Origin of the sequence: Pseudooceanicola pacificus, assembly GCF_009789075.1 — a bacterium.
Lineage (GTDB): Bacteria > Pseudomonadota > Alphaproteobacteria > Rhodobacterales > Rhodobacteraceae > Pseudooceanicola > Pseudooceanicola pacificus.
In genome coordinates, this window is record NZ_WNXQ01000001.1 from 224,679 (window position 1) to 337,411 (window position 112,733).

Below are 112,733 nucleotides of genomic sequence, written 5' to 3' on the forward strand. Positions count from 1 at the left end.
CGAGACGCTCGGCGGCATCGACATCGTGGTCAACTGCGCCGCCGAACCCTCGGGCCAGGCGAAACCGCCCTCGGCGCTGGAGATCACCGAAGAGCATCTGATGCGGCACATGAACACCAAGGTGATGGGCTACCTGCGGGTGGCCCGCGCCGCCCTGCCCCATATGACGGCGCAGGGCTGGGGGCGCGTGATCTCGATCAGCGGCATGGGGGCGCGGCGGCCGGGGAATATCGCCGGGTCGATCCGGAACGTGGGCGTTCAGGCGATGAGCAAGAACCTGGCGCAGGACCTGGCGGGCACCGGCGTGACCACCTCGGTCATCCACCCGGGCATGACCCGGACCGAAAAGGTGGACGAGATGCTGGACCGGCGCGCCGCGCAGCAGGGCACCGACCGCGCCACGGTGGAACAGCCCCTGCTGGCCGGCGTACTGAATGGCGAGCTGCCGACCGCCGAGGACATCGCCCATATCGTGGCCTTCCTCGCCTCGCCGCTGTCCTCGGCGATCAATGGCGACGTGATCACCGCCGCGGGCGGGAGCCGGGGCGTGATCGAATACTAGAGGGCCAGGAGCCTAGCCGACGATCCGCAGCTCTTTGGGAAAGGTGGTGAGCGAACGGCAGCCATCCCCGGTGATCAGGATGTCATCCTCGATCCGCACCCCGACGCGGCCCAGCAGGTACAGGCCCGGCTCGTCGGTGAAGACCATGCCGGGCTGCAGCAGCTGGTGGTTGCCGCGCATGATATAGGGCGCTTCGTGCACCTCGCGCCCCAGGCCGTGGCCGGTCTTGGTGCGGATGTACTCGGCAAAGGGCGATGCCTCCAGCACGCCGGTCACCGCATCGTCCACGTCATGGGCCGAGACGCCGGGCCCGGCGACCTCGTGCCCCTTGCGGTTGGCGGCCAGCACCGTGGCATAGACCTGCTGCGCCTCGTCCGGGGCGTGGCCCACAAAGACGGTGCGGGTGATATCCGCTGTCAGCCCGCCGTAGACCGCGCCGAAATCGAACAGCAGCGCATCGCCGGGCCGGATCGCGTAATCCGCCCGGGCGCTGGCATGGGGCTGGGCCGAATTGGCCCCGGCGGCGACGATCGGGGTAAAGGCCAGCGCCTCGGCCCCGTGGCCGAACATCGCCTGCACCAGGCGGCGTTCGACGTCCTTTTCGCTCTGGCCCGCCTTGAGATCCTGCAGGACCTCTTCCAGCGCGGCCTCGGAAATGCGGATCGCCTGTTCCAGCGCGGCGATCTCGTCCGGGGTCTTGCACAGCCGCAGGCCCGAGATCTCGCGCTCGGCGTCCACCACGCGCAGCCCCGGCATGGCCTGGACCAGCGCATGATGGACAAAGACGCGCATCACCTGCCCCTCGACCGCCAGGCTGCGCAGCGGCATATGCGCCGCCAGCGCGGCAAATGCCGGGGCATGGCCGGTCTGGTCGCGCCAGTCGAAGGTCTCTCCCTCGAAGCCGACCTCGTCCCACGAGGCGAGTTCAAGGTTCGGCACGATGGCGGCGGGCGGCCCTTCGACCGGCACCACGACCAGCAGCGGGCGCTCGAACGACAGAAAGGCATGGCCCATGATCCGGGTGAAATTCGACCCGGGCACCAAAGCCACGGCATCGACACCCAGGGTGCGGGCGATCTCGCGCAGGGGGGCGTAACGGTCTGTCATGCGGTGTCCTTGTCTACCAAGCCCTTGTAGAGCTCGCGGATGCGGCGGAAGACCGGGCCGCGCCCGCCCTCGGTGCCAATGGTGCGGCCGTCGATCTCGGCCACCGGGGTCTGCGCGCCGAAGGTGCCGGTAAGGAAGGCCTCGTCGGCGCCATAGGCTTCGACCAGCGAATAGTTCCTTTCGAACACCGGGATGCCATCGGCGCGGCAGAGCTCGATCACCTTGCGCCGGGTGACGCCGTTCATGCAGTAGTCGCCCGTGCTGGTCCAGACCTCGCCCCTGCGCACGATGAAGAAGTTGCAGGCGTTGGTGGTGTTCACGAAACCATGCGGGTCGAGCATCAGCCCTTCGTCCGCCCCGGCCTGTTCGGCCTGGATGCAGGCGATCACGCAATTCAGCTTGGAATGGCTGTTGTACTTGGCATCCTGGCTCATCGGCAGGCCGCGCACCTGCGGCACGGTCGCCAGCCGGATGCCACGGGACTGCAGCGTATCGACGGGTTTGGAATGTTCCATGATGATCACCACCGTCGGGCCCGAACGGCTGAGCGAGGGGTGCTGGAACGGCCGCACCTTGACGCCGCGGGTGACCATCAGGCGGCAGTGCACGTCATGGTGCATCGCATTCGCCTCGCGCGTCATTTCCAGCGCGGCGACCAGCTGGTCGCGGGTCATGCCGATGTCCAGCGCCACCGCCTTGCAGCTTTCGTAGAGCCGGTCCAGATGATCGTCGAGGAACGCCCATTTGCCGTTGTAGAGGCGCATCCCCTCCCACATCCCGTCGCCCAGCATGAAGCCGCTGTCGTAGACGCTGACCTTGGCGTCGTCGCGATGCTTCAGCGCGCCGTCGACATAGATCAGGATATCCGCGTTGCGGGGATCGTCCTCGGCGGAATGGGTGGTGGTCTCGGTCTCGGGGCTCATCGGCGGCTCCTGCAATCGGGTGTGCCGATTGGTCGGTCAGATCCCGTCCGGTGTCCAGCCCCCAGACCACTGCCCTCTTGACCGATCCGCCGGCGATGCGCAGGCTTTCGGCACCAGCAGAATTTGACCATCGGAAAACCGGCCCCACCCCAACGAGGGTTTGCAAGCGGCTGCGTTTTCTGCGGCCATGGGGCCGAAAACTGGATGGAGACCACGCGCGGATGATCGAAATCGAAGGTGTCACCAAAATTTACGGAGAGGGCAAAAGCGCCTTCCATGCCCTCGACGACGTGTCCGTCACGATCCGCGAAAACGAGTTCTTCACCCTGCTGGGCCCATCGGGCTGCGGCAAGACCACCCTGCTGCGCACCATCGCCGGATTCGTCGATCCGACGCGCGGGGCGATAAGGCTGGCGGGCAAGAGCCTGCTGGAAAGCCCCCCGCACAAGCGGCCGGTGAACACCGTCTTCCAGTCCTACGCGCTGTTTCCGCACATGACCGTGGCGCAGAACATCGCCTTTGGGCTTGAGATGCAGGGAAAGCCAAGGGTCGAGGTGAAGGAGACGGTGGCCCGCATGCTGGAGCTTGTCCGCATGACGCCGATGGCCGACCGCCAGACCGGCCAGATCTCGGGCGGGCAGCAGCAGCGGGTCGCCCTGGCCCGCGCCCTGGCCCCGCGCCCCGAGGTGCTGCTGCTGGACGAGCCGCTGTCGGCGCTGGATTTCAAGCTGCGCAAGGACATGCAGCTGGAGCTGAAGCGCCTGCAGGCGGAAACCGGGATCACCTTCATCTTTGTCACCCACGACCAGGAGGAAGCGCTGACCATGTCGGACCGGATCGCGGTGATGAATGCCGGCCGGATCCGCCAGATCGGCAGCCCGCGCGAGATCTACGACCAGCCCGCCGAACGCTTCGTCGCGGATTTCATCGGCGACACGAACTTCGTCGAGATCGAGCTGCTGGAGACCGAGGGCGAGACCGCCGGCATCCGCCTGCCCTCGGGGCGCGAGACGCGGGCCAGGTCCGGTGCCGAGGCCCGGCCCGGCAAGGCGACCCTGGCGGTGCGCCCGGAACACGCCCGGCTTGTCCCGCCAGAAGAGGCGCTGATGGCCGGCACCCTGGCCGAGATCGTCTATTTCGGCACCGACACGCATTACCATGTCGCGCTCGACAGCGGCGCCCGCTTCGTCATCCGGCAGCAGAACGCCCCGCATCACAGGCAGACCCATGCCACCGGCGACAGGGTGGGCGTCAGCTTCGCCCCCGGTGTGGGCCAGGTGCTGAGGGACTGACGCGATGGCCGATGACCTCTCACCCGCACGCGCGGCCCGGGAAAGACGCAGCCGCCTGCTGCTGCTGACCCCGGCGATGATCATCCTGCTGCTGGCCGCATCCGGGCCGCTGCTGATCGTGCTGATCTATTCCTTCCTGACCCCGGGCGATTATGGCGGGGTGGTCTGGAAATTCTCGTGGGATGCCTGGTTCTCGGTCGTGGCCGAGCGGGATTTCTTTACCGACGAGCTGTCCTTTGCCGATGCGCATCTGTCGATCTTCTGGCGGTCGGTCAAGCTGTCGCTGATGACCACCGTGGCGGCGCTGATCTTTGGCTTTCCCACCGCCTATTTCATCGCGACGCGGCCCAAGCGCAGCCGGGATTTCTGGATGCTGCTGATCATGATCCCGTTCTGGACCAACCTGCTGATCCGCACCTTCGCCATCATGGAGCTGATCCGCGCCGAGGGCACGGTGAACATGCTGCTGCTGTGGACCGGGATCATCGACGAGCCGATCCAGATGCTGTTCACCGAATTCTCGATCATGCTGGGCATGGTCTATGTCTATCTGCCGCTGATGATCCTGCCGATCTATGCCTCGATGGAGCGGCTGGATTTCTCGCTGGTCGAGGCCGCCTATGACCTCTACGCCACCCGCTGGCGGGTGCTGCGGCGGGTGATCTTTCCGCTGGTGCGGCCCGGGGTCATCGCCGGGTCCATCCTGGTCTTCATCCCCTGCCTTGGCGCCTATGTCACCCCGCGCGTACTGGGCGGCGGCAAGAACCTGATGCTGGGCAACCTGATCGAACTGCAGTTCGGCCAGGGCCGCAACTGGCCGCTGGGGGCCGCCCTGTCGCTGAGCCTGCTGGCCATCGTGATGGTGGCGCTGATCTTCTACGTCCGCGCCGTCGGCCGCGACGGGGAGAAGGCGCATGGCTAGAACCTTCGACATCCGCAAGCAGACCGGGTTCACCGCGCTGGCGATCACCTGCTTTGCCGTGCTCTACATGCCGATCGTGCTGCTGGTGGTCTATTCCTTCAACGCGGGCAGTTCCATCGCGATATGGGAGGGGTTCTCCTTCCGCTGGTACGCCACCGCCTGGGACAACGACCAGGTTCAGGCCGCGACGATCCGGTCGCTGGTGATCGCCTGCTGCGCCTCGGGGATCGCGACCTTTGCCGCCGTTCTGGCCGCGCTGGCCACCACCCGGACCAAGCCGTGGAAGGGGCAGACCCTGGCCTTTGCCATGGTGAACCAGCCGCTCATGGTGCCCGAGATCGTGACCGCCGTGGCGCTGCTGATCTTCTTTGCCATGATCAAGGTGTCGACCGGCTATACCGGGCTGGGCTACCTGATCCTGGCGCATTCGGCCTTTTGCATCCCCTTTGCCTATTTGCCGGTGCGCGCGCGTCTGCAGGGGATGGACCTCACGCTGGAACAGGCGGCGTCGGACCTCTATGCCACGCCGTTCCAGATCTTCCGCCGCATCACCCTGCCACAACTCTTCCCCGGCATCCTCGCCGGGGCGATGCTGGCCTTCGTCATTTCGCTCGACGACGTGGTCATCACCGAATTTGTCAAATCGGCGGGGCAGGACACGCTGCCCACCTACATGCTGGGGCAGCTCCGGCGGGTCGTCACTCCGGAGATCAACGCGATCTCGACCGTGCTGCTGGCCATATCGGTCGTCATGGTCATCGCGTTCTTCTTCCTGAGCCGGGTCAGGAAATGACCCTCACCAACCAAGAACCAACAGGGAGCACTTCACCATGAAACGGACGATCCTCATGTCCACCGCCGCGGCATTCCTCGCAGCGGGCGCCGCCCATGCCGAGGGCGTGCTGAACATCTACAACTGGGGCAACTACACCAGCCCCGAGATGATCGAGAAGTTCGAGAAGCAATACGACGTCGACGTCACGATCACCGATTACGACAGCAACGACACCGCGCTGGCCAAGATCAAGGCCGGCGGCCACGGGTTCGACATCGTCGTGCCGTCGGGCACCTATGTGCCGATCTTCATCTCCGAGGGGCTGCTGATGGAGTCCAAGCCCAACGAGATGGAGAATTTCGTGAACATGGACCCGACCTGGGTCGACGTGGAATTCGACCCGGGCCGCAACTACACCGTGCCGTGGCAGTGGGGCACCGTGGGCGTGACCGTCAACACCAGCGTCTACGGCGGCGACATCAACACCGCCGCGATCTTTCTCGACCCGCCGGACGAGCTGAAGGGCAAGATCAACGTCGTGCCCGAGATGATGGATATCATGTCGACCACCATCTACTACGTCGGCGGCGAACAGTGCACGATGGACAAGGAAGTCCTGAAGAAGGTGCGCGACACGCTGGTCGAGGCCAAGAAGAGCTGGCTGTCGATGGATTACGGCAATATCGAGAAATACGCCAAGGGCGACCTCGCCGCCGGGGTGAACTGGAACGGCGCCTCGCTGCGCTCGCGCCTGCTGAACGAGGCCGTCGCCTTTGGCTATCCGATGACGGGCTACCCGGTCTGGATGGACAATGCGGCCATCCTGGCCGACGCCCAGAACCCCGAGAACGCCAAGCTGTTCCTGAACTTCATCATGGACCCGGAAAACGCGGCGATGCTGTCGAATTTCGCCCGCTACGCGAACGGCATCAAGGGGTCCGAGGCCTATCTCGACCCGGTCATGGCCCAGGCGCCCGAAGTCGTCGTGCCCGACGAGCTGAAGGCCGCCGGCGTGATCTCCAAGACCTGCCCGCCCGAGGCGCAGAAGATCTATACCGCGATCTGGACCGAGCTTCAGAAGTGACGCGACAGGGGCGGCCGGACCCGCGGGCCCGGCTGTCCCGGTTGCAAGGCAGCCCTGCCTCGCCCGGCCTGGCGCCGGGCGGCGTTTGCCTCGCCCCCGGTTGGGCACTTGGCGAAGTCGCCCAGAGCGGGTGTGACAGGGGTGCTTTCAAGCGCAACCGCCCGGCGCCGGGGTAACGGACGCCCCGCGCCCAGGACGCCGCCCGAACCCTTCCCCGCCTCAGCGATTTCCGCGATAGTCCTGCCGACACCCCCGACCCGGAGCCCCGCCATGACCACGCCCGACACGATCATCACCGGCGGCCGCCTGCTGACGATGGACCCCGCCGCGCCGCAGGCCGAGGCGCTGGCGATCACCGGCGGCACGATCACCGCCGTTGGCGGCAATGCCGAGATCGCCGCCCTCGCCGGCCCCACCACCCGCAGGGTCGACGCCGCCGGCGGCACCGTGCTGCCCGGATTCATCGACAGCCACGTGCATCTTTTCGGCGGCTCGGCGGAACTGGAATACCTCGACCTGCACGGCATCCAGGGCGAGGACCGCCTGACCGCGAAGATCCGCGAATGGGCCGCCGCCTGCCCGGATGACGAGATCGTCTTTGCCGTCCAGGCCGATTACATGATCCTCGGTCCCGGCATCCTCACCACGCGCCAGGCGCTGGACCGGGTGCTGCCCGACCGGCCATTCGCCCTCTTCTCGCCCGACCACCACACGATCTGGGCCAACACCAGGGCGCTGGAACTCACCGGCCTGCTGCATGGCGGCGCGGTCGATCAGGGGGCCGAGATCGTGATGGGCGACGACGGCCTCGCCAGCGGAGAGCTGCGCGAAGCCGGCGCCTATGCCCCGGTGCTGATGCGCACCCGCTACGGCGGGCGCGAGCTGATGGGCATGGTCACCGGCGCCGACCCGGTGCCCGCGCCGACCTCGGCCCAGCGGGCGCTGGACCGCAAGGCGCTTGTCGCCGGGCTGAAACACTGCGCCAGCCACGGCATCACCGGGCTGCACAACATGGACGGCAATTTCTACACGCTGGAATTGCTCGACGCGCTTCTGGCCGAGGGCGACCTGCTCTGCCGCACCGAGGTTCCGTTCCATTTCAAGAGCTTCGACTCCCTCGACCGGTTCGAGGAGGCCGAAGAGATGCGCCGCCGCTGGCAGGGCGACATGCTCTGGTGCGCCCGGGTCAAGATGTTCATGGATGGCGTGGTGGAAAGCGGCACCGCCCTGATGCTGCGCCCCTATCCCGGCACCGACCACATTGGCGACGCGGTCTTCGACCCCGAGGTCTTTGACGCCGCCTGCATCCGCGCCGATGCGCTTGGCCTGCAGATCGCGACCCACGCCATCGGCGACCTGGCGGTGCGCCGAACCCTGGACGGGTACGAAAAGGCGCGACAGGCCAACGGCCCGCGCGACTCCCGCCACCGGATCGAGCATATCGAGGTGCTGCATCCCGACGACCTGCCCCGGTTCCGCCAGCTGGGCGTCGTCGCCTCGATCCAGCCGCGCCATGCGCCCTTTGGCGGCTTCTTCCCGCCCGACGGGGTGCGCCGGATGCTGCATGACGACCAGATCCCGCTGGCCTATGCCTGGCAGGACATCCGCGCCACCGGCACGCCGGTGATCTTTTCCACCGACTGGCCGGTGATCCCGGTCGACGTCATGCCCTCGGTCAAGGCGGCGGTGGCGCCGGTGGACATGCCCGCGCCCTGGCGCAGCCAGCGGCAGACGCTTTCGGACACGCTGCGCTCCTACACCGCCGGCAATGCCTGGGTGGAGTTCAACGAGACCCGCAAGGGCATGTTGAAACCCGGCATGATGGCCGACGTGGCGGTGATGTCCCACGATCTGGAGGCGATGGACCCGGCGGCGCTCGACACCGCGCGGGCAAACCTGACGATCTGCGGCGGCCGCGTGACCTGGGAGGCCTGACCGGCCGGCGGCAGGCCTCAGCCACTTTGCCGCCCGCACGGGCCAGGCATCGCGGCAGCAGGCGCCAGATCAGCGCGGACAGCAACAGGCAGAACCAGGGCCACCCGCTCACGAATAGCTCCGCACAAGGCTGGCCGACACTAGGCTCCACCCGTCCGCGATGACGAAGAACGCCAGCTTGAACGGCAGCGAGACAACGGCCGGGGGCACCATCATCATGCCCATCGACATCAATACCGCGGCGACGACCAGGTCGATGATCAGGAACGGCATGAAGATCAGGAATCCCACCTGGAAGGCCCGCGCGATCTCGGACAGCATGAAGCTGGGCACCAGCACCGCCAGCGGCGCCTCCGGCCCCGGGTCTAGCTCTGCGGTCTCGGGGCGCAATTGTGCGAGCGCGGCAAAGGCATCGGGATCGACACGGGCTGCCATGAAGCCCCGGAAGGGCTGGATTGTCCGCTGCGCCGCGTCCTCGATCTCGACCTGGCCATCGAGGTAGGGCGTCACCCCCTCTGACCAGGCCGCCTGAAAGACCGGGTCCATCACGAACCAGGTCAGGAACAAGGCCAGGCTGACGATCAGCATGTTCGGCGGCGACTGCTGCAGCCCGATGGCCTGGCGCAGGATCGACAGCACCGTCACCACGAAGGGAAAGCAGGTCACCATGATCAGGATGCCCGGCGCCAGCCCCAGAACGGTGACGATCAGCAGCAGATGGATCGTCGCGCCGCTCAGCGACTGATCGCCAAGCGAGACCTGCAGGTCCTGCGCCGCCACGGGCCCGGCCCCGGCCAGCGCGATGACCGGCAGCAGGGCCAGCCCCCGCAGGACGGGCCGGGGCCGCAATGGATCAGACCCCGGCCTGGATGTCTGCAACCTCGGTCAGCCTCACGGCCAGCTGTCCCTTCTGGTCGCCGTCGAGTTCTTCCAGCTCGCCGCGCGCGATCAGCCTGTCGCCGACGTAGAGCTCGACCGGATCGTCCACGCGCCGGTCCAGCGGCAGGACCGCGTCTTTGCCCATCGCCAGCAGATCCCGGATCAGCGGACGCGCCCGCCCGACGGAAATCGTGATCTCGATCGGCACCGCGGTAAAGGGGCTCGACCGATCGACCTTTGCGGCCTTTGCTGCGTCATCCATGTTGCGCCTCTCTTTCGATATCTGCGTAAAATCCCGAGACCGCGCTCTCGACCTCGGCCAGCAGCCGGCCCATGTCGATCATCCGTTCCTGCGCACCAAGGCGGATCGCGACCTGCCAGTCCTGCTGCTCGGGATCCGCCACGATCTCCAGCGGGAAGCCGAAATTGGCCTCGGTCAGCCGCTGCAGGGCAGGCAGATCGGCCTCGGTACAGGCGATCTCCACCCGGCTCTGCGCGGCCTCGGCGGCGAGCGCGTCCAGCTGATCCTTGATCCGCTCGCCCAGCGTCGCGCGCGCCATCACGGGCAGCACGATGTCGACCAGCTGCGCCATCAGTCCGCGCGTCGATTTCAGCACATGGGCGTGGGCCTCGTGATAGGTAAAGGACAGGTCCTGCAGGTTGCGGGCCAGTTCGGCCGAAATGCGGTCCTGGTCCTCGGACTGCGCCTTCAGGCTGTCGTCCCAGCCGGCCTTATACCCCTCGTCGAACCCCTCCAGCCGCAGCGCCTCGGTGTCGATCGCGGGCGCGGCGCGGGCGGCCGGGCGCATGGCGGGCGGCGACCCGAAATCCTCAAGCAGATGCCCGATGCGGCTCACACCTTCTCCTCCCGGTCTTCGAGCCAGAAGCGCAGGATTTCCAGCGTTTCCTCACGCCGGTCGGCGATCAGCTCCCGCAGGCGCTGGACCGGATCGGTGTCTCCGCCCTCGCCCATTGCGGCCATGCCCGCCCCGTCGAACCCCGAGACGATCTGCAGGTCCGGCAGTTCGAATGCGCCATCGTCGATTTCCCCGGTCAGCGCCTCCCCCGCCGCTTCCTCCGGCCCGGGCAGGGCCGCGCCGCGTGCCAGCAGGGGGACGTCCTCTGCGCGCCGCATCAGCAGCGGGCGCACGACGAAGAGGCCCAGGATCAGGGCGACCGCCGCGAGCACCGCCATCTGGACCAGCCGCGTCGCGTCCAGTGACAACCCGCCGATCAGCCCCTCGGCCGCCGGTGTTCCCGCCATCTCGACCGGCTGGAACGTCATGCTCTTGAGCGTGATCACATCGCCCCTCGCCTCGTCGAAACCCACGGCCGAGGCGACGAGTTCGCGCATCTCGGCCAGTTCCGCCTCGTCGCGGGGGGTTGTGCTCACCGTTCCGTCGGCGGCGGTCTCGGCGATGCCATTCACCAGAACCGCCACAGTCAGCCGCCGCACAGCGCCCGGCGCGCGGATCAGCTCGCGCTCCGTGGCGGACACCTCGTAATTCACGCGCTCCCGAGTCTCGCTGTCCTGGCTGGACGAATCGCCACCGCCGCCCGCGCCGCCGTCCGGCAGGTTCGAGGCCACCGTGACCGCCCCGCCGGTGTCGGAATTCCGGCTGCTGTTGGACCTCTCCTCGCTCTCCGTACTGATCGCGACGCGCTCCGTCGGGTCGAACCGCCGCTCCCGTATCGATTCGCTGGCCGTTTCGGTTTCCACCGAGACCTCGACCGCGACATTGCCCAGGCCGACCCGCGCCTCGAGCAGACGCTGCACCCGGTCGCGCATCCGTTCCGCCATGTCGTCGCCCGCGGGGGCCTGGGACGTGTCGTCGGAATTGCCGATCAACTCGCCCGAAGAGTCCATGACGGCCACGTTTTCCGGCATCAGGCCGGCCACGGCCGACGCCACGAGATACCTGAGCGCGCGGGCATGCGCGGGCGCCAGGGAGCCGCTTGCCGGCGTGACGAAGATCGAGGCGGTTGGCGGCGTATCCTTGCGAAACGGGCGGTTGCCCGAATGCGCAATATGCACGCGCGCCGACTGGACCTGAGGCGAGGCCGCGATGGTCCGCGCCAGCTCTCCTTCCTTCGCGCGCCAGTAGGCGGCGTCGAACATCTGCGAGGTGATGCCGAACCCGGACAGGGAATCGAGCAGTTCATACCCCTGGACCCCGTTGCGCGGCAGCCCCTCGCCCGCCAGGACCATGCGCAGTTCGTCCCGCTGCGCGACGTCCACGAAGATCGAGCCTCCGCGCACCTCGTAAGGGACCCCGCGCTGTTCCAGCGCCGCCACGACCTCGCCCGACGCGGTCCCCTCCAGCCCGGAATAGAGCAGACCGAGATTCGGCGCCGAGGCCATGCGCGCCAGCAACAGCACGGCAACGAACATACCCGCCGACGCCAGGAAGGCCAGGATTCGGCGGCGCATACTCAGTCCGGCCCATAGTTCCGACAATTGCTGCACGTGATGCTCCCTGCCCGGCATTCTGCCCTTCGGTGTCCCATCAATCGCCGATCCGGCTTAACAATCGGTTAGTTCCCATCGGTTAGGACTGCGCCAATCCGGGAACGAGGCTGGACCATGTCTGAAACAGAAGATGCCCAGGGCGAGGCGAAACCGAAGCGGTCGAAACTGCCGCTGATCCTCGGGCTTGTGCTGGCGCTCGCTGGCGGTGGCGGCGGATTTTTCGCTGTCTATTCCGGCCTTGTGCTGGCCCCGGACCCTGCGGGCGCCGGGGAGACGCCGATGCCGCAGCCCGGCCCGGTGCCGGACATCGCCTATGTCGCGCTGGAGCCGATGGTGATCAACATGGGCCGGGCCTCTGGCGGGCGGCACCTGCGGTTCCGCGCGCAGATCGAGGTCAACCGCAGCCAGAAAGAGGCGGTCGAGACGCTCGTGCCCCGGATCATGGACGTGCTGAACACTTATCTTCGCGCCGTCGATCTCGACGTGCTGGAGGAACGGTCGTCGCTGATGAAACTGCGCACCCAGATGCTGCGACGGATCGATGTCGTCGTCGGCCCGGGCCGCGTCCGTGATCTGTTGATCATGGAATTCGTAATGAGCTGAAGGACTTGATCGACATGATTGCCGATATACTGCTCGCTGCCGGTGCCTTTGGCGCCGGGCTGTACTGCTTTGTCCTGGCGCGCCGCCTGAACCGGTTCAACAACCTGCAGGGTGGCATCGGCGGTGCGGTGGCAACCCTGTCGAGCCAGGTCGACGAACTCTCGCGCACGCTCTCCACGGCCCAGGCCAGTGCGGGCAGCACAACCGATTCGCTTGGGGACATCACCGAACGGGCGGAAAACGTCGCGCGGCGGCTGGAGTTGCTGGTCGCGTCGATGCACGACCTGCCGGCGCAGGTGCCGGAGACGCAGGCCAATGGCAGCAGTCAGGCCGTCTTCTCGCGCCGCACCACCAACGGGTCGAGGGGGTGAGGATGTTCGCAGGCCGTCGCAATGACCGGCCCGGCGGCAGGCCGAAACGTCTTCGCGGGACGCTCAACATCGTGGCCCTTCTGTTCGTTGGCTCTGCATTGCTGCGCCTGCTGGGAGAGGCCGGCGCCGTACTGGCCGCCCAGGATGGCATCATGCCCGTGGCGCCGGCCAGCGACGAGGTGTGCCATTCGGACGAGGCCACCAACCGGTTGGTTGCCGCGATCCAGAAAAGGACAGCCGAACTGGACGCGCGCGAAAAGGCCATCGCAGAACGGCAGGTCTTCCTGTCCGAGGCAGATCAGCAGATCGAGGCCAAGCTGGCCGAGCTGGAGGCCGCAGAGGCCTCTCTGCGCAAGGTCCTGTCCGTCGCCCAGGACGGGGCGGAACAGGATATCGCACGCCTGACTGCCGTCTATGCCAGCATGAAACCCAAGAGCGCAGCCGCGCTGTTCCAGGAGATGGAGCCGAACTTCGCCGCCGGTTTCTTGACCCGCATGCCGCCCGAGTCCGCCGCCGAAATCCTGTCGCTGCTGGACCCTGGGACGGCCCATGCGATCAGCGTCGTCATCGCCGGACGGAACGCGGATTTTCGCGGCGGGACTGGATCCGACACCGGAAATTAACCCCCAGGCTGGCACAAGGGGGCGAGGCGGTTCGGAGGTCGGACAATGATCGGAATAGTCGGTATCGGCATCATCTTCGTCATGGTGTTCGGCGGGTATATCCTCGCCGGCGGCAAACTTGGCATCATCCTGAAATCGCTGCCGTTCGAACTGATGATGATCGGCGGGGCGGCCGTCGGGGCCTTCCTGATCTCGAACGACATGAGCAGCGTGAAGCACACGCTGAAGGATGTCGGCAAGGTCTTCAAGGGCCCGAAATGGAAGCCCGAGGATTACAAGGATCTGTTGTGCCTGCTCTTCGAACTCATCCGGCTGGTGCGCCAGAACCCGGTTGCGATCGAAGAACATATCGAAGCGCCGGCAGAGAGTTCGATTTTCAGCAAATACCCCAAGATCCTGTCCGAAGGAGAGGCCATCGGCATGATCTGCGACACCATGCGGTCGGCCTCGATGAACTATGACGACCCGCACCAGGTCGAGGAGGTCCTCGACAAACGGGCCGAGGCCAATCTGCACCACGCCCTGCACTCAAGCCACGCGCTGCAGACCATGGCCGACGGTCTGCCGGCCCTCGGGATCGTCGCGGCGGTGCTGGGCGTGATCAAGACCATGGGCTCGATTGACCAACCCCCTGAAATTCTTGGCAAAATGATCGGCGGGGCGTTGGTCGGCACCTTCCTCGGCGTTTTCCTGGCCTATGGCCTGGTCGGTCCGTTTGCCGCCAAGGTCAAGGCTGTGGTGGAAGAGGATCGGCATTTCTACAATCTCATCCGCGAAGTGCTGATCGCGAACCTGCACAATCACTCCACCAACATCTGCATCGAGGTGGGGCGGCAGAATACGCCGCAGCAATGCCGCCCCACCTTTGCCGACCTGGAAGATGCGCTGAAGGCGACGAAACAGGAGGCCGCGTGAAACCTGTCGCCCTGACACTGGTATGGCTTCTGGCCCTGTTCGGCCCGCAAGCCGCGATGTCCGCGCCAATCGAGGTCCGCACCGGGGACCACGACGGCTTTACCCGCGTCGTGTTCTATCTGCTCAAAGGCGAGCGGTTGCGCGTGACTGCCAATTCCGGACGTATCCTCGTCAGGAGGACCGAAGCCGGGGGCTTCGACACATCGGGGATATTCGACAGGATCACACGGGCCAGGGTGTCCTCTGCCACGGCTTCGGACAGGTCGATGGAACTCAGGCTGGCCTGCGATTGTGCCATCCTGCGAGAGTTCGATCAGGGCGGGGTCAAGGTGATCGACATCGGCCAGGGGTCAACTGGTCAGAAAGCCGCCAACCAGTTGAGTTTCGGCACTGCGGTGGCCAGCGACAGCCCCGACGCGTCGCGCCATCTGATGGGCCTAGAGCGCAGTGCACGTTCACTGACCTTCCCGGACCGCAGCGACCCCACGCAGGTTGCGGGCGAAACGGTGCGGGATCCCATGCCTCACCGCCCTGGCGACGGTGACATCGAGTCCCCCGCAGCTACCCCGATATCGCATAACAAGTTGCTGGATGAGCTTCGCTCGGACCTGATGGCCCGGCTGACCGACGCCACGAACCGCGGGCTTCTTGTTCCGGAATCGTTGCCCAACGACCGGCATGCAGGCGAAAGCGGGATTTCGGCGACACCCCTGGATCGAGCCATCCTCCCGCAGCCTGAACACAGCACCGAAACAGACGAGGCTGCGGCGCGCTGCGGGGATCCGGTTCACAACCCGCTCCTGCACTTCGATAGCGATGTGAATTTCCGGGACGTTCTTGCCGAAAAGAGGTCCGAGGTAACGGATGACCTCGAAGATTCCGATACCTCGCGGAAGGCGCTCGCACGAGTCTACGCAAATTTCGGTTTCGGGATCGAGGCAATCTCGGTTCTGGATACGCTGCGGCATCCGGATCGCGAGGCAGCGGCGTTGAGGCAGCTGGCGGCCATTGTCGACGGCGAACCGATGACAGGAAACGAGGAATTGCTGAAGTCCCTGGCCTGCGATCCTTCGTTTGGTGTCTGGTCGGCAATCGCCGGGAACGGGATCGCAACCTTGGACGAGGGAACATTCAGCGACTTGATGTCAGGCCTCGCGATCCTTGCGAGACCGCTCCGCAATGCCCTGTACGAAAGGCTCCGCGCCGAACTGCTTGCCTCAGGCAAGACGGACCGCCTCGCCCAATTGTCCCGAATGATGGAACAGAGGGCCGCAGGTTCAGATCAGACTGTGACCTCCCCGGCAAGGGATGCGCATGCGCCATCGCCAGGCGTCCCGCAACATATGGCGTCTACAAGTGAACCGGGGCCACTGGCAGCCGACATAGAAGGCGAGTTGCAAAGCGGGGCAAACCCCGACCTCCAGAAAATCGAGTTGCTGGACAGCTATGCCCTGCAAGAACGCGGAACCGAAGAGGCATCCAGGCTGACATACCTGGCAATGCTGGCCAGGGCACGGCGTGGAGATCTCAGGCAAGTGATCGAAGACTTGCCCAAGGCAATGGAGTTCTACGACTCCTTTGGCTCGGCCGATGTCATTTCACCCATTGTCGCCGCCGCGTTGGAGACCGCCGAAGCGGGGCAGTCGCTATGGTTCATATCCGCGCTCCAGACAATCTTTGCAGACAACCCGGACGCGGAGATCTCGGCCCTCCTGAACAGGGAAGCCGCACAACTGGGGATGCCCGGTCTTACGGCCGCCTCAGGTGGTCACGCTCAGGAACAAGCCACGGATCGACTTGCCGGCCTGCCTCTGAAAACGACGCAGCACGAGACAGGCTCCATTCCGCCCAGCCTGGACAATGTGGCGAGTGATCAGCCGAATTCGGATACGGCCAGAATGCCGACACGTGTTTCCGAACCACAACCTGTCGGCGAGGGCACCCGAGCACCTTCACGCGCCGAGGGACCAGGTCGCGTCTCGACAACGGTCGCAACCGGGCTGGAATTGGCGGACACGTCGCTTGGACTTCGCGAGGGCATCGCGAACCGACTTCGATCACGGGTGCCAGACCCACCACAGGCTGCCCCCCGCCCATGAATATATCATTGCATATCCGCGAACAATTTCCAGGTTTCGCCATGGCGCATCGCAGCCGCACCGGGCCAATCGCCGGGCGACTGTGTGGAATCTCACCCGGCCGAATCGTCCTGACCATGTCTCTGGTCTGGGCACTTGCCCTATGCGCAGAACAAGCTGACGCAGCGGTCATGGCCTCGGCAGAATGCGACAGGGCAGCCAGCATCGCGGCACATGAGACCGGCGTTCCGGCCAAGCTGATGCAGGCCCTGACGAGGCAGGAAACCGGGCGCAACGTGGATGGCGAATTGCGCGGCTGGCCATGGGCACTGAATGTCGGTGGCAAAGGCCAGTGGTTTGCGACGTCTCGCGACCTCGAACGCTCCATCGCGGCACAGCAGGCGTCCGGCGTCACCAACATGGACATCGGCTGCTTCCAGATCAATTTCCGCTGGCACCGGGATAATTTCGCCTCGTTGCAGGACATGATCGACCCACTCGAAAATGCAAGATATGCCGCCCGGTTCCTGCGGGACTTGCACGGGGAAACCGGCGACTGGACCGAAAGTGTCGGCCTGTTCCATTCGCGAAACACGCAGTTCTCCAAGCCATATCTCAGGCGATTTGCACGCATCTACGCCTCACTGGATGACGCCGCATCTCCCCCGACACCGGGCAAATCCAGGCGTAGCGTTGCCCGCCAGCCAACCGGCGCCAGGGATTGGCCATCAGTTTCAGACGCAGGTATCGGCTCGGTTCTCCTGTCGCGCAGCGGCGGCAGTGCGATGGATTCAACCGGCACATCCAGCGCAGGCATCCGGTATTCAAGATGAACGACATGAATTTCGGTAGAGCCCTATTCCAGCCCACCGTGCTGTTTGCCCTGGCGCTGATGTCGGTCATCGTCATGATGATCCTTCCGATGCCGGCCTTCGTTCTCGACATCGGGCTGGCGATCAGTTTTTCCCTGGCAATCCTGATCTTCACCGTCACACTTTTCATCGACCGCCCGCTCGATTTCTCGGCATTCCCCACGGTCCTGCTGGCGGCCCTGATGCTCCGCCTGTCGCTCAATGTCTCATCGACGAAACTGATCATCGGCGAGGGCCATACGGGCACGCATGCTGCTGGCGGGGTTATCCAGGGCTTTGCCGATTTTATCATGGGTGGCAGTGTCTTCCTTGGTATCGTGGTGTTCGGCGTGCTGATGATCGTCAACTTCATGGTGATCACCAAGGGCGCCGGCCGCATGGCGGAAGTCAGCGCCCGATTCGCGCTCGACGGCATGCCGGGCAAGCAGCTCGCCATCGACAGCGACATGTCCGCGGGCGCCATCGACCACGCCGAAGCCAAGGCGCGTCGCGAGCGGGAACAGCAGGAAACGACATTCTTCGGCTCGCTCGACGGCGCGTCGAAATTCGTGAAGGGCGACGCCGTAGCCGGCCTGCTGATCACCCTCCTGAACCTGGTGATGGGACTCACGATGGGCGTGATGGTCCACGGCATGGACTTCGCGGACGCGTTTACCACCTATTCCATCCTGACCGTGGGCGACGGGCTCGTCTCGCAGGTGCCCGCCGTGATCATCTCGATTGCTGCGGCGCTGTTGCTTGCTCGCGGCGGGGCGACGGGCTCGACGGACCTGGCACTCGTCTCGCAACTCGGTCGATATCCGGGCGCGCTCGGAACGGTCGCGGTGCTGATGTGCCTCTTCGGCCTGGTCCCAGGCCTGCCTTTCGGCCCGTTCTTCGCAGGCGGTCTCATCCTGGGATTGCTGGCCTATGTCGTATCTCGCGGTCGTCGCGAACAGGCCAAGTCCGACACCGCGACGCCGGACCTGGCCAAGAAAGCCGCCGATCCGTCGATGGGCGATCTGCTCGACCTAGACGACATCCATATCGAGTTCGCAACCGATCTTGTCGGCATGGCACTGGACCCTGCAACCGGCCTCGATGCCAGGATATCGAACATGCGCAGCCACATCGCCCGGGTCTATGGCCTAGTGCTGCCCGAGATGAGGTTGACCGACGACCCGTCGCTCGCCTCGGGCACCTACGTCGTGCGCATCCAGGGCGTTGAACTTGCCCAGGCCCGGCTGCGCCCGGACCGGATGTTGTTGCTGGTGCCCGAGGATCCCCGTGGCCTGCCTCCGGGCGAGGACGTGAAGGAACCGGTTTATGGTGCCCCGGCGCGCTGGATATCGCCTGAATCCCAGGAGTCCGCGGCCCTGTCCGGCGCGACCATTGTATCTCCGGCTGAGGTGCTTGCGACCCATCTGCTTGAAATCGTGAAGAAGAATTTCCCCCGCCTGCTGTCTTTCCGCAGTCTCAGGCAGCTGCTTTCGGAAATGATGAACCTGAGCGACCCGCGCAAGGCCGAGGCGAACCGCAAGATGATCGACGAGTTCATACCCGACCGCGTGCCGATGGATATGTTGCACCAGGTGCTGCGCCTGCTGCTCGAGGAACAGGTTTCGATCCGCAACATGCCCCTGATCCTCGAGGCCATCGCCGAAGGGCGCAGCACGACCCAGCAGCCAGAGGCGCTGTGCGAATATGTGCGACACCGCCTCGGCTTCCAGCTGGTGTCCGATCTGAAACGGCCGGACGGGACGATCCCGCTGGTCCAGCTGGACACGACCTGGGAAGATACCTTTGCCGCCTATCAACTGGACGGCGACCGGGGCGCGTTGGATATCGCCCTGCCGCCGGATCTGTTCAACCGCCTGGCGGACAATGTGGCAACCGAACTGCGCCGCGCCGGCGATGTCGGCATTTCGCCGGCCATCGTGACCTCGGCCCGGCGGCGCAGGTTCGTGAAAACGGTGCTGAGCGCGCGCAACATCGCGGCACCCGTTCTGGCATTCGAAGAGATCGGCCTGGAGGCGAGGCCCTCGCTTGTCGGGACGGCGGCGGCATGATTCCGCAGGACGTGCTGCAGTGGCCCCTGACGCTGCTCGTCCATCTCGGCGCCGTCTTCCTGCGGGTCGGCCCGGTGATCGGCCTGGCCCCGGGCCTGGGTGAGCAATCCGTGCCGGTGCGTGTCCGCCTGTTGCTGGCGTTGACCCTGTCCGTTGCACTTGCACCGGCGATCCGCCCCCATTTCGGCTCCGTTCCCGAGGCGGGCCCCGCTATCGCCCATATCCTGGCCGAAACCCTGAACGGCCTGTTGCTGGGTCTGGCCCTGCGAATCCTGCTGCTCGGGCTGCAGACCGCCGGTTCCATGGCGGCTCAGGCCATGTCGCTCAGCCAGGTCTTTGGCGGCGCCGGGGTCGAACCCTTGCCCGCCTTCGGGCACGCGCTGGTGCTGGGCGGTTTGGCCCTGGCGATGATCATGGGCGCCCATATCGCCTTGGTGCATTACATCCTGCAGTCCTACGACATCCTGCCGGCCGGGCGCATGGCCTCGGGAACAGACGTCGCGCACTGGGGAATCGCGATGATCTCGGGCGCCTTCGACCTCGCCTTTCGCCTGGCCATTCCTTTCATCGTCGTTTCGGTCATCTACAACGTGACCCTCGGCGTCATCAACAAGGCGATGCCCCAACTCATGGTCGCCTTTGTCGGCGCCCCGGTGATCACAGCCGGCGGGTTGGTGATCCTGATGCTCACCATCCCGGCCATGCTGACGATCTGGCAGGGCGCCCTGTTCACCCTGCTGGCGTCGCCATTCGGGGTGACACCATGAGCGACCAGGACGACACGGCCGAAAAATCCCACGAGCCGACGCCGCGCAAGCTCGAAAAGGCCCGGGAAAAAGGAGAAATCGCCCGGTCGACCGACCTCAACACAGCCGCGGGCTACCTGGGCCTTTTGCTGGCCTTTGCCATGCTCGGGCCGGTCACGGTACAGCATTTGGGCGATGGCCTGACCGCCATGCTGGACGCGCCGGCCCGCCTCGGCCGTGCCGGTGACCTCGACACCCGCATCGTCGGAAGGTTGAGCTGGGCCGCAAGCGCCGCGACCCTGCCGATTTTCCTGTTCCCGGCCGTGGCCGTCCTGATGGTGATCCTGGCACAGCGCGGCTTGATCTTTCGCGGCAGCAAACTGGCGCCAAAACTGTCGCGCATCTCGCCCATCGCCAACGCCAGGAACAAGTTCGGGAGGGGCGGGCTGTTCGAATTCTTCAAGAGCTTTACCAAGCTTGTTGCCTATTCCACGGTGCTGGCCGGTTTCCTGCACATGCGCAGCCCTCAATTCCTGGGCCTGCTAGAGACAAGTTCCCGCGCCGGCATCGCGGTCATGGCGGGCCTCGTTGTCGATTTCCTGATTGTCGTGACGCTCTGTGCCGCAGCGATCGGGCTGCTCGATTTCTTCTGGCAGCGCGCCGAACATCTGCGCCGCAACCGGATGTCCGATCAGGACCTCCGCGACGAGAACAAGGAGGCGGAAGGCGACCCGCACCTCAAGAACCGGCGGCGGCAGCGGGCCCAGGACCTCGCGCTGAACCAGATGATGGCGGCGGTGCCCAAGGCAGACGTGGTTGTCGTCAACCCGACGCATTACGCAGTCGCCCTGTCGTGGTCCCGCATGCGAGGCGACGCCCCGAAGGTTGTGGCCAAGGGCGTGGACGAGATCGCGCGCCGCATCCGGGAGACCGCGCAAGAGGCCGGAGTGCCGATCCACAGCGATCCGCCAACGGCACGCGCCATCTTCGAGACGACCGAAGTCGGCGAAGAGATTCGCCCGGCGCATTACCGGGCGGTCGCGGCTGCGATCCGGTTTTCGGACCGGATGCGCAAGCGCGCCAGGTCCGGCGCCGGGCTGGGCCGATGAGCGGCAAGTCCGATCTGGCATCGGCGACCGAGGCGCGATACCGCGCCGCCCAGGCGGAAGTCTCTACCCTGAAGGCACGGGAGGCCGCCGCCCGGCAGATGGTGCGCGACCTCGACGAGATGGCGCGGTCCGAAACGCTGCGCGCAGCGGTGACGCCGGCCATGCGGGCCATCGGCGCCGACCTCCGGTGGCAGGGCTGGACGGCGACGCGGCGGGCGAGCCTGCAGATCCAGCTGGCGCAAATCCTGGCCGCACAGGGCCAGGCGCAACGCAAGATGGCCCTGGCTCATGCGCAGAAGGAGGCCGCAGGGCTCCTGCACGCCCAAGAGCGACGCGACGCGGCCAAGGCCCGCGCCAGAAGGACGGCGGATGAGGTGCTCGCGCTGATGCTGATTGCCCGCAGCGGTGCGCCGCAGGTCCGGGATGCGCCCCCGTGATGCCGCACCCACAGATGCGCGCAGGCCGGGACCGCGGTGGACACACAAGGCCGGGGGAAGCACGTTAGAGTGTAGGGAACCCGGCCCGTCAGACGTCCTGGCGCACGATATCCACGATCAGCACGTCCGAGATGACGTCGGGCATGATCCTGCGGCCCACCTCGTTCAACCCGTTCCGCAGGATTTCCATGTTTCTGAAATTGGTGAACTCGCCGCTGAACCCGCCGGTGTTGGCATGATCGAACATGACCTGCAGGAACTCGTCCCGCAGCTTGGGTTCGTGCGCATAAATCTGCTCGCGCTGCCCGGTGCCGACCTCGACGCTGAGCGAGATGACGACCAGGGCTGAAACCTTCTCGCCGGTCACGACCGGGATGATGAACTGGTTGCTGAGCTTGACGTATTCGCGGTCCGTAGGCTCAGCCTCCTCGACCACCTCTTGGGCCTGATGGGGCGCGGCATCGGGGCGCAGCATCAGGCCGGCCCCGGCACCGCCGCCCAGGCCGATCAGCAGCAGGAGAATGGGAAGTAGCATGCGCATCCGGATTCCCCTCAGAACGGCAGGATGACGTCGAGGATCTGCTGACCGATCCTGGGTTGCTGCATGTCCGAGATCTGGCCGCGGCCGCCATAGGACACCCGGGCGGAGGCGATCTTGTCATAGGTGATCTCGTTCTGGCGCGAGATATCCTCGGGCCGGACAAAACCCGTGACCAGCAGTTCCCGGATCTCGAAATTCACCCTGACCTCCTGCGAGCCGGAAATCTCCAGTACGCCGTTGGGGAGGATCTGCGTCACCGTGGCGGCCACGCGCAGGGTCAGTTTTTCGTTGCGGCGCACCGATCCGTCGCCAGTCGACTGGCTGGACGAGTTGATCGACACGGCATTTGCGCTGGTCGCCCCCGGAGCGAAGCCTTCGTCCAGCCGCTGCGGGATGCCGAATAGCTGCGGCACGCCCAGGCTTTCGGAGCCATCGCGGGAACGCGAACTGGAGTTCGAGATCTCGGCCTTTTCGTCGATTTCGATGACAACCGTCATGATGTCGCCGCGCCGCATCGCCCGCCGGTCACCCAGCAACGACGCCCGCTCGCCGCTCCAGAGCGAGGCGGCATCGGCGACGCCGTGGGTCGGGGCCGACATCGGCAGGCCCGGGAACAGCATCGCGCTGTGCTCGGTCGACTCCATCGTCGGCGTGAAATCCGGCGGCTTGCCGATATGCCCCTCGCGCCCGCAGGCGACCAGCAGGCCGAGGGTCAAGAGCCTGTAGAGTTTCATCCCGGGTGCTCCTGCGGTGACACGGTGATCGAACCGTCCGGCCGGACAGTGCCAAGTACCGTCGCGCGTGAATCGAGGTTCATCACCCGGACCCGCTCGCCAATCGCGGCCCGGCCGAGCGCACGCCCGTCAGCCGAAATGGTCAGGCTTGCGGTCACGTAGTGCATCACAACCAGCTGATTACGTTCGACAACTGCAGGCGGGCCGGTGTCGGCACGCATGACGGGACGGCCCGCATAGATTGCAATCCGCGCCTCGCGGCCCACAACCTCGGCCAGCGCGGCAGCGGCACCGGGCATATCGCCGCTACGCAGGGCGACATCGGTGGCGGCGATGATCGCCTGGGGCCGGATGGTGCGGCTGGCGACCACGACCTCGGCCGCGACCGGCGGGGGGATCAGGACAAGAACAAGGGCATGGACAAGGGCATGGGCAAGGACGATCCGGCGCATCAGCGCACCTGCGTCGTGGCGCCCAGCATCTGGTCGGCTGCCGAGATGACCTTGGCGTTCAGTTCGTAGCCGCGCTGCGCCTCGATCAGCTCGGTGATCTCGCGCACGGCATCGACGCTGCTGTCCTCCAGGTAGCCCTGGCGGAGCGTGCCCAGCCCGTCCTCTCCTGCGGTGGATTGCAGGGCGGGGCCCGAGGCCTCGGTCTCGGCGAAGAGGTTCGAGCCGAGCGCTTCCAGCCCCTTGGGGTTGGCGAAGCCGGCCAGGGTGAACTGGCCCAACAGCTGCGCCGGGGTGCCGGTCTGGAAATAGGCGTAGACCTCGCCCGCGCCGTTGATCGAGATCGAGCGCGCGTCCTCGGGGATCACAATTTCGGGGGACACGGGGTAGCCGTCGGAGGTCACGATCAGCCCGTCGCCGGTCCGCTTGAGCCCGCCGTCGCGGGTATAGGCCGCCTGTCCCGAAGGCAGCGTCACCTCAAGATAGCCGCGCCCCTCGATCGCGAGGTCGAGATCGCCGCCGGTTTCCGAGACGGAGCCCTGCTGCACGGTCATCGAAACCGCCGAAGGCCTGACGCCCAGGCCAAGCTGGATGCCCGTGGGCAGCACCGCGCCGTTGGCGGCGCTAACCGTACCGGCGCGGGCATATTGCTGGTAGTGCAGGTCGGAAAATTCCGCCCGCCGGGCGTTGTAGCCGGTGGTCGACATGTTCGAGAGGTTGTTCGAAATGGTCTCGACCCGCATCTGCTGGGCGGCCATTCCGGTTGCCGCGATGTGCAAGGCACGCATCTGTCTGCTCCGTCAGGTTGATATCGGCGTCTAACGCCCAAAGGTTTTCAAGGCGTTACGTATCCTGTCGTCCTCGGCGTCGAGGAAGCTCTGCCCCAGCTCATAGGCGCGCTGCACCTCGATCATGCGGGCGATCTGGCTGACCGGGTCGACATTGGCGCGTTCGATGAAGCCCTGCAGGACGCGGGGATCATCGACCAGATCGAAGCCGGCGTCGGCGCGGAACATCACACCGTCCTCGCGCTGCATCCGGTCCGGCTCCAGCGGACGGACCACGCCGACCTGGGCCAGCACGCGACCGTCGGCGCTGATCGTGCCGTCGCGCGCGACCGTCAGGCCGCTGGCATCCGGCGGCACGAAGAGCGGCGCGCCGCCCGCGTCGAGCACCCGGAACCCGTCGTTGGTGACAAGGTCCCCGGCGGGCGAGGTGCTGAAGTTGCCCGCGCGGGTCAGCCGCTCGCCATTCGGCGTTTCGACGAGGAAGAAGCCGTCGCCCTCTATCGCCATGTCCAGCGGGCTGCCGGTGCGCACCATGCCGCCCTGGGCGAAGGAGGTCGTGCCGACCCGCGCCGAGGCCATCGAGACCGACGGGCCGGTGCGGGTGCGCTGCACGTATTCGGTGAAGATCACCCCCTCCTGCCGGTAGCCGGAGGTTGCGCTGTTGGCGATGTTGTTGGCCACCACCTGCATTTCGCGCAGCAGGCCGGCCTGGCGGGTCAGCGTGGCATAGGTCGCGTTTTCCATCTGTCAGACTCCGGACACGAGGGGCAGCAGGTGGTCCTGGAAATAGGACACCAGCATCTGGGTCATGAATCCCATCGACAGCCAGAAGACGACGACGATGGCGGCGAGCTTGGGCACGAAGGTCAGCGTCATCTCCTGCACCGAGGTCAGGGCCTGGAAGAGGCCGATCGCGAGGCCGACCACCAGTGCCACGGTCAGGATCGGCAGGGAGGTGATCACGGCCACCCTGAGCCCCTGCCGCATGGTGTCGAAGAAGATGATTTCGTCCATTCGCCTGCCCTCCGTCCGGCCCCGTCAGACCGGCATCCGCAGGATTTCCTGGTAGGCCTCGACCACCTTGTCGCGGACGGTCACCGCGGTTTCGACAGCCAGTTCGGCCTGGGCCAGGGCCTGCACCAGGGAATGCGGATCGGCCTGGCCGAGCATCGCCTGTTTCGCCGTCTCCTCCCCTTCGCGGAGGGTTTCGGCAAAGTCGCGGGCGAGGCCGGCCAGCGCCTCGCCCGCCTGGCCCGCCCCGTCGACGGGTTCCGTGACGGGACGGGCGGCTGCATATTTCCTGGCAGCGTTGAATGCGGGAAATTCCATTCTGGGTCTCCGTTATCTGCGCAGCAGCTCCAGCAGGGAACTGGCCATCTGCCTTGCCTGGTCGAACATCTTCAGGTTCGCCTCGTAGCTGCGCTGCGCTTCGCGCGCGTCAGCGATTTCGATCACCAGGTCGACGTTCGAGCCGTCCAGGTAACCGGCTTCATCGGCGAGGGGGTGCGACGGATCGTAGATCCGCGCCAGCTCGGACCGGTCGAGCGTCACCCGACCGACCTTGACCGTCCCCTCACCCTCTCCGGCGCCGATCCCGCTTTCGAACGGTACGATCTTGCGCCGGTAACCGGGGGTGTCCGCATTTGCGATGTTTTCCGACACATGCCGGATCCGCTGCGCCTGAGCGCGCAGACCGCTGGCACTGGCCGCAATGGATGAGCCGAGATCGTTCATCGCGCCCTCCTACCTGCGGCCGAGGGCGGTGCGCAGCAGCGTCAGCCCGCTGCGATAGATCGCCAGGGCCCGGTCATGGGCCTGCTGCACCGCCACGGCCTGCATCATCTCGGTCTCAAGCGAGACGGAGTTGCCGTTGGGTTCGGATTCCGCGATCTCACGCAGATCGGCATCGGGCATGCGCCCGGCCAGGGCACCGTTCAGATGGCTCGCGCGGGTCGCCCGCATCCGGGTTGCCGGATCGGGGCGGACCACATCGGCGAAATCCGGAATATCCCGGCGGCGATAGCCCGGCGTATCCGCATTCGCGATATTGCGCGCGATCACCGACTGCCGCTTTCCGGCATGCAGCGCCATGGCCTGCGAGGTTCGGAATATCTCCAGCGATTGGTACATCGGGGCTTCTCCCTCGATTGCGTTCAATCAAGGCTTAACCCTGATTCCTTTAGAAATGGTTCGTGGCAGAAGGCCAGGAAAAGGATCAGCGGGATGGATTTTGACGGATTGGCGGCGGCGCTTTCGCGGATGGATCCGGTGCGCCAGGTCGGACGGGTCGCGGTGGTGGAGGAGTCGATCCTGCGGGTCACGGGGCTGAGCCGCCACGCCCGGCTGGGCGATCAGGTGCTGCTGCTGACCGGCGACAGGCGCGTCGCGGGCGAGGTCATGCGCATCGGCGACAGCGACATCATGGTGATGCCCTACGAGGATTTGCAGGGCGTCTCGCGCGGGGATCGCGTGGTGCTGACCGGCGCTTCGGACCTGGCGCCGGACGACTCGTGGATCGGCCGGGTGATCGACCCGTTCGGCCTGCCGCTCGACGGCGCCCCGATCCGCCCCGGGGGGCTGGCAAGGCTCCTGCGCGCCGCCCCGCCCGATCCTGCGGGGCGTGAGGGGCTGGGCGCCCGGCTGGAAACCGGAATGGCCGTGTTCAACACCATGCTGCCGGTCGCGCGCGGCCAGCGGATCGGGCTCTTTGCCGGGTCGGGCGTGGGCAAATCCAGCCTGATCGCGCATTTCGCCCGCGCGATCGAGGCCGATGTCGTGGTCATCGCCCTGATCGGCGAACGCGGGCGCGAGCTGCGCGATTTCGTCCAGGATGTGCTGGGGCCCGAGGGGATGGCGCGTACGGTGGTGGTCGCCGCGACCTCGGACCGCCTGCCGCTGGTGCGGCGGCGCTGCGCCCAGGCCGCCATGACCGTGGCCGAGCATTTCCGCGACCGGGGTTGCGACGTGCTGCTGCTGGCCGATTCGATGACCCGCTTTGCCGAGGCGCATCGCGAGGTCGCCACCGCCTCGGGCGAGATCCCCTCGCTGCGCGGCTATCCCCCGTCGACGGCCCATGCGCTGATGAACCTCTGCGAACGGGCGGGGCCGGCCGGGCCGGAGCAGGGGGCAATCACCGCAATCCTGTCCGTGCTTGTCGCAGGGTCGGATATGGAGGAGCCGGTCGCCGACATCCTGCGCGGCGTATTGGACGGCCATGTCGTGCTGGACCGCGCCATTGCCGAGCGCGGGCGTTATCCGGCGATCGACCTGCTGCGCTCGGTCTCGCGCAGCCTGCCGGGCGTGGCCACACCCGACGAGAACGAGACCATCGCCGCGGTCCGCCAGATGCTCGGCACCTACGAGAAGTCCGAAATCCTCGTGCGCGCCGGGCTCTATACCGAGGGCGCGAACCCCGAGCTGGACCGCGCCGTGCGGGCCTGGCCCGAACTGGATGCCTTCATCGCCGAGGCAGAGGCGAACGACACGCGGAACTCCTTCAACCGGCTGCGGCTGATCCTGCGCCGGGCGGGTGCGGGGGCACCCTCCCAGGCGCAACGGGGGGCGTCTCGGCACGGCACGGGGGCGTCGCAGCCGGCGGCGCAGCTGCCCGCGCTGCCGCGCGCCAGGGTGCCCTCCGGCACGCTGCAAGAGGTTCTGCCACCCCCGGATTTCGCCCGCTGACCGGGGCGGCCCCGGACGCGCGCCACCGGATTGCCCCTGCCCGCGCCGGCGCGGTTGCGATTGCGTGATTGCGCCATTCGGGTCTGTCCTGCGGCCCCGGGCCCCGCTATCTGCAGGAGAGAACCAAACCGGAGGGCCGTCATGTCGGGCTGGGCCAGCCACATCCTGCCATCGCTGGAGAGCCTGGGAATCTGGGCCTACTGGATCATCGGCGCCGCCTCGATGCTTGAATCTTTCTTCGTCACCGGCATCGTGGTGCCCGGGACGCTGATCGTGGATGCGGGCGGGGCCCTGGTGCGGCTGGGGCGGATCGACTTCTTCGACCTCGTGTGGTTCGTCGCCCTCGGCGCCATCCTGGGCGGCGAGGCGGGGTTCTGGCTGGGCCGGATCGCGGGCCGGCGGTTCCAGCAGGGCTGGGCCCCGACCCGCCTGCCGGCCTTTCGCCGCGCCGAGGGGCTGTTTCAGCGACACGGCGGTATGGCGCTGATCCTGGGCCGGTTCCTGGGGCCTGTTGCCGGGCTGGTGCCCCTTGCCGCCGCCCTGACGGGCATGCCCGCCAGCCGGTTCCGCCTGTGGAACATCGCCAGCGGGATCATCTATGCCTTTGCCCATGTCGCCATCGGCTTTGCCGCGGGCGACATCCTGGCCCGCATCGGCCCGGTGCTGGGCCGCGACGCGCTGGTCGTGGGCGCCATCGCCCTGCTGATCGGTTTCATCTACCTGATCGCCGCGCAGATCCGGCGGGCCCTGCCGGTCCTGATGCGCTGGTTCCGCATGATCCTGTCGGCCGTCACGGGCCATCCGCTGGCTGCCCGGCTGATGCGGCGCCACCCCCGCCTCACGCGCCTGATCCTCGGCCGGTTCGAAACCGACCGCTTTTCGGGCCTGATCCTGACAGCCTTGATCGCGGTGCTGCTCTACCTCGCCACCGCCTGGGCCGAGTCGGTCTTCGACTTCCTCAGCGTGCCGCAGGTGGCCGAAACCGACCTGCGCCTTGCCCGGCTGATCCACGTGTTCTGGACACCGGAGCTGCTGCGCCTGTTCGGGCTGATCACCCAGCTGGGCCACTGGCCGGTGGTGCTGGCCGTGTTCCTGGGCACAGCCGGAGCCCTGGCCGTGACCCGGCGTTGGCCCTCGCTGCTGCAGCTCTGCGTCGCGCTTGGCGGAGAGCTGGTGACCGTGCGACTGCTCAAAGGCGCCTTTGACCGCCCCCGGCCAGAGCTGGGGTATTTCGTCGAAACCTCGGGCAGCTTCCCCTCGGGGCACGCCACCCTGTCCATCGCCTTCTGGGGCACGCTGGTGGTGATCCTCTGGCGCGAGCGGCTGATCGGCGTGACCACCGCGCTGATCCTCGCCACCGCCTTTGCCGTGCTGATCGGCGGCAGCCGGTTGTACCTGATCGAGCATTTCCTGTCCGACGTGCTGAACGGCTGGCTTCTGGGCGGCATCTGGCTGGTCGTGGGGCTGGGCGCGGCGGAATGGCTGCGCCATGCGCGCGGCCTGCCCGCCCCGGTCGAGAGGTGGCGGCAGGGCTGCGCCATCGCCATCGCCGCCCTGGGCCTTGCCGCCGCGGGCTATGGCGTCGCCACCGCCAACCCGCCGCTGACCGCGCGCCAGACGCAGGAGGCACGCCCTGTCGATCCGCTGGCCGAGATCGGCACGACCGCCTTCCCCGCCGTGGCCGAGACGCTGACCGGGGACCATGTCCTGCCGATCCGCGTGGTCATCACCGCCCCCGACACCGACAGGCTGACTACCCGGCTGGCCACCGCCGGCTGGACGCCGGTTGCCACGCCGACCTTCTCCGGCGCGCTGCAGGCCGCATGGGACGACCTGCGCGATATCCGCGACCCGGGCGCGCCGGTACTGCCGATGTTCTGGAACAGCCACCCGCAGGATCTGGCCCTGCGGAACGACAGCAGCGGCGCGGTGCTGCGCCTGTGGCTTGCGGGCAGGCGCAAGGGGGACGGCGCGCAGACCTATGCCGTGGCGCTGGAACCGGCCGAGACCGGCATGCCCGCGCCCCTGTCGGCCGAGGGTCTGGGCGCGCTGATGCCGGGCGCGCGGAACATCACGGTGCCCGATATGCCCGATCACGGATCCGGCCCTGACGGGGCGGCCTGGCTGTGGGACGGCAGCGTCCTGATCGGGGATCTGGCACCCTGACGCCCAAGAAACATGCAGGGGCATCATATATTCCGCTGCGGCGCATGTATGCCTTGCGAGGCTTCCGTGGGGTGAGATAGGATTCGGAGAGGCGACAACGGCGTCGCCGATTCCCAAATACCGGGTTCATGGGCAAAGCTGCTCGACCGCGTGCGATCCAGATCGCGCGGGTGTCGGCGGCTTTTTTTGTTTTGCGAGGACCACAGCCATGAAGAATTTTCCGATGTTCCTGCGGATGGACGGACGCCGTGTCGTGCTCTGCGGCGGCGATGAAGAGGTGGCGCGCAAGGCCCGCCTGATCCTCAAGACCGAGGCGCGGATCACCATCCTGGCCGAGACGCTGGACAGCGAGCTGCAGGGGCTGGTCGCCTCGGGCCGCGCCGATCACGTGACCGCGCTGCAGGACGACACCTTTGCCCAGGCCGCGCTGGTCTTCATCGCCACCGGCGACGAGGGCCGCGACGCCCTGCTCGCCCACCGCGCCCGTGCCGCTGGGGCGGTGGTCAACGTGATCGACCGGCCCGAGCTCTGCGATGCCTTCACCCCCTCGATCGTCGACCGCGACCCGCTGGTTGTCGCCATCGGGACCGAGGGGGCGGCGCCCGTGCTGGGCCGCGCCATCAAGACCGAGATCGAGACCATGTTGCCCCCCCGCCTTGGCGGATTTGTCGCCCTGGCCGGGCGGCTGCGCGACGCCGTGGCTCAGAGCATCCCCCAGGCCGACCGGCGCGGCTTCTGGGAATGGGCGTTTTCCGGCGCGGCCTTTCGCGCCCATCTGGCCGGGCGCGAGCGCGCCGCCGCCGACATGCTCAAGGCGGCCATCGCGGACGGGCAGGCCCCCGCGCGGCAGGGCCACATCGCGCTGGTCGGCGCCGGCCCCGGCGCCCGCGACCTGCTGACCCTGCGCGCCGTGCACCGCCTGCAACAGGCCGATGTGATCTTCTACGACCGGCTGGTCGATCCCGAGGTCCTGGAACTTGCCCGCCGCGACGCCGACCGGGTCTATGTCGGCAAGGAGGTCGGGGCCTGCGCCTGGCCACAGGACAAGATCGACCGGCTGATCGTGGCCGAGGCCGCGCAGGGCAAGCGCGTGGTGCGGCTGAAATCCGGCGATCCGTCGATCTTTGGCCGCGCCTGCGAGGAAATCGCCGCCGCCCGCGCCGCCGGGATCGAGGTCGAGATCGTGCCCGGCATCACCGCCGCATCGGCCGCCGCCGCCGCCATCGGGCGCCCGCTGACCGAACGGGGCGAAACCGACACCTTCGTCATCACCACGGGCACCTGCCGCCCGGGCGATGCCGACCCAGACCGCGCGCACCTTGCCCGCCCGGGTACGGCTGCGGCCTTCTACATGGCCGTGGACAAGGCCGAGGCCGTGCAATCCGACCTGATTGCGGCGGGAACCCCCGGCAGCTGCCCGGTGGACATCGTCGCCGCCGTCTCGACCGGGCGGCAAAGGCATGTCGCGACGACGCTCGACAGCCTGGCCGCAACGATGCGCGCGAGCGGCGTGCAGAGCCCGGCGATCCTGCTGGTGCGGCATCCGAAATCGCTGGCCGCACCCAGGGCGGAGGATACGCGGCAGGTCGCATGACGGCCGGGCGCAATCCCTGCGCCGGACCGCAAGGCCTTGCCGAAATCTTGGGCACAGCCAGGCAAAACCCGGCAAAACAGCCAAAATCGACGGAAAAGACTCCAGAGCAGTAAACATTCCGTGATAGAGAATGTTTCATCGAGGCGACATTGCCTCTGCCGCAACGGCGCGGCGATTTCAGTCACAGCGGTCCGCAAGGACACGCAGCAACGATGCTGCCCGACGCTCTGATCCACTTCAGATCGCGGAAGAGGCCTGCCCCCGAGGCATGCGCCCTTCCTGACCGAAACCGCCGCGGCCCGGTTCTCCGGTTCCGCACCCGGAGGACAGCATGTCCGCATATCGAACCGCCCATGCCGGCCCCCTGCCCGGCGCTGCCGCCGCGCTGGCCGCCCGTGGCCGGAACCCTGCCGGACACAGGCCCCTCACCCGGATTTCCGAAACGACGGCCACCGCAGCAGGTGGCCCCGTAGCGCAGGGATCGCGCGTGACGAACCCGTCGCATGCCCCCAAGCCCCCCGTGTGATCCCATCCCGCGACCCCCGGCGCCCGGCGCCGGAGGATGGCACACGGACCCTGGCCCCGCCGACCCGGCGGTCTGGCCGCACACCTGAACCCGGGCGCCTGTCCACAGGCACCGCAAAACTCTGAGAAGGAACACGAAATGTCGTATGTTACCCCCAAGGAATTCGCGGCCAAGATGGTCGACGCCGGGGAATCCAAGGTCTTCATGTCCACCAAGGACACCCTGATCCGCGCCTATATGGCGGGCGCGATCCTGGCACTTGCCGCCGCCTTTGCCGTGACCATCGCGGTGAACACCGGCAACTTCCTGGTCGCCTCGCTGCTTTTCCCGGTCGGGTTCTGCATGCTCTACCTCATGGGTTTCGACCTGCTGACCGGCGTCTTCACCCTGGCGCCGCTGGCCCTGCTGGCGAAACGCCCGGGCGTCAGCTGGGGCGGGGTCTTCCGCAACTGGGGCCTCGTCTTCGTCGGCAACTTTGCCGGGGCTATGACAACCGCCGTCTTCATGGCGATCATCTTTACCATGGGCTTCAGCCAGGAACCGAACGCCGTCGGCGCCAAGATCGGCCAGATCGGCGAAGCCCGGACCCTGGGCTATGCGGCCGCCGGGGGCGCGGGCATGCTGACCGTCTTCATCCGGGCGGTGATGTGCAACTGGATGGTCTCGACCGGCGTTGTCGCGGCGATGATGTCGACCTCGACCAGCGGCAAGATCATGGCGATGTGGATGCCGATCCTGGTCTTCTTCTACCTGGGCTTCGAACATTCCATCGTGAACATGTTCCTGTTCCCCTCGGGCATCATGCTGGGCGGCAATTTCACCTGGTTCGACTACCTCGCCTACAACGAGATCCCGGTGATCCTGGGCAACCTGGTTGGCGGTCTGACCTTCGTGGGCGGCATGATCTACATGACCCACTTCAGGGAATCGCCCAAGCGCAACGCTCCCATCGCCCATACCGACGACGCCGTCGGCATGCCGGCCGAGTGATCCGCGCCTTCGGGGTCCCGCCGCGGCGGGGCCCTGTTCCGGTCCGGCCAGTGCGTTCGCCGCCACCGCCCGCAAGCCGCGCAGGCTGACCCGCGATCCGCCGGGGACTGCCGCGCTGGCCAAGGGGGCCGTCGTCCCCCGGCCCATCGGACACGGCCCGTTCCGGCCCGCCTGCGCGAAAAGGCGAAACCTCCCCCTTGACCTTCCAGCAACTGGAGACCCTACATCGGCGCTCCACACCCCTGGTGGAAGGAAAGGACCCGTCATGCCCGACACGCACGCACATCACCCGGAGACCGGCGCCATCATTCGCGATCCCGTCTGCGGCATGACGGTCGACCCGACCGCGGGCAAGCCGACGGCCGAGTATCAGGGCCACACCTATCACTTCTGCGCCGAGGGCTGCCGCAAGAAGTTCGAGGCCGACCCCGAGGCCTATCGCACCGCCAAGGACCCGGTCTGCGGCATGACGGTCGAGCGGGCCAGCGCCGCGCATATGAGCAAGCACGAGGGGCAGCGGTTCTACTTCTGCTCCGCCGGCTGCCAGAGCAAGTTCGAAGGCGATCCCGACGCCTATCTCGGCGACCGGCCCGCGCCCGAGCCGATGCACGAGGGCACGATGTACACCTGCCCGATGGACCCCGAGATCGTGCAGGACCACCCCGGCGACTGCCCGATCTGCGGCATGGCGCTGGAACCGATGACCCCCTCGCTCGACAGCGGGCCGCATCCGGAATACGTCGACTTCAAGCGGCGGCTCAGGATCACCGCGCCGCTGGCGGCGGTGGTCTTCCTGCTGGAAATGGGCAGCCATGTGGGCATCCCCTTCGCCCAGTGGCTGGGCCACACGGCCTTTGTCGGCATCCAGTTCGTGCTGGCCACGGCGGTTGTCTGGTTCACGCGGATGTTCTTCAAGCGCGGCTGGAATTCGATCAGGAACCGCAGCCCCAACATGTGGACGCTGATCGGGCTGGGCACCGGGGCGGCCTATCTCTTTTCCATCGTCTCGATGCTGGCGCCGGGCCTGCTGCCCTCGCAGATGGCGGATGGCATGGGCATGACGCCGGTCTATTTCGAGGCGACGTCGGTCATCCTTGTCCTCGTGCTGATCGGGCAGGTCATGGAACTGGCCGCGCGCGAACGCACCGGCGACGCGATCCGGGCGCTGATGGACCTTGCGCCCAAGACGGCGCGGCGGGTTTCGGGCGAGGTGGAGGAAGACGTGCCGCTGGACGCGCTGAAATCCGGCGACATCCTGCGCGTGCGCCTCGGGGACAGCGTGCCGGTGGACGGCGTGGTGACCGAAGGCCGCTCGTCGGTCGACGAGAGCATGATCACGGGCGAGCCGGTCCCGGTGGAAAAGGTCGCGGGCGAGCCCGTCACCGGCGGGACGCTGAACAAGACCGGCTCCTTCCTGATGAAGGCCCGGACCGTCGGCGATGACACGACCCTCAACCGGATCGTGCAGATGGTCGCCTCGGCCCAGCGGTCGCGCGCGCCGATCCAGGCGGTGGCGGACAAGGTCGCGGGCTATTTCGTGCCCGCCGTGGTCGCCTGTGCGCTGCTGGCCTTTGTCGCGTGGTGGGCCCTGGGGCCGTCGCCCGCGCTGTCCTATGCCTTCGTGGCCGCCGTGTCGGTGCTGATCATCGCCTGCCCCTGCGCGCTTGGCCTGGCCACGCCGATGTCGATCATGGTCGCCTCGGGGCGGGGGGCCAATGCGGGCGTGCTGATCCGCGATGCCGAGGCGCTGGAGCGGTTCGCCAAGGTCGACGTGCTGATCGTCGACAAGACCGGCACCCTGACCGAGGGCAAGCCGACCCTGACCGACGTGGAACCCGAAGGCATGGAGGCGGTCGAGCTGATGACGGTGGTCGCCGCGCTGGAACGCGGCTCCGAACATCCGCTGGCTGAGGCATTGGTCGCCGGGGCCGAGGAACGCGGCGCCACCCGCAAGGAGAGCAGCGATTTCGAGGCCGTCACCGGCAAGGGTGTCACCGGCACGGTCGAGGGCCGCAAGGTGGCCCTGGGCAATGCCGCGCTGATGGCGGATCTGTCGGTCGACACCGGCGCGCTGTCCGACCGCGCCAGGGCGCTGCAGGGCGAGGGCAAGACCGCGATGTTCGTCGCGCTCGACGGTCAGGCGGCGGGCCTTGTCGCCGTGACCGACCGGATCAAGGACACGACCCCGGATGCCATCCGTGCCCTGCACGACCTCGGCCTGCGGATCGTCATGGCCACCGGCGATGCCGAGGCGACCGCCCGCGCCGTGGCCAGGGAGCTGGACATCGACGAAGTCCACGCCGGGGTCAGCCCCGAGGGCAAGGGCGACCTGGTGCAAAAGCTGCGGGGCGAGGGCCTGTCGGTTGCGATGGCCGGCGACGGCGTGAACGACGCCCCGGCGCTGGCTGCGGCCGATGTGGGAATCGGCATGGGGACCGGCGCGGATGTCGCGGTGGAAAGCGCGGGGATCACGCTGGTCAAGGGCGACCTGGGCGGCATCGTGCGCGCGCGCAGGCTGGCCGAGGCGACCATGCGGAACATCCGGCAGAACCTGTTCTTTGCCTTCATCTACAACAGCGCGGGCGTGCCGATCGCGGCGGGCATCCTCTACCCGTTCCTCGGCGTGCTGCTGTCGCCGATCTTTGCCGCGGCGGCGATGAGCCTGTCGTCGGTCTCGGTCATCGGCAATGCGCTGCGTCTCAGGGCGCAGAAACTCTGACCGCCGCGAAGCCGGTCAGCGCCTCCGGGCCGGTCCTTGCCGCAAGGGGCACGGGTCCGGGGGCGATTGTGCATGCGGCGGGCGCGATGCCTCACCGCCGCGTGACGGGCGAGGGGATTGACCCTCCAGCCGGTGGAGCCTTTATCTTGCAGGCGAAGGGAGCCGTGGAATGAATATCGGACACGCCGCCAGGGCAACCGGACTGTCGGTCAAGACGATCCGCTATTACGAGGACATCGGCCTGGTCGACGCCGACCGGGCCGAGAACGGGTATCGCGATTTCGGCGAACGGCAAATCACGCAGCTGAGGATGCTGGCGCAGGCGCGGCACCTCGGGTTCGGGCTGGAGGAATGCCGCCAGCTGCTCGACCTCAACGCCGATCCCGGGCGGGCCAGCCGCGACGTGCAGGCCCTGGCCATCCGCAACCTCGACGCGGTGCGTTCCAAGATCCGGCAGCTCCAGACGCTGGAAGCCGAGCTTGAAACGCTGATCCACGAGTGCCACGGCGACGATGCACCGGACTGCGCCATCCTGGACGGGCTGAGCAGGTCGCCCGACCTGCCCGCCGACGGCGAGGCATAGCCGCCGGGCTGTCCCGCGGTTGCGAGTGGCATAGCCTGCATCGTGGCGCCTATCCGCCTGGCCCGGGGCATTTCGCCCGGGGTCGGGGACATCGGCCGACACCCGCCGCCGGGCCGCCGCCCCTCCCCCTCGCAGGGGACGGATCCGGCCCCCGGCAGGACCGCGCCGCCGGTGGCGGTCACTCATCCGGCTGCGCCGCCCCCAGCCGCACGCCAGCGCGACTCGTCCGAGAAATCGGTGCAGAAGTAGCGCATGAGTCCCTCGGGATAGGCGGCGGACTGGGCTGCGAATTCGTGGCGGGCGATGGTGCGCACATGCACCTCGTCCGGGCCGTCATAGATTCGCAGCGCCCGCATCCCGGCCAGGAAATCGGCGGCGGGGCTGTCGTCAGTCATTCCCATTGCGCCAAAGACCTGCACCGCGCGGTCGGCCACCCCATGACAGGCCTGCGCCACCGCCAGCTTGATCATCGAGATCTCGGCCTGTGCGCCCTTGCCGCCCTTGGCGTCCAGCGCGGCGGCCGCGTTCAGGGTCAGCAGGCGGGCCTGCTCCAGCTCCACCCGGCTGTGGGCGACAAATTCCTGCACCTTGCCATGCGCGGCAATCGGGCTGCCGAAGGTCTGGCGCTGCCTCGCCCTTTCGCACATCAGCGCCAGCATCAGCTCGGCCCCGCCGATGGAGCGCATGCAGTGATGGATCCGCGCCGTGGCCAGCCGCACCTGCGCCGCGGCAAAGCCCTTGCCGCGCGCGCCCAGCAGATTCTCCTTGGGCACTTTCACATTGTCGAACACCATCTCGGCATGGGGCCGGAACCGGTGCGAGAAGCCCAGCACCGGGATATCGCGCACCACATGCACGCCGGGCAGGTCGACAGGCACGATCAGGGCGGAATGGCGGGCATAGGCCGCGGCATCGGGGTCGGAGACGCCGATCAGCACGGTGAAGGCCCAGCCCGGCACGCCGTGGTTGCCGGTGAACCACTTGTGGCCATTGACCAGCCAGTGATCGCCCCGGTCCTCGATCTCGGCGGCGATGTTGCGCGCGTCCGAGGATGCCGTTTCAGGCTCGGTCATCGAAAAGCCGGTGCAGACCTCGCCCTCCAGCATCGGCTTCAGCCAGCGGGCCTTCTGCTCTTCGGTCCCGATGGCGACAAGCATCTCCATCGTGGGAAGGTCGGGCGCGTGACAGTTGAAGACCTCGGCCGCCCAATGCACCCAGCCCAGCGTCTCGGCCATCGGGGCGAAGGCGCTGTTGCTCAGCCGCGTGCCGGTGGCCCAGTCCGGCAGCGAGGGCAGGCCCAGGTTCCACAGCCCCTCGTCCCGCGCCTTGCGTTTCAAATCGGCCAGGAAATCCGGCCGGGCCCCGGGCGGGTTGGCGGCGATGAAGCGGTTCATTTCTTTCACCCGGGGAAAGATCTCGCGCGTCATGAAGGCCTGCAGCCGTGTGCCCAGGTCGGGTGTCCTGTGATCGTCCATCATTTCCCCCTGAAGACCGGGCGGCGTTTTTCCAGAAAGGCCCCGGCGCCTTCGGCAAAATCCTCGGTCAGGAAGTTGTCGATGGCCTCGTCGCGTTCCCAGTCGAGCACGACATCCATGCCCTGCAGGTCCTGGGCAAAGAACCGTTTGACCGTGGCCTGTGCCAGCGGCGGGCCAAAGGCCAGCCGTTTGGCCAGCGCCTGCGCGGCCTCCAGCGCGCCGCCGCCGGGCGCGGCGTAATCCGCCAGGCCGTTGGCCAGGGCGCTGGCCTGGTCGATCTCTTCGCCCGTCAGCAGCATGCGCTTGGCGGCCGCCCGCCCCATGCGGCGCGGGACCGACCAGAACATGCCGCCGTCGGGCGAGGCGCCGACGCGGACCTGCGCGGCACAGAACCGCGCGCCCTCGGCCGCGATGACGATGTCGCAGGAGGCAACCAGCCCCACCGCCGCCCCAAAGGCCGGCCCCTCGACCGCCGCGCAGTAGAGCTTGTCCGACTGCAGGATGCGCGCGACCAGCCCGCCGCGCGTGATGCGCTGTTCCATCTCGGGCCGGGTGCGCAGCTCTTTCAGCGCCTTGAGGTTGCCCCCGGCCGAAAAGACGCCGCCCGCGCCGGTGAAGATCAGGACACGCTGTGCCCTGTCCGCCTCGAACGCCTCGACGGCGGCGGTCAGCCCGTCGCGCACGCCGGGCGCGCCCAGCGAATTGCGGAATTCCGGCGCGTCGATGGTCACCGTGGTGACCGCCCCCGCCGTTTCGGTTGTGACGACCCGGGTCATGCTGCCTCCTCCTCCTCTTCTGCCGCGCGCAGGAACGTCGCGCGGAAATGTTCGGCGCTGCCCAGCCAGCGCGACAGCACGTCGGCGCGCAGCAGGTGGTAGCCGATGCCCAGCTCTCGGGTCATGCCGATGGCGCCGTGCAGGTGGATCGCCTCGCGCGCGACAAGGTCACCGGTCTGCACGGCCATCGCCATCGCCGCCGCGACATCGGACCGGGCGCGCAGGGAATATCCCTGCGACAGGGCATTGGCCGCGCCCAGCACCTGCGAGCGCAGCATCTCGATATCCGTGTGCAGGTCGGCGGCGCGGAACTGAAGCGCCTGGTTGGCCGCCAGCGCCTTGCCGAACTGCTCGCGCGTGCCAAGGTACTCAACCGTCTGCCGCAACGCCGCCTCGCAGGAGCCGAGGATTTCCGAGGCCGCGGCAAAGGCGGCGAGGGTAAAGGCCTGTTCCAGCCAGGCGGCCCCCTCTCCGGGACCGGCAAGCCGGGCGGTGGCGGGCAGCGTCACGTCGCTGATGCGCAGGCTGGCCCACTGGCTGCCGTCGGTCGCAGGATATGCCGCCACAGTCAGACCGGGCGTGCCGGCGGGGACAAGGAACAGGCTCACGCCCTCTCCCTCGCCCGCCGACAGGATGAAGGTTTCGGCTGTGGCGCCTTCGGCCACGTGGATCTTGGTGCCATTCAGCCGGTAGCCATCGCCATCCCGTTCGGCCCGGGTCTGCGGCGCCGACATGTCCCACCGCGCGCCCGGTTCCATCGCCGCAAGGGCGACGGGCATCGCCCCGGTTGCGATGCGCCTGGCAAGCGCCGCCGCCTCTGCCCCGCGCGACCGGGCCAGCAGCACGCCGGGCAGGACACAGCCGCCGATCAGCCCGTGGTGGGCAGGCACACGGCCCAGCCCGCGCGCCAGCGTCATCAGCAGCCGCGGCCCGCCATCCGACCCGCCCGCACTGTCCGGCAGCCACGCGCCCCAGACGCCCAGGTCCCCCAGCTTCGAGCGCAGCTCTTCGGGCGCGGGACGCGGGGCCTGCCCGTCGATCCGGGGGGCGCTGTCGCGCGCCGCGCTCAACACGCGGTCGAGCATGTCCTCGACCATGACTTCGTCTTCGCTTGCCGCAAATCTCATGGCCGCCTCACAGGTTCAGGATGTGTTTGGTGATGATCGTGCGCTGGACCTCCTGGCTGCCGCCGGCAATCGCCGGGCCGCGCCACCAGTACCGCGACTCGGCCGCATTGCGGGCCTCGTCGGGGATCAGCCCGTCCAGCGCATCGCCCTCCCAGGCGGCCTCGGCCGGCAAAGCATCCGGGCCGAGAAGCTGGACAATCGCGCGGTCCAGCCGCTGGTTGACCTCGATCCCCCGCAGTTTCAGCACCGAGGCATAGGGGCCGATCCCGCCGTCGTCGACCAGCCTTTCCAGCGCCCGCATCGTCGCGTTTTCCAGCGCGCGCAGCTCGATCATCCGCTTGGCCAGGTCGTCGCGGAACTGCGCATCCTCGATGGCGGGGCGGTTGCCGATCTTGACCTCGCGCGACAGGCGGGTCAGCCGCCCGAGCTTGCGCCGCGCCTCGGTATGACGGGCCGAAAACAGCCGCTCGTGCTCCAGCAGCGACTTGGCGATGCCCCAGCCCGCATTCTCTTGGCCCACCCGGTTGGCCACCGGCACGCGGACATTGTCGAAAAAGAACTGGTTGAACACATGCGCGCCGTAGAAATGGCGGATCGGGCGGCGGGTGATACCGGGGGTGGCCAGGTCGGTCAGCAGGAACGAGATGCCGCCCTGCCGCCGCCCCTCGCGTGAGGTGCGCACGAGGCAGAACATATGGTCGGCGAGATGCCCGCCCGAGGTCCAGATCTTGGTGCCGTTGACGATGTAGTCATCCCCGTCCCGCTCGGCCCGGGTCTGCAGCGACGCGAGGTCGGACCCGGCGCCCGGCTCGGAATAGCCCTGGCACCAGACGTCATCCATCCGCAGCGCGCGGGGCAGGAAATGCGCCTGCTGCGCCGCGTCGCCGTGGGCCTGCAGGATCGGCCCGATCATCTTGATGTTGAAGGTGGCGACTTGCGGCGCGCCATGGGCCGCCATCTCTTCTTCGAAGATGAAAAGCTTGCGCATGTCCCAGCCCGCGCCGCCCCACTGCGCGTCCCAGGCGGGGGCGCCCCAGCCCCGGGCGACCAGCCTCTGCTGCCAGTCCTTCGCCATGTCCTGCCCGACGGACAGTCCCAGGTCCGACAGGCGGCGCATCTCGGGGTCGAGGTTCTGCTTGCAGAACTCGGCGATCTCGGCGCGAAAGGCGGCCTCGCTGCTCATCTGCATGTTCATGCTGCTGTCTCCCTCTGCCGCCCGGCGCGATCCAGCGCGGCATCGCCCTCGCGCACCAGGGTTGCGACGACCTCGGCCACCGGGCGGAGGCGGTCGAACCATCCGATCCCCTGCCCCGCCCCGTAATGCTGCAGCGGGCGGATGTCGTGTTCGATGATCGCCCCCAGGATGTCACCGACCAGCACATCGTGCAGCGGGTGGCTCAACGGCTTGGGCGCGCCGGGCGCGGCCCATTCGTCGGACCAGGCGGATCGGGTCTGGCGGAAGGGCTTGCCGCTTTCCGCCCGGCTGATCACGGTGTCGGTGGTCTGCGCATGCAGCAGCGCCTCCAGCTCGCCGGGCGACAGATGCGGGGCATATTCCTCGGTCATCAGAAAGGCGGTGCCGATCCAGACGCCCTGCGCGCCCAGCGTCAGGGCCGCCGCGATGTGCCGCCCGGTGGCGACGCCGCCCGCCGCCAGCACCGGCACGTCTCCGGCCAGGTCGACAATGCGCGGCACCAGCGAAAAGGTCCCGACCTCGCCGGTATGTCCGCCCGCGTCGTAGCCCTGGGCCACCAGCATGTCGACACCGGCCTCCAGCGCGCGGGCCGCGTGTTTCTCCTGCCCGACCAGCGCGACGGTCGTCTTGCCCTTCGCCTTCATCGCCGCGACCACCTCGGGCGGGCAGCCGATGCCGAGGGCGACCATGTTCACATCCGAGGCCGCAACCGCCGCGATCTGGGCGTCCTGGATTTCCTCGGACCGGATGAACCTGGTGCGCATGCCGGGTTGCGAGGGGGCCGGCACCGCATATCTTGCGCCGATCCCGGCCACGAACGAACGGTGCTGGTCGGGCACCATCGCCTCAAGCTCGGCCCGGTCGTTGCGTTCCGGCACCTTGTTGGGAATCACCAGATCCAGGCCGAAGGGGCGATCCCCCACCGCGGCGCGAATCTGCGCCACCTCGTCCGTGATCTCGCCGGCCAGCCGCCGCGTCGCGCCGTAGACCCCGTATCCCCCGGCATTGCTGACAGCGGCGACAACCTCGACCGCGTGGCTGAATCCGAAAATCGGCACCTCGATACCGAAGCGCTCGCAAAGCTCTGTCTTCACGGGGGTCTCCTCCGTCATACTGTTCCGCGAAGGCGCGCCGATGCGGGTGCGACCTCGCTATTTCGCCGCGCCGCGGCTATCCTCCCGGTCAGATCGGCAAAGAAACTTCTCGCATGATCTAATCGACTCGCATTATTTTTCCGAAGCGGAAAAGAATCAACCACCGATTTGAGAGGCTCCCGTGGACGCCGCAAATGAACTCAGCGAAACCAAGATGGGCCTGCTCCTCGCAGCCGAGCGCCTGTTCGCGACCCAGGGGATCGCGGCGACAACGATTCGGCAGATCAACACCGAGGCCGGGCAAAAGAACAGCTCGGCGATCCACTACCACTTCGGATCCCGCGATGCGATTCTCGACGCGATCGTGGCGCTGAGGGTCACCCCCGCCAACCAAGAGCGCGCCAAGCTGCTGGAAGATGCGCGCAGAGAGGCCGGGGACAAGCCCCTGACGACCGACCGGATCGTGCACCTGCTGATGGATCCCGGCATAAACCGGCTGATGCACACGCAGGGCCCTCATTTCTCACAACGTTTCATCCTTCAGCTGCGGATGAATTTCGACACCTGGCGGCGCTACGAGAGGGAACACCTGGCCTGGACGCTGGACGATCTGCAGTTCGAACTGCGCCGCGCCCGGCCCTATGTGCCGGTGCAGGTGCTGCGCAGCCGCTTTCGCAGCGCGATAAATTTCTCAATGTTTTCCATGGCCGAGATCGAAGTGGCCGAGAACCGGCTGGGCGACCGTTTCAGCCGGGACGAGGCGGAATTCCGGATCGAAGAGCTGATCTCGAGCCTGATCGCGATCATCGACGCCCCGATCACGCCGGGCACCGCCGCCTCGCTGGAAAAAGTCATGTCGTCGGGCAAGGGCGCCCCGCCAGGATTTCTCACAGAATAATTGACTTGCATTAAATCTTGTGATGACTTGCCGTTGGGACCGGAGAGGAGACCGGCCTGACGGAGGAAATCAATGTCACTTACGCTATCGCGCAAGATCGCTCTGGCGCTTGGCCTCCTGCTATCCCTGCAGGCGATCTACACGGCCTATTTCGGCATGTTCGAACCCGGCCTGCACCGGACGCTGGCCTTTGGCGCCTGCATCCTGACGGCGGTCCTGTTCCGGCCGCTCGCCGCACGGCTGTCCAATCCGACGCCGCTCAAGACCGCCCTGGCCTGGCTGGTCGACGTCGTCCTCCTCGTCATCATATTTGCAGCGCTGCAGCGCTTCATCGCCACCGCCGACGCGATGGAGAACATGCTGATCAGCTATTCCGCGCTGGACCAGTGGCTGGCGCTGCTCGCGCTGTTTGCCTGCGTGGAACTCACCCGGCGTGAATTCGGCATGGGGCTGACCGTCGTCGCAGGCGGTGTCCTGGCTTACTGCCTCTGGGGCCAGCACCTGCCGGGGCTGTTCCGTCACGCGGGCTTTACCCTCGACCAGATCGTGCAGGGCACCTGGTACGGTTATGCCGGGGTCTTCGGCATGCCCGTTTCGGTCGTGATCGAGCTGCTGTTCATCTACATCGTCTTCGGCATGGTGCTGGAGGCCACCGGCGCCGGGCGCGCCCTGATCCGCATCGCGGTGCGCGTCACCGGGCGCGTTTCCGGCGGCCCCGCCCATGCGGCCATCGTCGCCTCGACGCTCTTCGGTTCGATGTCGGGCTCGGTCACCGCCAATGTCGCGGGGACCGGGACCTTCACCATCCCGATGATGAAGCAGAAGGGCTTTCGCCCCGAATTCGCCGGCGCGGTCGAGGCCGCCGCCTCTACCGCGGGGCAGTTCATCCCGCCGGTGATGGGCGCCGTGGCCTTCATGCTCGCGCAGCTGACCAGCACGCCCTACCTGCTGGTCTGCGTCGCGGCCATCGTGCCCGCCGCCGCCTATGTCATCGCCCTCTTCACGGCCGTCTGGCTGGAGGCGCGCCGCAGCGGCATCGGCTCTACCGCGCCCGAGGACATGCCCGTGCTGACGCGGCGCGACGCTGTCGACAGCCTGATGTTCGTGATCCCGATCCTTATGGTGATCGGCATCCTGTTGATGGGCCGCTCGCCCGCAATGGCCGGGTTCGGCGCCACCATCGCCGCGCTGGTCCTGGGCTTTCTGAACCCCGAGATCCGCAAGAACCCCCGCCTGCTGGCCGAAGCGCTGGCCAAGGGCGGCATCTCGGGTGCGCGGATCATGATCGCCGTGGGGGCCATCGGCATCGTCGTCGCGGGAATGAACCTGACCGGGCTGGGCCTGAACTTTGCCCAGTCCGTCGGCGCGCTCGGCTCGCATAACCTGTTCCTGTCGCTGATCCTGACGGCGCTTGCCTGCCTTGCCCTCGGCATGGGGATGCCGACCCTGCCGGCCTATCTGATCATCGTGCTGGTGATGGGCCCGGCGCTGTCGGCCATGGGCGCGCCCCGGATCGCGGTGCATATGTTCGTGCTCTACTTCGCCGTGCTGTCGGCGATCACACCGCCGGTCGCCCTGGCCGCCTTTGCCGCGGCCCCAATCGCCGATGCGAATCCGATGAAGGTGGGCATCGTCGCCATGCGGCTGACCATCGTCGGCTTCATCGTGCCGTTCCTGTTCGTGCTGAACCCCTCGCTCCTGCTGATCCACAACTTCGATGCGGGCGATTTCACCATCGGGATCCTGCGCATCGCCTGCATCATATGGGCCCTGTCGGCGGCGCTGGCGGGATACGGCGCGGCGCGTCTGTCGCCGGTCTGGCGCGGGGCGTACCTGTTTGCCGCCGCGCTCTGCCTCGCACGGGGGAGCGACATCGACTTCATCGGCTTCGCGCTGGTGGCCGGGCTTCTCGTCGCCGAACTGCTGCGCGCCCGTGCCCAGCCCAGAACCGCCTGAGAGAGACCATGCCCGAAGACATGACCACGCTCGACCTGCGCAGCATCGCAAGGGAGGCCTATATCTACACCCTTCCGCTGGTGGCGATGGAAAGCTTTCGCCGCCGCCGGATGGCCCTGGGGCCGATGAACGACATGATGCATGCGCGCAAGCTGCTGCATTTCAAGTCGCGCCTCATCACGGCGCCGAACAACGACACGCTCTATTCCAACGCCTGGCTGGACCTTCGCCGCGGGCCAGCCGTGGTCAGCCTGCCCGAAACCGGCGAGCGCTACTTCTCGCTCGCCGTGATGGACATGTGGACGGACAACCTGGCGATCCTGGGCACGCGCACCACCGGCAGCTCTGGCGGGCGCTTCACCATCATCGGCCCCGATGCCCCGACCGAGGGGATCGAGGGGCCCATCGTGCGCTCGACCACCCCGATCTGCTGGATCCTCGCCCGCATCCTGGTGAGCGGCCCCGAAGACCTGGCCGCCGCCCGCAAGGTGCAGGACGCGCTGACCCTGGACATGCCGCCACCGCCCAATGACCTGGGCGGCGATCCGGCAGGGGGGACCCGCAGCGCGCCGTGGCAGGACTACTTTGCCCAGGCCGCCGACCTGCTGGCCCTGCACCGCCCGCCTGCGACCGATACGGGCCTGCTGTCCCGGATCGCGCCCCTGGGGCTTGTCCACGGGTTCGACCCCTCCCACTTTTCCCCCCGCGAGGCCGAAGAGATCGCAGCCGGCGTGGCCGAGGCGCGCCGCTCGATCGAGGGCGGGATGATCATGTCGGAGGGCGACGGCTGGCTGCAACCCAAGACGGGCCTGGGTTTTTACAACCAGGATTACCAGTTCCGCGCCAGCGTCGCCGTCGGCGGCCTTGGCGCGCTGACGCTGGAAGAGGCGACCTATTTCCCCGCCTATTCCTTTGGCGGCACCGCGCTGGACGGGCGGCGGCCGATGCGCTGGCACATCCCGGCGGACCGCCCGATCCCGGTGAACGGGTTCTGGTCGCTGTCGATGTACGAGCCGACAGAGGATGGAGAGCTGTACTTCATCGACAACCCGCTGTCCCGCTACGCCATCGGCGACCGCACGCCGGGCCTGCAGCGGAATGCAGACGGATCACTGGACATCTGGATAGGCCACGATAGCCCGGGCCCGGACCGCGAGAGCAACTGGCTCCCCGCGCCGGCTGGCCGCTACACGCTGTTGCTGCGCGCCTATCTCGCGAAATCGGAGTTGCTGGAAAAGCGATACGCGATCCCGGAACCGCAACCCGCAACATTGGAGGAGGAGACCCCCAAATGACCAAGATCACCCGCCGCACGGCCATGGGCAGCATGGCCGCCTTCGGCCTCGCCTCGACAGCGATGCCGGCCTGGGCCCTGCAGGAAAACCTGCGCGTGCACACCTCGGCGCCCGGCAGTTCCTCGTTCACCTTCACCACGGCGATGCAGACCGTCGTCCAGCGTGAAACGCCGATCCGGATGAACGTGACCTCGGGCCAGACGTCCACGCGGTCGACCCTCGACGCGGCCCAGGGCAACGTCGATCTCTTCATCTCGTCGCCCGCGATCAACTTCTACATGGAACAGGGCATCCAGATGTTCAAGGACATGCCCAATGCCCCTGAACTGTTCAAGAACGTCCGCCAGGTCGTGAATTTCCCGCTCGGGCCGTACCACATCCTGACCTATGCGGATTCCGGTATCGAGACGCTGGAGGACTGCCGCGGGCGCCGCATCTTCATCGGCCCCCCGGGCGGTGCCGCGACAACCGTGGGCCTGGCCATCATGGAAAGCGCCACGGGCATGAAACCCGGCGATTACGAGCAGGCCAAGCTTGACTGGTCTTCGGGGCAGCAGGCGTTCCAGGACCGGCAGGTCGACATGGCGATCATCCCGACGGAGCTGCCTTCGGCCTCGGTCATGCAATTCGCCCTGCTGGGCAAGATCAGGCTGATCTCGATCCCCGACGAGGCGTTCGAGCGTGGCCCGCTGAAGACCATGCTGACGATCCCGGGCCGCACGATCACCGAGATCCCGCCGGACATCTACGGCGCCAACCAGATGAACGACGCCCCGATCAAGGCCGTCGGCAGCTGGGTGGGCATCGGCTCGCGCGTCGGGGTGGATGCCGACACGATCTACGCGGTGACCAAGGCGATGTTCGACGGTCTTGACGACATGCACGCGGCGGCCGACTGGATGAACTTCTTCACGCCGGAAACCGCCCTGCTCCAGCTCAACGCGCCGGTGCATGCCGGGGCCTACCGCTGGTACAAGGAAAACGGCATCCCGGTGCCCGAGGCCTATATCCCGCCGGAGGCCATGTGATGCGTGACGAGGCAACACCGCGGTCCGATCTCGATGCCGTGTTCCGGCCCCGGTCGGTCGCGGTGATCGGGGCGTCGGACACCGAAACCAAGATCGGTGGCACGCCGCTCTACTACCTCAGGTCCCGCGGCTATGCGGGGCAGATCTACCCGATCAACCCGAAAGCCCCTGAGATTCAGGGGCTTCCGGCCTATCCCAACATCAAGGACGCCCCCGGCCCGGTGGATCTGGCGATCATCGCCGTTCCGGCCAGCCTTGCGGTCCAGGCGTTGCAGGACTGCGCCGATGCCGGGGTGAAGGGCGTTGTCATGTTCTCGTCGGGCTTTGCCGAGGTGGGCGAGGACGGCAGTGCGCAACAGGCCCGCATGACCGAGATCGCACGGCAATCCGGCCTGCGCCTGATGGGGCCGAACTGCCTGGGCTTCATGAATATCGAAGACAAGCTCTTTGCCACTTTCGCGCCGGTGGTGAACATGGGTGTCGCGCCCAAGGGCCGGATCGGGCTGGTCAGCCAGTCGGGCGCCTTTGGCGGCTTTGCCTTTTCGGTGGCGCGCGAGCGCGGCATCGGGCTGAGCTACTGGATCACCACCGGGAACGAGGCCGACCTCGGGTTTTCGGAAAGCGTGGAATGGCTTGCCTCGGACCCCGGGACCGACGTGATCGTCGGCTACATGGAGGGCTGCCGCGACGGCGACACGCTGCGCCGGGCGCTTGCCGCCTGCCGCGCGGCGAAGAAGCCGCTGATTGTCTGCAAGGTCGGCAAGACCGAGGCAGGCGCCAAGGCCGCCGCCTCTCACACCGCCGCGCTGGCCGGTGAGGATGCGGTGTTCGACGGCATCTTCCGCCAGTACAACGTCTACCGCGCCAGCAGTATCGAGGAATGCCTCGACGTGGCCTATGCCGCCTCCATCGCCGGGCTGCCCAAGGGGCCCCGCATCGGGCTCTACACTGTATCCGGCGGCGCTGGCGTGCTGATGGCCGACATGGCCGAGGCCTGCGGGCTGGTCGTGCCGGAACTGACCCGCGCGACACAGGACAAGGTGCTGGAGCTTGTGCCCTTCGCCGGGACGCGCAACCCGCTCGACATCACCGGGCAGGTGACGCAGGTCCCCGGCGCGGTGCGGAAATCGCTGGGGTACATGGCGCAGGACGGCACCTGCGACACGGTGGTCAGCTTCATCTCGGCCTCGGGGCTGGCGCCCGGCGGGATGCAGTCGGCCCAGGACATCGCCGAGGTGCGGACCGAGGTTCCGGATGTGCTGCAGGTCGTGTCGACCCTGCCCAGCCCGGCCTTCCGCGAGCTGGTCGAGGCAGCGGGCGTTCCGGTGTTCGAGGATCCGAACCGCGCCGTGAACGCGGTCGCCGCGCTGGCCCGGATCGCCAGGGGCTTTGCCCGGACCGGCAGCGACAGCGCCACCGCCGGGTCCCCGCTGACAGTGCCCGCCAACTGCACGGAACCCGCGGCCCTTGCCGCCCTGGGCGAACACGGCTTGCCGGTTGTCGCGTTCCGCCATGTGCAGACGGCGGCCGAGGCCGGACAGGCGGCATCGGAATTCGGCGGCAAGGTGGTGGTCAAGATCGTCTCGCCCGACATCGGCCACAAGTCCGACATCGGCGGGGTCGAGCTGAACCTCTCGGGCCAGGCCGAGGCCGAGGCGGCGGGCGCCCGGATCCTGGCCGCCGCGCGCAAGGCCGCACCTGACGCACGGATCGACGGCCTGATGGTCGCGCCAATGCAAAAGGGCGTCGCCGAATGCGTGATCGGCGTCCAGCGCGACCCGACCTTCGGCCCGGTGGTGATGTTCGGCCTGGGCGGCGTACATGTCGAGGCGCTGCGCGATGTCGTCTTTCGCGCGGCCCCCTTCGACGCGGACGAGGCGATGGCGATGATCCACGAGGTCCGCGCCATCCGCCTGCTGACCCACCCGAGGGGCTCTGCCCCCGCCGATCTCGACGCGCTGGCGGCAGTGCTTGCGCAGGTCAGCCGCATCGCTGCGGCCTCTCCCGACCTGGTGAGCGCCGACATGAACCCGGTGCTGTCGCTGACCGACGGGGCGGTGATCCTGGACGCGCTGCTGATCGGCTGAACCTCCGCCAGCGCCTGCGCGACAGGATCGAGAGGCCCCGGGACCGACGGTTCCGGGGCCCTCGTTTCCGGGTTTCCGCGCATCGGGCGCCGGAGGGGCCGACAGAACCGGCCCTATCGCTCCCGTACAGACTGACAATCGACAACCGTTGCGCCGCGGACGGTGCGCAAATCCGTGCGTGAACGGCCGCCATGCCCGATCTTGCAGGGCAGGTATGGTCACCGGTTGGCCCAGAAATTCGCCCTCAAAGATCGCGCAAAGGCAACGTTGGATTGCATGATCGTCAGCGCCGAACTGGTGGTGCCGGCCGCGGTGATGTCGTCGATCTGGCTGCGCACCAGAAACTTCTGGACCAGCACCTCCCTCTGAGCCTCATCCTGAAACACGTCGAACCCGGCAGAGCCGAATGCGCTTTCGGCCCGGTCGCGAAAGATCTCCAATTGCTTGTCGATGTCGATCTGGGCGAAACTGGACGGTAGCCCGAAAGCTGTTTCAAAGACCTGGCGCAGCGGCGGCGTCCCCAGGACCTTGAACCATTTTGTTCTGTCGCCGGCGCTGCCACCGGCGATGTCGCCCAATTCGCGCATCGCGTTGAGCGCCAGGCGCATGGAGTTGTCCTGCTCTCCCACGGCAGCCTCGAATTGCTGCTTGCGAAACTTCGCCACGATCTCGTCTCCGAAGTCGGAAATCTTGGTGCTGGGCGTGTCGAAATTGCCGAATCCGAAGGCCGACGAGAAGGCCTTGTAGCGATCGTCCGCAAGCCGGTTGGCCAGCGCATCCGTGTTCAGCGTGCCGTCCTCCAGAATCTTGCAGATGAAATAGCGGTTCTGGATGTCGTCTTGCAGGCCAAAGGCGCCCAGAGCGACACGCAGCAACCGACGGTCCGCCACCAACTGTTCCGCCGTGTCGATCTCGCCGATTTTTGCCTTGAAGTAATCGGTGTCGCGCTGGATGTCCGCGCTCGCGCTGAACGCCTTTTCCTGCTGGTCGGCGGTGCGCTGCAGGAAACGCCACCCGGCCAAGCCGGACAGCGGCACAACCGGGGCATAGGTCATGTGAGCCTCGCGTTCAGCAACCGGTCTTCGCGCGGCAGCAGTGCCCGCAGCGACTTGAGGCATTGGTAGTAATTCTCGTCCAGCACCGCCTGGGTGGCCTGGGACAAGAGGCGGCGGCTGTCCGGGTCCGTCAGGATTTGGCTCAACTCCTCGATACGCCGCATCAGTTGATGACAGGTGTCCGCCGGGGCGGAATCGCCGGTCAGCACCAGCTGCGCCGCATAGCAGACCCGGCGGACCGGCGTATTCGCCTCTTCCGGGTGGATGGCGTCACGCAGACGCAGGATGTTGGCGTCCGGCGTCACGATGGACAGACGGGATCGCCGGTCGCCGTTCTCGATGACCGCGCCATTGATCAGGACCCGCTCCTTCGGGCCGAGTTTCAGAATCAGCCCGCTCATCTTCCCGTCCCCGCCCCCGCCGGCCTGAGGCCACGCATGATGGCGGCGTTGAGCTCGATCAGCGCAGCCGCCGATGCCTCGCCTCGCAGCACGGCGCTGCTGTGCGTTTGCGTGAATTCGGCCAGGTAGAAGATGCGGGCCCTCAGGTCGGCTGGCAGGCCATTGCCTTCGCTTGCGACGTCGGTGGCCAGCAGGGTCCACAGCTGCCGGTTGCGATGGATTGCCTTCACCAGTCCGGGAAAATCCGATTTGGCTTTGCGTGCAGCCTGTACAAGCTGATGAGTCGTTCGGGCGAAAAGGTCGTATTCGATGCCGCGCGACGTCCGGATCGACGACGAGGCGGTTCCATAGGCGCGTTTGGCCAATGCTGAGGCGGTCATTCACTGTCCCCCGGTACTATGCTGACGGTTGTCACGTCGGGAAAGGGGCGCGCGCGGATAGCGCGCGCGCCCGTGTTACCTGTCCGATCAGCGGAACAGCGACAGCAGGGACTGCGGCGCCTGGTTGGCGATTGCCATCGCCTGAACCGCCAGCTGCTGCTGGACCTGCAGCGCCTGCAGCCGGGCGGAGGTTTCTTCCATATTGGCGTCCACCAGAGAGCCGATGCCGGATTTCAGCGAGTCCGTGAGCTTGGAGATGAAGCTCGACTGCGTCTGGATGCGGCCCTGCACCGAACCGAACGCCGCGGCCGAATCGATGGCCGTGTCGATATAGGTCTCGATGTTCTGCAGGGCGGCAGCCGCACCCTCATCCGTCGTGACATCGATGTCGCTGAGGCCGGCAAGACCGCCGGTTGCCTCACCATCCGAGCGCCCTTCGACGGCAAAGGCCAGGGTGGTCGAATTGTTGTCGACCTGCAGCACGAACTGGCCGCTCGCATTGGTGGTCACGGCGGTCGAAATGTCGGCAAGGCCGGCGGCGTCGACCGCGATTTTCAGGCCGTTGGCAACGTCTTCAAAGGTTTCGTCCTTGCCTGCGACGTAGTCGAAATCCTGCGAGCCGATGGTCACGCGATAGCCGTCACCCTCGTTCACGCCGGCCGTTCCGCTGAAGGTCACGGTTTCGGCCCGGGCTTCGATCGCGGCATCACCGGCATAGGCGCCAGTGGTGCTGCCGGTGGAGGTGAAGTTCAGCGCCGTGTCTTCGAACGCGATGGTCGAGGACAGGGTGATGGCCGCACCGGTGACCGATGCAGTGATTCCTTCGATGCCTGCGGCGTTGATTGCCGCCGTCAGACCGCTGGCCGCATTGTTCAGCGTGGTGTCGGTTGCGGTATAGGCCACCGAGGAATCGCCGATCTGCAGGCGCAGGACGTCGCCGATGGACTGGGCCGTGGACAGGGTCAGCGTCTCGGTGATCGCGGTATTGACGACCGCGGCGGCCGAGGCGGTCGCGTTCGCGTTCAGGCTGGTCCCGCTGGAATTGTAGGTACCGGCATCGTAGCTCAGGTCCTGCCGGGCAACGGTGATCGAGCTCGACGACACGGTGCCGTCGTTGGCACGATCGAGCGACGAGAGAACATCGACATCCTCACTGCCCTGCAGCAGGTTGAGGCCGTTGAACTGGGCCGCCGTGACCACGCTTTCGATCTGGCCCGACAGCGCCTCGATATCGGTCTGCAGCTTGTTGCGATCGACGTTCGATTCCTGGGCGCCGATGATCTTGCCCTTCATCTTCGTCAACAGATCGGTGACGGTTTCCGAAGCGGCGCGGGCGACCGCGACGGTCGATTCACCCAGAGACAGGCTCTCCGAGATCGATTTGAACCCCTGGACGTCGGATTCCATCACCTTGGAGATGGCCCAGACGGCCGAGTTGTCCTTGGCGTTGGCGACACGTTTGCCGGTCGAAATCTCGCTCTGGGTGTCGGTCATCGACATGTTGACCGATTTCAGGGTCTGCAGCGCCACCATGGCACTGTTGTTCGTAAGAATGCTGGACATGCATCTGTTCCTATGGTCGGAGAGCGCTTTGCGCCCGGTCTGATTGCTCTGCACAAGCAGAGCCGCTGAAACGCCGTTCTGACCGTTGCGGGGCCTTTCACTTCACCCCGCGCCATCCCATCGGATGCCTGGCAACATTTGCCAGCCAGATGCTAACAACCGACTAATCGCTCAATTGTCCCCTTTAGCATTCGACTCAATTCATGCCCTGCGTTCGACATTGTGTTCCCGCCGCACCAGGATGCGCGCACGCCGCCCGGACTGATCGTAGGTGTCGAAGGACCGGCTCATCTGGCGCAGCGTCGCGATCCTGTTGGCCACCGAACGCAGACCTTTCAACGCGTTCTCAAGCAGTTCCTGATTGCGGATCGCCTTGTTCATGAGGCGCCCGGGTTCCGACGTCGCGGACAGGCCGGAACAGGCCAAACGTTCAAGCAAAGCCTCCTTTTCCGGAACCAGTTGGGAGAGTTGGTCGAGCCTGCCGCTCAGCACCACCGCGCGTTCCCGATCCAGCAGGGCATCAAGGGCCCGTTCAACATCCGGGTTGGTGTCATCCATGGCTATGTCCTTCGTTGAGCGCCTTGAAAATCGTCTCGGCCAGGCCGATTCCGCCCGCATCGACCATCGCGCGCGATTGTTCCAGGCGGAGCATCGAGGCAAACTGTTCCTCGCCGGGCCCGCCACCGAAAGCGCCGCGCGGGGCGCCGAAGCCGGCGGATGACAGCATCTCTGCCAGGAACGTCGCCTCAAGCTCGCGCGCAGCGGCACGCAGGCCTTCCTGTGACGTTGTCGCACCGACCGGTTGCCTGAGGGCCGTGGTCGCATCGATCATGATTTCGCTCCAATTGATCACACTCGGAGCATTCTGAATCGTCAGCGGTAAAGATGCGGTAACCAGCCACGGGGATATTGCAGGGACCTTTTCAAATGTCCCGGAGCGGCCATGCAGTTGAAGTTCCCACGACTGGCAATTCTGCCCGAGATCCGGGTGGAACCACCCGAGGCGGGCCAGGAGAAGTCGCAAAGAACTGATGATTTCTTTGGGTTGTTCCTGGACCTCGAAGATCGACCCGCGGAGGAAAAAACCGCTGCGATCATGACACGACGCGAAGATGGAGAGCCGGAAGAGACCGATATTGCACACACGGCACCTGCCACATCCGACCGGACAGAATCTCAAGACCAGAGTGCATTTCCCTCAGTCGAAACGAAAACTCCGGACGTTGTCGAAGATGTGAATTACGGCGAATCCGATTCAACGGAGCCCCGGCAGAGGTGGGCTTTAGAATCCCTGCAAGGGCAGGCACCGCAGTCCGAGATTCCTGAGCCAGCCATTCAGAAAAGCGGCGATATTCCGCACCAGACCGTTGCCGAATCCAAAAGCGACGGATTCGCCGATGCTTTGGCGACAGGTCGCGCTCCCACTCCAAGCCGAACGGACCTGACGTCACCGGTGCCGCGCGGAGGGGTCAACATGCGCGACCATAACGAGCGCCATCTACCAGTTCGCACCGATCCCCGAACCGCCAAACGTGGCGTAACCGTTCCACTTTCACGACGTGGCGAAGACGCATTTCGGGCAGCGACGACGACCGGGGCGAGCATTGCAGCCTTTTCATCAGGCGAGCCGCAACTTGATGCTTCGCCACACCCGGGATTGCGCAAGGCTGATGGAACGCAGACCTCCCAGCCGGTGGTCAGGGAAGTACCCTCGCAGTCACGTCCCACGCCCCACCCCACGCGCAGCGATCCCAAAGCATCGCCCGGCAGAACTTCCTTCGAAGCACGCCAGCACGCCGCTCCCGGCCCATTCGCCGCGATCACTGCTGCGGAAACAATCCCGGAGAAGACGCGGCCACATGTTTCCGTAAGACCGGCGGACGCGCCCGACGTGTCATTATCGGAGGTCGCGGCCGACGCGGACCCTGCGACACAATCGGCGGCCAGGCCTGCCAAATCGCATCCCGGTTCCGCGCAAACCCCTGGTGTTCCCCTCAATGTGGTAGCCCCCGTCGATGACAACCAAGATGGCCCGGCAATCACATTGAACGCGCGGGGCACGATGCCACCTGTGGACTCCGGCAAGCCAGTTCGAAGCCCCCCGCTACCAGACGCCAAGCCCCCGTCGCGAACCGAACGCAGGCCGGAAAACGGCAAACCGTTTGATGCGCGATCTGCAGCCGGAACTGTTCATCCGCGCCCGGAAAGCGCGGCAACGCGGAGTGCTACGGATACCCAAGGGCCCGACTTGCCGCGAATCGCACAAGAACCGCTGCAGCCGCAGAGATCGGGGGCCCACAAAACCGAAAAACCTCTCGCCGACACCCCGCCGGCGGAAGTCGGCGCGCCAACCGCCACGCGCAGCGGGCAGTTGGAAGCCCCGGCAGAAAAGCCCGAACCCATGGCCCGCAATGAACGGCGACGGGTATTGGTAGCCGGAAACCATCGCAAGGATCGGGCTGCCGGCGACGGACCCAACGGAATTGCCAAGCCGATCAGCACAACGGATTTCGAAAGACGGTTGAGCGACATCCCCAGCCCGCCCAGGCTACCACGACAAACGCAGACGCATAAAGTTGTCGAGCCAGACTCGGGCCTGTTGCGTCGCGCGGGCGCGGCGGCGGCGGACCGCAAACATGCAGCTATCGCTGGCGTTGGGGCTGGTGGTGGGCTTGGTCAGACAGCGGAAGCCCCAATAGACAAGGTGTCTTCTTCACCCAAGGTGGAGGGCGAAAATTGGCGTAGCACCGCCGTTGAAGGGATGGAAGCGCGCCGTTCCAATGCCCTCGCACGGCCTGCCGGGCCCTTAGACGCCAGGTCCCTGGGACGCGAGAACCCTGCCGGACCCAAACATCCCAATGTGCTGGCAAAGGCAGCCGCCACTTCCAATCCGGGCATTGGCGATGGAACCGCAAACCGGCCTCTTCCTGACGCCGAGCTCAGAATCGTTATCATTCCGCAGTCGCGCGACATGGCCCATAGCCAGCCCAAAGTCTCGAACACCGCACCCAAGCCCGATGCACAACGAGATCAACCAAGACCGACGCCTACCGTTGCGGTCACGCTGTCACAGACACCTGCCAAGGGCGATCGGCACCCAAGAGAAAGTGTGAGCAAGCTGTATCCGACTCCCGGAACGGCAAGTCACCAGATGCGCAGCGGCGGACACACCACGGTGTCGACGGCAGAGACTGCGGTCAGGGCCGAAGCGCCGTTCACTCAAAGCCCGCCTGAACCACACACCGGCCTGATGAGTGCCAGCGCCGAAAAGCGCGGGGCGACGCCGCATCCGGATCGAACTGTCCGGCCAATTCCCTTGCCCGGTCCGTTGTCGAACCTGTCGGATTCGCGTGGTCCGGTTCCAGAGTTGTTCCACCAACAGTCCCGAAAGTATGGGCCTGTCGCCAGATTGTGGGTTGGACCAAAAGCACACTCCGCCGAGGAAACCAGCCATTTTCGGTCCAATGGCGCGACGTCTGAGCAGGTCCTGCCGCAAAAGCTATCCGTTCCGCCAGGTGGCGTCTCGGAGACTGGCGGATTCAGGGAAACCCGTCATGGCGGTCGTGTCGAGACAATGGACACCATCCCAAACCCGCTTCCAAGCAAACGGCCAAAAGTGGCGCAGCCGAGGACCTCAGCCGCGCACACGCCGCGCTCCGAAGTCAATCCCGAACACCACACGAAAGCGAGGGAGCGTCAAGTTTGGCCCATTGCAAACAGTTCCGTTACGCCGGAAACGCGCGGCGCGAAGTCAGCCTCGTCAGCAGCGAGAGACTCGCAAAATACACATCGGGCGCATTTGCCCGCAACAGCGGGTTGGAACGAAACCGGCCTCGATGAACATGGGAACAGGCTCCCCTCCAAGGACCATCGGTCCAGCGGGCCGATCCTGTTCACCTCGACTCACAAGGCCCGAGCCTTCGTTTCCACACACCAATCCGGCGCGAAAGATGACGGCGAGAGGATACCAGCGAAACAGGCGGTCCGCGCGCATGGGCCGGCGTCGGGTCGGGTCCTGCTGGCAAACAGGCCACCTTCGAACCTTCAGAAGATGAGCATTGTCCCGGCCGATCCGCCCGGTGTTGAGCCAAGACCTGTCCACTTGCCGGGTCAAATGGGCCCTGATCGGCAATCCACTCGTATTGCCCAGCCACCCGGGACAGAGCCAAACAACCCCGAGACTGTCAGAGCAAGTGACAGCAAGGGTGCCGCGATCCGACGCGACGCCGATGCGGTGCGGGAAAGACCGGAGCCGACTCCACCGCGACCTTCTTCGACTATCGGGATGGCTTTGGAACCAGTTGAGGTTCCAGGACCTCGGACCGTTGAGTCCGGGGGCCGGTCAGCCCGAATTCCCCCAGCGGCCCCCGATACACTGGCAGCGCCCGAGACAAATGCGCCGAAAACCGATCCTGTGTTCTCTCGTCTGACCGATCCTCACAGGAGCCCGTCAGTGACCCAAGCCGACACTGCACCGAAGGCAGAATTCGTTTCGGACAGACCAAGTCACAGGGAGATTGCGATCCTGTCGCGCACCGAAACCGGGAACAGCCGGTCGCACGGTCGGCCTGGCGATCAGCAAGAGTTTGTCGTCCCACCGGGCCCAAAATCAAGGTTGCCCGAAGGGTCCGCTCCCATGCAACAGACCGTTGCTCCGGAGGCCGCTGCAGGCACCGTAAGAATACCTGCAAGCGGCGATGAACGCGGACTGGCCCCGCTTTGGCCCGGGGAGGATTCTGGCAATGACGCCCGCACGAAAAACTCGGCGGAAATGACGTGGACGCGGCGCGCAGCTGCAAATGTGCGCCAGCCGGTCACTGCGCCTTCCACACATCGCATGGCACCGGTCGGTCGCGTTGCAGCCGTCCGGACCGCTGAGACCAGCGAAGTGGATTGGGATTTCAGTGGATCGGCCCACCCTGTCGAGGACCAGGGGCGGCATATGACGGCGATCCAGGCCGGAGCGGCCGCCCGCCCTGTCGGTTTCCCGCAGTTCGCGGGCAATCCGGCCGCGCAGGTTGCCGCCGCGGCGCGCGAAGCCGTGGACGGACCGATCGAAATCAGCCTGCACCCGGAGGAACTCGGCCGCCTGCACATGACGCTTCGCCTGCAGGAAAAGGGTATCACCCTCGTGATCCTGGCGGACCGGCCCGAAACCGTGGACCTCGTGCGGCGCCATGCCGACGAATTGGCGCAGGAGTTTCAAGAGGCTGGCTATACCTCTGTCTCGGTGTTCGTCGATAGCGGGACGACGGACAGCGGCAGCGCGGACTGCCAGGGGCTGCAGGGAGAAGACATCGCAACCGAGACGCGGCCTGACCCGGACGGCGAAGACCCGCCGCCAATTCGGCTGAACCACCAACCGTCCGACGGGCTGGACATCAGACTATAGGAAGGAACCGATCATGGATGCAGGGAACACAACTTCGGCCGCGGGCAGTGCGACAGCCCCCCGCACCGCGACCGCACCGGACACAGGCAAATCCGCCATCAGTTCGGATTTCGAAACTTTTCTGAAGATGCTTTCGACGCAGCTACAGAACCAGGACCCGCTGAACCCGGTGGACTCGGCAGATTACGCCGTACAACTGGCGACTTTCTCTTCGGTGGAACAGCAGGTTCTGACCAACGACTTGCTGCAGGGCATCGCGTCGCGCTTTTCGCTGTCCGGGTTCGCGGACTATGCCACCTGGGTCGGGATGGAGGCCCGGTCGGAGGCAGATGTGTCCTTTGACGGCACGCCGATCAGTGTTTCCCCCTCCCCTGATCCGGATGCCGATCGTACGGTGATGATCGTGCGAAATGCCGAAGGCAGCGTCGTGGCGCGGGTCGATATCCCGGTCTCGGATCAGACCTTCGAGTGGACGGGGGCAGACGGGCAAGGCGGCACGGTCCCGTCCGGATCCTACAGCCTGAGCCTGGAGAATCAGGCGGGAGGTGAAGTCCTGTCGGAGGCGCCGATGGAGGCCTATTCCCGGGTGCGCGAGGTGCGCCGCGAAAACGGCGCGCCGGTGCTGATCCTTGCCGGCGGGATTGCGGTGCCTGCCGACTCCGTCACAGCCCTGCGCCAGCCCTGAGCGGTGCTTGCGGGCCTGCCGCCCGTGCCATAGCCTGACCGGGCCGGAACCTACCGGACCAACAGGCAGATGGAACCGCTTTGGACTCCGGGGCGTACAAGACGAAACGCGCGACCCCCTGGGCAGGCTCGGGGGCGGGTCCCGCCGTGTCGGGCTCGGAAGACGGGCCACCGTCCGATGTGCGGAACTGGGTGGCACGCAACGGTCATGCCGACGGACAGGGAATCTGGCATCGGTTGCGGGGCGGTCGCAGCAATCGGTGCTGGCGCGTCGAAGGGCCTGCGGGCGACGTCGTCGTGAAACTCTACCGCGAGGTTCTTGCCGAGCCGGCACGGAACCCGATGTTCGGCAACGATCCGCGGGCTGAAACCTCGATGCTTCGGGCCCTGGCCCGGAGCAGGTTGGCTCCGGAGCTTCTGGCCGCCGGGCGCTGCGGCGCGGGGTCCTGCATCGTCTACCGGCACGTGGAAGGCAGACCGGGCGGCGCGACACTGTCCGAGTCGGCCGCCGCCCTGCGCCGCGTCCACGAGATGACGCCCGCCGCAGGACTACGCAGAGCGCCCGACGGCAGCGCCCAAATCCACGCACAGGGTCTGGGCATCCTGGCCAGATGCACCGACCGTGGCGGTGTCGAGCGGCTGATGGATCTGGCGCCGAAGGGAGAGGTGCGGCCAAAAGGCGAGGCGTGCTTGCTGCATGGTGACCCGGTCCCGGCGAACATGATAGCGGCCGCAAAGGGCGTCGTGCTGATCGACTGGCAGTACCCGGGGCGTGGCGATCCCTGCGAGGATCTGGCCATCCACCTGTCGCCCGCGATGCGGCATGCCTATGCCTCCCCCCGCCTGTCCAGCGAGGAGGAGGAGGATTTCCTGGCCGCCTATGGGCGCAAAGAGGTGACGGACCGGTATCGCGCACTTGCGCCCTGGTATCACTGGCGGATGGCGGCCTATTGCCTGTGGCGGACCGGGCAAGGCGGCACGGATGACGCACCGGCCATGTCGGCCGAACTGGAGGCACTTGCCCTGTGCGGGGAGTGAGCGATTCGGACGGGTCGGCGGAGAAACCCCGCTCTTCGGGCAGAATGCCGCACAGCAGAAACCTCAGCGGGAATCTGGGCGGGATCTCGCCCTTTCCCGGCCCCCGGGCGAGCCACGCCCATTTTGTCGGCAGAATTTTTCCATTGTAATTCAACGCCTAACAAGTCATCTGCCGCAGCATTGCCCTTATTGACACAGTTGCCCCCCATAGGCGGGTTAGTCCTTTGAACGCGATCAAATTTATGCAATATTGGGCGAGATCGTGCCGGGTAATCTGGCCGTCAAACTATTGGAGAGAGTCATGAAAGCATTTTCGATGATCGCCGCAGCGGCTCTGGCCGTCGCAGCAGCAGCACCGGCATTTGCCGAAGGCACCAAGACCAACCCGTTCGTGTCCACCCAGGGCGCGGCCCTTGGCGCCGCTGAAACCACCGCAATCGTCACCGTCACCGTTGTGACTGCTGGCGTCATTGCCGGTTCGGCATCGGGCTCCTGAGCCTCGGGTCAATTGACCTTTGCGAATTCATGAAAGCGGCCCCTTTCGGGGCCGCTTTCTATTTGGGTAGCATCTGTTTTTCCGCCCCAGCCGACTGACGGGCCGCATCTGCGGCGGCGGGGGGCGACAAACGCCCCCCATACTCCGGAGCCTCAGCGCCGCAGCGTGTACATCAGCCCATAGCCGTTGGCCGGGCTCAGATACTGACGCGCGAACAGGATGGTTCCGCGATCATCGACAAGGTAGGCGTTCTCGATCGGCATGCCATCGGACACGCAGCTTTCGGTCATCCGCGTGACCGAAGCCGAGACGACACCGCCGCGATAGGTCTCGCGCCCCCCGTTTTCGATCTCGCATTCCGCCACCAGTTCGACGGTCTGGTTGTCCGGGGTCAGGTAGCGCTGAATCCGGCGCGCGATCCCGTTCTTGCGCTGTCTGACGAGCTGCAGGCTGCTGTCGGCAGAGGTCGACATCGTGTCCTGCCCCAGCCCGCGCGACGCCGTCAGCATCCCCGATTTCAGGGTCACGGTCCGCTCGTCCGGAGAAGACCAGGTGCGGTAGGCCCCGTTTTCCTCGATCGGGACGAAGAAGGCCGAAGCCTCTCGCCCCGTCAGCCTGATCTGCATGACCGGCCCCGACACGTTGTTCAGGGCCGCGGACATCGCAGCGGCGTCGACCGGCGGGGGCGGCGCAGGGCGCGAGAACAGGGATTTGACCACCGAGAACGGCCGGATCGGCGCGTCCCTCTGGATGTTGCCGCCAGAGCATGCCGAAAGGCCAAGTACCGCGATCAGGCCCGCAATCGGGGCAATTTTCAGGGAAGCGATCATCTCCAGAATTTCCCCCAGCTCTTGACCATGTCGGATTTATGGGTGCCACGGATCGTCTCGTACAGGCGACCGTCCACGTTCAGGCGGGCACCGCCGTCACGTGCCAGCGATTGCAGAACGAGGTTGCCGGTCCGGCGATCCGGCTGGCCGAAGGCCCAGGAAATCGGGATCGTGATGCGGATACCCTTGTCAAAGGACCCCTCGCCAAAGCTTGCGGCAGAGACGTCCGTCTTGGTGGCATAGGCCCCGACCCGCCAGCCATTGGCGAATTCGCGGTCCAGCGAGACCGTGGCGCCAAGGTCGCCGGCCAGGTAGCGCCCGACGTCGAGCTGCCCGTGGAACCCGTTGCCGAAATCGTAATAGGCCGACAGGTGGCCGGTCGCGACCTTGTAGTCCTGGAAGTCGAACAGCTGATCATAGTCGCGCTTGACCACATAGTTGGCTTCGGCGCCCAGGGCGAACCGGCTGCCCGTCGGCTTCCACAGCACCTCGCCCGAGATGCCGCCATAGGCCGATTCGAACAGACCCGCCGAAAGGCGCCCGTACAGGTTCGGGCCCAGGCGGCCGTATTTGGCGACCGTGAGGGTTTCGATGCGCGGCTGCTTGGAGCGGTTGTAGAAGTTGCCGTCAGAGCGCACGACCGGCGGCGGGTCGATTGGCGTGATGCGGGCCGGACGCGGCGTATCGGACAGCGTGCCCGCGATGCGGTTGGTCAGCGAGCCCGAGAGGACCCAGCCCGGCGCCCAGGAGTATTCGCCCTTCAACCGCAGGCCAAGGTCGGCCCGCAGCGGGTTGTCGGGATCGAAGAAGCTGGTCTGCACATAGGGTGCGAAGTTCCAGCTGTAGCGGGGGTAGCTGCCTTCGATCACCGGGATATCGGGCGTTTCCGCCAGCGAGGTCGAAAACTGCGCCGCGGCCAGGATATCGCGGGCCGGTGCGTTCTCCAGCCGTTCGAGGTCGCTGCGCTGGACCACGACCGAGGTGCTGCGGATACCGCGCACCACCTGCGTGATGACGAAGGTTTCCACCGAATCCGGCATCGTCCGGGTCAGGACCCGTGCGGTGCGGCCGACGGCCTGCGCCTCGATATCGTATTTTGCGTTGCGGATCAGGACATGGGCCTTGCGGCCGTCCAGCCGGATGCCTTCCAGCTCCAGCCCTTCACGGGCCAGGCCGGCGACCAGCTCTTCCTGGGCGGACTGGCGTTCGGCGGGCGATGTCGTCCAGCCCAGGTCCTGTGCCGTGCCGCGCGGGCGCAGATAGACCGGAACCGGCGCGGTCTCGCTGCCGCCCGGCACGCCGTCGGTGCGCGGGTTCAGCGCAAAGCGGAGCACGACGCCGTATTCCGCCCCGCCGATCGAATAGACTCCGATGCCGAAGTTGTCGCTGCGGCGGTAGTCGAGGCCGAAGTTGTAGGGGTTCTTGCGTTCGAGAATGCCATCGCCGGTTTCGAGCGTGTAGGCGTCCGAGGAGTATTCGGCCTTGAACGTCAGGGTGTCGCTGAGCGCGTAGCTCAACCCGGCAAAGGGGGCGACATCGCCGCGGAACCAGCGGTCATAGGTGGGGATGCCGCCGGCGCCCAGCAGGTCGCTGGGCCGGGTGCCGGTCGATCCGATGCTCTGATAGCTGCCGAGGCGGCCCCAGCCCAGGCCGGCGGTCAGGCGGAGACGGTCGTTGGCAAAGCCCTTGGTCGCGACGATGTATTCCGACGAGTAGAGCCCGGTGCCGATGAAGTCGCGCAGGCCGACGCTGACGGCGGGCAGATAGGCGCTTTCGGTCAGGATCTGGTAGCTGATGTCGAAGCTGCGGTCATAATAGGTCGACGGCGTGTAGCCGGGGATGTTCAGCCCCTTGATCGCCGTGTACCGGAAGGCGCCGGTCAGGCGGGGGGTGATCTGGAACGACAGCGTGTTCTTGAAGGTATTGCCGAAGTAGGAAATCGTCGTCGACAGCTGGCCGTCGGGTGCGGTTTCCGCTGTTGGCATGTCGATCAGGTTGGAAGGCGTGCCGTACATCCCGGTATTGGGCGTGGTCAGATGCTGGGCCGTCGCCAACTGCGGTGCTGCCAGCCCTGCGCTGAACAACGCGGCGAACAATAGTTTGCGAATCAACGTGCCTCTCCGTCCGGAATTTCTTTTCAGGTGACCCTAGAGAAACCGCCCCGCGAAAGACAGGACCGATGGATGCGCGCCACAAACAAGCCGTTGCACTGTCGCAATAATGCTCCTTGTGACGCGGGCAACCGGCGGGCTCTTGCCGGTCAGCCGGCCACCAGCCAGGCCACCGCGGCGGCCCCCAGCCCGCAGACCAGCCCGAGCGCGCCCCACAGAACGGCGTTCCGCCATCCCCCGCCCTGGGGCGGTTCGGGTTCCGCGACCTGCCGGATCAGCGCCTGTTCCACCAGCCGGGGCAGGCGCGGGCCGAACCGGGCCAGCACCATCGCGGTGCGGCCCAGATCGCGGGCCAGGGCGCGGGGGCCAAGGTTGCCGCGGATGTAATCCTCGACGATGGGCCGCGCGACCTGCCAGATGTTGATCTGCGGCGAGAGCGACCGCGCCACCCCTTCGACCACCACCATCGTGCGCTGCAGCAGGATCAGCTCGGTCCGGGTTTCCATGCCGAAACGCTCGGTCACCTCGAACAGGTAGGACAGCAGCCGCCCCATCGAGATGTGGTTGGCATCCATGCCGAAGATCGGCTCGCCCACGGCCCGCAGCGCGCGGGCGAATTCGTCGACGTCGCGGTCGGCGGGCACATATCCGGCCTCGAAATGCACCTCGGCCACGCGCTGATAGTCGCGCTTGATGAAGCCGTAGAGGATCTCGGCATAGACCCGGCGGGTGTATTCGTCGATATGGCCCATGATCCCGAAATCATAGGCGATGATGTCGCCGTTCGGCGCGACCTTCAGGTTGCCCTGGTGCATGTCGGCGTGGAAATAGCCGTCGCGCAGGGCGTGGTTCAGGAACAGTTGCAGCACCCGCTCGCCCAGGCTGACCCGGTCGTGCCCGGCTGCGTCCAGCGCGGCATTGTCGCCAAGCGCGGCGCCCTCGGCCCAGCTCATCGTCATGACGCGGCGGCTGCTCTCGTGCCATTTCACCGTCGGCAGGGCAAAGCCCTCGTCGCCCTCGGTATTCGCGGCGAACTGGCTGGCCGAGGCCGCCTCCAGCCGCAGGTCCAGTTCGCCCTTCACCACGCCGTCGAAATGTTCGATCACGTCCGAAGGGCGCAGCCGGCGGAAACTGGGCGACAGGAATTCGATGCACCAGGCGGCGAAGTAGAAGGCGTCGACATCCTTGCGAAAGGCGCGTTCGATCCCCGGCCGCAGCACCTTCACCGCGACCTCTTCGCCCGTATCGACCAGCCGCGCGCGATGCACCTGCGCGATGGAGGCCGCGGCGACGGGGGGCGAGAATTCCGAATAGATCGACTCCAGCGGGCGGTCCAGCTCCGCCTCCACGGCCTGCCGCGCGGCCTGCATCGAGAACGGGGGCAGCTTGTCCTGCAGCACCCGCAGCTGCACCGCCAGCTCGTCGCCCACAAGGTCGGGGCGGGTCGACAGGACCTGGCCGAACTTGATGTAGGCCGGGCCAAGCGCGGTCAGCGCACGGGTCGCGGGCGGCATGGCCGGATCGCCCTTGTCGCCCAGGAACTGGATCGGCCAGCCGATGATCCGCGCCGCCACGCGCAGCAGCGGCGGCGCGTCATAGGCATCCAGGATGATCTTCATCGCGCCGGTGCGTTCCAGCGTGGCGCCGGTGCGGGCCAGCCGCCAGATATTGTGCGGTCCGCGCATGGCTCAGATCTTCCAGCCGGAATGCAGCGCGGCGATACCCAAGGAAAGATTGCGATATTTCGCCTGCTCGAACCCGGCAGCGCGCACCATGCCGAGGAAGGTCTCCTGGTCCGGGAACCGGCGGATCGATTCGACAAGGTACTGATAGCTGTCGCGGTCGCCCGCGATCACCTGCCCCATGGCCGGGATCATGTTGAAACTGTAACGGTCATACAGCCATTGCATCCCGGGATTCGGGATCTGGCTGAACTCCAGCACCATCAGCCGCCCGCCGGGCTTGAGCACGCGAAAGGCCTCGGCCAGCGCATCCTGCGGGCGGGTCACGTTCCGGATGCCGAAGCTGATCGTGTAGACGTCGAAGGTCGCGTCGTCGAAGGGCAGCGCCATCGCATCGCCGACGATCCAGTCCAGACTTTCGGCCATCTTTTCGGCCTCGGCGCGCTTGCGTCCCTCGACCAGCATCGGCTCTGTCAGGTCCAGCACGGTGGCATGGCCCTGGCCCGCGCGTTTGAGGAACCGGAACGAGATGTCGCCCGTCCCGCCCGCAACGTCCAGCAGACGCTGGCCGGGCCGCGGGGCCAGCCAGTCCATCATCGCATCCTTCCAGACCCGGTGGATGCCCATCGACATCACATCGTTCATCACGTCGTATTTCGACGCGACCGAGCCGAAGACGCCGCGCACGCGCCCCGACTTCTGATCCTCGGGGATCTCCTGGAATCCGAAATGGGTGGTTTTCTCGTCCATCGCCCTTGCGCTTTCCTTGGCCTCTGCCTTCTTATAGGGCGCTTGCCCGCCGCCGCAATGCGGCGCACTGGCCGAAAGCACCGAGGAGCCGATGCCCGAACTGCCCGAAGTGGAAACCGTCCGCCGTGGACTGGCCCCCGTGATGGAGGGCGAGACCATCGCCCGCGCCACGGTGAACCGGCCCGACCTGCGCTGGCCCTTCCCGCCCGACATGGCCGCCCGCTTGACCGGGCAGCGGGTGCTGGCGCTCAGGCGGCGGTCGAAATACATCCTGGCCGATCTCTCGGGCGGCGAAACCCTGCTGGTGCATCTGGGCATGACCGGGCGGATGCTGGTTTCGGGCGATCCGCTGGGGCGCTTCGTGCATGATCATCCGGCGGCGGAAAAGCACGATCACGTTGTGCTGGACATGGCCAGCGGGACGCGCATCACCTTCAACGATCCGCGCCGGTTCGGGGCGATGGACCTGCTGCCGACAGCGGGGGCCGAGGCGCACAAGCTGCTGGCCGCCATCGGGCCGGAACCGCTGGGCAATGTCTTTTCGCAACCCTACCTTGTCGCCGCGATCAAGCACCGCAACACGCCGATCAAGGCCGCGCTGCTGGATCAGAAGGTCGTCGCGGGACTGGGCAACATCTACGTCTGCGAGGCGCTCTACCGCGCCGGGATCTCCCCCGCCCGCAGCTGCAGCCGCATCTCGACCGAGCGTATCGCGGCGCTGGTTCCGATCATCCGCACGGTGCTGGAAGAGGCCATCGCGGCGGGCGGATCCTCCCTGCGCGATTTCCGCCGGGCGGATGGCGAACTGGGCTATTTCCAGCACAGTTTCGACGTTTACGGCCGCGAGGGTCAGCCCTGCCGCACGCCCGGCTGCGGCGAAACGATTCGCCGGATCGTGCAGTCCGGCCGGTCGTCCTTCTACTGCCCGCAATGTCAAAGATGACTTGAACCGACACGGCAACGTGCTACGGGACTCTACCCAGAAACCACAGGGGAACCGCCATGGCCTATGAGACGATTATCGTCGAGATCGAGGATCATATCTGCCTCGTCCGGCTGAACCGGCCCGACGCGATGAACGCTCTGAACGACGTGCTGTTCAAGGAACTGGCCGAGGCCCTGACCGAGGCGCAGAAGAACGACAAGGTGCGCTGCATCGTCATCACCGGGTCCGAGAAATTCTTTGCCGCCGGGGCCGACATCAAGATGATGTCCGAACGCAGCTTCGTCGACGTGTTCGAAAGCGATCTCTTCACCGCCGAGGCCGACGCGTTCCTGCGCGTGCGCAAGCCGATCATCGCCGCTGTGTCGGGCTATGCCCTGGGCGGCGGGTGCGAACTGGCGATGATGTGCGATTTCATCATCGCCTCGGACACGGCCAAGTTCGGCCAGCCCGAGATCAACCTGGGTGTCGTCGCCGGCATCGGCGGAACCCAGCGCCTGACCCGCGCCGTGGGCAAGGCCAAGGCGATGGACATGAACCTGACCGGCCGCTTCATGGACGCGGAAGAGGCCGAACGCTCGGGCCTGGTCAGCCGCGTCGTTCCGGCCAAGAAGCTGATGGAAGAGGCGATGGCCGCCGCCGGCAAGATCGCCGAGAAGAGCATGATCACCGTCATGGTGGTCAAGGAAGCGGTGAACCGGTCGTTCGAGACGCCGCTGCGCGAAGGCCTGCTGTTCGAACGCCGCGTCTTCAATTCGCTCTTCGCGACCGAGGACCAGAAGGAGGGCATGGCCGCCTTCCTTGAAAAGCGCGAAGCGCAGTTCCGCGACAAGTGAGCGCTTTGCCGCCCCTGGGGTCCGCATGACCACGGGGGCCCGCAAGGCCCCCGCCGACCAGACGCGTTCCCCGGTCCCGTTTCTCGTCAGCAGAATTCGGCGTGCCGCTGCCGGATGTCCGACACGCCGGCCAGCAGGTCCGAACGTGTCCGCGCAGGGCGGCTTCGGCCTCCGCGATGCGGCCCGGATCGGGCAGGTCGGGATTGCGCAGGCGGTCGATATGGCCCGGGCGCGCCTCGATCACGGGGCGGTAGAGGCTTTCGACCTGAGCGGCCTCGCACAGCGACAGATGACAGGCGCGGTCGAGTAGCGAAAAACGCCTGAGGTTCGCGCCGGTCACGGCGGTCAGAACGCCGGGTGCGGTCCGGGGCATCGCGATGGACCGGACGATCAGGGCGCTCCGCTGGCGAGCGCCCCGGGCTTGCCCTCAGCTGGGCAGGTATTCCGCGCTCCAGCTTTCGCTGACCTGGCCGGATTTCAGCATTCTCTCCACCGCGGAAGCCGAGTAGCCGAGTTCGTTCAGAATATCCCGCGTCGAGGCCCCGAATTTCTCGGTTGGCGTCAGGGCAAAGACACGGCCGCGCACGGGCCTCACCGCATAGGGGTCAAGCTGCGTAACGCTGTGCCCGCTGGGGTGATCTTCGTAGACCGAAAACGAATAGCTGCCCCGATCCGTGCCGGGAGTCCCGTCGGGTGCGCGCAGATTCTCGGCCCGCAGCGCCTCGATGTTGTGGCAGATCGCGCAGCCGATATCCGCAGCGCGCAGACGGTCGATCCATTCGTTCGCCGGCAGGGACTGAAACGCCCCGGCCAGGAACGCGGCGCGCTCCTCTTCCGGGACATCCGGGAAACCTTCCAGCCCTTCGGCATTGCGGAAACGCGGTATGTCGGCCTCATAGGCGCTCAGCAGGATATAGATGCCCGATGCGGTGCTGTAGAACCGGGCAAGCGCGTCATACCCGTTGACCTCGGGCCCCGAAGGCTCATCGAACAGGCCGCGCCCCCTGAAATCATAGGCAAAGGGCATCTGCAGCAGGCCGCTGTTTGCGCTGAGCGAGGTGCGCCCCCGCCCGATCCGGCCAAAGCGGTGTTTCTGGTAAAGCGCCGCAGCCACGGCAAGCGCGCCGCCAAAGCCGCACATGACGTCGATCGTGCCGACATGCGCGTGCTCTTCGGGCCGGTCCATCGCACCGCCGAACCGCAGCATGATGCCCGTGGTCGCCTGCACCAGATCGTCATAGCCGATGTAATCGCTGCGCACGCCACGCCGCACACCGCTGAAGCAGTCGAGCTTGCAAAAGATCGCTTCGGGGTTCAGCTTGCGCAGATTGGCCTCATCCAGCCCCATCCGCTTGATCTGGGTGTCCGGCGCATTCCAGAAGATGATGTCGACGGATTTCACCAGATCCTCGAAGACCTTGCGCCCGTGTTCGGATTTCACATCGGCCAGGATCGACCGTTTGCCGCGCCCCTGGCTCATCCCGTACATCACGGTGTTCCAGCTGTCGTACATGGGCTGGGCCGGGTCGATCTTGATGACCTCGGCGCCGAAACGGGCAAGGTAGCTGGCCGAATGCGGCCCGGCGATCACGTTGCACATGTCCAGAACGCGCACGCCCGACAGCCAGCCCTCCTGCTCGATGCCATCTTCGGGGTCCGGGATGTCGGTGCGCAGCTTGCGCAGGACCTTCAGCGCCTCGTCGAATTCCACCCAGCGGCGCGGCTCGGGCGTCAGGGCTTCCTCGCCGCTTTCCTCCATCCAGACCACCGGGCCGGGCTGGGTCATCTCGCCATATTCCGGATCCCAGACGTCGATCATCAGGCCCGAGGCCTCGGCATATTCGTCGTTGATCCATTCCTGCAGCCAGCGCTGCGGCGCTCCCGGAATGCCCGCACGCCCGAACATGCGCTTCCACTCATGCGAGGTGCGGGTCATGAACACCTCTTTCATGCGCGCGGCGATCTTGTCGGCCCAGAACTTCGGCATCGGGTAGACGCCCAGCGAGGTGTCCGTTTCCCATTCCGCCTGCGGCTTGTAGGTGTCGTCTTCCTCCTGCAGGCCTTCCTCGACCATCTCGTCATAGAGGCCCAGCACCTCAAGGCAGCGGCGGGCGTGGTTCTTGTGGCTGGGGCAGACGACGTAGAACATCCGCCCGTCCTTGCACATGTAGCTGCGGAAGAACGGGTCGAGCAGTTCCTGCAGGTCTTCGTAGGACACGTTCATCGGCAGGCCTTCGATGCGGCGCCGCTCGATCTCGATCTCGCGTTGGGTGAGATACCGCCTGGGCACGTCCGAGACCTGGATGGAGTTGTAGCACAGCCCTTCCATGACGGCGGCGGCCAGCGGCACCTCGATCTGATCGCCAAGCCCGGTCAGCTGGCGCGATTGCAAGGCCAGAACGGTTGCCGAGGCCGCGATCTGCGACGCATAGGAGGAGGAGAGCGGCAGCGGCGAAAACGACGGGTTCAGCCCCATCAGAACCCGGTTCAGCCCCATGTCGGTGAACACGCCCGAGCTGGCCGCGACAACGCTTTCAAACGCGCGCAGGTCGCGGCGCAGGTCGTCATTCGAGGCGAAGCCGGGAATGGAAATCGTGATCAATTCGGGCCGTTCCTTGCGCATCTGGGCAAAGTCGATCCCGAGCTTCGCCAGCTTGCCGGGGCGGAAGTTCTCGACGATGATGTCCGCTTCGGCACAGAGCGCACGCGCCCTGGCCAGCCCGTCCGCGGATTTCAGATCGAGGTTCACGATCAGCTTGTTGCGCATCAGCGCGGCATTGGCGGGGCTGTCCCACATCGGCCCGTCCGGCGGGTCGATATGAACGACCGTGGCCCCCAGGTCCCCCAGCAACATCGCAACTGCGGGCCCGGCAATATACTGCCCGAAGTCGACAACCTTGACGCCGGTCAGGGGAAGATTGGAAAACGGTTTACGCATGGTCTCTCCAGAAGGAAAAAGAGGCAAGTCAGCGGTTTAGTGGCCGGCAAGAACCCAGCGGGATGCCTTTTCCGCGATCATCAGTGTCGGGGAATTGGTGTTGCCGCTGGTGATCTCGGGCATGATGCTGGCGTCGACCACACGCAGGCCGGTGACGCCCTTGACGCGCAGATGCGGGTCAAGCACGGCGGTGTCGTCATCCTCGCGCCCCATCTTCACCGTCCCCACCGGGTGGAAGATCGTGTTCGCGATGTCGCCGGCCAGCTTGGCGAGCTCTTCGTTGGTCTGATATTGCGGCCCGGGCTTGAACTCCTCGGGCTGGTAACGCTGCATCGCGGGCTGTGACATGACCTCGCGCACCTGCCGCAGGCTGTCCGCCGCGACCTGGCGGTCATCCTCGGTGGCGAGGTAATTGGGCGAGATCATCGGCGCATCGCGGAAATCTGTCGACCGCAGGCGCACATGGCCCCGGCTTGTCGGGTTCAGGTTGCAGACGCTGACCGTCATCGCCGGGAACGGATGCAGATCCTCGCCAAAGGCTTCGAGGCTGAGAGGCTGCACATGATATTCCAGGTTGGCATGGCTGCGGCTCGGGTCCGACCGGGTGAAGGCGCCAAGCTGGCTGGGCGCCATGCTCATGGGGCCAGAGCGTTTCAACGCATATTCCGCGCCGATCATCGCCTTGCCCCACAGGCTGCTGGCAAGGGTGTTGAGCGTGCGCGTGCCGTTGACCTTGTAGACCGCGCGGATCTGCAAGTGATCCTGCAGATTCTCGCCAACAGGCGCGTCGCGCAGCACCTCGATCCCGTGCGATTGCAGCAGCGCCGCCGGCCCGATGCCCGACAGCTGCAGGATCTTGGGCGAATTGATCGCACCGGCCGACAGCAGCGTTTCCTTCTTCGCGCTGACGGTGGTGGCCTGCCCGCCGCGATTGACACGCGCGCCGGTGCAGCGCAGCGCGCCTGCCGCGTCCCTGGCAAAGGTCAGCTTTTCAACCTCGGCCTCGGTCCAGACGGTCAGGTTGGGGCGGGTCTTCGCCGGGCGCAGGAAGGCCTTCGAGCTGCTCCAGCGCCAGCCCGATCGCTGGTTCACGTCGAAATAGCCGACGCCCGCATTGTCGCCGCTGTTGAAATCGTCGGTCTTTTCGATCCCGGTCTGCACGGCGGCATCGGCAAAGCTGTCGAGCACGTCCCACCGCAGCCGCTGCTTTTCCACGCGCCATTCCCCGCCATGACCGTGCATGTCGGAAAACCGGCTGTTCTTCCCGGTTTCGGGATCGGCGTCATCGTCCAGCTTCCAGTGATCTTCATGGGCCATGAAGTCGCGCAGGGAGTCGTCCCAGCCCCATTCCGTCTCGCCGCTCAGCTTTGCCCAGTTGTCATAGTCACGCGCCTGGCCACGCATGTAGATCATGCCGTTGATCGACGAGCACCCGCCCAGGGTCTTGCCCCGCGGGTAGCGCAGAACGCGCCCGTTCAGCCCCTTGTCGGGCTCGGTCTTGTACATCCAGTCGGTGCGCGGATTGCCGATACAATAGAGGTATCCGACCGGAATATGGATCCAATGGTAGGTATCCGCCTTCCCGGCCTCCAGCAGCAGTACCCGGTTGGTTGCATCCGCGCTCAGCCGATTGGCCAGAAGACAGCCCGCGGACCCTCCACCGATCACGATGAAATCAAATTCGGTCTCAGCATTCCGCATGGCAATGTCCTCCCGGTCCGTCCCGCACACGCAGAGATGACCGGACACCCGAAGCGCCCCGCGTGCAGGGCTGTCCCGGGTGCCAACGCTCCTCCCAACGCAGCACCTTCTCATGGCCTAAGAAGCTTGAGCGAGATTAGCTAATGACAAATTTCTCTGCCTGATATTAGGTTTCGTAATATGGAGAGATTTTCGAACCTTAACAGCATTCTGGCCTTCGTGACGGTCGCACGGGAGCGCAGCGTGTCGCGCGCCGCCGAGGTGCTCAACCTCACGCAGCCCGCGATCAGCCATCAGATCAAGCGGTTGAGCGAAGAGACCGGGATTACCCTGTTCAAGCGCACGCCGCACGGCCTGGACCTGACCCCGGACGGGACCGCAATCCTGCCCAAGGCCGAACAGGTGCTGACGGCAATGGCCGAGTTCCGCCGCAGCGCCAGCGCGCAGTGTGGCCAGGTGTCGGGCAAGTTGAAAATCGGCACCATCGTCGATCCGGAATTCATCCGCCTTGGCCGCCTGCTGAGCCATCTTGGCGCGGCCTGTCCCAACATCAGCACCGAATTGATCCACGGCGTCAGCGGCGAGATACTCGACAAACTGATGCGTCATCAGGTCGACGCCGGGTTCTACCTGACCTCGCCCGACGAGGTGGACACGATCCCCGCCGAACGCCCCCTGCACTCGGTGAAACTGGCCGATTTCTACTATCGCGTCATCGCTCCGGTCGGCTGGGACGCGCGTGTCGCCAATGCGGATTGGGCCGATCTGGCCAGCCTGCCCTGGATCGGCACATCCGCGTCATCGGTGCACAATCGCCTTTTGACCCGGATTTTTGCCCAGCATGGCTGCGTTCAGAATTCGGTCGCCATGGTCGATCAGGAAGCCTCGATGCTGGAAATGGTCCGCTCGGGCGTCGGGCTGAGCCTCTGCCGCGAGTCGGTCGCCCTGCATCAACAGCAGACCTTCGGCCTCGCCGTTTGCGACAAGGTGCGCGTCCCGGCCTGCCTCGTCATCCAGACCCTGGACGACAGAAAGGATCACCCCGTGATCGCCGCCCTGTTCGACCAGCTTTCCAGCGTCTGGTGACGGCTGTTCAAGGGCCCTCGACCAGGTGGTCCCACCGCCGCCTTGCGGTCAACGGATGTCCATCGAGTGGACCCAGACTTCGGCCCCGGGCTCATGCGGGGCACGGGTGCCATCCGTGACGGCGCCGAGCCTCCGGGCCACGGCCTGCGAGCGCGTGTTCCGAACGTCGATGTAGCTGTGCAGCGTTTCCAGCCCCAGAGCCTTTCCCGCCCATGCCTTGACGGCCCTGGCCGCTTCGGTGGCAAACCCCTTGCCTTCCGCGCCCTCGAACAGATGCCAGGCCAGTTCAACCTCCGGCCAGGTCGAATGCCTGATCAGGCCCACGCGGCCGGCAGGCTCTCCGCTCTGCCTTTCGACAACGATGAAAAAACCGTAGCCGTGCCAGTGCCAGTGGCCGATGCCAGCCAGAAACCCGAACCAGGCCTGTTCCGCGGTGACGGTCTCTCCCTGTGCCACCATCGACGGGGCGCTGGTCATGAAACGGGTAAAGGCCGCCAGATCGCCCCGTTCGGGACCCCGCAGCCTCAATCGTTCACTCGTGAGCACGGGTGCGGTTGTAAGACTGTTCATAGGGCACCTATCCTGTCGTGGCCTCGGGTTCCCTCAACGTACGGCATAGCGAGAGCCTGCGCATATGGGCAAGGATCAACGCAGTACGAGGGTTCCAAGGGAAAACAGCGCCAGTCTGCGTGGCAGAAGCAAATCCTCTGACAGGCAAGGCAGGACGATCTGGTGCTTTTCAATAGGAGATTTGGTGGAGCCTAGGGGAGTCGAACCCCTGACCTCTTGCATGCCATGCAAGCGCTCTCCCAACTGAGCTAAGGCCCCATCCGGGCGGGCCGTTCGGCCCGTCGCCGCTATCTAGTGAATGCCGCCACCGGGATCAAGCGGAAAGTGGACCCCGGCGCAGCACCACGACGTCAGTCGTCGTCGTCGGCAGCCACGTCCGCCAGATCGTCCAGCGAGACGTTGTCGTCATCGTCGTCCTCTTCCAGCAGGTCATCTCCCAGCTCGACATCCACGTCCTCGTCATCTTCCAGAACCGGATCATCCTCGGTCTCGGACGCGCGCATCTTCTTCGTTGCCGCATCCTCGGCATCGGCCAGGATCATGCGGCCGCGGCTGACATCCAGCTCGACGACTTCGCCCGTGTAGGGGCTGACGATCGGAGTGCGGTTCAGGTCGTAGAAACGCTTGCCGGTGGTCGGGCAAACACGCTTCGTGCCCCATTCTTCCTTGGGCATGGGAAATCCCTTCCTAAGTGACATATCTTGTCGATGATCCGCGCCACCTGCCATAAGCGGAACAGGGTGTCAAAGCCTTTCCATTCAGAGCACGAGAACGGAACACAGGGGCATATGGGACAGCATATCCTGCAAGGCAACCCTCCGGTGGAGGTGATCCTGAAAAGATCCGCCCGGGCGCGGCGGATCTCTTTGCGCATTTCCTCGCTCGACGGGCGGGTCACGCTGACGCTGCCGCGCGGAGTGAGCGACCGCGAGGGGCTGGCCTTCGCCCGCGAAAAGGAAAGCTGGCTGCGCGGCCATCTCGACACCCGCAGCACGCCGGTCGAGGTCGGGATCGGCGCGCGGATCCCGCTGGCCGGGCAGATGCTGACCCTGCGCCCCGGGACCGGGCGCGGAATCCGGGCCGAGGGCGACAGCCTGCTGGTGCCGGGCGATCCGGACAGCGCGGGGCGGCGGGTGCTGGCCTATCTGCGCACCCTGGCGCGCGACCGGCTGGCCGGGGCCTGCGATCATTACGCCGAACGGCTGGGCCACCCCTATGCCAAGCTGACCCTGCGCGACACCCGCTCCCGCTGGGGGTCGTGCACGGCCGAGGGGGGGCTGATGTTCTCGTGGCGGCTGATCCTCGCCCCGCCCGAGATCCTCGACTACGTCGCCGCGCATGAGGTCGCCCACCTGGCCGAGATGAACCACTCCGCCGCCTTCTGGAAGGTCGTGCACCGCATCCACGGGCCGCATGACAAGGCCCGCGGCTGGCTCAGGACCAACGGGCCGGAACTGCACCGCTACCGTTTCGGAGATTGACGCCGGGCGCAGCTGTGATCACATGTGCCCATGTTGATGCAAACACGCCCCGATCCTTCGCCATCCGCCCATGACAGGGTCTATCGCGGGCTGCGCACCCGGATCATGCATGGCGATATCGACCCGGGGCAGGCCCTCACCCTGCGCGGGATCGGCAAGGAATACGGCGTCTCGATGACCCCCGCGCGCGAGGCGGTGCGCCGGCTGGTGGCCGAGGGCGCGCTGTCGCTGTCCTCGTCGGGCCGGGTCGCGACGCCCGACCTGTCGAACGAGCGGATCGAGGAGCTGGCCGCCCTGCGCTCGCTGATCGAGGTCGAGCTTGCCTCGCGCGCCCTGCCCCGGGCGCATATGGCGCTGATCGACCGGCTGCAGGTGATCAACGGCGCCATCGGCGAGATGGTCGAGCGGCAGGATGCCGTGGGCTATATCCGCACCAACCTGGAATTTCACCGCACGCTCTACCTGCGCGCGCAGGCGCCGGCGATGCTGGCAATGGCCGAAACCGTCTGGCTGCAGCTTGGCCCGACGATGCGCAAGCTCTACGCCCGGATGCGCCGGCGCGAGGCGCCGCATTTCCACCGCCACATCATCGCCGCGCTCAAGGCCGGGGATGAACCCGGGCTGCGGCTGGCCGTGCGCTCGGACGTGACCCAGGGGCTGAAGATGCTGGTGACATGACCGGGCTGACGCTGCACGGATTCCGCCCCAGCGTCTATGTCAGGGTGGCCCGCCTGGCGCTGCATCTGCGCGGTCTGGACTACACTCTGGTCGAGGTCGACCCCTTCCAGCCCGGCGCCGCGGCGCATAATCCGCATCCGATGAACCGGATCCCCGTGCTGGATCACGACGGGTTCCGCCTGTTCGAAACCCGGGCGATCCTGACCTACCTGGACCGCGCCTTTCCCGGTGCGCCCCTGCTGCCCGGGGACCCGCAAGCCGCCGCCCGGGCCATGCAGGTGCAGGGGATCGTGGATGCCTATGGCTATTGGCCGATGGTGCGGCAGGTCTATGTGGCCGAAGCCCAGGCCCGCGACACCGGCGCACCGCGTGACGACGGGATGCTGGCCGAAGGGCTGGCCGCCGCCGCCCCCGTCCTGCGGATGCTGGAAAAGATCGCGGCCGAGGGGCGCGTGCTGGCAGGTGATGCGCCCAGCCTCGCCGATCTGCACCTTGCCCCGATGATGGCCTACTTCACCATCCCGCCCGAGGGGGCCGAAGCGCTGACCGCCCACCCGGCGCTGGCCCGGTGGTGGGCATGGATGTCCGCGCGCCCCGAAATGACGGCAACCGTCCCCGGCGCGGATCAGCCGAGGAAGACCTGACCCTCGGGGTAGCGCACCCGCGGCACGGCACGGGTGGCCAGCAAGAAGCCCAGCGTCAGCGGCCCGACCCGTCCGATGAACATCACCGCCATGATGATGCAGCGGCCCAGGGTATCCAGCTCGCCGGTGGTGCCGCGTGTCAGGCCGACGGTGCCAAAGGCCGAGGCGACCTCGAACCCCAGGTTGAAGATCGCGCCGTCATGCGAGATCGAGATCACGAAGATCGAGGTCATCACGATCAGCAGGCTCACCGCCGTCAGGGCCATCACCCGGAACACCGATTCGACCCCCAGCGTGCGCCCGAAGATCTGCAGCGCCATGCGCCGTTTGAAAAAGGCGATCATCGTCAGCACCAGCACGATGAAGGTGGTCACCTTGATGCCCCCGGCGGTCGAGGTCGACCCGCCGCCCACCAGCATCAGCAGGATCACCACCAGCGCCGTCGGGTCGTGCAGGCCGTTGATGTCGATGGTGTTGAACCCGGCCGTGCGCGGGCTGACCCCCTGGAAGAAGCTCGCCAGCAGCTTGTCCCCCCAGCTGAGCCCGCCAAGCGTGGCGGGGTTGGTCCATTCCAGCGTGGCGATGATGAACCAGCCCCAGGCCACCAGCAGGGCCGTCCCGGTCAGCATCAGCTTGGAATGCAGGGTCAGGCGGCGCCAGTTCCGTTTCTGCCAGATGTCGCCGATCACGATGAACCCGATGCCGCCGACCATGAACTGCGCCGCGATGACGAGGTTCACCACCGGATCGCCGACATAGCGCACCAGGCTGTCGGGCCAGAGCGCGAACCCCGCGTTGTTGAAGGCCGAGACCGAGTGGAACACCGCCGCCCAGAGACCGGGCCACAGGCCCATGTCACGGGTGAAGGGATAGGCCAGCAGCACCGCGCCTGCCGCTTCGATGATCAGGGCGACGCGCAGGACCAGCCCGGCCAGCTGCACCAGGTTGTGCAGCGAGGATTGCCCCAGCTCCTCGCGCAGGACAACGCGCTGCGGCAGGCCGACCGACACGCCAAGCGCGGTCAGCAGCAGCACGGCAAAGGTCATCAGCCCCAGCCCGCCCAGCTGGATCAGCAGCATGATCACGACCTGTCCGAAAAAGGTGAACTGGCTGCCGGTATCGGCCACCGCCAGCCCCGTCACCGTCACCGCCGAGGTCGAGGTGAACAGCGCATCCAACCAGCTGAGCGAAGTGGTGCGCGAGACCGGTAGCTTCAGCAGCAGGGTGCCGATCACCACCAGCGCGCCATAGGCAAGCGCCAACATCGCGGGGGCGGGCAACCGGGTGAAACGCGGCAAGGCGCGCAGGAAGTCGCGCAGGATCATGGTTCAGATCGAATCGGCAAAGGCACCCAGCCTGGCCCGGGTGCCCAGGATCATCATGCGGTCGCCCTCCTTGAGGTGGCAGTCGTTGGTCCCGTCGCAGATGAATTCCGTCCCGCGCATCACGCCGAGGCAGCGCAGCTGGTGCTTTTCCGTCAGTTCCAGGTCCGACAGCGCCTTGCCGTTCAGCTTCCCGGGCGCCAGCAGGTAGAAAACGTGGCTGCCGTTGCCCAGGCTGACATAGTCGCGCACGAAGGGGTTGTTCAGCACCTGCGCGGCGTGGCGGCCCATCTCCTCTTCGGGGTGGATCACCCGGTCGACGCCCAGCTTGGTCAGGATGCGGTGATGGGTGCGGCTGACGGCCTTGGCCCAGACCAGTTCCACCCCCAGCATCTTGAGGTTGATCGCCGTCAGGACCGAACTTTCCAGATCCTCGCCCATCGAGATCAGCGCCACGTCGCATTCCCCCACGCCGGATTCGCGCAGCGCGCCCTCGTCCCGGCTGTCGGCGATCAGCGCCTGGCTGATTTCCTCGGCGAAGTTCGAGACGATGCGCTCGTCCCGGTCGATGCCGATGACGTATTTGCCATAGCGCATCAGTTCCAGCGCGACGGTCCCGCCAAAATTGCCGAGCCCGATGATGGCAAAGCTGTTGCGGCTCATGGCGAGCCTCCCTCGTGACGTTTTGCGCTAGGGTGATGCGCCCGGTCGCAGTGTCAAGCGTACCGGGTCAGGCCGCCAGCCCGCGCGATCCCATGTCCAGGAACTTCTTGCGGCGCTCGGCCACCAACGTTTTCGCGTCCTTGCCGGCCAGTTCGCCCAGCATGTCGCGGATGGTGCGGCCCACGGCGGCGATGGTCGAGGTGGTGTCGCGATGCGCCCCGCCCAGCGGTTCGGTGACGATGCGGTCGATCACGGCCAGCTGCTTGAGGTCCTGCGCGGTCAGGCGCAGCGCCTCGGCGGCCTCGCGCATCTTTTCCGCATCCTTCCACAGGATCGAGGCGCAGCCCTCGGGCGAGATCACCGAATAGACCGAATGCTCCAGCATCGCGACCTTGTTGGCCGTGGCAAAGGCCACCGCGCCGCCCGATCCGCCCTCGCCGATCACCACCGACACCAGCGGCACGCCGATCTGCAGGCATTTTTCGGTCGAGCGGGCAATCGCCTCGGACTGGCCGCGCTCTTCGGCGCCCTTGCCGGGATAGGCGCCGGGGGTGTCGACCAGGGTGATCACCGGCAGGCCGAACTTGCCCGCCAGCTCCATCAGGCGGATCGCCTTGCGATAGCCCTCGGGGCGGGCCATGCCGAAATTGCGCTCGATCCGGCTTTTGGTGTCATTGCCCTTTTCGTGGCCGATCACCACCACCGGACGGTCATCGAACCGGGCCAGCCCGCCCAGCACGGCATGGTCGTCGGCAAAGTTCCGGTCGCCCGCCAGCGGCGTGTATTCGCTGAACAGCTCTTCGATGTAATCCTTGCAATGCGGGCGGTCGGGATGACGCGCCACCTGGCATTTCCGCCAGGGGGTGAGGCCCTTGTACAGGTTCACCAGCATCTCGGCCGCCTTCTTGTCCAGGGCGGCGGCTTCGGATTCGACGTCCGTCTCGGGGTTCTGACGGGCCATGGCCCGCAGTTCCTCGGCCTTGCCTTCGATCTCGGCCAGGGGCCGTTCGAAATCGAGGTAATTGGTCATGTCGCACTCCATCGCGGTTGCCCGCTATATGACTTTTGACCAGCCCGGATGCAACTGCGCAAGATTTGCCGGATCGCAGCGTGCGACGGATTGGACATGGGAAAAGGAGACCGCGACGCCATGAACGCCTCGCCGACGGAACGCAGGATGCTGAGGGTGATGGACCATATCCACGCCAATCCCGCAGGCGACCTGTCGCTTGACGAACTGGCGGAGGTGGCGGCGATGAGCCGGTTCCACTTCCATCGGGTGTTCCGCGCGCTGACGGGTGAAACCTGCGCCCAGGCGGTGCGTCGCATCCGCCTGCACCTCGCCGCCTCGCAGCTGATGCGCAGCGGCGGAGAGGTCGACGCCGTGGCGCGCAACGTGGGCTACACGGATCGGGACAGTTTCGACCGCGCCTTTCGGGCGCAATACGGCATGACCCCGGTGCGGTTCCGCGATCTTGGCCAGCCTCTTCCCCTGATCCAGAACCACAGAGGAACGATCCAGATGTATCCCGTAGACATCCGCGACCTGCCGGAACGGCAGCTTGTCGGCCTGCCCCATACCGGGGCCTATTACCGTATCTCCGAGGCGTTTTCCCGTGTCGACACCATCGTCGCGGCGCGTGGGCTCTACCCCAGGCTCGACGGCATGTTCGCCTGCTTTTACGACGATGTGAGCAGCGTACCCGAGGCCGAGCTCAACAGCTTTGCCGCCTTTGCCCTGCTGCCCGGGACCCCGGTCCCCGAGGGGCTGGAAAGCCGGACCCAGCCCGCGGGCCCGCATGCGGTGCTGACCTTCAAGGGGCCCTATGCCAACCTGCCCTCGGCCTATGACTACCTTTTCGGCCAGTGGCTGGTCGGATCGGGGCGCGACCTGGCCGATGCGCCCTCGTTCGAGCATTACCTGAACACGCCGATGAATACGGCGCCCGAGGATCTGATGACCGAGATCTGCCTGCCGCTGAAACCCGCGTGACCTCGACCCCGCCGGGGTGTAACCCCAGGGCATGGAGTATCGCCCCGGCACCCACCTTCTGATGGACCTGAACGGCGCCCGCCACCTGACGGATGCGGGCGCCCTGCGCGATGCGCTGACCGCCGCGGCACAGGCCGCCGGGGCCACGGTGCTGGGCGCGCATTTCCACAGCTTTCCGGATCGCGCAGGGATCACCGGCGTGGTCCTGCTGGCGGAAAGCCATATCTCCATCCACACCTGGCCCGAGATCGGATTTGCCGCCATCGACATCTTCATGTGCGGCGCGGCCGAACCGCATCGCGCGGCCGAGGCCCTGCGGCAACGGCTGAGGCCCGAAAGCGAAACGCTGACCGAGGTTCAGCGAAACCAGGTGTCCCAGCCCTCGTTGTAATAGCCCACCAACGCATGGTCGCGGATCGAGTTCACCTCGGCCTCCACCGGTCCGATGTCGCTGCCGAAAACCTGCGCGGCCGCCCACGTGTCGGGCGTCAGGTAGCGGAGGCTCCGGGGCAGGCCCGGGGCACGCGGCCGATGCTGCTGCGGGGCGGCGATCACGAAACCCCAGTCGCCGAAACTGGGGACGTAGACGTGATAGGGCAGCGTCCACAGCCCCGCGCCGGGGCGGATCGGGTTGCGGGTGGCGGCCATCGTACGCGCGACCGACCAGAAGGCCTGCCGGGCAAAGAGCGGCGATCCGGCCTGTGTCACCATCAGCCCGTCGGCGGACAGGCGTTCGGTCAGAACCCCGTAGAATTCTCGGGAATAAAGCTTGGACAGGGTGATGTTCTTGGGATCCGGCAGGTCGATCAGGATCACGTCGAAACTGTCGGTACTTTCCTCGGCAAAGCGCCAGGCGTCGCGGTTCACCACCGTCGCCCGTGGGTCGGCAAAAGCGCCCCGGTTCAGCGGCACCAGCTCGGGATTCGTCGCGAAGAGCTCGGTCACCCGGGGGTCGAGGTCGACCAGCGTGACCGCCCTGACGCGGTCGTGTTTCAGCACCTCGCGCAGGGCCATGCCGTCGCCGCCGCCAAGGATCAGAACCTTCTCGGCCCTTGGTGCCAGCGACAGGACGGGATGCACCAACGACTCGTGGTAGCGGTATTCGTCCTGGGTATCGAACTGGATCGAATGGTCGAGGAACAGCCGCACCCGGTCGCGGAACCGGGTGATGGTGATCTGCTGATAGGGCGTCGCCTCGGACAGGATCACATCATCTTCGAACAGGCTCGCATCGACGACCGAAACCAGCCGCTCCGACTGCCACAGCGCCGCCAGCGACACCAGCAGCGCCAGCGCCCAGGCCAGCCAGTGGACCGCCCGCATCCGCGCCCGGAACAGCCAGAGCGACAGGCCCGCCACCAGCAGGTTCAGGCAGCCAAAGGCCAGGCTGGCCGACATCAGGCCCAGGAAGGGGATCACCACGATGGGAAAGGCGATGGAGGCCGCCAGCGCACCGATGTAATCGGCGGTCAGCACGTTTTCGAACCGGAATTCGGGCGCGCCGATCTCTTTCAGCGCGCGGGCGATCAGGGGGATTTCCATCCCCGACAGCACGCCGACTGCCACCAGCATCGCGAACAGCGGCAGCGCCACCGCCCCCAGCCAGGCGTAAGAGAAGAAGAGCACCGGCGCCAGGAACCCGCCGATCAGCCCCAGCCCGATCTGCGCCCAGACAAAGCCGGGCAACGCCTCTTCGACATAGCGCGACACCCAGGCACCCGCCCCCATCGACGACAGGAAGACGCCCAGCACGAAACTGAACTGCCGCACGCTGTCGCCCAGCAGGTAGCTGGAGACGGTGGCGGCAATCAGTTCGTAGATCAGGCCGGCCACGGCGACGAGGAAGGTCGCCACCAGCAGCCACGCCTCGCGCGGGGCGACCCGGACCGGGCCGCTGACCTCGCTCATCTCAGGACAGGATGACGGCGGCGATGATGATCGCGATGGCGATGAACACCGACCCGATCAGCACGGCGAGAGCGATGTTGTTGTCCTCTTCGATCTCCTTGACCACCGGAAAGGGGGTGACCCAGTCGATCAGCTTCCAGACCAGGAACAGCAGGCCGACCCCGATGAAGGTGTAGAAGATGGTGCCGACAAACTCGGCCAGCACGATGGTTGCGAAGGGATCCATTGGTTTCTCCTATTTCACGCGTCCGCCCAGGGCGCCGGGCCCGTGGCTGCCCTGACGGACGGAGGTGTCAAGATCGGTGCTGTCCCGCCATACGCCATAATACGACAGGTATCCTGCCCCGCCGATGGCAAGCAGCGAGGCAATCAGGAAGACCACGCGGAACAGGTTCATGAGCGGCCTCTAGTCATCGTCGTCATCCTCGTCCACCCAGTCGCTGCCGCGCCAGCGCGCGCGCCGCCGGATGCCGCGGCGCAGGGCGGCGGCGACGCCGACCAGGATGAAGAGCCCGCCCAGCAGGAACAGCCAGAACCCGCTGCTGCGCCCCTCGGTCACACTCATGCGGACCTGCCCGATGGCCGCGCCGCCGCGTTGCCAGGTTTCGGACTCGGGCACCGACAGCTCGGCGGTATAGGTGCCGGGCATCGCGGGATGGAAACGGAAGGTCGTGCGGCGGCTGCCCTCGGTCCAGCTGCCCTCGTTGTCGCGGCCGGAATAGAACCCCACCTCGCGCCCGACCTCGAACACCGGCTCGTCCTCGGGATCGGTCACGGAGAGTTCCAGCCAGGCCCAGGAGTTGCTGACATCGGTGGCGACCTCGATCACCGTCAGCCGCCTGGTATCGGTCAGCTCGAATGTCACCTCGGCGGGCAGCCGCGCCACGGGGATCGGGCCGGTGTTCAGCACCTCGCGCCCCACCAGCGCCGACATGAAGACACCCAGCACCAGCGAGAACACCGCCAGGATCAGCCCCCAGGTCACCAGGAACCGCACCGTGCCGCCATCGGGCATCGGCTGCACCGGATGCACCCGGCGCGGCCGGGGCCGGGGGTCCGCGCCAAAGGCGGCGAGGGTGGCGGCCTGGTCGGGATAGGTCGTCAGCTCGATCTCGCGCTCGACGGCCGAGCCGGTGTAGCTGAGCATCGCCCCGTCCGCGAGCATCGAGACCGAGGTGCTGCGATCGCCCAGCCGGGGCCGCCAGTTGAATTCGCCCTCGACAAAGGCGATCCGGGCATCCGTCGTCTCGTAATAGCGGAACCTCACGCCGCGCGAATAGGCGGTCGGGCGGGTCTCGGCGGCTTCGACCCTGTCGGTCGAGATCCACATCGGATCGACATGGCCGCGGTACTTGCGGGTCCAGACAAGGTGCCCGTCTTCCCAGCTGAGCCAGACGTAACCGTGGGTCGGGGAATAGAGCTGGTGTTCCACCCACCGCCAGTATTCGCCGTGCCAGCTTTCCTCCATCCCCAGGGTGCCGATGACGGTGAAGGCAACGCCGTCCAGCGTGCCGGTCATCCCGATGGCAAGCGGACTGTCCGGGCGCACCAGGTCGGCATAGCGGCGCAGCACGCGGTAATTGTCCTGCGCGTCCAGCTCGGACCCGCAGTAGCCGCAGACATGCGACATCACCCGCCCGCCGCCCAGCACGTCCAGCCCGGCGCCGCAGTTCGTGCAGTTGATCGCGCGTATCTCGGCGGCGCGGGTCAACGGCCCTGCCTTTCGACCGTGATCTCGAAGGGATCGGCCCAGTCGCCGATGAACCAGGCGCGGCCGGTGGACCAGAACTCGCCCGACAGCAGGTCGCCGCCCGAGCCGGTGCAGTTCACGAAATCATGGGTCTCGCCGATGTCCATGTCCTCGTCGATCCCGCCGCGAATGGCGACGCATTCGGCGCGGTCCGTCTCGTTCACCGTGTAGCGCTGATCGCCCAGCCGGAACCCGGCGCCAAGCGCGGGCGGCCCGTCGAACCGGGGGGCCCGGTCGGGGGGCACGGGGCGCTGCACGGCCACGTCGCCCTCGTCGATCGACAGCCAGAACAGCCGCCCCTCGCCGTCGAAGGCCTGGAATTCGTCCCACCAGCCCCGGCCATAGGCGAAGCGCGCATGCCCGACGATGTCGAATGTCATGTCCCAGATATGCACCGTGTCGCCGATGCCGAAGAGCAGGGGCGCTTCGTGCATCACCCCCGCCTGTCCGGCCTGACGGACCACCTCGTCCTCAAGCAGCAGGCTGGTGCCGCAGGAGGCACAGCTCACCCGGCGGAACCCGGCGATCCGCGGGTCGATCCTGTCGCCGCAATTGGGGCAGTTGAGATCCGGCATTGCAGTGGGCGTCCGCGCTGTTGCCCGGCGACCATGCCAATTCGCGGCCCTGACGGCAACCGCCGGTCAGGCGGGTGGCGGGACGGCGGGTGGCGGTTGCAGGTGGCTGGCGGATCACGGCGGTCGGCGGTCCGGTCGACCGCATGTTCAGGCGGCCGCACAGCCCGGCCATCGACGCCCCCGGCGGCCGAAGGCTCAGGCGGCAAGCAGGTCCAGCAGCGACAGGTCGCGGGGGCATTTCTCACGGATCAGCACCGCCTCGTCCCGGGTCAGGCAGCGGCGGGGCGCGCGGGCGCCGGGGCGCAGCAAGGCGCTGACGCGGCGCACGGCGGCGGGCAGGTCCAGCCGGGCGGCGGTGTCGGCATCGGTACTTTCGACCCAGAGCGACCCGGCATTGATGATCTCATGCCGCTGCATCAGCACCAGGTGATAGGTCAGTGCCCCCATGGTCGCGTCGCGGCGCGGCTCGCTCCGCCGGGTCAGGTCGCCAAAGCGGGCCAGCACCTCGTCCGTGCCGAAATCCGGCTCGCATTCCGGGCGTTTCACCAGGCCCCGGGTGCCGGGCGCCACGCGCAGTTTCTCGGTCAGCTTGCCGCCGGGGCCATATTCGCCGGGCAGGAAGACGATGGGCGGCGGCAGAACCGCCCCCGAGGGCATCCGCCGCAGCCGCACCACATGCTGCACCATCTGCGCCCCGTGGTCGCGGGTGATCAGCCTGTCGCCGGGGGCCAGCCATTCCACGGGGATCTCTCCCTCGCTGCCCAGCAGCATGGTGCCGGGACCCAGCCCGGGAAATGGAAAGTCGCGATGGATCATGCCTGTGCCTCCGACGCAAGCATGGCGCAAGAAGGTTGCTCTGCGGTTAAGCGCCACCGCCTCTGCGGCCTTGCCGGGGCGCTGCGGCTGGTGCATCAAGTGCGCATGGCAAAACAGCTTCCCTATCCGGTGCTGCGCGAGATCTTCACGCGGTTCCAGGCCGCAGAACCGGAACCCAAGGGCGAGCTCGAGCACGTCAACGCCTACACGCTTGTCGTGGCCGTCGCGCTTTCGGCGCAGGCCACGGATGCGGGCGTGAACAAGGCGACGCGGGCGCTGTTCCAGGTGGCCGACACGCCGCAGAAGATGCTCGACCTCGGCGAAGAGGGGCTGACCGAGCATATCAAGACCATCGGCCTGTTCCGCCAGAAGGCGAAGAACGTGATCAAGCTGTCACGCATCCTCGTCGACGATTACGGCGGCGAGGTGCCCAATTCCCGTGCCGCGCTGGAATCGCTTCCCGGGGTCGGGCGCAAGACGGCGAATGTGGTGCTGAACATGTGGTGGCGGCAGCCGACCCAGGCGGTCGATACGCATATCTTCCGCGTCGGCAACCGCACGGGCATCGCCCCGGGCAAGGACGTTGTCGCGGTCGAGCGCGCGATCGAGGACAACGTGCCCGCCGACTTCCAGCTTCACGCGCATCACTGGCTGATCCTGCACGGACGCTATGTCTGCAAGGCCCGCAAGCCGATGTGCGCCAACTGCCTTATCAGAGACCTTTGTGAATTCGAGGAGAAAGTACTTTGAAGACCTACGACGTTATCGGCATCGGCAATGCCATCGTGGACGTGATCGCCCAGGCCGACGACAGTTTCCTGGACCTGATGGGAATCCAGAAGGGCATCATGCAGCTGGTCGAGCAGGAGCGCGGCGAAGTGCTTTACGCCGGCATGAAGGATCGCTGGCAGGCCCCGGGCGGGTCGGTCGCGAACACCATCGCGGGGCTTGGCTCGCTGGGGCTCAAGACCGGCTTCATCGGCCGCGTGCGTGACGATGCGCTTGGCCGGTTCTACGCCGAGGGCATGGCCGCGGAGGGCACAGATTTCGTGAACCCGCCGGTGGCCGCGGCAACCCTGCCGACCTCGCGCTCGATGATCTTCGTGTCGCCCGACGGCGAGCGGTCGATGAACACCTACCTCGGCATTTCCGCCGATCTCGGCACCGAGGACGTGTCCGAGGACGTTGCCGCCAACGCCCGGATCCTGTTCCTCGAAGGCTATCTTTACGACAAGGACAAGGGCAAGGCGGCGTTCGAGCTGACCTCGCGCGCGACCCGCGCGGCGGGCGGCATGGCCGGGATCTCGCTCAGCGATCCGTTCTGCGTCGACCGGCACCGCGCCGACTTCCGCCGCCTGGTGAAGGAACTGGACTACGTCATCGGCAACGAACACGAATGGTGCTCGCTCTACCAGACCGAGGATCTGGGCACCGCGCTGGAAACCGCGGCGGGCGAATGCGGGCTGCTGGTCTGCACCCGGTCCGGCCATGACGTGGTGGTTATCCGGGGCGAAGAAGAGGCCGTCGTGCCGGTGACCCCCGTCACCCCGGTCGATGCCACCGGCGCGGGCGACCAGTTCGCCGCCGGGTTCCTCTACGGGCTGGCCACGGGCGCGGATCTCGCCACCTCGGGCCGGATGGGCTGCATCGCGGCGGCCGAGGTCATCTCGCATTACGGTGCCCGTCCGGAAAAGGACGTGAAGACCCTGTTCGCCGCCGAAGGGCTGGTCTGACGGGACGGCGGGCGGGGCGAGGCTCCGCAGGAGCGAGCGCCGGTCCCGTCCGGCCTGCCCCCCGCCTGCACGCGCGGGGTTGAACTTCATATTCATATTATACTATATGTCGGGTCTGGCCGCGCCATCTCCGGTGCGAGTCGGTCTGCAAGTGGATCTCCGACATGTCGTTCCGCCCCTTCGATACCAAGGCGCTCTCCCGCCACCTTCCGATCCTCGGCTGGGCGCGGGTCTACACGCCCGACACCCTGACCAGCGACCTGGTCGCGGCGCTGATCGTGACGATCATGCTGATCCCGCAGTCCCTCGCCTATGCCCTGCTGGCGGGGCTTCCGCCCGAGATGGGCCTTTACGCCTCGATCCTGCCGCTCATCGCCTATGCCATCTTCGGCACCTCGCGGGCGCTGGCGGTGGGGCCGGTGGCCGTGGTCTCGCTGATGACCGCCGCCGCCGCCGGCAATATCGCGGCGCAGGGCAGCATGGGCTATATCGCGGCGGCCATCGCGCTGGCCTTCATCTCGGGGCTGATCCTGCTGGCGATGGGTGTGTTCCGGCTTGGCTTCCTGGCGAATTTCCTGTCGCATCCGGTGATCGCGGGCTTCATCACCGCCTCGGGCATCCTGATCGCGGCGTCCCAGCTCAAGCATGTCCTGGGCATTCCCGGGGGCGGCCATACCCTTCCCGAACTGCTCGATTCCCTCGCCCGGGGCATCGGGCAGACCAACCCGATCACGCTGGTCATCGGCGTGACGGCGATCGGCTTTCTCTTCTGGGTCCGCAAGGGGCTGAAACCCCTGCTGCTGGCGCGCGGGATGCGGCCCCGGCTGGCCGATATCCTGGCCAAGGCCGGCCCGGTGGCCGCTGTCGCGGTCTCGACCTTTTCGGTCTGGGCCCTCGGCCTGCATGACCGGGGCGTCGCCATCGTGGGCGAGGTCCCCCAGGGCCTGCCGCCCTTCGCCCTGCCCGCCTTCGACCCCGGCCTCTGGGGGCAGCTCTTCGTCCCGGCGCTGCTGATCTCGATCATCGGCTTCGTGGAAAGCGTCTCGGTCGCGCAGACCCTGGCCGCCAAGCGCCGTCAGCGCATCACCCCCGATCAGGAGCTTGTCGGCCTCGGCGCCTCGAACATCGTGGCGGGGCTCTCGGGCGGCTATCCGGTGACCGGAGGATTTGCCCGGTCGGTGGTGAATTTCGACGCCGGGGCCGAAACCCCCGCCGCCGGGGCCTTCACCGCCCTGGGCATCCTGCTGGCGGCGCTGCTGCTGACCCCGCTGCTGCATTTCCTGCCAAAGGCCGTGCTGGCCGCTACGATCATCGTGGCGGTGCTGTCGCTGGTCGACCTCACGATCCTGAAACGCAGCTGGACCTATTCGCGCATCGACTTCGCCGCCGTGGCCGCGACCATCGCCCTGACCCTGCTGGCGGGGGTCGAGATCGGGGTGTCCGCCGGGGTCGGCCTGTCCATCCTGATGCACCTCTACACCACCTCGCGGCCCCATGTCGCCGAGGTCGGCCTTGTCCCCGGCACCCAGCATTTCCGCAACATCCTGCGGCACCGGGTCGAAACCCACCCCACGCTGCTGACGATCCGCATCGACGAAAGCCTCTATTTCGCCAATGCCGCCTTTCTGCAGGACAAGATCTACGACCGCGTGGTCTGCGATCAGCCGATTTCCGACGTGGTGCTGATGTGCTCGGCGGTGAACGAGATCGACATGTCGGCGCTGGAAAGCCTGGAGGCGGTGAACACCCGCCTGCACGAGATGGAGATCCGCCTGCACCTGTCCGAGGTGAAAGGCCCGGTGATGGACCGGCTCAAACGCTCGCATTTCCTGGACGAGCTGACCGGAGAGGTCTTCCTGTCGCAATACGACGCCTTCCGCGCCCTGACCAAGCCGCGCGCCGTCGCCTGACCCGGTCGTCGTCCGCCGCCTCCACCGATTGACCGGCGGCGCGGCGCGGCCTATCAGCAGCGCATGGCGGAATGGATCGGCATCCAGGCGACGGAACGCACCCTGACGGGCTGGCGCTTCGACGGGACGGCGCGGCAGGCCGTGCTCTCGCCCGAGGATTGCCGCGCCGCCTTCGGCGCCACACCGCCCGACCGCCTGCTTCTGGCCGGGGCCGAGGGCGCCCCGCCCGAGGATCTGCCGGCCAACCTGATGCCCGAACGCCTGCTGAGCGGGCCGCAATCGCTGGTCCTGCCCGGCCTCGCCCAGGCCCGCCCGCGCCACCGGATCGACGGCGACAGGCTGGCAGCCATCGGCTTCCTTGCGCTGAACGACGGATGGGACGGCGTGATCTGCCTGCCCGGCCCGGTGACCCACTGGCTGCAGGTCAGCGCGGGCGAGGCGATTTTCCTCCACGGCGCGCTGACCCTGTCGCTGGCCGAGGATTTCGGCCCGATCGCCACCCCCGACGCGGGGGCCTGCGACGAAACCCTGTCGCGCCCCGAGAAGCTGGCCGGCGCCCTGCGGGGCGCGCAGCTTTCGGGCGACGCGGGCGCGGCGCTCGGCAGCCTGCTGGGGGTCGAGCTGGCCTCGGCCCGGGCGATGTGGCTGGGCCAGCAGGTGGCGGTGCTGGGCGATGGCGCCGGGGGCAAGGCCTATGCGCAGGTGTTGACGGCGCAGGGCGTGCCCGTCACCCAGGGCCCCGCTGCGGCGATGGCGGAAAAGGGGATGCTGGCCCTCGGCACCCGGTTCGGCCTGGCGGGCTAGGCCCCCTTGGGCTGGCCCAGCCGGTGGCGGCAGGGCCCGAAAAGCGCCGCCAGGGCCAGGATCACCCCCGACACCGTCGCAATCATCCCCGCCGCGCTGACCGCATCGGGCGCGCCCAGCCAGAGCGGCCCGTATCCGGCCAGCACATAGCCCAGCACGGCCGCGAGCACCGCGAACAGGCAGCTCCACGCGATCTGGCGTTCCAGCGCATTGGTCATCAGCCGGGCGGCGGCAGGCGGGCAGATGAACATCGCGATCACGATGATCGAGCCGACGGCGTCGAACGCGGCCACCGCGGCCACCGCCGCCGTGACCACCAGCGCCAGCCCCAGCAGGTCGGTGCGCATGCCAAGGGTGCGGGCAAAGCCCTCGTCGAAGGTCGACAGCTTCAGCGGCCGCCAGAACAGCCGGATGAATCCGGTCACCAGCACCAGCACCACCGCCATGCGCAGCAGCTCCGGCGGCAGACCGGCCAGCGCGACCGGGTCCAGCAGGCTTTCCCAGCCAAAGGCATCCAGCCAGATCAGGCTCTCCAGGTTGCCATAGAGGGCGTGCTGAACGTCCAGGTGCACCGACGAGGTGTCGCTCTGCTCCAGCAGCAGAACGCCGCCCGCAAACATCGCGGTAAAGACCACGCCCATCGAGGCGCCCGGGTCGATCCGCCCGACACGGTGCACGAACTGGATCAGCAGCACGGCCACCACGGCGGCCCCGGCGGCGCCCAGCATCATCGGCCAGGTGCTGACCGCGCCGGTCAGCAGGAAGGCGACGACAATCCCCGGCAGCGCCACATGGCTGATCGCGTCTCCGATCATCGCCTGCTTGCGCAGGACAAGGAAATTGCCGGGCAGCGCACAGGCCACCGCCGCGAAAGACGCGATCAGGATCGGCGGCAGCGACAGGGGGACAAATTCCGCGCCGCTCATGACGCCACCGTCGGGCGCAGGGCCCGGTCCAGCGTGGCAACCTGGTCGGGGGTCAGCACCGACTCGATCGGGGTCAGCCCGTCGTAGCGCGCGGCGGCGGTCTCGGACGCCAGGTCGGCGCGCAGCAGCTGCCAGCGCCGTTCGTCCAGCAGGGCCTTGGCGGCGGCGGCGCGGCCCGCATCGGTCGCCACGCCGTCGCGGCGGATCAGCCCGGCGCGGCGCAGCAGCCGCAGGGTCAGCGCCTCATAGACCGGCTGGCCCTGGGCCAGCGCCAGCAGCCCCTGCCGCAGGTGGACCCGGCGGCGGAAGGACAGGTGATCCGCCAGCGCCGCCAGCACCCCGCGGTTGGGGGCGAACAGGAACGACAGGGCAAAGAGCGCAAAGCCCGACAGCACGATGATCGGCCCGGTCGGCAGCGCGGGGGCCGAGGCCGAGATCACCGCCCCGCCCGCACCGGCAACGCCACCGACCAGCCCGGCGATCAGCACCACGCGGTCGCTGCGCTCGGTCCAGAACCGGGCGGTGACCGGGGGCAGGATCAGCAGGGCGACGATCATGATCAGCCCGACGATCTTGAGCCCGACAACGGTGATCCCCAGCACAAGGCCCATCATCGCCAGGTCGATCCGCCGGTTGTCGAGCCCGAGAGAGGCCGCATATTCCGCGTCAAAGGCGCTCAGCGTCATCGGCCGCCTGAGCAGCACAACCAGCGCCAGCACCAGCGCCCCGCCCCCCGCGATGGTCAGCGCGTCGATCCTGAGCATCCCGGCGGTAGAGCCGAGCAGGAAGCTTTCCAGCCCCGCCTGCCGCCCCGCGCTCATGTTCTGGATCACCGTCAGCAGCACGATCCCCGCGCCGAAAAAGACCGACAGCACCGCGCCGATCGCCGTGTCCTCGGCCAGCCGCGTGCGGGTGGTCAGCCAGGTGACGCAGAGCAGCCCGATCCCGGCAGACAGCGCCGATCCCGCCATCAGGCCGAACAGGTTCCGCCCCTCGCCGCCAAAGGCGACCATCACGATAAAGGCCAGCCCCACGCCCGGCAGGGTGGAATGGCTGATCGCGTCGCTGACCAGCGAGCGTTTGCGCAGGAACAGGAATGTGCCCGTGACCCCGGCGGCGATGCCCAGCAGGCCCGCCCCGATCATCACCAGCGTTGCGTTGTATCCGAGGTCCAGCATGTCAGCCCAGCGACAACTGGTCGATCTGCGCCGTCGCCAGCCGCCCGCCATAGGCGGATTGCAGGGTCTCGGCGGTAAAGGCCTGTGCCACCGGACCTTCGGCGATGCGGCTCTTGTTCAGCAGGAAGACGCGGTCGAAATAGTCGGTCACCGTGGACAGGTCGTGATGCACGCAGACGACGGTCCGCTGCTCGGCCTTGAGCGATTTCAGAACGTCGATGATCGCCTTTTCGGTTGCCGCGTCGACCCCGGCAAAGGGTTCGTCCAGCAGGTAGAGCTCGGCCTCCTGCGCCAGGGCGCGGGCGAGGAAGACACGCTGCTGCTGCCCGCCGGACAACTGGCCGATCTGGCGGTCGGCGAAATCCTGCATGCCGACGCGGGCCAGGCAGTCGCGCGCCTTGTCCAGATGCGCCCGGCGCACCCGGCGCAGCAGGCCCAGTTCGCGGTAGAGGCCCATCAGAACCACATCCAGCACCAGCGTCGGGAAATCCCAGTCGACACTGGCGCGCTGCGGCACATAGGCGATGCGGCGGCGCTGGCTTTCCAGCGGCTGGCCCAGCACGCTGACCCGGCCCGACAGGCGCGGGATCACCCCCAGGGCGGCCTTCAGCAGGGTCGACTTGCCGGCGCCGTTCGGCCCGATGATCGCGGTCATCGACCCGGGCACCACGGTCATGTCGACCGAGAAGACCGCCGGCGCCCCGCCATAGGACACCGTCAGCCCCCGGATCGCGAAGGGCGAGGTTTCGCGTGCGGGATCGTCCAGGCGCGCGCCGTTCTCGGCGGCCAGTTCGGGCAGTGCCATCTGTCAGATCCCCGCTTTCAGCCGTCCGTCCATGCCGCGTTCGGGCACGGTGCCGCCAAGGGCCGCGGCGATGGTGGTGACGTTGTGGTCGATCATGCCGGGATAGGTCCCCTCGTAGGTGCCGGGCAGGCCCATGGCATCCGAGAAGAGCTCGCCCCCGATGCGCACCTCGTGGCCCTGCGCCGCCGCGCCCTCGATCAGCGCGCGCATGTTGCGGTCCGAGACCGAGCTTTCGACAAAGACCGCGCCGACGCGGCGTTCGACCAGCGTGTCGACAAGGGCGCGGATGCGGTTCAGCCCCGCCTCGCTTTCGGTGGAAATGCCCTGGATGCCGAGGACTTCCATGTCATAGGCCCGGCCGAAGTAGGAAAAGGCGTCATGCGCCGTCACCAGCACGCGGGCATTGTCGGGGATGGTCGCCAGCACCTCGCGGGCATAGGCGTCCAGCCGCACCAGCGTCTCGTCCAGCTCTGCCAGATTCGCGGCGAAGACATCCGCCCCCTCGGGGCGCACCTCGCTCAGCGCGCCGGCGACGGCCGCGGCGACGGGCCGCCACAGGATCGGGTCCATCCAGACATGCGGGTCGAACTTGTCGGCATAATCCGCATGCGCCCGCAGCTTGTCGCGCGGCACCGCCTCGGCCACGGCAACCACCGAGCGGCGGCGGGCGAGGGCGTGCAGGAACTCCTCCATCTGCGCCTCAAGGTAGAGTCCGTGGCAAAGCACCAGATCGGCGCGAGTCATCGCCACGATGTCGGTGCGGGTCTGGCGATAGGAATGGGGATCGACGCCGGGGCCCATCAGGCCTTTCACCTCCACCAGATCACCCCCGATCCGCATGGCGGTATCTGCGATCATGCCGGTGGTGGCGACCACGTTCATCGGCTCTGCCGCGCTGAGGCGGATCGGCAGGGCCACGGCCAAGGGCAATGCGGTGGCAGAGGTCAGAAGCTGGCGGCGGGACAGGGTCATGCAAATGGGTCTCGGATGGCTGATGTTCCTGCGAACATGAGAACGATTCTCAAGAATGTCAATCGGATTGCGAACGGTTCGCAAGAAAGCGCCCGAATTGCCCGGTTTGCAGGCATCCGGAAACATGCCGTTGCGGCGGTGCGGCTTGCAAAGCGTCATGACCGGTGCAACTTTCGGTACAGGAGTGGAGGACCCCGCATGGAACAGGTCAGGAATGTCGAGGGCACCCAGCTGCCCCAGACGGTCGAACCCCGGAACCCCGGGATGCCCCTGGACATGGACTGGGTGCGCGCGGTGCAGGCCAATACCTCGGCCATCGAACGGCGGGCGGCCACCCTGCCCGGGCGCCGGTCGGTCAAGAAGGATCACCAGGCGGCCTGGCTGCTGCGGGCGATCACCTGCATCGACCTGACGACCCTGTCGGGCGACGACACCGAGGACCGCGTTCGCCGGCTCTGCGCCAAGGCACGCCAACCGGTGCGGCCCGATATCCTGCAGGCCCTGGGAATGGAGCGGATCACCACCGGCGCGATCTGCGTCTACCACGAGATGGTGCCCGCCGCCGTCGAGGCCCTGCGCGGCACCGGCATCCCGGTGGCGGCGGTGTCGACCGGTTTCCCGGCGGGCCTGTCGCCCTATCGGCTGCGGCTGGCCGAGATCGGCGAAAGCGTCGAGGCCGGGGCCAGCGAGATCGACATCGTGATCTCGCGCCGCCATGTGCTGGGCGGCAACTGGCAGGCGCTCTATGACGAGATGAAGGACTTTCGCGCGGCCAGCGGCGAGGCGCATGTAAAGGCGATCCTCGCAACCGGCGAGCTGGGCACCCTGCGCAATGTGGCGCGTGCCTCGCTGGTCTGCATGATGGCGGGGGCGGATTTCATCAAGACCTCGACCGGCAAGGAGGGGGTGAACGCCACCCTGCCCGTCTCGCTTGTCATGATGCGCGCGATTCGCGCCTATCACGAACGGACGGGCTATCGCGTGGGCTACAAGCCTGCGGGCGGGATTTCCAAGGCCAAGGACGCGCTGACCTACCTCGCGCTGGTCAAGGAAGAGCTGGGCGACCGCTGGCTGCGCCCCGACCTCTTCCGCTTTGGCGCCTCGTCGCTGTTGGGCGATATCGAGCGGCAGCTGGAACACCACGTGACCGGCGCCTATTCGGCCTCGTGGCGGCACGCCGCGGGATGAGCCCGATGCGCCCGCACCGCGCCGCCCTCACCGCCATTGCCCTGACTGCCGTTGCCACCGCCGCGCCGGCGCAATCCTACCGTTGCGCCCCGTGGGACAGCGCCGCGCCCGGGATCGCGGGCATCGCCGCGATCAAGGTCGGCACGTCGCTCGCAACGGTCCGCGGCGGCGGGCCCGCCACGACGGTCCGTATGGCGCATGGCAGCCTGACCCGACGCGCCTCCCTCGACGACACCTCGGCGCTGGCGATCTACGGCGACTTCCTGCGCGGTGCCGACGGGCCGGAATTCGGCCCCGAAACCTCGGTCCAGCGGCTCTATGACGACCCGGACCGCCCAACACTCCTCAAGACGACCTGCGAGGCCACACCATGACCGTCAAGGAAATCTTCGAATCCATGGACTATGGCACCGCGCCGGAAAGCGCTGCCGAGGCGCTGACCTGGCTGGTCGATCAGGGGGCGCAGTTCGGCCATTTCATCAACGGCGAATTCACCGAGGCGGGCGAAGGCTTCGACAGCCGCAACCCCGCCACCGGCGAGGTGCTGGCCAGCCTGACCCAGGCGACCCAGGCCGAGGTGGACGCCGCCGTCGCCGCCGCCCGCGCGGCGCAGCCCGGATGGGCGGCGCTTGGCGGCTATGGGCGCGCGCGGGTGATCTATGCCATCGCCCGGCTGCTGCAGAAACACGCCCGCCTCTTTGCGGTGCTGGAAACGCTCGACAACGGCAAGCCGATCCGCGAGAGCCGGGACATCGACGTGCCCCTGGCGCAGCGGCATTTCTACTATCACGCGGGCATGGCCCAGCTGATGGAGGCCGAACTGCCCGACCGCGAGGCGCTTGGCGTCTGCGGGCAGATCATCCCGTGGAACTTCCCCCTGCTGATGCTGGCCTGGAAGGTCGCGCCGGCCATCGCCATGGGCAATACCGTGGTGCTGAAACCGGCCGAATATACCTCGCTCACCGCGCTGCTGTTCGCGGATATCTGCCAGCAGGCCGGGGTGCCGCCGGGGGTGGTGAACATCGTCACCGGCGACGGCGCGGTTGGCGAGATGATCACCGGGCATGCGGATATCGACAAGATCGCCTTTACCGGCTCGACCGAGGTGGGCCGCCGGATCCGCGCGGCCACGGCGGGCAGCGGCAAGGCCCTGACGCTGGAGCTGGGCGGGAAATCCCCCTACATCGTCTTTGACGACGCCGATCTGGACAGCGCGATCGAGGGGCTGGTGGATGCGATCTGGTTCAATCAGGGCCAGGTCTGCTGCGCCGGGTCCCGCCTGCTGGTGCAGGAGGGCGTGGCCGAGACCTTCCTGACCCGGCTGAAGGCCCGGATGGACAAGCTGCGCGTCGGCGACCCGCTGGACAAGAGCATCGACGTCGGCGCGCTGGTCGACCCGGTGCAGCTGGCCACGGTCACCCGCCTGGTCGATGCCAACACCGCCGGGCAGGTGCACCGCGCCGCCTGCAACATGCCCGCCACGGGCTGCTATTACCCGCCGACGCTGATCACCGGCCTCGCCCCCAGCGACCCCCTGATGCAAGAGGAGATCTTTGGCCCGGTCCTGGTCTCAACCACCTTCCGCACACCGGCCGAGGCGGTCGCGCTCGCCAATAACACCCGCTACGGGCTGGCGGCCACGCTGTGGACCGAAAACGTGAACCTGGCGCTGGACGTGGCGCCCAAGCTGGCCGCCGGGGTTGTCTGGGTGAACGGCACCAACATGTTCGACGCCGCCGCCGGGTTCGGCGGGGTGCGCGAAAGCGGCTTTGGCCGCGAGGGCGGATGGGAGGGGCTGAGCGCCTACACCCGCCCGCGCGGCGCGACCAAGGCGCTGAAAACGGTTGAGGGATACACCGGCGACGGCGCGCCCGAGGGGCTGGACCGGACGCCCAAGCTTTACATCGGCGGCAAGCAGGCGCGGCCCGATGGCGGCTATTCACGCAGCGTCTACGGCAAGGACGGCGGCCTGCTGGGACAGGTCGGCATCGGCAACCGCAAGGATGTCCGCAACGCGGTCGAGGCGGCGCGCGGCGCTGCCGGATGGGCCAGGACAACCGGGCACCTGCGGGCGCAGATCCTCTATTTCATCGCCGAGAACCTTGAGGCCCGGGCCGACGAATTTGCCCGCCGGATCAACGGGCTGACCGGCGCGGGCGGGGATGCCGAGGTCGCGGCGTCGGTGAAACGCCTGTTCACATGGGCCGCCTGGGCCGACAAATACGCGGGCGAGGCGCGCGACGTGCCGATCCGCGGCATGGCCCTGGCCCTGCGCGAACCGGTGGGCGTGATCGGGGCGATCTGCCCGGACGAGGCGCCCCTGCTGGGTCTGATCTCGCTGATGGGCCCGGCCATCGCCATGGGCAACCGCGCGGTGCTGGTCGCTTCTCAGGCGTTCCCGCTGGCGGCGACGGATTTCTACCAGGTTCTGGACACCTCGGACGTGCCGGGCGGCGTGGTGAACATCCTCACCGGCAGCCATGCAGAGCTGGCCCCAGTGCTGGCGAAACATGCGGATGTGGATGCGGTCTGGTGCTTTTCGTCCACGCCCCTGTCCGGCGTGGTGGAAAAGGAAAGCGCGGCCAGCCTGAAACGGACCTGGGTCAATCACGGCAGGGCCGTGGACTGGGCCGGGGCAGCGGGCGAAGGGCGCGCGTTCCTTGAGGCGGCGACCGAGGTAAAAACGGTCTGGGTGCCCTACGGCGAATAGGCCCTACCGGGTGGGCGGGGCTGTCCGCCACGACCCACCGGGGCAATGGCGGGACGGTGACTCATCCCCAAATGGCCTGCGGGCGGATCACCCCCCGTTGATATGCCTGGCCAGACCAAGCAGGCGGGCAGGTGCGGGGCGGCAGGATGCGCCCTGATCCCCGCACCGAGGGGCCCGCGTTACATCTCGATCGGCACGATCTCGGCGACTTCGACCGAACCGCCATCGGCGACGATGGGGTTGCTGCTGGCCATCTCGCAGGCCTCGGCGATGCTGTTGGCATTGACGATGGTATAGCCCGAAACCGGGTTGGCCCCGCCGTTGTCGACGGTGCCCGAGGCGCTGACCGTCCAGGACTGGCCGACCGGGTTACCGGGATCGGCAAGTTTCGGGCCGTGGGTGCCCATCCAGCTGCCCCAGGCATCCATGGAGCGCTTGATATCGGCTTCGGTCTCGGGGCGTTTGCCGCCGTGGTAGATAAGCATGAACTGGGGCATTTGATCCTCCTGTGGTCGGGTATGGGGTCAGGCGCCGAGAAAGGCGTCGAGCGAGTTGATGGTCGAGAGCCAGCCGCGGCTGTGGTCCTGCGCGCTTTCCACCGTGGGCAGGCCCCGGTGCACCAGGATCAGGCGGGCGCCGCTGTCTGTACGTTCCACGGTAAAGGTCACGTGGCTTTCGCTGCCGCGCGTGTCGGTGTCGTCGTGCCAGGCCCAGGTCAGGCCGACCGAACCGGCGCCGCCCTCGGGCGGGCGGACCGAGGTCACCTGGCCCGACGCCTTGAACTCCCGCCCGCTCTCGCGCCCGATCATGATGCAGAACCAGGGGCCGGTGCGGGTGAAATTTAGATCGCAGGTGCCGATCCGCGTGCCCTCGGGGCCGAACCACTGGGCCAGCTGATCGGGCCGGGTGATGGCCTGCCACAGCCGTTCGACCGTCACCGCGTAATCGCGGGTGAATTCCAGGTCGTGCAGGTCGCTGTCCTTCATTCGTCCTCTCCTTCGGGGTCCAGCGCCAGCAGCGTGTCCAGCCGGTCAAGGCTGCCTGCCCAGAAGGCGCGGTGGTCGATTGTCCAGTCCGAGACGAGGCGCATCGCCTCGGGGCGGACGGAATAATAGCGGTGCGTGCCAGCCACCCGCTGGTGCAGCAGCCCCGCCTCGCGCAGCACCTTGAGGTGGCGCGACACGGCCGGGGCCGAGATGTCGGTAAGCCCGGCCAGGGCCGAGGCAGGCTGTTCGCCGTTCCGCATCAGGTATTCGACCAGCGAAAGGCGGGTGGTGTCGGCAAGGGCCGCGAATGTGCGTGTCAGGTCAGTCATGATGCAGGCACCATGATCCGACTCATTGATTAGCGCAAGTGTTAATTAGCAGATAGGCTAAAAAATGCCGGGCTCAGCCGGCGAACTCTGTCCTGGCGTAGCCTTGCAGGTAGAGCAGTGCTGTCAGGTCGCCGTGATTCACGCGGATTTCGCATTCCGCGGCGACCGAGGGCTTGGCATGCAGGGCCACGCCCGTCCCGGCCCGGCCCAGCATGCCCAGGTCGTTGGCCCCGTCGCCCACGGCGATCACATCGGCCTCGGCGATGCCAAGGCGGGCGGTGATCTCCTCCAGCGCGCGGACCTTGGCCTCGCGCCCCAGAATCGGGCGGCCGACCTCTCCGGTCAGGGCATCGCCATCCGACAGCAGGGTATTGGCCCGATGCTCGTCGAACCCGATCATGGCGGCAACGCGCGCGGTGAAGGCAGTGAAGCCGCCCGAGACCAGCGCGCAGTAGCCGCCCGCGGCCTTCATCGTGGCAACCAGCTGCGGCCCGCCCGGCATCAGGGTGATGCGCTCGGCCAGGACCGTGTCGATGACAGTTACGGGCAGGCCCTTCAGCAGGCCGACGCGTTCGATCAGGGCGCCTTCGAAATCCAGTTCGCCATTCATGGCGCGGGCGGTGATGTCCTTGACGCGGGCGCCGACACCGGCCTCGTCCGCCAGCTCGTCGATGCATTCCTGCCGGATCATGGTGCTGTCCATGTCCGCCAGCAGCATGCGCTTGCGCCGCCCCTCGGCCGGCTGGACGTTCAGATCGATGCGCAGGGACTGCATGTCGGACCAGACGTCACGGAAATTGCCGGGCACCTCGGCCACCGCAAATTCCGCCGCTTCGTCGGGCGCAAGCCACTGCAGATCGCCGCCGCCCCAGGCATTGCGCAGGGAGTCGGCGGCTGCGGGGTCAAGCGCGGGCAGCGCAGGGTCGGAGGTGAGGGTGACGATGAACATGGCCGCTCCCGGATCTGGACACGCCGCGCATAAAGCACGCGGCGGACCGTTTGGCCAGAGAGGCCGCGGCCGGCCCCCCGGGCGACCGGCGGTTGAGCGGACATGGCCGGGCCCCTGCGCGAGTCGTCGAACCTTGCGACAGGGCAAGCGCGGCTGTGTTCCCGGGAATCCCGGGGGGGGGTCCGTGCAGGGTTTCCCGACACTGTCACACGCTTGCGACCTGCTTGATGCAGAAAGCGACATCAAGGCCGTTGCAAGAGTCGCGGCGGGGGCATATACGCAGCAGCGGGACACCCCTCCCCAACGAGGGGCGCTTATCTGGAAGGATAGCTATATGGCTATTGAAGCACCGGCATCGCGGCCGGCGAATCCGCGGTTCTCCTCTGGCCCCTGCGCCAAAATCCCCACATTTGCACTCGACAAGCTTTCAGACGCCGCGCTCGGCCGGTCGCATCGCGCCGCCATCGGCAAGGAAAAGCTGAAAGCCGCGATCGACGGCACCGCCGAGATCCTCGGGATCCCCGCGGGCTACAAGGTCGGCATCGTGCCCGCCTCCGACACCGGCGCCGTGGAAATGGCGATGTGGTCGATGCTGGGCGCGCGCAAGGCGACCATGGTGGCTTGGGAAAGCTTTGGCGCCGGCTGGGTGACCGACGTGGTCAAGCAACTCAAGATCGACGCCGAGGTCAAGGAAGCCGGATATGGCGAGATCGTCGATTTCGCCGAACTGGATTTCGACACCGATGTCGTCTTTACCTGGAACGGCACCACCTCGGGCGTGCGCGTGCCGAATGGCGACGCGATCCCGGCGGACCGGGCCGGGCTGACGATCTGCGACGCGACCTCTGCCGCTTTCGCGCAGGACCTGCCGTGGGACAAGCTCGATGTCGTCACCTTCTCCTGGCAGAAGGTGCTGGGCGGCGAGGCGGCGCACGGGATGCTCGTGCTGTCGCCCCGCGCGGTCGAGCGGCTGGAAAGCTACACCCCCGCATGGCCGCTGCCCAAGATCTTCCGCATGACAAAGGGCGGCAAGCTGATCGAGGGCATCTTCAAGGGCGAGACGATCAACACGCCATCCATGCTCGCGGTCGAGGATTACCTCGTCGCGCTCGACTGGGCGCGCTCGGTTGGCGGGCTCGAGGGTCTGATCGCCCGGGCCGATGCCAATGCCCAGGCCATCTGGGACTTCTGCGACAGCCGCGACTGGATCGCGAATCTGGCGAACGACCCGGCGACGCGGTCGAACACCTCGGTCTGTCTGAAGTTCACCGATGCGCGCATCGCCGATGGCGCAGCCTTTGCCAAGGCCGTGGCCAAGCGGCTGGAAAAGGAAGGCGTGGGGCTTGACCTCGGCGCCTATCGCGACGCGCCCGCGGGCCTGCGCATCTGGTGCGGCGGCACGGTGGAAACCTCGGATATCGAGGCGCTGCTGCCCTGGATCGAATACGCCTTCATGGCCGAGATCGAAGCCCAGACCGAATCCGCCTGAGCGCGAATTTTCGTCGAAAATTCGGGGCCCCCGCGCGGGCCCCGCACCCTCCCCCTGTCTGTCTAGGAGCCCTGCAATGGCCCCCCGCGTTCTCATTTCCGACAAACTCTCCCCGGCCGCCGTCCAGATCTTCAAGGATCGCGGCATCGAGGTCGATTTCCAGCCCGACCTGGGCAAGGACAAGGACAAGCTGCTCGAGGTGATCGGCCAGTATGACGGCCTGGCCATCCGCTCGGCCACCAAGGTGACCGAGAAGATCATCGCCGCCGCCGACAATCTCAAGGTCATCGGCCGGGCCGGCATCGGTGTCGACAACGTCGACCGCGACGCCGCATCGCGCAAGGGCGTCATCGTGATGAACACGCCCTTCGGCAACATGATCACCACCGCCGAGCACGCCATCGCCATGATGTTCGCCGTCGCCCGCCAGCTGCCCGAGGCCAGCGCCTCGACCCATGCCGGCAAGTGGGAAAAGTCCAAATTCATGGGCGTCGAGCTGACCGGCAAGACCCTGGGCGTGATCGGCGCCGGCAATATCGGCGGCATCGTCTGCGACCGCGCCCGCGGGCTGAAGATGAAGGTCGTGGCCTACGATCCCTTCCTCGGCCAGGAAAAGGCCGACAAGATGGGCGTCGAGAAGGTGGAACTGGACGAACTGCTCAAGCGCGCCGATTTCATCACCCTGCACGTGCCGCTGACCGACCAGACCAAGAACATCCTGGGCCGCGAGAACCTGGCCAAGACCAAGAAGGGCGTCCGCATCATCAACTGCGCCCGTGGCGGCCTGGTGGATGAGGAGGCCCTGGCCGACCTGCTGAAATCCGGCCATGTGGCCGGTGCTGCCTTCGACGTCTTTTCGGTCGAACCGGCCACCGAGAACCCGCTGTTCAACCTGCCCAACGTGGTCTGCACCCCTCACCTGGGCGCCGCCACCACCGAGGCGCAGGAAAACGTCGCCCTGCAGGTCGCCGAGCAGATGGCGAACTATCTGCTGGACGGCGCGGTCGAAAACGCGCTGAACATGCCCTCGATGACCGCCGAGGAAGCCAAGGTCATGGGCCCCTGGGTCAAGCTGGCCGATCACTTGGGCGCCTTCATCGGCCAGATGACGGACGAGCCGATCAAGGCGATCAACATTCTCTACGACGGTGTCGTGGCGCAGATGAACCTGGCGGCGCTGAACTGCTCGGTCATTGCCGGGATCATGAAGAAGGCCAATCCCGACGTGAACATGGTGTCGGCCCCGGTTGTGGCGCAGGAGCGCGGGATCAAGATCTCGACCACCAACCAGAACAAGTCGGGCGCCTTCGACGGCTACATCAAGGTGACCGTGGTGACCGAAAAGCGCGAGCGGTCGATCGCGGGGACGGTGTTCAGCGACGGCAAGCCGCGGTTCATCCAGATCAAGGGCATCAACATCGACGCCGAGGTCGGACCGCACATGCTCTACACCACCAACAAGGACGTGCCGGGCGTGATCGGCACCCTGGGCCGCACCCTGGGCGAGAATGGCGCGAACATCGCGAACTTCACCCTGGGCCGGGCCACCGCCGGGGGCGAGGCCATCGCGCTGCTTTACCTTGACGAGCCGCTGAACGGCGCCGCACAGAAGGCGCTTGAGGCGACCGGCATGTTCGAGCAGGTCAAGCCGCTGGTGTTCCAGTCCGCCTGACCGGCACCATCTCACGGCAAGGGCCCGCCTGCACAGCGCAGGGCGGGCCCTTTTCATCTCGGGACCGGGTCAGCCCCCGCCCACCTGTCGCAGCATGTCAGACGGCGCAGGGGCCGCCGGTGTCAGGCAGCCGGTCCCCCCCTCTCAGACGCTGCTGCGGTGGCCGGCGCGGCCTCAGGCCGTCTTGCGGCGCGAGGTCAGCACCACGATCAGGAAAATCAGCATCGACAGGATCGACAGGATCGAGCCCAGCTTGGCCAGCGTCTCGCCGGATTCGGTGATCGCCATGTAGATGCCGGGCACGATGATCGCGACGCCTGCCAGAGCCACGGCGCAATGCACCTTGGCCAGAAGACCCGAGGCCGCGGCGGGCACCAGGTGGTAGTAGATCCCGAACAGCGAAAGGCTGACCCAGCCCAGCAGATTCAGGTGGGCGTGGGCGGGGGCCATCAGGTGGTTCCCGCTGGCCGACATGTGGATGCCCCAGGCCATGCCGATCAGGGCACAGACCACGCCAGCCACCACAAAAACAAAAGCTATACCGTTCATAACGTTGATCCTTTTTCTGTCCCTTGGCCCATTCTGCGGGGCCGTTCCGATCTCGCGCGGGCAAGGCGCCGGGCGATAATGTCGCACCGTCCGATTCTCTTCAATCGGCGGGCGGGGGCAGGGCGACCGGAAAGGAACAGGCCGCCCGCGCCCGTCCGGGCACCCGCAGGACGGATGGCTGGCCTTTCGCGGCGGGACATGCTTCAACTCCGCCAACGGAGGGCCGCATGACCATCTACGCTATCGGAGACATTCATGGCCAGCTGGCCATGCTGGAGGACGCCCTGGCCCGGATCGAGGCCGACGGCGCCGGGCCAGAGGACGAGGTCATCTTTCTGGGCGATTACACCGACCGCGGCCCGCACAGCAAAGGCGTGATCGAGCTGTTGTCGCGCGGGCTGGCAGAGGGGCGCAACTGGACCTGCCTGATGGGCAATCACGACCGGATGTTCCGCAACTACCTGGCCGATGGCACGGTGCACGACCCCAATGTGACATCCGGCATCCCCTGGCCGCACCGTCGCATGGGCGGCAAGACGACGATGGAAAGCTACGGCGTCGACCCGTCAGACGACCGCGACCCGGCGCAGGTCTTTGCCGAAACCCGCGATGCCGTGCCCGATTCGCACCGGGCGTTCCTGGACGGGCTGGTGCTGACCGCCGAACGGGGGCCGCTGCTCTTCGTGCACGCGGGGATTCGCCCCGGCATTCCCCTGGCCGAACAGCGCGAGGATGACCTGGTCTGGATCCGTGGCGATTTCCATGCCCATGCCGACCCGCATCCCTGGCTGGTGGTGCATGGGCACACGGCGCTCGACGAGGCGCAGCATTTCGGCAACCGGATCGACCTGGACAGCGGCGCCGGTTACGACCGGCCGCTGACGGCGGTTGTCTTCGAAGGGATGGATTGCCTGGTTCTGGAGGGCACCGGACGCAGTCGTCTGGTGCCATAGGGCAGGTCACGGCGTCCGGTTCAGGCCAGATCGCGCGCCGAATGGCCCTGTCAGTTGTGGGATGCGACCGTCGCGCTGCCTGCCTGGGATTGAGGCACGATATCGGTAACGATGACGATGCCCACCAGGACCGTGAGAGCGGCGATAAACGTGAACCTGCGTTCGCGTGTCATAGTGTTGGTCTCCGTATTCAACTCTCGGTACTTGTCCCGCAGTTATCATCCTTCGCACAGTAGGGAATACCCGACCTGTGAAAACTGCGGCGAAACACCGCCGAGGCAGGCCAGACCGTGGCGCGGACGCCGATTTCGTGGTCCCGACGATGCCGAATGGCCCGTTCTTGCAGCAGATTGAAAAACGGGCATGCTGCAGCGCAGCTATTCGTGACGCACCGCGCCGGTCACGGCGGCCGCACCCAGTGCGGTGATCACCCAGCCAGCCGCGATCGCGATCCAGCGCATCCACCATCCCGCCCGGCCCCAGGGCGAGCGGCTGGTGGACGGCGCCCAGGATGCCTCCTGCCCCAGCGAGATCAGCGGGATCACCAGGTCGGCGGCATAGGCATAGGCGTTGAAGGTCTCGTAATCCTGCCCCGCCTGCCCCGGCGCCGACCAGAAGGCGGCGGGATTGTCCGGATGGTCGGCCACCGCCGCCTGCCATCCGGCCGAGACCAGGATCGGCGGCGCATTGGGCGCCATGTCCCCGGCGGCCCAGGTCCGCTGGAAAAAGGCGCCAAGCCCGGCGATCAGCAGCACAGCCAGCAGCAGGGCGCGGCCGGGGCGGTAGCCGTAGCCCACGGCGTAATGCATCACCACATCGGTGACGATGCTGCCCCACCACCGCGTCTCGCGCGCAAGGCGGCGGCGCAGGCCGGGCCGGCGGGCCTCGGCGCGCAGCATGCGGCGGTTTTCGCGCCGCAGGATCTGCTCCTTGCGCATGCGCACCGTGCGGGCGTCGTGGCGGTGGCCCATGTGGTGCAGCACACGGGCCAGCTGCTCCCACGGCTGGGCGGTAAAGCCGGTGTCGGCGGGCTGGCGGCGCAGCCAGTCTAGACGGGCCGACAGGCTGGTTTCCGTATGACGCGAGAAATCGTCATAGGTCAGCCCGTCCAGCCGGATCGGATAGCTCGCCCCCGGCCCGGCCGGTTCGTCGCGCAGCCGCGCGGCATGGGCCCCGGCCAGGCTGACGATACCCCGGGCGATCTGGTTGTCGCGGAAATAGAGGATGCCGCCGATCCGGGCGCGGGCCAGCGACAGGGCGTTGTCGGGGCCGTGCTCCTCGCTGGCGTGAAAGACGTGATCGCCGGCAGCCTCTTTCGGGGCGATGGCGCAGCGGGTGACAAAGACGTCATTGGCGACCTGCGCCGTGGCCAGGAAGATCGCGCCCTCGGCGCTCAGCTCCGTCACGCCGTCGGAATAGGGATAATTGCCCAGGTAGACCGATCCGCCGACGCGCAGCGACGGGGCAAAGACGGCATCCTGCCCGGAACCGTGCAGCTCGACATCGCAGAGCTGCAGGTCCCCCGCGATGCGTGCCCCGGCCAGGCTGATCTCGCCCGTCACCAGCGTGCCGCCGCGCAGGTAGAGCGCCCCGTCGAACACCGCATTGTCGGCGGACAGGCCCGGCAGGTGGCAATCGGTGAAATAGACGCCGCGCAGGCGGGCATTCACCAGCTCGGGCATGGTATCCAGCTGGCACGAGGTCAGGGCGAGGTCGAAATCGCTCTGCATGCCCTGCAGGTCCAGCAGCCCCTCGATCCGCGCGCCCTTGAGGCGCAGCCCCTTGTCCGACAGCCGCAACGCCGGATCCCGGCCCGACAGGGCGGCGCGGATCACCTCGGCCCGGATCACGCGGGCGGGATCGTCGCCGGGAAATGCGCCGTCGCCCAGTACGATACGGGCCCCGCTTCCGGCCTCGGCCGCAAGCTGTTCTTCGGCCGGGGTGGCGGGAGCGAAATCCAGGGCTGGCATGGGCGAAGCGTTGCATGATCCCCTTGAACAGGGCAAGACGGTTGCCAGACCCGCGCACCGGCCGCTCCGGCGCCGGGTCCGGAGAGGTTTTCAGGGAGACCAGGACATGGAAGATATCGTCATTCTCGACGGCGCACGCACGGCCATCGGCACCTTCGGGGGCAGCCTGGCAGGGGTTCCGCCGATTGAACTGGGCACCGTCGCCGCCAAGGCCGCGATGGCGCGTTCGGGCGTCGAGGGCGGCCAGATCGGCCATGTCGCCTATGGCCATGTGATCAACACCGAACCGCGCGACATGTACCTCAGCCGCGTCGCGTCGATTGACGCCGGCGTGCCCGATACCGTGCCCGCGATGAACGTCAACCGGCTCTGCGGGTCCGGCGCGCAGGCCATCGTCTCGGTCATCCAGTCGCTGGCCATGGGCGATGCCGAATTCGGCCTGGCCGGCGGCGCCGAGAACATGTCGCGCTCGCCCTACATCAACCAGTCGGAACGCTGGGGCCAGAAGATGGGCGACATCAAGGTGCGCGACATGATGCTGGGCGCGCTGAACTGTCCCTTCGGCACCGGCCACATGGGGATCACGGCGGAAAACGTCGCCTCCGAACACCAGATCAGCCGCGAGGCGATGGACGAATTCTCGCTGGAAAGCCAGAAGCGCGCACTGGCCGCCATCGAGGGCGGGCGCTTCAAGAGCCAGATCGTCCCGGTCGAGGTGAAGGTGAAGCGCGACACGGTCCCCTTCGACACCGACGAGCACCTGAAGCCCTCGACCACGCTCGAAGGGCTGGCGGGCCTGCGCCCGGCGTTCAAGAAGGACGGCTGCGTGACCGCGGGCAATGCCAGCGGCATCAACGACGGGGCCGCCGCCATCGTGCTGGCCACCGCCGCCGCCGCCGACAAGGCCGGGCTGAAGCCGCGCGCCCGCGTGCTGGGCTATGCCCATGCCGGTGTCCGCCCCGAGGTCATGGGCATCGGCCCGGTTCCCGCGGTCAAGAACCTGCTGGAGCGCACCGGCCTGACGGTCGAGGATTTCGACGTCATCGAATCCAACGAAGCCTTTGCCGCCCAGGCGCTGGCGGTAAACAAGGGCCTGGGCCTCGACCCGGCCAAGGTGAACCCGAACGGCGGCGCCATCGCCCTGGGTCACCCGGTGGGGGCCACCGGCGCGATCATCACCGTCAAGGCGCTCTACGAGCTGGAGCGTATCGGCGGCAAGCGCGCGCTGATCACCATGTGCATCGGCGGCGGTCAGGGCATCGCACTGGCTATCGAACGTCTCTGACTTCCGGTGTCCCGGGCCTGCCCCGGGACCCCGCCCGCCGGGTCTCCGGCAGCCGGGCGGCACCGCTTTGCGCCGCCCCTGTGGCGTCCCCGGCAACGAGTGGGAGCCTTTCCCCTTCACGTCCGGGCGAAACCGGTGAAACATGGGTGGCAAAACCGGCCCTGAGTCCCACTTAAGGCCCATGAGAGGGAGACGGATATGACGGATGCACCCACCAAGAGCTATGGCAAATCGGAAGAAGCCATCGCGAAGCTGACCCCGGAACAGTACCGCGTCACTCAGGAGAGCGGCACAGAACGCCCCTGGACCGGTCCGCTGCTCGACAACAAGGAGCCGGGGATCTACGTCGACATCGTGTCAGGAGAGCCGCTGTTCGCCTCGTCCGACAAATACGAGAGCGGCTGCGGCTGGCCGAGCTTCACCAAGCCGATCGAACCCGCCCATGTGGCCGAGCTGCGCGACACCTCGCTTGGCATGGTCCGGGTCGAGGTGCGTTCGGCCCATGGCGACAGCCACCTGGGCCATGTCTTTCCCGACGGGCCGCGCGACCGGGGCGGGCTGCGCTACTGCATCAACTCGGCCTCGCTGCGCTTCGTCCATCGCGACGACATGGCGGCCGAGGGCTATGGCGATTACCTGGATCAAGTGGAGGACGTGAAATGACCGAGCAACGCGCCGTTCTGGCCGGAGGCTGCTTCTGGGGCATGCAGGACCTGATCCGCAGGCTGCCGGGCGTCAAGGCGACCCGCGTGGGCTATACCGGCGGTGACGTGGCCAATGCCACCTACCGCAACCACGGCACCCATGCCGAGGGGATCGAGATCCTCTATGACCCGGACACCATCAGCTATCGCCAGCTGCTGGAGTTCTTCTTTCAGATCCACGACCCGACCACGGTGAACCGGCAGGGCAACGACATCGGCCTGTCGTACCGTTCGGCGATATACTTTGTCGACGAGGATCAAAAGGCCGTGGCACTGGACACCATCGCGGATGTGAATGCCAGCGGGCTCTGGCCCGGCCGTGTGGTGACCGAGGTCGAGCCGGTTGGCGCGTTCTGGGAGGCCGAACCCGAGCACCAGGATTACCTGGAGCGCGTGCCGAACGGCTATACCTGCCATTTCCCGCGCAAGGGCTGGGTGCTGCCGCGCCGCGCGGCGGCCGAATAACACCCGCATGCGCCGGCTGGCGCCCCGGCCTCAGGTCCTGGGCGCCAGAAAGGCCAGCATGACGCGCATCGAGCGCTGGTTGAACGCCCGCATCGCGGCCTCTGCCGCATCCTGATCCCGGTTGGCGATCGCGTCGGTGATGGCGGTGACATCCGCCACGACGCTGCGGGCATTGTCCTGGTCCATCTCCATGCGCGGCCATATCAGGCGCAGCCGGGTGTTCAGCTGCCGGATGACGTCGTTCAGCTCTGTGTTCCGCGACAGCGAGAACAGCACCTCGTTCCAGGTGATCTTGGCTGCGACGATGCCCAGGATGTCGCCGCGCTCGGCCGTATCCGACAGCCGGATCAGCGCAGCGCGCATCTGCGCCACCTCCGCCGGGCCGGCGCTCTGCGCCGCCAGCCGGGCGAGGTAGGCCTCCAGCTCGGTCCTTACGTCATAGACCTGCCGCGCCGTCTCCTGGTCCAGGCTCGCAACCGAGGGGCCACGGTTCGGCGCGATGACGATCAGGCCCTCGGCTTCGAGCTGCCTGAGCCCTTCGCGCAAGGCCGGGCGGCTGGCGCCCGTCCATTCGCAGAGCGACTTTTCCGTCAGGCGCTGGCCCGGCTCGAACCGACCCGAAAGCAGCGCATGTTTCAATATGGTTACGACCTGGTCGCGCACCGGGCCATCGCCTGGGGATACGCGAAACCCCGGTCCTGTCAGTTTACCGTCTTCCAATTCTCTTTCGTCTTCCACCTGTTTCCCATCAACTTCCATTTGTCCCCTGCTCGCTCGACTTTCGTGTCACGACAGGGCCGTCCTCCTGCATTGCCCCGCCCATTCTGCCTGGCTGCGCAGGGCAACCAGTTCCTCCACCACCGTTTCCGGGCGGCGGTAGACGATCAGCTGGCCAAGTCCGTCCAAGACCCTGAGGTTGGCCCGGTTCGCGCGGCGGTCGTAGAAATCGCGCACCGCCTCGATCTTGACCGCCGGGTCGTCAGAGCCGTGCAGCACGCGCACCGGAACCTGCGTTCCGTCGACCCGATGGCTCCAGTCGCTGACCATGTGCTGGCTGTCGATCTCGAAGGCCTGGTGCCCCTGCCGGACCGAAAACCGGTGCCCGGCGGCGATGCGTTCATAGATTTCGGGATCGCTGACGGCGGCCAGGTCATCGGGCGTTTCCTGGTACATGCTGCGGATGAACCGCCTTTGCCCGCCATTCATCATCTGGTTGATGCCCGCCCGCAGGACAAAGGGCAGCAGGCGCGGCGTGAACCGGGCGGTATAGGCCACCAGCCGCTGCCGTGTGGACATGGTGGCGAAGTAATGCGTCGATTGCAGCGGCACGCTGCCCGAAACGGACAGGATGCCCTCCACCAGTTCGGGGTGATGCTGCGCCAGGGCATAGGCATAGAGCGAACCGGCCATATGCCCCAGCACAAGCGCCGGGCCCGCGTCCAGCTCTGCCAGCAGCGCGGCCACGTCCTGCGCCAGTCGGTCCGGCGCGGTGGCGGCGGGCCCGGGGGCCGGATCGCTGGAGCCGTAATAGGGCCGGATCGGGCAGATCAGCCGCAGCCCGGCATCGCTCAGCAGCTTTGCGAACCGGGGCGTGATCCCGATCCCGTCGAGCATGCCGTGAAAGAACACCACGGGCCGTCCGCCGAGGTCGCCATGCACCTCGGCCGCAAGGGTGCGCCCGTCGCCCAGACGGACCTGGATCGAGCGGTCCGAGGTCACGGCAGATGCCACCGCCGGATAGCGTTCGACCATGCGCATCAGCGAGAACAGCAACCGCACGAGGTCGACCTGCGATCTTGCCCCGGCCTTGGCGAGGATCTTCTTGACCTGGGTGCGCACGGTCGACACGGCGCTGCCGCGCAGGTTGGCGATCTGCTCGATCCCGTGCCCTTCGGCCACCAGCTCGCATATCGCGCATTCCGAGGGCGACATGTCGAAATCCTCGGCCAGCATGCGCGAAATGCCCACCGGCCAGTCCGGCGTGATCTTCTGCACCACAAGCAGGTCGCCCTCGTGCTGGTCGGACAGGGCGCGGGCCTGCAGGAACAGCGGCCGCGTCTCGCCCTGGGGATCGACCCGCAGGACCACCGGGCGCAGGCTGGCAGCATGGGTGTCGGGCCTGATGCTCTGGCACATGCGCTCCAGCGACTTGCGATGCTTGGCCTGCAGCGGCAGGGCGTCGATGCGGCTGGTCTTGGTCAGCCCGAACAGGCGCTGCGCGGTGGCGTTGAACCAGACGATCCGCCCGCCCGGGTCGATGAGCATCTGCGGGCCAAGCGCCCGCTCGCCGCTGTTATGGCCCACCCCCTCCGGACGGGGGCGCTGCGCCATCGTCTCCAGCAATTGCGAGGCGATCTCGAAATGGCGGGCGATCTCGGGGTCTTCGTCCGTGGCCGGGGCGCCGTCGCCGGTGTTCTCGCCCTGAAGCGATTGCAGTTCTTCCAGCCGGTCCGAGATATGCGCGTCCCATTCGCCCATGAACTGGTCATAGGTCTGGGGCTCAAGCGCGATCCGATAGATGCTCTCGATGAGTCGCGCTCGGTTTTCGCCAAGTTTGGACACGGCTTCTGCCCCCGGATCTGGTCCTTGCAGGGCCGTTGAAATCCGCCGGCCCGTCGCTACGACAATACCCCAAATGGTGTACAGCTGGAATGTAGACCAAGAAAAAGCACCGGCAACGCGATGAAAAGGATTTTTACCGCCTGGTCCGGATTTGACTCGGCGGCCCGGGCGGCGTTCTGTACCGCCATTCCATTTTAAATCTATTCTTCTTCAATGACGTAGGCGTTCATTAAAGTGGCCGGTCCGCATAGCGGGCCGGCCTTTTGCGACGTTGCGTCAACCTGAAGGTTCAGGCGGTGAAGAGCTGCCCGTATCGGTCGCGCAGTTCCTTCTTCTGGACCTTGCCCATCGTGTTGCGCGGCAAATCGGCGACGATCTCGACATGTTTGGGCTGCTTGAACTTGGCCAGCTGTCCGGACAGCGCGCCCGAGATAGCCGAGGGGTCGCAGGCCTCTCCGACAACCACGGCCACCACCGCCTCGCCGAAATCCGGGTGCGGCACGCCGATGACGGCGCTTTCCACCACGCCGGGCAGGTCGTCGATCGCCTCTTCGATCTCCTTGGGATAGACGTTGAACCCGCCCGAGATGATCAGATCCTTGGACCGCCCGACAATCGAGACATAGCCCCGTTCGTCCACGATCCCCAGGTCGCCGGTGATGAACCAGCCATCGGGCTTCAGCTCCTCCGCCGTCTTTTCGGGCATCTGCCAGTAGCCCTGGAACACATTCGCGCCGCGCACCTCGATCACGCCGATCTCGCCGGTCGCCACCTCGGCCCCGTCGGCCATCACCCGCAGTTCGACCCCCGGCAGGGGGAAGCCGACCGTGCCGGGCCGCCGTTCTCCGTCATAGG

Annotated in this window: 109 protein-coding genes and 1 tRNA gene (2 of these 110 cut by a window edge); 52 read left to right on the plus strand and 58 right to left on the minus strand. The window is 66.8% G+C overall.

From position 1 onward, the window contains the following. Positions 1-562, plus strand: the 3' portion of a protein-coding gene (locus GLS40_RS01045) for an SDR family NAD(P)-dependent oxidoreductase (protein ID WP_160380746.1). 239 nt of this gene lie to the left of the window's left edge; the window shows 562 of its 801 coding nt (coding positions 240-801); the start codon falls outside the window, past its left edge; it ends in the stop codon at positions 560-562. Positions 563-574: 12 nt separating this feature from the next. On the opposite strand, the gene GLS40_RS01050 is transcribed toward GLS40_RS01045, so the two are convergent. Together GLS40_RS01050 and GLS40_RS01055 are read right to left on the minus strand one after the other, a co-directional pair. After that, positions 575-1,669, minus strand: a complete 1,095-nt coding sequence (locus tag GLS40_RS01050; RefSeq protein ID WP_160380747.1) for a M24 family metallopeptidase — start codon at positions 1,667-1,669, stop codon at positions 575-577. Further along, positions 1,666-2,592, minus strand: coding sequence for an aminotransferase class IV (locus GLS40_RS01055; protein ID WP_160380748.1), 927 nt, complete (start codon positions 2,590-2,592; stop codon positions 1,666-1,668). The genes GLS40_RS01050 and GLS40_RS01055 overlap by 4 nt, the downstream gene beginning before the upstream one ends. 221 nt (positions 2,593-2,813) lie before the next feature. Here GLS40_RS01055 and GLS40_RS01060 point away from each other — a divergent pair, with 221 nt between their 5' ends. The 5 genes from GLS40_RS01060 to GLS40_RS01080 all read left to right on the plus strand — a co-directional run bounded on the left by GLS40_RS01060 (position 2,814) and on the right by GLS40_RS01080 (position 8,600). Then, entirely contained in the window at positions 2,814-3,884 is a 1,071-nt protein-coding gene (locus GLS40_RS01060) for an ABC transporter ATP-binding protein (RefSeq protein WP_160380749.1), read from the plus strand. Between the two features lie 4 nt (positions 3,885-3,888). Then, positions 3,889-4,806: an ABC transporter permease gene (locus tag GLS40_RS01065; RefSeq protein ID WP_160380750.1), complete on the plus strand. Its 918-nt coding sequence runs from the start codon at positions 3,889-3,891 to the stop codon at positions 4,804-4,806. Continuing rightward, a complete protein-coding gene (locus GLS40_RS01070; RefSeq protein WP_160380751.1) occupies positions 4,799-5,599 on the plus strand; it encodes an ABC transporter permease in 801 nt (266 codons plus the stop codon). Before GLS40_RS01065 ends, GLS40_RS01070 begins: the two co-directional genes overlap by 8 nt. 37 nt (positions 5,600-5,636) lie before the next feature. Next, positions 5,637-6,665, plus strand: a complete 1,029-nt coding sequence (locus tag GLS40_RS01075; protein WP_160380752.1) for an extracellular solute-binding protein — start codon at positions 5,637-5,639, stop codon at positions 6,663-6,665. Positions 6,666-6,935: 270 nt separating this feature from the next. After that, the gene (locus GLS40_RS01080) at positions 6,936-8,600 is read left to right on the plus strand and encodes an amidohydrolase (RefSeq protein WP_160380753.1); all 1,665 of its coding nucleotides are present in this window, start codon (positions 6,936-6,938) and stop codon (positions 8,598-8,600) included. Between the two features lie 108 nt (positions 8,601-8,708). Here GLS40_RS01080 and fliP read toward each other — a convergent pair whose 3' ends face one another. Genes fliP through fliF form a run of 4 tightly spaced genes read right to left on the minus strand, consistent with a single transcriptional unit; the run spans position 8,709 to position 11,967 of the window. Further along, a complete protein-coding gene (gene fliP, locus GLS40_RS01085; protein ID WP_202075746.1) occupies positions 8,709-9,449 on the minus strand; it encodes a flagellar type III secretion system pore protein FliP in 741 nt (246 codons plus the stop codon). A 4-nt stretch (positions 9,450-9,453) separates the two neighbouring features. Next, positions 9,454-9,741 (minus strand): FliM/FliN family flagellar motor switch protein, encoded by a 288-nt coding sequence (locus GLS40_RS01090; RefSeq protein WP_160380754.1) that lies wholly within the window; start codon positions 9,739-9,741, stop codon positions 9,454-9,456. Continuing rightward, positions 9,734-10,336 (minus strand): FliH/SctL family protein, encoded by a 603-nt coding sequence (locus GLS40_RS01095; RefSeq protein ID WP_160380755.1) that lies wholly within the window; start codon positions 10,334-10,336, stop codon positions 9,734-9,736. Before GLS40_RS01095 ends, GLS40_RS01090 begins: the two co-directional genes overlap by 8 nt. After that, complete coding sequence (fliF, locus tag GLS40_RS01100) at positions 10,333-11,967, minus strand: flagellar basal-body MS-ring/collar protein FliF (RefSeq protein WP_202075748.1); 1,635 nt, start codon at positions 11,965-11,967, stop codon at positions 10,333-10,335. The genes GLS40_RS01095 and fliF overlap by 4 nt, the downstream gene beginning before the upstream one ends. A gap of 96 nt (positions 11,968-12,063) precedes the next feature. Between fliF and GLS40_RS01105 the strand changes: the two genes are divergently transcribed. The 10 genes from GLS40_RS01105 to GLS40_RS01150 are packed head-to-tail and all read left to right on the plus strand — an operon-like array spanning position 12,064 to position 21,751. After that, positions 12,064-12,552 carry a flagellar basal body-associated FliL family protein gene (locus GLS40_RS01105; RefSeq protein WP_160380756.1) on the plus strand — a complete coding sequence of 163 codons (489 nt, stop codon included), beginning with the start codon at positions 12,064-12,066 and terminating at the stop codon, positions 12,550-12,552. Positions 12,553-12,560: 8 nt separating this feature from the next. Further along, positions 12,561-12,923, plus strand: a complete 363-nt coding sequence (locus GLS40_RS01110; protein WP_328598870.1) for a hypothetical protein — start codon at positions 12,561-12,563, stop codon at positions 12,921-12,923. Between the two features lie 2 nt (positions 12,924-12,925). Continuing rightward, entirely contained in the window at positions 12,926-13,546 is a 621-nt protein-coding gene (locus GLS40_RS01115; protein WP_160380757.1) for a MotE family protein, read from the plus strand. Between the two features lie 45 nt (positions 13,547-13,591). Beyond that, a complete protein-coding gene (gene motA, locus GLS40_RS01120; protein ID WP_160380758.1) occupies positions 13,592-14,461 on the plus strand; it encodes a flagellar motor stator protein MotA in 870 nt (289 codons plus the stop codon). After that, a complete protein-coding gene (locus tag GLS40_RS01125; RefSeq protein WP_160380759.1) occupies positions 14,458-16,560 on the plus strand; it encodes a hypothetical protein in 2,103 nt (700 codons plus the stop codon). The genes motA and GLS40_RS01125 overlap by 4 nt, the downstream gene beginning before the upstream one ends. 8 nt (positions 16,561-16,568) lie before the next feature. After that, on the plus strand, positions 16,569-17,372 hold the full coding sequence (locus tag GLS40_RS01130) for a lysozyme family protein (RefSeq protein WP_160380760.1): 804 nt from the start codon (positions 16,569-16,571) through the stop codon (positions 17,370-17,372). A 5-nt stretch (positions 17,373-17,377) separates the two neighbouring features. Next, the gene (gene flhA, locus GLS40_RS01135; protein WP_408003716.1) at positions 17,378-19,459 is read left to right on the plus strand and encodes a flagellar biosynthesis protein FlhA; all 2,082 of its coding nucleotides are present in this window, start codon (positions 17,378-17,380) and stop codon (positions 19,457-19,459) included. Beyond that, on the plus strand, positions 19,456-20,226 hold the full coding sequence (locus GLS40_RS01140; protein WP_160380762.1) for a flagellar biosynthetic protein FliR: 771 nt from the start codon (positions 19,456-19,458) through the stop codon (positions 20,224-20,226). Before flhA ends, GLS40_RS01140 begins: the two co-directional genes overlap by 4 nt. Continuing rightward, on the plus strand, positions 20,223-21,314 hold the full coding sequence (locus GLS40_RS01145) for an EscU/YscU/HrcU family type III secretion system export apparatus switch protein (protein ID WP_160380763.1): 1,092 nt from the start codon (positions 20,223-20,225) through the stop codon (positions 21,312-21,314). Before GLS40_RS01140 ends, GLS40_RS01145 begins: the two co-directional genes overlap by 4 nt. After that, positions 21,311-21,751, plus strand: coding sequence for a hypothetical protein (locus GLS40_RS01150; RefSeq protein WP_160380764.1), 441 nt, complete (start codon positions 21,311-21,313; stop codon positions 21,749-21,751). The genes GLS40_RS01145 and GLS40_RS01150 overlap by 4 nt, the downstream gene beginning before the upstream one ends. An 88-nt stretch (positions 21,752-21,839) precedes the next feature. Here the strand turns inward: GLS40_RS01150 and GLS40_RS01155 are convergent, their stop codons facing one another. Genes GLS40_RS01155 through GLS40_RS01195 form a run of 9 tightly spaced genes read right to left on the minus strand, consistent with a single transcriptional unit; the run spans position 21,840 to position 26,393 of the window. Continuing rightward, positions 21,840-22,286, minus strand: a complete 447-nt coding sequence (locus tag GLS40_RS01155) for a flagellar basal body-associated protein FliL (protein ID WP_328598861.1) — start codon at positions 22,284-22,286, stop codon at positions 21,840-21,842. Positions 22,287-22,303: 17 nt separating this feature from the next. Then, positions 22,304-23,026 (minus strand): flagellar basal body L-ring protein FlgH, encoded by a 723-nt coding sequence (gene flgH, locus GLS40_RS01160; RefSeq protein ID WP_160380766.1) that lies wholly within the window; start codon positions 23,024-23,026, stop codon positions 22,304-22,306. Next, positions 23,023-23,478: a flagellar basal body P-ring formation chaperone FlgA gene (flgA, locus tag GLS40_RS01165; protein WP_160380767.1), complete on the minus strand. Its 456-nt coding sequence runs from the start codon at positions 23,476-23,478 to the stop codon at positions 23,023-23,025. The genes flgH and flgA overlap by 4 nt, the downstream gene beginning before the upstream one ends. Beyond that, positions 23,478-24,263: a flagellar basal-body rod protein FlgG gene (flgG, locus tag GLS40_RS01170; RefSeq protein WP_160380768.1), complete on the minus strand. Its 786-nt coding sequence runs from the start codon at positions 24,261-24,263 to the stop codon at positions 23,478-23,480. Before flgG ends, flgA begins: the two co-directional genes overlap by 1 nt. Positions 24,264-24,293: 30 nt before the next feature. After that, positions 24,294-25,007, minus strand: a complete 714-nt coding sequence (locus tag GLS40_RS01175) for a flagellar hook-basal body complex protein (protein ID WP_160380769.1) — start codon at positions 25,005-25,007, stop codon at positions 24,294-24,296. A 3-nt stretch (positions 25,008-25,010) separates the two neighbouring features. Beyond that, positions 25,011-25,277, minus strand: a complete 267-nt coding sequence (locus tag GLS40_RS01180) for a flagellar biosynthetic protein FliQ (protein ID WP_160380770.1) — start codon at positions 25,275-25,277, stop codon at positions 25,011-25,013. A gap of 24 nt (positions 25,278-25,301) precedes the next feature. Beyond that, positions 25,302-25,592 (minus strand): flagellar hook-basal body complex protein FliE, encoded by a 291-nt coding sequence (gene fliE / locus GLS40_RS01185; protein ID WP_160380771.1) that lies wholly within the window; start codon positions 25,590-25,592, stop codon positions 25,302-25,304. 12 nt (positions 25,593-25,604) lie between these two features. Then, positions 25,605-25,997, minus strand: coding sequence for a flagellar basal body rod protein FlgC (gene flgC, locus GLS40_RS01190; protein WP_160380772.1), 393 nt, complete (start codon positions 25,995-25,997; stop codon positions 25,605-25,607). Positions 25,998-26,006: 9 nt separating this feature from the next. Further along, entirely contained in the window at positions 26,007-26,393 is a 387-nt protein-coding gene (locus tag GLS40_RS01195) for a FlgB family protein (RefSeq protein WP_160380773.1), read from the minus strand. 93 nt (positions 26,394-26,486) lie between these two features. On the opposite strand from GLS40_RS01195, the gene GLS40_RS01200 reads away from it, so the two are divergent. The 6 genes from GLS40_RS01200 to GLS40_RS01225 all read left to right on the plus strand — a co-directional run bounded on the left by GLS40_RS01200 (position 26,487) and on the right by GLS40_RS01225 (position 36,522). Further along, positions 26,487-27,944 carry a FliI/YscN family ATPase gene (locus tag GLS40_RS01200; RefSeq protein WP_160380774.1) on the plus strand — a complete coding sequence of 486 codons (1,458 nt, stop codon included), beginning with the start codon at positions 26,487-26,489 and terminating at the stop codon, positions 27,942-27,944. Between the two features lie 141 nt (positions 27,945-28,085). After that, positions 28,086-30,110 carry a bifunctional DedA family/phosphatase PAP2 family protein gene (locus GLS40_RS01205; protein WP_160380775.1) on the plus strand — a complete coding sequence of 675 codons (2,025 nt, stop codon included), beginning with the start codon at positions 28,086-28,088 and terminating at the stop codon, positions 30,108-30,110. Positions 30,111-30,318: 208 nt separating this feature from the next. Continuing rightward, positions 30,319-31,704, plus strand: coding sequence for a siroheme synthase CysG (gene cysG, locus GLS40_RS01210; protein WP_160380776.1), 1,386 nt, complete (start codon positions 30,319-30,321; stop codon positions 31,702-31,704). 664 nt (positions 31,705-32,368) lie between these two features. Next, positions 32,369-33,220 carry a formate/nitrite transporter family protein gene (locus tag GLS40_RS01215; protein WP_160380777.1) on the plus strand — a complete coding sequence of 284 codons (852 nt, stop codon included), beginning with the start codon at positions 32,369-32,371 and terminating at the stop codon, positions 33,218-33,220. A gap of 265 nt (positions 33,221-33,485) precedes the next feature. Then, a complete protein-coding gene (locus GLS40_RS01220; RefSeq protein ID WP_160380778.1) occupies positions 33,486-35,939 on the plus strand; it encodes a heavy metal translocating P-type ATPase in 2,454 nt (817 codons plus the stop codon). Positions 35,940-36,108: 169 nt separating this feature from the next. Then, complete coding sequence (locus tag GLS40_RS01225; RefSeq protein WP_160380779.1) at positions 36,109-36,522, plus strand: MerR family DNA-binding protein; 414 nt, start codon at positions 36,109-36,111, stop codon at positions 36,520-36,522. 182 nt (positions 36,523-36,704) lie between these two features. Here GLS40_RS01225 and GLS40_RS01230 read toward each other — a convergent pair whose 3' ends face one another. Genes GLS40_RS01230 through GLS40_RS01250 form a run of 5 tightly spaced genes read right to left on the minus strand, consistent with a single transcriptional unit; the run spans position 36,705 to position 42,189 of the window. Further along, positions 36,705-37,997 (minus strand): acyl-CoA dehydrogenase family protein, encoded by a 1,293-nt coding sequence (locus tag GLS40_RS01230; protein WP_160380780.1) that lies wholly within the window; start codon positions 37,995-37,997, stop codon positions 36,705-36,707. After that, positions 37,997-38,773 (minus strand): enoyl-CoA hydratase/isomerase family protein, encoded by a 777-nt coding sequence (locus GLS40_RS01235; RefSeq protein ID WP_160380781.1) that lies wholly within the window; start codon positions 38,771-38,773, stop codon positions 37,997-37,999. Before GLS40_RS01235 ends, GLS40_RS01230 begins: the two co-directional genes overlap by 1 nt. Beyond that, positions 38,770-39,900, minus strand: coding sequence for an acyl-CoA dehydrogenase family protein (locus GLS40_RS01240; protein WP_160380782.1), 1,131 nt, complete (start codon positions 39,898-39,900; stop codon positions 38,770-38,772). The genes GLS40_RS01235 and GLS40_RS01240 overlap by 4 nt, the downstream gene beginning before the upstream one ends. A gap of 7 nt (positions 39,901-39,907) precedes the next feature. Further along, entirely contained in the window at positions 39,908-41,095 is a 1,188-nt protein-coding gene (locus GLS40_RS01245; protein ID WP_160380783.1) for an acyl-CoA dehydrogenase family protein, read from the minus strand. Continuing rightward, positions 41,092-42,189 carry an NAD(P)H-dependent flavin oxidoreductase gene (locus tag GLS40_RS01250; protein ID WP_160380784.1) on the minus strand — a complete coding sequence of 366 codons (1,098 nt, stop codon included), beginning with the start codon at positions 42,187-42,189 and terminating at the stop codon, positions 41,092-41,094. The genes GLS40_RS01245 and GLS40_RS01250 overlap by 4 nt, the downstream gene beginning before the upstream one ends. A 181-nt stretch (positions 42,190-42,370) precedes the next feature. On the opposite strand from GLS40_RS01250, the gene GLS40_RS01255 reads away from it, so the two are divergent. The 5 genes from GLS40_RS01255 (at position 42,371) to GLS40_RS01275 (ending at position 49,453) form a co-directional block, all read left to right on the plus strand. Then, the gene (locus GLS40_RS01255; RefSeq protein ID WP_160380785.1) at positions 42,371-43,087 is read left to right on the plus strand and encodes a TetR/AcrR family transcriptional regulator; all 717 of its coding nucleotides are present in this window, start codon (positions 42,371-42,373) and stop codon (positions 43,085-43,087) included. 72 nt (positions 43,088-43,159) lie between these two features. Beyond that, complete coding sequence (locus tag GLS40_RS01260; RefSeq protein ID WP_160380786.1) at positions 43,160-45,043, plus strand: TRAP transporter permease; 1,884 nt, start codon at positions 43,160-43,162, stop codon at positions 45,041-45,043. Positions 45,044-45,051: 8 nt separating this feature from the next. Beyond that, positions 45,052-46,338, plus strand: coding sequence for a DUF1254 domain-containing protein (locus GLS40_RS01265; protein WP_160380787.1), 1,287 nt, complete (start codon positions 45,052-45,054; stop codon positions 46,336-46,338). Then, positions 46,335-47,366 carry a TAXI family TRAP transporter solute-binding subunit gene (locus GLS40_RS01270; protein WP_202075757.1) on the plus strand — a complete coding sequence of 344 codons (1,032 nt, stop codon included), beginning with the start codon at positions 46,335-46,337 and terminating at the stop codon, positions 47,364-47,366. The genes GLS40_RS01265 and GLS40_RS01270 overlap by 4 nt, the downstream gene beginning before the upstream one ends. After that, a complete protein-coding gene (locus tag GLS40_RS01275; RefSeq protein ID WP_160380788.1) occupies positions 47,366-49,453 on the plus strand; it encodes an acetate--CoA ligase family protein in 2,088 nt (695 codons plus the stop codon). Before GLS40_RS01270 ends, GLS40_RS01275 begins: the two co-directional genes overlap by 1 nt. Positions 49,454-49,671: 218 nt before the next feature. On the opposite strand, the gene GLS40_RS01280 is transcribed toward GLS40_RS01275, so the two are convergent. From GLS40_RS01280 to GLS40_RS01305, 6 genes are all read right to left on the minus strand, one after another. Next, positions 49,672-50,508 (minus strand): DUF1217 domain-containing protein, encoded by an 837-nt coding sequence (locus GLS40_RS01280; protein ID WP_160380789.1) that lies wholly within the window; start codon positions 50,506-50,508, stop codon positions 49,672-49,674. Further along, a complete protein-coding gene (flbT, locus tag GLS40_RS01285) occupies positions 50,505-50,909 on the minus strand; it encodes a flagellar biosynthesis repressor FlbT (protein ID WP_160380790.1) in 405 nt (134 codons plus the stop codon). Before flbT ends, GLS40_RS01280 begins: the two co-directional genes overlap by 4 nt. Next, positions 50,906-51,289, minus strand: coding sequence for a flagellar biosynthesis regulator FlaF (flaF, locus tag GLS40_RS01290; protein WP_160380791.1), 384 nt, complete (start codon positions 51,287-51,289; stop codon positions 50,906-50,908). The genes flbT and flaF overlap by 4 nt, the downstream gene beginning before the upstream one ends. An 87-nt stretch (positions 51,290-51,376) precedes the next feature. After that, positions 51,377-52,852: a flagellin N-terminal helical domain-containing protein gene (locus tag GLS40_RS01295; RefSeq protein WP_160380792.1), complete on the minus strand. Its 1,476-nt coding sequence runs from the start codon at positions 52,850-52,852 to the stop codon at positions 51,377-51,379. 201 nt (positions 52,853-53,053) lie between these two features. Continuing rightward, entirely contained in the window at positions 53,054-53,410 is a 357-nt protein-coding gene (locus GLS40_RS01300) for a hypothetical protein (RefSeq protein ID WP_160380793.1), read from the minus strand. Beyond that, positions 53,403-53,684 (minus strand): rod-binding protein, encoded by a 282-nt coding sequence (locus tag GLS40_RS01305; RefSeq protein WP_160381139.1) that lies wholly within the window; start codon positions 53,682-53,684, stop codon positions 53,403-53,405. The genes GLS40_RS01300 and GLS40_RS01305 overlap by 8 nt, the downstream gene beginning before the upstream one ends. Positions 53,685-57,794: 4,110 nt before the next feature. Here GLS40_RS01305 and fliK point away from each other — a divergent pair. From fliK to GLS40_RS01325, 4 genes are all read left to right on the plus strand, one after another. Continuing rightward, positions 57,795-58,244, plus strand: a complete 450-nt coding sequence (gene fliK, locus GLS40_RS01310) for a flagellar hook-length control protein FliK (protein WP_160380794.1) — start codon at positions 57,795-57,797, stop codon at positions 58,242-58,244. A gap of 13 nt (positions 58,245-58,257) precedes the next feature. After that, complete coding sequence (locus GLS40_RS01315) at positions 58,258-58,929, plus strand: flagellar hook capping FlgD N-terminal domain-containing protein (protein ID WP_160380795.1); 672 nt, start codon at positions 58,258-58,260, stop codon at positions 58,927-58,929. A 191-nt stretch (positions 58,930-59,120) separates the two neighbouring features. Continuing rightward, entirely contained in the window at positions 59,121-59,966 is an 846-nt protein-coding gene (locus GLS40_RS01320; RefSeq protein ID WP_328598871.1) for an aminoglycoside phosphotransferase family protein, read from the plus strand. 301 nt (positions 59,967-60,267) lie between these two features. Beyond that, entirely contained in the window at positions 60,268-60,462 is a 195-nt protein-coding gene (locus tag GLS40_RS01325; RefSeq protein ID WP_160380797.1) for a hypothetical protein, read from the plus strand. A 152-nt stretch (positions 60,463-60,614) separates the two neighbouring features. On the opposite strand, the gene GLS40_RS01330 is transcribed toward GLS40_RS01325, so the two are convergent. The 4 genes from GLS40_RS01330 to ubiE form a co-directional block, all read right to left on the minus strand. After that, a complete protein-coding gene (locus GLS40_RS01330) occupies positions 60,615-61,292 on the minus strand; it encodes a YjbF family lipoprotein (RefSeq protein ID WP_160380798.1) in 678 nt (225 codons plus the stop codon). Then, positions 61,289-63,403 carry a YjbH domain-containing protein gene (locus GLS40_RS01335; protein ID WP_328598862.1) on the minus strand — a complete coding sequence of 705 codons (2,115 nt, stop codon included), beginning with the start codon at positions 63,401-63,403 and terminating at the stop codon, positions 61,289-61,291. The genes GLS40_RS01330 and GLS40_RS01335 overlap by 4 nt, the downstream gene beginning before the upstream one ends. Positions 63,404-63,552: 149 nt before the next feature. Further along, positions 63,553-65,088 carry a 2-polyprenylphenol 6-hydroxylase gene (gene ubiB / locus GLS40_RS01340; RefSeq protein WP_160380799.1) on the minus strand — a complete coding sequence of 512 codons (1,536 nt, stop codon included), beginning with the start codon at positions 65,086-65,088 and terminating at the stop codon, positions 63,553-63,555. A 3-nt stretch (positions 65,089-65,091) separates the two neighbouring features. Continuing rightward, positions 65,092-65,835 carry a bifunctional demethylmenaquinone methyltransferase/2-methoxy-6-polyprenyl-1,4-benzoquinol methylase UbiE gene (gene ubiE, locus GLS40_RS01345; RefSeq protein ID WP_160380800.1) on the minus strand — a complete coding sequence of 248 codons (744 nt, stop codon included), beginning with the start codon at positions 65,833-65,835 and terminating at the stop codon, positions 65,092-65,094. A 91-nt stretch (positions 65,836-65,926) separates the two neighbouring features. On the opposite strand from ubiE, the gene mutM reads away from it, so the two are divergent. Then, positions 65,927-66,778, plus strand: a complete 852-nt coding sequence (mutM, locus tag GLS40_RS01350) for a bifunctional DNA-formamidopyrimidine glycosylase/DNA-(apurinic or apyrimidinic site) lyase (RefSeq protein ID WP_160380801.1) — start codon at positions 65,927-65,929, stop codon at positions 66,776-66,778. A 59-nt stretch (positions 66,779-66,837) separates the two neighbouring features. Then, positions 66,838-67,614: an enoyl-CoA hydratase gene (locus tag GLS40_RS01355; RefSeq protein WP_160380802.1), complete on the plus strand. Its 777-nt coding sequence runs from the start codon at positions 66,838-66,840 to the stop codon at positions 67,612-67,614. A gap of 427 nt (positions 67,615-68,041) precedes the next feature. Here GLS40_RS01355 and GLS40_RS01360 read toward each other — a convergent pair whose 3' ends face one another. Together GLS40_RS01360 and GLS40_RS01365 are read right to left on the minus strand one after the other, a co-directional pair. Next, a complete protein-coding gene (locus GLS40_RS01360) occupies positions 68,042-70,552 on the minus strand; it encodes a CoA transferase (protein ID WP_160380803.1) in 2,511 nt (836 codons plus the stop codon). 36 nt (positions 70,553-70,588) lie between these two features. Then, positions 70,589-72,253, minus strand: a complete 1,665-nt coding sequence (locus tag GLS40_RS01365) for a GMC family oxidoreductase (protein WP_160380804.1) — start codon at positions 72,251-72,253, stop codon at positions 70,589-70,591. A gap of 180 nt (positions 72,254-72,433) precedes the next feature. On the opposite strand from GLS40_RS01365, the gene GLS40_RS01370 reads away from it, so the two are divergent. Beyond that, positions 72,434-73,339, plus strand: coding sequence for a LysR family transcriptional regulator (locus GLS40_RS01370; protein WP_160380805.1), 906 nt, complete (start codon positions 72,434-72,436; stop codon positions 73,337-73,339). Positions 73,340-73,387: 48 nt separating this feature from the next. Here GLS40_RS01370 and GLS40_RS01375 read toward each other — a convergent pair whose 3' ends face one another. The 3 genes from GLS40_RS01375 to GLS40_RS01385 all read right to left on the minus strand — a co-directional run bounded on the left by GLS40_RS01375 (position 73,388) and on the right by GLS40_RS01385 (position 74,583). After that, positions 73,388-73,909, minus strand: a complete 522-nt coding sequence (locus GLS40_RS01375) for a GNAT family N-acetyltransferase (protein ID WP_160380806.1) — start codon at positions 73,907-73,909, stop codon at positions 73,388-73,390. Between the two features lie 182 nt (positions 73,910-74,091). After that, positions 74,092-74,167 (minus strand) — tRNA-Ala (locus GLS40_RS01380). A gap of 92 nt (positions 74,168-74,259) precedes the next feature. Next, the gene (locus tag GLS40_RS01385) at positions 74,260-74,583 is read right to left on the minus strand and encodes a TIGR02300 family protein (RefSeq protein ID WP_160380807.1); all 324 of its coding nucleotides are present in this window, start codon (positions 74,581-74,583) and stop codon (positions 74,260-74,262) included. Positions 74,584-74,697: 114 nt separating this feature from the next. On the opposite strand from GLS40_RS01385, the gene GLS40_RS01390 reads away from it, so the two are divergent. The 3 genes from GLS40_RS01390 to GLS40_RS01400 are packed head-to-tail and all read left to right on the plus strand — an operon-like array spanning position 74,698 to position 76,712. Beyond that, positions 74,698-75,390, plus strand: a complete 693-nt coding sequence (locus GLS40_RS01390) for a M48 family metallopeptidase (RefSeq protein ID WP_160380808.1) — start codon at positions 74,698-74,700, stop codon at positions 75,388-75,390. A 30-nt stretch (positions 75,391-75,420) separates the two neighbouring features. Then, on the plus strand, positions 75,421-76,068 hold the full coding sequence (locus tag GLS40_RS01395) for a GntR family transcriptional regulator (protein WP_160380809.1): 648 nt from the start codon (positions 75,421-75,423) through the stop codon (positions 76,066-76,068). Then, positions 76,065-76,712: a glutathione S-transferase family protein gene (locus GLS40_RS01400; RefSeq protein WP_160380810.1), complete on the plus strand. Its 648-nt coding sequence runs from the start codon at positions 76,065-76,067 to the stop codon at positions 76,710-76,712. Before GLS40_RS01395 ends, GLS40_RS01400 begins: the two co-directional genes overlap by 4 nt. Here GLS40_RS01400 and GLS40_RS01405 read toward each other — a convergent pair. From GLS40_RS01405 to GLS40_RS01415, 3 genes are all read right to left on the minus strand, one after another. Further along, positions 76,694-78,037 (minus strand): TrkH family potassium uptake protein, encoded by a 1,344-nt coding sequence (locus GLS40_RS01405; protein ID WP_202075759.1) that lies wholly within the window; start codon positions 78,035-78,037, stop codon positions 76,694-76,696. The two genes, GLS40_RS01400 and GLS40_RS01405, sit on opposite strands and share 19 nt — an antisense overlap. A 3-nt stretch (positions 78,038-78,040) precedes the next feature. Then, positions 78,041-78,697, minus strand: a complete 657-nt coding sequence (locus tag GLS40_RS01410) for a potassium channel family protein (RefSeq protein WP_160380811.1) — start codon at positions 78,695-78,697, stop codon at positions 78,041-78,043. Positions 78,698-78,764: 67 nt separating this feature from the next. Further along, positions 78,765-79,727, minus strand: a complete 963-nt coding sequence (locus GLS40_RS01415; protein ID WP_160380812.1) for an acetyl-CoA carboxylase carboxyltransferase subunit alpha — start codon at positions 79,725-79,727, stop codon at positions 78,765-78,767. Positions 79,728-79,823: 96 nt separating this feature from the next. Between GLS40_RS01415 and GLS40_RS01420 the strand changes: the two genes are divergently transcribed. Then, the gene (locus GLS40_RS01420) at positions 79,824-80,690 is read left to right on the plus strand and encodes an AraC family transcriptional regulator (RefSeq protein WP_235905735.1); all 867 of its coding nucleotides are present in this window, start codon (positions 79,824-79,826) and stop codon (positions 80,688-80,690) included. A gap of 31 nt (positions 80,691-80,721) precedes the next feature. Beyond that, a complete protein-coding gene (gene speD, locus GLS40_RS01425; protein WP_160380813.1) occupies positions 80,722-81,081 on the plus strand; it encodes an adenosylmethionine decarboxylase in 360 nt (119 codons plus the stop codon). Here speD and GLS40_RS01430 read toward each other — a convergent pair. The 6 genes from GLS40_RS01430 to GLS40_RS01450 all read right to left on the minus strand — a co-directional run bounded on the left by GLS40_RS01430 (position 81,048) and on the right by GLS40_RS01450 (position 85,739). Beyond that, positions 81,048-82,598, minus strand: coding sequence for a polyamine aminopropyltransferase (locus GLS40_RS01430; protein WP_160380814.1), 1,551 nt, complete (start codon positions 82,596-82,598; stop codon positions 81,048-81,050). The two genes, speD and GLS40_RS01430, sit on opposite strands and share 34 nt — an antisense overlap. A 1-nt stretch (position 82,599) precedes the next feature. Continuing rightward, positions 82,600-82,824, minus strand: a complete 225-nt coding sequence (locus tag GLS40_RS01435) for a DUF350 domain-containing protein (RefSeq protein ID WP_160380815.1) — start codon at positions 82,822-82,824, stop codon at positions 82,600-82,602. Positions 82,825-82,833: 9 nt separating this feature from the next. After that, positions 82,834-82,995 carry a hypothetical protein gene (locus tag GLS40_RS17780; RefSeq protein ID WP_202075761.1) on the minus strand — a complete coding sequence of 54 codons (162 nt, stop codon included), beginning with the start codon at positions 82,993-82,995 and terminating at the stop codon, positions 82,834-82,836. A 9-nt stretch (positions 82,996-83,004) separates the two neighbouring features. Next, positions 83,005-84,309 (minus strand): DUF4178 domain-containing protein, encoded by a 1,305-nt coding sequence (locus GLS40_RS01440; RefSeq protein ID WP_160380816.1) that lies wholly within the window; start codon positions 84,307-84,309, stop codon positions 83,005-83,007. Continuing rightward, the gene (locus GLS40_RS01445; protein ID WP_160380817.1) at positions 84,306-84,923 is read right to left on the minus strand and encodes a DUF4178 domain-containing protein; all 618 of its coding nucleotides are present in this window, start codon (positions 84,921-84,923) and stop codon (positions 84,306-84,308) included. The genes GLS40_RS01440 and GLS40_RS01445 overlap by 4 nt, the downstream gene beginning before the upstream one ends. 195 nt (positions 84,924-85,118) lie before the next feature. Next, the gene (locus tag GLS40_RS01450; RefSeq protein WP_160380818.1) at positions 85,119-85,739 is read right to left on the minus strand and encodes a Hint domain-containing protein; all 621 of its coding nucleotides are present in this window, start codon (positions 85,737-85,739) and stop codon (positions 85,119-85,121) included. Between the two features lie 105 nt (positions 85,740-85,844). On the opposite strand from GLS40_RS01450, the gene nth reads away from it, so the two are divergent. The 4 genes from nth (at position 85,845) to GLS40_RS01470 (ending at position 90,186) form a co-directional block, all read left to right on the plus strand. Further along, positions 85,845-86,489, plus strand: a complete 645-nt coding sequence (nth, locus tag GLS40_RS01455) for an endonuclease III (protein ID WP_160380819.1) — start codon at positions 85,845-85,847, stop codon at positions 86,487-86,489. Next, positions 86,486-87,472 carry an adenosine kinase gene (locus GLS40_RS01460; protein WP_235905736.1) on the plus strand — a complete coding sequence of 329 codons (987 nt, stop codon included), beginning with the start codon at positions 86,486-86,488 and terminating at the stop codon, positions 87,470-87,472. The genes nth and GLS40_RS01460 overlap by 4 nt, the downstream gene beginning before the upstream one ends. Before the next feature lie 164 nt (positions 87,473-87,636). After that, positions 87,637-89,382, plus strand: coding sequence for a SulP family inorganic anion transporter (locus GLS40_RS01465; RefSeq protein ID WP_160380820.1), 1,746 nt, complete (start codon positions 87,637-87,639; stop codon positions 89,380-89,382). 63 nt (positions 89,383-89,445) lie between these two features. Next, on the plus strand, positions 89,446-90,186 hold the full coding sequence (locus GLS40_RS01470) for a 2-dehydro-3-deoxygalactonokinase (RefSeq protein WP_160380821.1): 741 nt from the start codon (positions 89,446-89,448) through the stop codon (positions 90,184-90,186). On the opposite strand, the gene GLS40_RS01475 is transcribed toward GLS40_RS01470, so the two are convergent. From GLS40_RS01475 to GLS40_RS01490, 4 genes are read right to left on the minus strand one after another with little or no spacing between them, the layout of a single operon-like run. Beyond that, the gene (locus GLS40_RS01475) at positions 90,183-91,112 is read right to left on the minus strand and encodes a metal ABC transporter permease (RefSeq protein WP_160380822.1); all 930 of its coding nucleotides are present in this window, start codon (positions 91,110-91,112) and stop codon (positions 90,183-90,185) included. The two genes, GLS40_RS01470 and GLS40_RS01475, sit on opposite strands and share 4 nt — an antisense overlap. After that, positions 91,109-92,290, minus strand: a complete 1,182-nt coding sequence (locus GLS40_RS01480) for a metal ABC transporter permease (RefSeq protein ID WP_160380823.1) — start codon at positions 92,288-92,290, stop codon at positions 91,109-91,111. Before GLS40_RS01480 ends, GLS40_RS01475 begins: the two co-directional genes overlap by 4 nt. A 1-nt stretch (position 92,291) precedes the next feature. Next, positions 92,292-93,095: a metal ABC transporter ATP-binding protein gene (locus GLS40_RS01485; protein WP_160380824.1), complete on the minus strand. Its 804-nt coding sequence runs from the start codon at positions 93,093-93,095 to the stop codon at positions 92,292-92,294. Between the two features lie 3 nt (positions 93,096-93,098). Then, the gene (locus GLS40_RS01490; RefSeq protein WP_160380825.1) at positions 93,099-94,067 is read right to left on the minus strand and encodes a metal ABC transporter solute-binding protein, Zn/Mn family; all 969 of its coding nucleotides are present in this window, start codon (positions 94,065-94,067) and stop codon (positions 93,099-93,101) included. A gap of 198 nt (positions 94,068-94,265) precedes the next feature. Here GLS40_RS01490 and deoC point away from each other — a divergent pair, with 198 nt between their 5' ends. Genes deoC through GLS40_RS01505 form a run of 3 tightly spaced genes read left to right on the plus strand, consistent with a single transcriptional unit; the run spans position 94,266 to position 97,965 of the window. Further along, positions 94,266-95,255, plus strand: coding sequence for a deoxyribose-phosphate aldolase (deoC, locus tag GLS40_RS01495; protein ID WP_160380826.1), 990 nt, complete (start codon positions 94,266-94,268; stop codon positions 95,253-95,255). 5 nt (positions 95,256-95,260) lie between these two features. Then, positions 95,261-95,629 carry a hypothetical protein gene (locus GLS40_RS01500; RefSeq protein ID WP_160380827.1) on the plus strand — a complete coding sequence of 123 codons (369 nt, stop codon included), beginning with the start codon at positions 95,261-95,263 and terminating at the stop codon, positions 95,627-95,629. Continuing rightward, on the plus strand, positions 95,626-97,965 hold the full coding sequence (locus GLS40_RS01505) for an aldehyde dehydrogenase family protein (RefSeq protein ID WP_160380828.1): 2,340 nt from the start codon (positions 95,626-95,628) through the stop codon (positions 97,963-97,965). The genes GLS40_RS01500 and GLS40_RS01505 overlap by 4 nt, the downstream gene beginning before the upstream one ends. 179 nt (positions 97,966-98,144) lie before the next feature. On the opposite strand, the gene GLS40_RS01510 is transcribed toward GLS40_RS01505, so the two are convergent. The 4 genes from GLS40_RS01510 to serB form a co-directional block, all read right to left on the minus strand. Beyond that, positions 98,145-98,462 carry a YciI family protein gene (locus tag GLS40_RS01510; protein ID WP_160380829.1) on the minus strand — a complete coding sequence of 106 codons (318 nt, stop codon included), beginning with the start codon at positions 98,460-98,462 and terminating at the stop codon, positions 98,145-98,147. A gap of 27 nt (positions 98,463-98,489) precedes the next feature. Continuing rightward, positions 98,490-98,951 carry an SRPBCC family protein gene (locus GLS40_RS01515; RefSeq protein ID WP_160380830.1) on the minus strand — a complete coding sequence of 154 codons (462 nt, stop codon included), beginning with the start codon at positions 98,949-98,951 and terminating at the stop codon, positions 98,490-98,492. Beyond that, entirely contained in the window at positions 98,948-99,280 is a 333-nt protein-coding gene (locus tag GLS40_RS01520) for an ArsR/SmtB family transcription factor (protein WP_160380831.1), read from the minus strand. Before GLS40_RS01520 ends, GLS40_RS01515 begins: the two co-directional genes overlap by 4 nt. A 73-nt stretch (positions 99,281-99,353) precedes the next feature. Next, the gene (gene serB, locus GLS40_RS01525; RefSeq protein ID WP_160380832.1) at positions 99,354-100,229 is read right to left on the minus strand and encodes a phosphoserine phosphatase SerB; all 876 of its coding nucleotides are present in this window, start codon (positions 100,227-100,229) and stop codon (positions 99,354-99,356) included. A gap of 334 nt (positions 100,230-100,563) precedes the next feature. On the opposite strand from serB, the gene GLS40_RS01530 reads away from it, so the two are divergent. Together GLS40_RS01530 and serA are read left to right on the plus strand one after the other, a co-directional pair. Then, on the plus strand, positions 100,564-101,718 hold the full coding sequence (locus tag GLS40_RS01530) for a phosphoserine transaminase (protein ID WP_160380833.1): 1,155 nt from the start codon (positions 100,564-100,566) through the stop codon (positions 101,716-101,718). A gap of 76 nt (positions 101,719-101,794) precedes the next feature. After that, positions 101,795-103,390: a phosphoglycerate dehydrogenase gene (gene serA / locus GLS40_RS01535; protein WP_160380834.1), complete on the plus strand. Its 1,596-nt coding sequence runs from the start codon at positions 101,795-101,797 to the stop codon at positions 103,388-103,390. A gap of 174 nt (positions 103,391-103,564) precedes the next feature. Here the strand turns inward: serA and GLS40_RS01540 are convergent, their stop codons facing one another. After that, positions 103,565-103,939 (minus strand): hypothetical protein, encoded by a 375-nt coding sequence (locus tag GLS40_RS01540; protein WP_160380835.1) that lies wholly within the window; start codon positions 103,937-103,939, stop codon positions 103,565-103,567. Between the two features lie 227 nt (positions 103,940-104,166). Between GLS40_RS01540 and GLS40_RS01545 the strand changes: the two genes are divergently transcribed. Continuing rightward, the gene (locus GLS40_RS01545) at positions 104,167-104,892 is read left to right on the plus strand and encodes a metallophosphoesterase family protein (protein WP_160380836.1); all 726 of its coding nucleotides are present in this window, start codon (positions 104,167-104,169) and stop codon (positions 104,890-104,892) included. 50 nt (positions 104,893-104,942) lie between these two features. Here the strand turns inward: GLS40_RS01545 and GLS40_RS18065 are convergent, their stop codons facing one another. Beyond that, on the minus strand, positions 104,943-105,065 hold the full coding sequence (locus GLS40_RS18065; protein ID WP_268892914.1) for a hypothetical protein: 123 nt from the start codon (positions 105,063-105,065) through the stop codon (positions 104,943-104,945). A 204-nt stretch (positions 105,066-105,269) separates the two neighbouring features. Then, entirely contained in the window at positions 105,270-106,862 is a 1,593-nt protein-coding gene (locus GLS40_RS01550) for a hypothetical protein (protein ID WP_160380837.1), read from the minus strand. A 106-nt stretch (positions 106,863-106,968) separates the two neighbouring features. Here GLS40_RS01550 and GLS40_RS01555 point away from each other — a divergent pair, with 106 nt between their 5' ends. The 3 genes from GLS40_RS01555 to msrA all read left to right on the plus strand — a co-directional run bounded on the left by GLS40_RS01555 (position 106,969) and on the right by msrA (position 109,316). After that, positions 106,969-108,147, plus strand: coding sequence for an acetyl-CoA C-acyltransferase family protein (locus GLS40_RS01555; protein ID WP_160380838.1), 1,179 nt, complete (start codon positions 106,969-106,971; stop codon positions 108,145-108,147). 198 nt (positions 108,148-108,345) lie between these two features. Next, on the plus strand, positions 108,346-108,810 hold the full coding sequence (gene msrB, locus GLS40_RS01560; RefSeq protein ID WP_160380839.1) for a peptide-methionine (R)-S-oxide reductase MsrB: 465 nt from the start codon (positions 108,346-108,348) through the stop codon (positions 108,808-108,810). Then, the gene (msrA, locus tag GLS40_RS01565; RefSeq protein ID WP_160380840.1) at positions 108,807-109,316 is read left to right on the plus strand and encodes a peptide-methionine (S)-S-oxide reductase MsrA; all 510 of its coding nucleotides are present in this window, start codon (positions 108,807-108,809) and stop codon (positions 109,314-109,316) included. Before msrB ends, msrA begins: the two co-directional genes overlap by 4 nt. 30 nt (positions 109,317-109,346) lie before the next feature. Here the strand turns inward: msrA and GLS40_RS01570 are convergent, their stop codons facing one another. From GLS40_RS01570 to GLS40_RS01580, 3 genes are all read right to left on the minus strand, one after another. Next, positions 109,347-109,979: a GntR family transcriptional regulator gene (locus tag GLS40_RS01570; protein WP_160380841.1), complete on the minus strand. Its 633-nt coding sequence runs from the start codon at positions 109,977-109,979 to the stop codon at positions 109,347-109,349. Between the two features lie 123 nt (positions 109,980-110,102). Continuing rightward, the gene (locus GLS40_RS18190; protein WP_160380842.1) at positions 110,103-111,878 is read right to left on the minus strand and encodes an alpha/beta fold hydrolase; all 1,776 of its coding nucleotides are present in this window, start codon (positions 111,876-111,878) and stop codon (positions 110,103-110,105) included. Positions 111,879-112,167: 289 nt separating this feature from the next. Further along, positions 112,168-112,733: the 3' end of a malonate--CoA ligase gene (locus GLS40_RS01580; RefSeq protein ID WP_160380843.1), read on the minus strand. The gene runs 934 nt beyond the window's last position; 566 of the gene's 1,500 nt are visible here — the last part of the coding sequence; the start codon falls outside the window, past its right edge — the gene reads right to left on this strand; it ends in the stop codon at positions 112,168-112,170.

Bases quoted from the DNA above. Each gene is read 5' to 3' on its own strand.
- msrA (WP_160380840.1), top strand. From the start codon at position 108,807: ATGACCGAGCAACGCGCCGTTCTGGCCGGAGGCTGCTTCTGGGGCATG.
- GLS40_RS01300 (WP_160380793.1), bottom strand. From the start codon at position 53,410: ATGGATGACACCAACCCGGATGTTGAACGGGCCCTTGATGCCCTGCTG.
- flgA (WP_160380767.1), bottom strand. From the start codon at position 23,478: ATGCGCCGGATCGTCCTTGCCCATGCCCTTGTCCATGCCCTTGTTCTT.
- GLS40_RS01485 (WP_160380824.1), bottom strand. From the start codon at position 93,095: ATGGCACTGCCCGAACTGGCCGCCGAGAACGGCGCGCGCCTGGACGAT.
- GLS40_RS01065 (WP_160380750.1), top strand. From the start codon at position 3,889: ATGGCCGATGACCTCTCACCCGCACGCGCGGCCCGGGAAAGACGCAGC.
- GLS40_RS01305 (WP_160381139.1), bottom strand. From the start codon at position 53,684: ATGATCGATGCGACCACGGCCCTCAGGCAACCGGTCGGTGCGACAACG.
- GLS40_RS01215 (WP_160380777.1), top strand. From the start codon at position 32,369: ATGTCGTATGTTACCCCCAAGGAATTCGCGGCCAAGATGGTCGACGCC.
- GLS40_RS01435 (WP_160380815.1), bottom strand. From the start codon at position 82,824: ATGGATCCCTTCGCAACCATCGTGCTGGCCGAGTTTGTCGGCACCATC.
- GLS40_RS01275 (WP_160380788.1), top strand. From the start codon at position 47,366: ATGCGTGACGAGGCAACACCGCGGTCCGATCTCGATGCCGTGTTCCGG.
- serA (WP_160380834.1), top strand. From the start codon at position 101,795: ATGGCCCCCCGCGTTCTCATTTCCGACAAACTCTCCCCGGCCGCCGTC.
- GLS40_RS01355 (WP_160380802.1), top strand. From the start codon at position 66,838: ATGGCCTATGAGACGATTATCGTCGAGATCGAGGATCATATCTGCCTC.
- flgH (WP_160380766.1), bottom strand. From the start codon at position 23,026: ATGAAACTCTACAGGCTCTTGACCCTCGGCCTGCTGGTCGCCTGCGGG.
- GLS40_RS01230 (WP_160380780.1), bottom strand. From the start codon at position 37,997: ATGGACGATCACAGGACACCCGACCTGGGCACACGGCTGCAGGCCTTC.
- GLS40_RS01415 (WP_160380812.1), bottom strand. From the start codon at position 79,727: ATGACCAATTACCTCGATTTCGAACGGCCCCTGGCCGAGATCGAAGGC.
- GLS40_RS01550 (WP_160380837.1), bottom strand. From the start codon at position 106,862: ATGCCAGCCCTGGATTTCGCTCCCGCCACCCCGGCCGAAGAACAGCTT.
- GLS40_RS01430 (WP_160380814.1), bottom strand. From the start codon at position 82,598: ATGAGCGAGGTCAGCGGCCCGGTCCGGGTCGCCCCGCGCGAGGCGTGG.
- GLS40_RS01155 (WP_328598861.1), bottom strand. From the start codon at position 22,286: ATGCTACTTCCCATTCTCCTGCTGCTGATCGGCCTGGGCGGCGGTGCC.
- GLS40_RS01265 (WP_160380787.1), top strand. From the start codon at position 45,052: ATGCCCGAAGACATGACCACGCTCGACCTGCGCAGCATCGCAAGGGAG.
- motA (WP_160380758.1), top strand. From the start codon at position 13,592: ATGATCGGAATAGTCGGTATCGGCATCATCTTCGTCATGGTGTTCGGC.
- GLS40_RS01510 (WP_160380829.1), bottom strand. From the start codon at position 98,462: ATGCCCCAGTTCATGCTTATCTACCACGGCGGCAAACGCCCCGAGACC.
- GLS40_RS01220 (WP_160380778.1), top strand. From the start codon at position 33,486: ATGCCCGACACGCACGCACATCACCCGGAGACCGGCGCCATCATTCGC.
- GLS40_RS01540 (WP_160380835.1), bottom strand. From the start codon at position 103,939: ATGAACGGTATAGCTTTTGTTTTTGTGGTGGCTGGCGTGGTCTGTGCC.
- GLS40_RS01375 (WP_160380806.1), bottom strand. From the start codon at position 73,909: ATGAACAGTCTTACAACCGCACCCGTGCTCACGAGTGAACGATTGAGG.
- flbT (WP_160380790.1), bottom strand. From the start codon at position 50,909: ATGAGCGGGCTGATTCTGAAACTCGGCCCGAAGGAGCGGGTCCTGATC.
- GLS40_RS01200 (WP_160380774.1), top strand. From the start codon at position 26,487: ATGGATTTTGACGGATTGGCGGCGGCGCTTTCGCGGATGGATCCGGTG.
- ubiE (WP_160380800.1), bottom strand. From the start codon at position 65,835: ATGGACGAGAAAACCACCCATTTCGGATTCCAGGAGATCCCCGAGGAT.
- GLS40_RS01150 (WP_160380764.1), top strand. From the start codon at position 21,311: ATGAGCGGCAAGTCCGATCTGGCATCGGCGACCGAGGCGCGATACCGC.
- GLS40_RS01470 (WP_160380821.1), top strand. From the start codon at position 89,446: ATGGCGGAATGGATCGGCATCCAGGCGACGGAACGCACCCTGACGGGC.
- GLS40_RS01530 (WP_160380833.1), top strand. From the start codon at position 100,564: ATGGCTATTGAAGCACCGGCATCGCGGCCGGCGAATCCGCGGTTCTCC.
- GLS40_RS01205 (WP_160380775.1), top strand. From the start codon at position 28,086: ATGTCGGGCTGGGCCAGCCACATCCTGCCATCGCTGGAGAGCCTGGGA.
- mutM (WP_160380801.1), top strand. From the start codon at position 65,927: ATGCCCGAACTGCCCGAAGTGGAAACCGTCCGCCGTGGACTGGCCCCC.
- flaF (WP_160380791.1), bottom strand. From the start codon at position 51,289: ATGACCGCCTCAGCATTGGCCAAACGCGCCTATGGAACCGCCTCGTCG.
- GLS40_RS01240 (WP_160380782.1), bottom strand. From the start codon at position 39,900: ATGAGATTTGCGGCAAGCGAAGACGAAGTCATGGTCGAGGACATGCTC.
- GLS40_RS01405 (WP_202075759.1), bottom strand. From the start codon at position 78,037: ATGATCCTGCGCGACTTCCTGCGCGCCTTGCCGCGTTTCACCCGGTTG.
- speD (WP_160380813.1), top strand. From the start codon at position 80,722: ATGGAGTATCGCCCCGGCACCCACCTTCTGATGGACCTGAACGGCGCC.
- GLS40_RS01260 (WP_160380786.1), top strand. From the start codon at position 43,160: ATGTCACTTACGCTATCGCGCAAGATCGCTCTGGCGCTTGGCCTCCTG.
- GLS40_RS01475 (WP_160380822.1), bottom strand. From the start codon at position 91,112: ATGAGCGGCGCGGAATTTGTCCCCCTGTCGCTGCCGCCGATCCTGATC.
- GLS40_RS01410 (WP_160380811.1), bottom strand. From the start codon at position 78,697: ATGAGCCGCAACAGCTTTGCCATCATCGGGCTCGGCAATTTTGGCGGG.
- GLS40_RS01360 (WP_160380803.1), bottom strand. From the start codon at position 70,552: ATGCGTAAACCGTTTTCCAATCTTCCCCTGACCGGCGTCAAGGTTGTC.
- GLS40_RS01070 (WP_160380751.1), top strand. From the start codon at position 4,799: ATGGCTAGAACCTTCGACATCCGCAAGCAGACCGGGTTCACCGCGCTG.
- GLS40_RS01500 (WP_160380827.1), top strand. From the start codon at position 95,261: ATGCGCCCGCACCGCGCCGCCCTCACCGCCATTGCCCTGACTGCCGTT.
- deoC (WP_160380826.1), top strand. From the start codon at position 94,266: ATGGAACAGGTCAGGAATGTCGAGGGCACCCAGCTGCCCCAGACGGTC.
- GLS40_RS01270 (WP_202075757.1), top strand. From the start codon at position 46,335: ATGACCAAGATCACCCGCCGCACGGCCATGGGCAGCATGGCCGCCTTC.
- GLS40_RS01090 (WP_160380754.1), bottom strand. From the start codon at position 9,741: ATGGATGACGCAGCAAAGGCCGCAAAGGTCGATCGGTCGAGCCCCTTT.
- GLS40_RS01055 (WP_160380748.1), bottom strand. From the start codon at position 2,592: ATGAGCCCCGAGACCGAGACCACCACCCATTCCGCCGAGGACGATCCC.
- GLS40_RS01395 (WP_160380809.1), top strand. From the start codon at position 75,421: ATGTTGATGCAAACACGCCCCGATCCTTCGCCATCCGCCCATGACAGG.
- GLS40_RS01075 (WP_160380752.1), top strand. From the start codon at position 5,637: ATGAAACGGACGATCCTCATGTCCACCGCCGCGGCATTCCTCGCAGCG.
- GLS40_RS01480 (WP_160380823.1), bottom strand. From the start codon at position 92,290: ATGCTGGACCTCGGATACAACGCAACGCTGGTGATGATCGGGGCGGGC.
- GLS40_RS01140 (WP_160380762.1), top strand. From the start codon at position 19,456: ATGATTCCGCAGGACGTGCTGCAGTGGCCCCTGACGCTGCTCGTCCAT.
- GLS40_RS01400 (WP_160380810.1), top strand. From the start codon at position 76,065: ATGACCGGGCTGACGCTGCACGGATTCCGCCCCAGCGTCTATGTCAGG.
- GLS40_RS01555 (WP_160380838.1), top strand. From the start codon at position 106,969: ATGGAAGATATCGTCATTCTCGACGGCGCACGCACGGCCATCGGCACC.
- GLS40_RS01115 (WP_160380757.1), top strand. From the start codon at position 12,926: ATGTTCGCAGGCCGTCGCAATGACCGGCCCGGCGGCAGGCCGAAACGT.
- GLS40_RS01545 (WP_160380836.1), top strand. From the start codon at position 104,167: ATGACCATCTACGCTATCGGAGACATTCATGGCCAGCTGGCCATGCTG.
- GLS40_RS01145 (WP_160380763.1), top strand. From the start codon at position 20,223: ATGAGCGACCAGGACGACACGGCCGAAAAATCCCACGAGCCGACGCCG.
- GLS40_RS01175 (WP_160380769.1), bottom strand. From the start codon at position 25,007: ATGGAAAACGCGACCTATGCCACGCTGACCCGCCAGGCCGGCCTGCTG.
- cysG (WP_160380776.1), top strand. From the start codon at position 30,319: ATGAAGAATTTTCCGATGTTCCTGCGGATGGACGGACGCCGTGTCGTG.
- GLS40_RS01195 (WP_160380773.1), bottom strand. From the start codon at position 26,393: ATGTACCAATCGCTGGAGATATTCCGAACCTCGCAGGCCATGGCGCTG.
- serB (WP_160380832.1), bottom strand. From the start codon at position 100,229: ATGTTCATCGTCACCCTCACCTCCGACCCTGCGCTGCCCGCGCTTGAC.
- GLS40_RS01105 (WP_160380756.1), top strand. From the start codon at position 12,064: ATGTCTGAAACAGAAGATGCCCAGGGCGAGGCGAAACCGAAGCGGTCG.
- GLS40_RS01295 (WP_160380792.1), bottom strand. From the start codon at position 52,852: ATGTCCAGCATTCTTACGAACAACAGTGCCATGGTGGCGCTGCAGACC.
- fliF (WP_202075748.1), bottom strand. From the start codon at position 11,967: ATGCCGGGCAGGGAGCATCACGTGCAGCAATTGTCGGAACTATGGGCC.
- fliE (WP_160380771.1), bottom strand. From the start codon at position 25,592: ATGGAATTTCCCGCATTCAACGCTGCCAGGAAATATGCAGCCGCCCGT.
- GLS40_RS01370 (WP_160380805.1), top strand. From the start codon at position 72,434: ATGGAGAGATTTTCGAACCTTAACAGCATTCTGGCCTTCGTGACGGTC.
- GLS40_RS01445 (WP_160380817.1), bottom strand. From the start codon at position 84,923: ATGCCGGATCTCAACTGCCCCAATTGCGGCGACAGGATCGACCCGCGG.
- GLS40_RS01450 (WP_160380818.1), bottom strand. From the start codon at position 85,739: ATGATCCATCGCGACTTTCCATTTCCCGGGCTGGGTCCCGGCACCATG.
- GLS40_RS01390 (WP_160380808.1), top strand. From the start codon at position 74,698: ATGGGACAGCATATCCTGCAAGGCAACCCTCCGGTGGAGGTGATCCTG.
- msrB (WP_160380839.1), top strand. From the start codon at position 108,346: ATGACGGATGCACCCACCAAGAGCTATGGCAAATCGGAAGAAGCCATC.
- GLS40_RS01505 (WP_160380828.1), top strand. From the start codon at position 95,626: ATGACCGTCAAGGAAATCTTCGAATCCATGGACTATGGCACCGCGCCG.
- GLS40_RS01520 (WP_160380831.1), bottom strand. From the start codon at position 99,280: ATGACTGACCTGACACGCACATTCGCGGCCCTTGCCGACACCACCCGC.
- GLS40_RS01315 (WP_160380795.1), top strand. From the start codon at position 58,258: ATGGATGCAGGGAACACAACTTCGGCCGCGGGCAGTGCGACAGCCCCC.
- GLS40_RS01050 (WP_160380747.1), bottom strand. From the start codon at position 1,669: ATGACAGACCGTTACGCCCCCCTGCGCGAGATCGCCCGCACCCTGGGT.
- GLS40_RS01180 (WP_160380770.1), bottom strand. From the start codon at position 25,277: ATGGACGAAATCATCTTCTTCGACACCATGCGGCAGGGGCTCAGGGTG.
- GLS40_RS01245 (WP_160380783.1), bottom strand. From the start codon at position 41,095: ATGAACATGCAGATGAGCAGCGAGGCCGCCTTTCGCGCCGAGATCGCC.
- GLS40_RS18065 (WP_268892914.1), bottom strand. From the start codon at position 105,065: ATGACACGCGAACGCAGGTTCACGTTTATCGCCGCTCTCACGGTCCTG.
- GLS40_RS01330 (WP_160380798.1), bottom strand. From the start codon at position 61,292: ATGATCGCTTCCCTGAAAATTGCCCCGATTGCGGGCCTGATCGCGGTA.
- GLS40_RS01515 (WP_160380830.1), bottom strand. From the start codon at position 98,951: ATGAAGGACAGCGACCTGCACGACCTGGAATTCACCCGCGATTACGCG.
- GLS40_RS01420 (WP_235905735.1), top strand. From the start codon at position 79,824: ATGGGAAAAGGAGACCGCGACGCCATGAACGCCTCGCCGACGGAACGC.
- flgG (WP_160380768.1), bottom strand. From the start codon at position 24,263: ATGCGTGCCTTGCACATCGCGGCAACCGGAATGGCCGCCCAGCAGATG.
- ubiB (WP_160380799.1), bottom strand. From the start codon at position 65,088: ATGCGCGGACCGCACAATATCTGGCGGCTGGCCCGCACCGGCGCCACG.
- nth (WP_160380819.1), top strand. From the start codon at position 85,845: ATGGCAAAACAGCTTCCCTATCCGGTGCTGCGCGAGATCTTCACGCGG.
- GLS40_RS01325 (WP_160380797.1), top strand. From the start codon at position 60,268: ATGAAAGCATTTTCGATGATCGCCGCAGCGGCTCTGGCCGTCGCAGCA.
- GLS40_RS01365 (WP_160380804.1), bottom strand. From the start codon at position 72,253: ATGCGGAATGCTGAGACCGAATTTGATTTCATCGTGATCGGTGGAGGG.
- GLS40_RS01080 (WP_160380753.1), top strand. From the start codon at position 6,936: ATGACCACGCCCGACACGATCATCACCGGCGGCCGCCTGCTGACGATG.
- GLS40_RS01225 (WP_160380779.1), top strand. From the start codon at position 36,109: ATGAATATCGGACACGCCGCCAGGGCAACCGGACTGTCGGTCAAGACG.
- GLS40_RS17780 (WP_202075761.1), bottom strand. From the start codon at position 82,995: ATGAACCTGTTCCGCGTGGTCTTCCTGATTGCCTCGCTGCTTGCCATC.
- GLS40_RS01060 (WP_160380749.1), top strand. From the start codon at position 2,814: ATGATCGAAATCGAAGGTGTCACCAAAATTTACGGAGAGGGCAAAAGC.
- fliK (WP_160380794.1), top strand. From the start codon at position 57,795: ATGACGGCGATCCAGGCCGGAGCGGCCGCCCGCCCTGTCGGTTTCCCG.
- GLS40_RS01235 (WP_160380781.1), bottom strand. From the start codon at position 38,773: ATGACCCGGGTCGTCACAACCGAAACGGCGGGGGCGGTCACCACGGTG.
- flgC (WP_160380772.1), bottom strand. From the start codon at position 25,997: ATGAACGATCTCGGCTCATCCATTGCGGCCAGTGCCAGCGGTCTGCGC.
- flhA (WP_408003716.1), top strand. From the start codon at position 17,378: ATGAATTTCGGTAGAGCCCTATTCCAGCCCACCGTGCTGTTTGCCCTG.
- GLS40_RS01465 (WP_160380820.1), top strand. From the start codon at position 87,637: ATGTCGTTCCGCCCCTTCGATACCAAGGCGCTCTCCCGCCACCTTCCG.
- GLS40_RS01385 (WP_160380807.1), bottom strand. From the start codon at position 74,583: ATGCCCAAGGAAGAATGGGGCACGAAGCGTGTTTGCCCGACCACCGGC.
- GLS40_RS01280 (WP_160380789.1), bottom strand. From the start codon at position 50,508: ATGACCTATGCCCCGGTTGTGCCGCTGTCCGGCTTGGCCGGGTGGCGT.
- GLS40_RS01490 (WP_160380825.1), bottom strand. From the start codon at position 94,067: ATGACCCTGTCCCGCCGCCAGCTTCTGACCTCTGCCACCGCATTGCCC.